We start from the raw sequence: 115,343 nt of genomic DNA, 5'->3' as shown, positions 1-115,343 counted from the left end.
TCGCCGGTGGCCGTGTCGATGACGACGGCGCTGCGCCGGGTGCCGAGCGCGGGGTTCCTGAGGAGCGGGTCCAGGGTGGCGCGCAGCGGGGCGGTGGCGGGGGCGTCGGCCGTGCGCGGGGCGTCGCCGGACGCGGCGCCCAGGGGGGCGAGGACGGCGGGGGCGCTGGGGGCCGGGGCGGGGGCCGCGAGGGTGCCCGGTTCGTGATGTGCGCCACCTGTACGGGTCCGGGCGGCCGCCCAGTCCTGCTCGGCCTTACGCTGACCCGAGTCCCAGGGACCGGCGGCGAGGACGGCGCCGGCGGCGAGCGCCAGGCCCAGGACGGCGGAGACGGCCGTGAACTGCCGGTCGCTCAGTCCGTTGCGCAGAGACGGGTGGTCCGTGAGGATCCTCCCCTTCAGCGCGGAGAGCGGGTTGAACGACGGTCTTTTCACCGGCTCGGCCACCGTTGACCAGCCCCTTTCGCGAGCACACATCTCCGTGGGGGACACTTAACCACCAGTCGTATGTGTTGATCATGGAGGAGCCACCCGTGGAGTTCGACGTCACCATCGAGATTCCGAAGGGTTCGCGGAACAAGTACGAGGTGGACCACGAGACCGGTCGGATCCGCCTGGACCGTCGACTCTTCACCTCGACCAGCTACCCCGCGGACTACGGCTTCGTCGAGAACACCCTCGGCGAGGACGGCGACCCGCTGGACGCGCTGGTCATCCTGGACGAGCCGACCTTCCCCGGCTGCCTCATCAAGTGCCGCGCGATCGGCATGTTCCGGATGACGGACGAGGCCGGCGGCGACGACAAGCTGCTGTGCGTGCCGGCCTCCGACCCCCGGGTGGAGCACCTGCGCGACATCCACCACGTGTCGGAGTTCGACCGTCTGGAGATCCAGCACTTCTTCGAGGTCTACAAGGACCTGGAGCCGGGCAAGTCCGTCGAGGGCGCCGACTGGGTCGGCCGCGCCGAGGCGGAGGCCGAGATCGAGGCCTCGTACAAGCGCCTGGAGGCGCAGGGCGGCGCTCACTGACGCAGGGCCGTTCCCACCGTTCCGCTTGAGGTTCGGTACGGCGTTCCGCGGGCGGTACACCTTCACGGGTGTGCCGCCCGTTCGGCTGTCCGGCCATAGCCGTGGCCATACTGGGCAGGAGCGCGGCCGAGGGCCTGTCCGACCATTCCCGTCGTCCGCCCGGAGGGCGGGCCGGGCGGCGTCAGGTGCGTGCTCTCGGCGTGCCGGCCCCAGTCCCCTGTACTGGATGTACTGGGGTCTGGGGCCGGTGGGGCGAGAGTGCGTGCATGGCGTCGCCCGGCAGACGGGAATGGTCGGACAGGCCCTGTGGACGCGCAGCCGATGAGGAGCGAGGTCGAGTGGTGGCGGAACCGGGCGGTCCCGATGACCAGAAGCCCCAGTCCGACGAGGCGCGCAGCGCCTTCTCCCAGCCTGCCGGGGTGGAGAGGTCCACTCCGGTGGAGGACGACCATCCGACGTCGGAGTTCGCTCTTCCGGACGGGCTGACGTCCGAGCCGCAGGGCTCGGCCCAGGGTTCCGGTTCGGGTTCCGCTTCCGGTTCGGAGACGATCGGCTCGGCCTTCGCCCCGCCCAGCACGTACGACGTCCGCAACTCCCCTCCCGCCTTCACCCCGGCGCACGGGATCCCGATGGTCCGGCTGACCCGGGAGGCGCCCTGGCAGGACCGGATGCGCACGATGCTGCGGATGCCGGTGGCCGAGCGTCCGGCGCCGGACGCCGTGCAGCGGCACGACGACGCGGGGCCCGCCGTGCCCCGGGTGCTCGACCTGACGCTGCGCATCGGCGAGCTGCTGCTGGCCGGGGGCGAGGGGGCCGAGGACGTCGAGGCGGCGATGTTCGCGGTGAGCCGCAGTTACGGGCTGGACCGCTGCGAGCCGACGGTGACGTTCACCCTGCTGTCGATCTCGCACCAGCCCTCGCTGGTCGACGACCCGGTGACGGCGAGCCGCACCGTGCGCCGCCGGGGCACCGACTACACCCGGCTGACCGCGGTCTTCCGGCTGATCGACGACATCACCAGCGAGGAGGCGGAGGTCTCCCTGGAGGAGGCCTACCGGCGGCTGGCGGAGATCCGGCGCAACCGGCATCCGTATCCGGGCTGGGTGCTGACGCTGTCCGCGGGGCTGCTGGCGGGGGCGGCCTCGGTGCTGGTCGGCGGTGGTCCGCTGGTCTTCCTGGTGGCCGCGCTGGGCGCGATGCTCGGGGACCGGCTGGCCTGGCTGTGCGCGGGGCGGGGGCTGCCGGAGTTCTACCAGTTCGCGGTGGCCGCGATGCCGCCGGCCGCGATGGGGGTGGCGCTGACCCTGACGCACTGGTCGGACGTGCGGCCGTCCGCGGTGATCACCGGTGGGCTGTTCGCGCTGCTGCCGGGGAGGGCCCTGGTGGCGGGGGTGCAGGACGGGCTGACCGGCTACTACATCACCGCGGCGGCGCGGCTGCTGGAGGTCATGTACTTCTTCATCGCCATCGTCGCCGGGGTGCTGCTGGCGCTGTACGGGGGGCTCCAGCTGGGGGCCGAGCTGGACCCGGAGGCGCGGTTCATCACCCATGACCGGCCGGTGGTGCAGATCCTGGCCTCGATGATGCTGACGCTGGCGTTCGCGATCCTGCTCCAGCAGGAGCGGGCCACGGTGCTGGTGGTGACGCTGAACGGGGGCGTGGCCTGGGTGATCTACGGGGCGATGGCCCGGACGGGGCATCTGTCGGCGGTGGCGTCCACCGCGGCGGCGGCCGGTCTGGTGGGGCTCTTCGGGCAGCTGTTCTCGCGGTACCGCTCGACGTCGTCGCTGCCGTTCATCACGGCGGCGATCGGTCCGCTGCTGCCCGGTTCCGCGACGTACTTCGGTCTGCTGGGCGTGGCGCAGAACGAGCTGGACCGGGGCCTGGCCTCGCTGTCGACGGCGGTGGCGACGGCGCTGGCCATCGCGATCGGGGTGAATCTCGGGAGCGAGATCTCCCGGATGTTCATGCCCGGGGTGGTCGGCCGGTCGAGCCGCCGCGCGGCCAAGCGGACGCGCGGCTTCTGACTCCGGGCAGGACCCGGGCCCCGGGCGGCGGGCTCAGCGCTTGGCGTGCCGGCCGCCGCGGCGGGCGGCCGGGGCGGTGCCGGGGGCGTGGTCCGGGTCGTCGGCGCCGCCGTCGGCGGCCTCCTTCTTCGACTTGGAGCGGGCGCGCAGGTACTCGATGCCGATCGGGACGACGGAGATCAGCACGATGAGGACGAGCATCGCCTCGATGTTCTCGTGCACGAAGTCGATCTGGCCCAGCCCGGCGCCCAGCAGGGTCACGCCGACGCCCCAGAGGACACCGCCGATGATGTTGAACGTGATGAAGGAGCGGTAGTTCATCCGGCTGACGCCCGCGATGATCGGCGTGAACGTCCGCACGATGGGCACGAAGCGGGCCAGGACCAGCGACTTCGGCCCGTACTTCTCGAAGAACTCGTGGGCCTTCTCGACGTTCTCCTGCTTGAAGAGGCGGGAGTCCGGGCGGTTGAAGAGCGAGGGGCCGACCTTGCGGCCGAAGAGATAGCCCACCTGGTCGCCGATGATCGCGGCGAGCGCGACGAGCACGCAGACCAGCCAGAGCGGGGTGTCCAGCTTGTCCGTCGTGACCAGCAGACCCGTGGTGAACAGCAGCGAGTCGCCGGGCAGGAAGAACCCGATCAGCAGCCCGGATTCGGCGAAGACGATGACCAGCACGCCGATCAGCCCGAACTGACCGATGAGGTGGTCCGGATCCAGCCAGCTGGGTCCGAGCGCAAGCGTATTCAAGGGTCCGGGCTCCAGGATGTGGGTCGATGGCGGCTGCGTGGCCGCCCAAAGCTATCAACGCCGCGGGAGGGCTCCGGGTTCCACCGGCCCCTGTGGAGATGCACAGGGGGTGAAGCGGGGCAAAACTCGTCTCCAGGAGGTGCCACACCATGGGCATTGAGGAGTACGGCGGTGGCCAGACGGCCCAGTCCGATGTGCTGGTCGTCACGACCAATGACGTCCCCGGACACCAGGTGACGCAGGTCATCGGGGAGGTGTTCGGACTGACGGTCCGCTCCCGCCATCTGGGCAGCCAGATCGGCGCCGGTCTGAAGTCCATGATCGGCGGCGAGCTGAAGGGGCTGACCAAGACCCTGGTCGAGACCCGCAACCAGGCCATGGAGCGCCTGGTCGAGCAGGCGCGGGCGCGCGGCGCCAACGCGGTGCTGATGATGCGCTTCGACGTGACGGAGGCGGCCGACGTGGGCACGGAGGTCTGTGCGTACGGGACCGCCGCCGTGATCAGCAAGGCCTGACCGGGGCGCGGGGACGGACACCCGCCCCCGCGCCGCCCGGCCGCCGCGCCACTCAGTCGCGGCGCCGCTCAGTCGCGGCGTCGCGCGTTGGCCTCGATGGCGTCCCTCAGGTGCTCGGCCAGGCCCGGCCGCATCGAGTCGTAGAACGCCTTGAACCGCGGATCGGAGACGTACATCTCCCCGAGCCCCCGGTGCATCTCGGTGGAGCACTCGTAGAACCAGCCCGTGATGTGGAGCCGGTGCTCCTCGGCCATGTCCATGGCCCGCTCCCCGTCGGCGGGCTCGCCGTCCGCCATCAGGGCGTCGTAGCGCTCGCCCCAGGAAGCGACCTCGGCGTGCATGCGCTGCCAGTCCTCCTTGGTGTAGCGGGCGGCCCGGCGCTGCGACTCCGCGTAGGACTCGGTGCCTCCCCAGCGGCGCTCGGCCTCCTCGGCGTACCGCTCCGGGTCCTTGTCCCCGAAGACCTCGAACCGTTCCTCGGGCGTGAGGTCGATACCCATCTTCCGTGCCTCCATGGCTCTCTCCACCGCATCGGCCATCCGTTGCAGTTCGGCGATCCGACGCTCCAGGAGGGCGTGCCGGCGGCGCAGGTGCTCCCGCGCGTCCGCGCCCGGATCGTCGAGCAGTGCCGCGATCTCGTCGAGGGGGAAACCCAGCTCCCGGTAGAACAGGATCTGCTGGAGCCGGTCGAGGTCGGCGTCGTCGTACCGCCGGTGGCCCGCGTGGCTGCGCCCGCCGGGCGAGAGCAGTCCGATGCCGTCGTAGTGGTGCAGCGTGCGCACCGTGACCCCGGCGAATCCGGCGACCTGTCCCACGGAGTACTCCATGGCTCCCCCGCTCCTTCCCTGTGGTCGGTACATGTCCGAGCCTCGGTCCTGACGTGACGTGAGGTGCAAGTCCGAAATCCCGCACCCTCCGCCCGATTTACGGGGTTATCTGCCTTTTGCCTGGCTAGGGTGACCCCATGGCCACCGATTCCGCCGCCCCCGCCGCACCGGCCCCCGCGCGCCGGCTCCTGCTGCTCATCGTGCCCGCCCTGGCGGTCGGCGTGGCGTCGGCCCTGATCCTGCTGGGCGTGAGCCTGCTCGCCGAGGCGTTCCAGGACGTGCTCTGGGAGACGCTGCCGGACGCGCTGTCGATCGGGGGCTACTCCTCGCTCTGGATGATCGTCATGCTCACCGCGATCGGCCTGGTGACCGGACTGGTCGTACGGGCGGTGCCCGGCCGGGCCGGACCCGATCCGGCGACCATGGGCCTGGTCGATCCCCCCCTGCCCCCGCTGGTGGTGCCGGGGCTGCTGGTGGTGACGGTGCTGGCGCTGGCCGGCGGGGTCAGCCTGGGCCCCGAGAACCCGATCACCGCCGCCAACATCGCCCTGGCCTTCTGGGCGGGCCGCCGCCTCGTGCCGGACGCCCCGGCCGAGCTGTGGCTCGGGCTCGCCGCCGCCGGCACCATCGGAGCGCTCTTCGGCACCCCGGTGGCCGCCGCGCTGATCCTCTCCGAGACGCTCGCCTCCACCCCGGGCGCGGGCGCCCTGTGGGACCGGCTCTTCGGGCCGCTCGCGGCCGGTGCGGCGGGCTCGCTCACCATGACGCTGGCGGCCCACCCCAGTTTCGACCTGTCGCTGCCCGACTACCCCGGACCGCACTGGGGCGATCTCCTCTCCGCCGTGGTGATCACCTCGGCCGGCGCGCTGCTGGGGCTCGCGGCGGTGTACGTGTTCCCGCTGGTGCACCGGGGGTTCCGGGCGCTGCGCCACCCGGTCGTGGCGATGACCGCGGGCGGGCTGGTCCTCGGGCTGCTGGGGGCGCTCGGCGGCCACCTCACCCTCTTCAAGGGGCTCGACGAGGTGAAAACCCTCGCCGCCGACCCGGACGGCTGGTCGGCCGGGGAGTTCGCGGGCATGGCCGTGGTGAAGACCGCGGCCCTGGTGATCGCGGCGACCTGCGGCTTCCGGGGCGGCCGGATCTTCCCGGCGGTCTTCTCCGGCGTGGCGCTCGGCCTGTGCGCCCACGCCCTGGTCGACGCGGTGCCGGTCTCGCTGGCGGTGACCTGCGGGGTGCTCGGGATCCTGCTCGCCATCACCCGGCAGGGCTGGCTCAGCCTGTTCACCGCCGCGGTCCTCGCCTCGGACATGGACCTGATCCCCCTGCTCTGCGTCGCCACGCTCCCCGGGTGGCTGCTGGTGACCGGACGGCCGCTGATGCAGCTGCGCGAGGACGGGACACCGATGCGGTAGCCCGACGCGCCGGACGCCCGGAGTGTCCGTATCGTCGGGATCGGTCCGTCACCGGACCCCTCCGTCAGGCCGGCGCCACGCCGGGAAGGGCAGGTCAGCGATGCCGCTCCACAAGGGCTCCGCCGAGAGCGCCGAACCGTCCGACGCACGCCGCAGGCTCGCCCTCAACCCCTTCTTCGGCGAGGCCGACCCGGTCGCCGGAATGGAGTCGGCGCCGCCGCGCCACCGGATGCCCGACGGACCGCTGCCGCCGCACACCGCGTACGGACTGGTCCACGACGAGCTGATGCTCGACGGCAACTCCCGGCTCAACCTGGCCACCTTCGTCACCACCTGGATGGAGCCCCAGGCCGGGGTGCTGATGGCCGAGTGCCGCGACAAGAACATGATCGACAAGGACGAGTACCCGCGCACCGCCGAACTGGAGCGGCGCTGCGTGGCGATGCTCGCCGATCTGTGGAACGCCCCCGACCCGTCGGCGGCCGTGGGCTGCTCGACCACCGGGTCCAGCGAGGCGTGCATGCTGGCCGCGCTGGCGCTCAAGCGCCGCTGGGCCGCGAAGAACGCCGACCGCTATCCGGCGACCGCCCGGCCCAATCTGGTGATGGGCGTCAACGTGCAGGTGTGCTGGGAGAAGTTCTGCACCTTCTGGGAGGTCGAACCGCGCTTCGTCCCCATGGAGGGCGAGCGCTACCACCTCGACCCGCAGGCCGCCGCCGCGCTCTGCGACGAGAACACCATCGGCGTCGTCGGCATCCTCGGCTCCACCTTCGACGGCAGCTACGAGCCCGTCGCCGAACTGTGCGCGGCCCTGGACGCCCTCCAGGAGCGCACCGGCCTGGACATCCCCGTCCATGTGGACGGGGCGTCCGGGGCGATGGTGGCGCCGTTCCTCGACGAGGACCTGGTCTGGGACTTCCGGCTGCCCCGGGTCTCCTCCATCAACACCTCGGGGCACAAGTACGGCCTGGTCTACCCGGGCGTCGGCTGGGCGCTGTGGCGCTCACCCGCCGAACTGCCCGAGGAGCTGGTCTTCCGGGTCAACTACCTGGGCGGCGACATGCCGACCTTCGCGCTCAACTTCTCCCGGCCCGGCGCCCAGGTGGTCGCGCAGTACTACACCTTCCTGCGGCTGGGCCGCGAGGGCTACCGGGCCGTGCAGCAGGCCTCCCGGGACGTGGCGACCGGACTGGCGGAGAAGATCGAGGCGCTGGGCGACTTCCGGCTGCTGACCCGGGGCGACCAGCTGCCCGTCTTCGCGCTCACCACCAGGCCGGAGGTGACCGCGTACGACGTCTTCGACGTCTCCCGCCGGCTGCGCGAACGGGGCTGGCTGGTGCCCGCGTACACCTTCCCCGCCAACCGGGAGGACCTCTCGGTGCTGCGGATCGTCTGCCGCAACGGCTTCTCCTCGGACCTGGCCGCGCTGCTCCTGGAGGACCTGACCCTCCTGCTGCCGGAACTGCGCGCCCAGGACCACCCGTTGAGCCGCGACCGGGCCCCCGCCACCTCCTTCCACCACTGAGGCTCAGCGGCTGAGCCGCGCGAACCTCCGCACGGCCAGCGGGAAGAACACCGCGAGCATCGCCAACGGCCAGAGCACCGCGAGGAGTCCGGCGTGGCCGGCGGCCCAGGAGTCACCGCCGCCGCCGGGGTTCCCGAACAGTCCGCGCACCGCCGTCGCGGTGGCCGACAGCGGGTTCCACTCCACGGCCGCGCCCAGCCGGCCCGGCATCGACTCCGGGACCGCGAACACGTTGGAGAGGAAGCCCACCGGCCAGACCAGGACCTGCACCGTCTGGACCAGCTCCGGCCGCCCGGCCACCAGCGCCAGCAGGATGCCGAGCCACAGCATCGCGAACCGCAGCAGCAGGAGCAGCCCCACCGCGCCCAGCGCCGCGGCCGCCCCGTCGTGCCACCGCCAGCCGACGGCGTACCCCACCGCGCCCATCACCAGGAGCCCGGCCACCGACTGGAGCATGTCCGCGACCGAGCGGCCCACGAGCACGGTGCCGGAGACCATCGGCATCGAGCGGAACCGGTCCACGACCCCCTTGTCGAGGTCCCGGGTGACCGCGAGCATCGTCCCCTCCAGGCCGAAGGCCATGGTCAGCGTCAGCATGCCGGGCACCAGGTACTCGGACGGGTCGCCCTCGACACCGCGGCCACCGCCCACCAGATAGGTGAACATCAGCAGCAGCATCACGGGGAAGACCAGGCCCACCGCGACCTGCACCGGCTGCCGCGCCCAGTGCGCCAGTTCGCGCCGGGTCATCGTCCAGGAGTCCGCCACCACCCAGGTCACCGCGCTCACGCGGACACCTCCACATGCTCGTCACGGCCGGTCAGGGAGAGGAAGACCTCGTCGAGCGTCGGGCGCCGGACGGCGATGTCGTCCACCGCGACGCCCGCCTCCTCCAGCGCCCGTACGGCACCGGCGAGCGCCGCCATGCGGTCGGCGGCGGGGGCCCCGACCGTCCGCCGGTCCGGGTCGGTCACCGCGCCGCCGGGCAGCAGCGCCGCCGCGTGCTCCAGCTGGGCGGCGTCACGCACCACCACCTCGACGCGGTCGCCGCCGACCCGCGCCTTCAGCTCGTCGGCCGTGCCCTCGGCGGCCACCCGGCCGCCGTCCACCAGGGAGATCCGGTCGGCGAGCTGATCGGCCTCCTCCAGGTACTGCGTGGTCAGCAGGACCGTCGTGCCGGCCCCGACCAGGGAGCGCACCGCCGCCCACACCTCGGCCCGGCCGCGCGGGTCGAGCCCGGTGGTCGGCTCGTCCAGGAACAGCACCTCGGGCTCGGTGATCAGGCTCGCGGCCAGATCGAGGCGGCGCCGCATGCCGCCGCTGTAGGCGCGGACCGCCTTGCGGCCGGTGCCGTCGAGGCCGAAGCGGGTCAGCAGTTCGTCCGCCCGCGCCCCGGCCCGGCGCGCGCCCAGGTGGTACAGCCGGCCGAACATCTCCAGGTTCTGCCGGCCGCCCAGCTCCTCGTCGAGCGCCGCGTGCTGCCCGAGGAGCCCGATCCGGCGGCGGACCTCGCCCGGCTCCCTCCGTACGTCGTGGCCCGCCACCTCGGCCCGGCCGGCGTCGTACCGGAGCAGGGTCGACAGGATGCGGACCAGGGTGGTCTTGCCCGCGCCGTTGGGCCCCAGGACCGCGTGCACGGTGGACCGGGGCACGGTCAGGTCCAGCCCGTCCAGGGCGTACCGCGCCCCGTAGCGTTTGCGCACTCCCTCGACGACGATCGCGTCCGTCTCCATCGCCTCACCCCTTTGTAGTCAAACTTGACTAGTACGAGGAAGGAAAGGTAGGCGACCGCGCGTTATTCGTCAAACTTGATTAGTGGGCGTCCCCGGGATCCGGCACCCCGGTCGCGTACGGGTTCTCCTGGCCCTCGGCCAGCACCCCGACGAAGGGCTCGCCCTCGCCCGCGAAGACGTACGCCCCGCCCTCGATCCGGGCGATCAGGCCGCGCGTCCACTCCGCGCCCGCGTCCGCCGAGTGCACCCAGAGGTTCATGACCTCGCCGATGTGGCCGACCGCCTCGGGCCCGTCCTGCGGGATGTAGTGCTCGGTGACCGCGGCCCGCCAGACCGCCAGGTTCTCCAGCCGCTGCCGCAGCAGGGCGACCGCCTCGGAGCGCTCCAGGTCGACGATGAAGCCGATGCCCGCGGAGAGCACGTCCATCTTCTGGTCGTACGAGGTCAGCGCGGCGCGCAGCAGGGAGAGGTACTCCTCGGTGCCGCGCGCGGTGATCTCGTACTCGGTGCGCGGCGGGCCGCCGACCGTGCTCGGCGCCACCTCGTGGGCGAGCAGCATGCCCTGCTTGGCCAGCTGCTTCAGCGCGTGGTAGACGGAGCCCGGCTTGGCGTTGGACCACTCGTGCGCGCCCCAGTACTCCAGGTCGTTGCGCACCTGGTAGCCGTGCGCACGGCCGTGCTGGCGGACGGCGCCGAGGACCAGCAGCCGGATCGCGGACATGCCTCCACCCTCTCTGATCAACTTTGACCAGAGTAGCCGGGCGGGCGGACCGGCCCCCGCGGAGCCGTCCGGGAGTCAGAGCGGGAAGTGGCTCCGGCCGTGCTGGATGGAGATCCACTTCTGCGTGGTGAACGCCTCCACCGTCGCGTCGCCGTTCAGCCGGCCGTTCCCGGAGGCCTTCTCGCCGCCGAAGGCGACCAGCGGGTCGTCCTGGACGGTGGCGTCGTTGACGTGGAACATCCCGCTGTCGATCCGCCGGGCGAACCGCACCCCGCGCTCTGGGTCCGCGGTGTGCACCGCGCCGCTGAGGCCGTAGGGGCTGTCGTCCGCGATCCGCACGGCCTCGTCCTCGCCGTCGAAGGGGATCAGCAGCGCCACCGGGCCGAAGATCTCCTGGGAGAGCAGCGGGGAGTCCGCCGGGAGGCCGGTGAGCACGGTCGGTCCGACCAGCGTGCCCCGGGTGCGGCCCCGCACGAGCGCGGTGGCGCCCTCGGCGAGGGCCTGGTCGACCAGGGCGGTCAGCGCCTCGGCCTGGAAGGTGTTGATGACCGGACCGATCTCGGTCTCCGGATCGCGCGGGTCGCCGGTGCGGAGCGCGGCCACCCGGGCGGTGAACTTCTCGGTGAACTCGGCGGCGATCGACCGGTCCACCAGGATCCGGTTGGCCGCCATGCAGACCTGGCCCTGATAGACGAAGCGGCTGAAGACCGCCGCGTCGACCGCGTAGTCGAGATCCGCGTCGTCGAGCACCACCAGGGCGCTGTTGCCGCTGAGTTCGAGGATGACGCGCTTGAAGCGGGCACCCGCGGTCGCGGCGACATGGCGGCCCGTGCGGTCCGATCCCGCGAAGGAGATCACCTTGGGGACCGGGTGCTCGATGAACGCGTCGCCTATCTCCGCTATGTCGGTGACGACGACGTTGAGCAGCCCGGCCGGCAGCCCGGCCTCCTCGAAGATCCGGGCGACCAGTCCGCCGCCGGTCACCGGGGCGTTCTGGTTGGGCTTGAGGACGACGGCGTTGCCGAGGGCCAGGGCCGGCGCGACGGACTTCATCGTCACCAGGAAGGGGAAGTTGAAGGGGCTGATGACCCCGATGACCCCGACCGGGACGCGGTAGAGGCGGTTCTCCTTGCCGTCGACCGGCGAGGGCAGGATCCGGGCGGCGGGGAGCAGGGCCTGACGGGCGGCCTCGCGCAGGAAGTCCTGGGCGGCGGCCAGTTCGTACCGCGCCTTGGAGCGGGTGCCGCCCAGTTCGTCGACGATCGCCTCGACGATGTCGTCGGCCAGCTCCTCGGTGACGCGCACCGCCCGCTCCAGCACGCCCCGGCGCTCGTGCGCGGTGGCGGCGGCCCAGTCGCGCTGGGCGCGCTCGGCGGCGCGATAGGCCCGGTCGACCTCGTCGGCGGTGGCGACGGTGATGGCGGCGAGCTTTTCCCCGTTGTAGGGATTGAAATCGATGATGTCCCACGAACCCGATCCGGCGCGCCATTCACCGTCGATGTACTGCGCGGCCAGCTCGTGGAAGAAGGACATGCGATCCCTTAACTCAGGTGCAGACTCCTGCGGTCGCGCCATCGTACTGAAATCTCAGGAGAGTTGGAGAAGTCCTCGAAGGAGATCCCGGCTCTCCTCGGGCCCGGGGCTCTCCTCGTGGAGGCGCGTCATCGCCTTTTCGTACTGGGCGACCTCCTCTGCCTTGTCCAGATAGAGCGCACTTGTCAGCTGCTCCAAATAGACAATGTCCGACAGATCGGATTCCGGGAATCGAAGCATCGTGAAAGCGCCGCTCTCGCCCGCGTGCCCGCCGAAACTGAAGGGCATCACCTGGAGCGTGATGTTGGGCCGTTCCGACATATCGATCAGATGCCGCAATTGCGCCCGCATCACCTCCCGCCCGCCGTACGGACGGCGCAGCGCGGCCTCGTCCAGGACGGCGTGGAAGCTCGGGGCGCGTTCGGAGACGAGGGCCTTCTGGCGTTCCAGCCGCAGCGCGACGCGGCGGTCGATCTCGGCCGCGGGGGCGCCCCGCATGCCCCGGGCGACGACGGCGTGCGCATAGTCCTCGGTCTGCAACAGACCGTGCACGAACTGGACTTCGTAGATCCGGATGAGCGAGGCGGCACCCTCCAGACCGATGTACGTCTGGAACCAGCCGGGCAGGACGTCCCCGTAACTGTGCCACCAGCCCGCCACGTTGGCCTCGCGGGCCAGGCCGAGCAGGGATTCGCGCTCCGCCTCGTCCGTGACCCCGTAGAGCGTGAGCAGGTCCTCGACGTCCCTGGCCTTGAAGCTCACCCGTCCCAACTCCATGCGGCTGATCTTCGATTCGGAAGCCCGGATCGAGTAGCCGGCCGCTTCCCGGGTGATGCCGCGGGAGTCCCGCAGCCGCCTGAGCTGCGAGCCCAGCAGGATGCGCCGCACCACGGATCCACTCGACTCGCCTGCCGCCACCGGTCCAACCCTCCCCATCGCTTCCTGGGCATCGGGGCACCCCCGAACCCCAAGAGCCGGATTCTGCCATCAAAACGCTTCAGCCCGTACTCATTCGATTACGGAAATGAGAAGAGATCCGGAACCCCTCGATTCCTCCCCGGGGAAGAAATAGCCAAGAATCGGCACGGGGTCGGACAGGTCCGGCGCGTGCACGTGCATCTGCCCTTGCATCTGCCCTGCGCATTCGGAACCATGGAGCTCGCGCACCTGCGTGCTCGTTCGTGTTGTGCCGCTGTACCCCGCGTACCCGTAGTACCCGATACAGCCGCGATTCCCGGGAGTGCCTCGCATGGGGACGAATGGATCGACGATGCTCGAGCCGTTACGGCAGGGGCTTCCCCCCATCGATCCCTCCGCCGTCTCCGGATCGGCCACCTGCACCCTGCCCGCCCGTTACGAGGCCGTCGGCGGGGCCAGGCAGTTCACCCGGGCGACGCTCAACGGCTGGGGCCTGCACGAGCGTTTCGACGATGTCGCGCTCGTGGTCTCCGAACTCGTCACCAACGCACTGCGGCACGCCCTGCCGGACGACGCCGCGCGCGAGTGCCAGGACCCGCCCGTGCGGCTGCACCTGATGCGCTGGACCTCGCGGCTGGTCTGCGCGGTGCGCGACCCCAGCCGGGAGGGACCCGTGGCGTCCGAGGCCGCGGACTCCGCGGAGTCGGGCCGGGGGCTGTTCCTGGTGGAGTCCTTCAGCGACAGCTGGGGCTGGCACCCGTCACCCGTATTGACTACGGAGAGTGCGACCGCCGGGGGTCCCCCGCGCGGGAAGGTCGTCTGGGCGCTGTTCCGGCTCTCCGACCCCGCGTGACGCGCGGCGGAACGGAACGCTGACCCCCGCGGGGGCCCGGCGCACCCCTCGGGGTGCCGTCAGGCCTCCGCTATGAGGTGGTCGAACTCCCCGTCCTTCACGCCCAGCAGCAGAGCCTCTATCTCCGCGGGCGTATAGACCAGGGCCGGCCCGTCCGGGTGCCGGGAATTGCGCATCGCCACGTCCCCGTCGGGCAGCTTCGCGAACTCCACGCAGGAACCCTGGGAGTTGCTGTGCCTGCTCTTCTGCCAGACGACTCCGCGAAGCTCTGTGGCCGCCATGCCGTTGTACACGTGGTGCACAGGAAGCTCCCCGAGTTGCAAGGTGCAAGTGTCAACTGTCTCGGATCATAGCTGTGTTCAATTTCCCGTGCATGAGCGGATGCATGAGCAGATGCACGTGCACGGGGGGTGTTCCCTCGGTTACTCATTTCCGTCCGGTCATCCCTCAGGACGTGCGGGAGTTCCCCGTGGTTGAGACGCGCGAGCAGCCGGTTCGGCTCCCGATTACGGGAGTTGGTCACAGGGATCGATGGCCGGACCACTGGTAGCTTGGACGGCCATTCGTCATCCAGGGGGAATTCCGCATGTACCGAATCGCACGTTCCGGCGCTCTCCTCGCCACCGGCCTGCTGGCCGCGCTGGCGCTGACCGGGTGCGGCAGCGACGGCCCGGACATCGACGAGGACCGGGGCTCGCCCCATACGGACGTCCCCGCACCGGGCGGCAGCGAGGACTCCGCTTCGGGCGGGTCCTCGGCCGCCGGCGACCTCAAGGCGCTCGAAGGGGCCTGGGCCGGGCAGACCGACGGCAAGGCCGTGGTGCTGTCCGTCGCCGCCGGGAAGGCCGTCGTCGTGGCCGACGCCCATGTCTGCACGGGCAGCGCCAAGGACATGGGCAAGCCGATGCTGGAACTCACCTGCGCCGACGGCGACACCGCGCGGACCATGGGCACGATCGAGTCGAACGACGGGAAGAAGGTCGTCGTCTCCTGGGACGCCGGCACCGAGGACACCCTGGCCAGGACCGACGCCGACGCGTTGAAGGGGCTGCCGGACCTGCCCGGACTGCCGACCCCGTAGGGCCGTGGCGGGCGGGGCTACGACCGGCCGCGCCCACCGCCGTCCAGCCCCCGGGAGAAGTCCTCCAGCGCCCGCAGGAGCAGATCCGCCCCGTTGCGCAGGAAGGGGTCGGGGCCGTCGGGTCCCGGCTCGTCCCAGCGCTCCAGCGCCTCGCGGACCGGCGACCAGTCCGGCACCCGCCGCTCCCGTACGGCCTTGGCGCCCCGCTCGGTGGCCCGGCGCAGCGCCTCGGCCAGCGGGGCCGCGGCCCGCACCGGAGTGGCGCCGCGCTCCGGCAGATGCGCCTCCATCAGCATCGCGACCCGGCCGAACTGGGCCAGGGCGTGCTGGGTCTCGTCGGCCGCCGCGCGGGACATGCCCCGGTGGCGGACCGGTTCGTGCTGGGCGGTGGAGACCGCCTCCTGCCAGGCGACGCGGGCGTCGCGGGTGGCGAGCAGGGCGTGCCGGACGTCGTCGTGGCCCCGGTCGTCCGGATCGGCGTACTGGTCGACGACCGCCGCCGCGTACCGCCCGTCCGCCTTGAGCCAGTCCCCCAGCCGGCCCCGCAGTCTCGGCGTCTCCCAGGCCGGGTAGACGGCGTACGAGACCATCGCGAGGAGCCCGCCGAGCAGGGTGAGCAGAACCCGTTCGAGGACGGTCTGGGAGAGGTCGTCGCCGGCCATGCCCAGCAGGAAGACCACGTACGCGGCGATGCATGCCTGGCCGACGGCGTAACCGGTGCGCATCAGCAGGTACATCAGCAGGGCGCAGGCGACGGCGAGCACGGCGGAGAGGCCGACGCGGGGATGGGCCGCCTCGACGACGACGCTGGCCGCGAAGACCCCGACGACGGTGCCGCCGAAGCGGGCCACGGAGCGTTCGTACGTCTTGGAGAACTCCGGCCGCATCACCATGACGGCCGCCATGGGCACCCAGTAGCCGTGGCCGAACGGGAGGACCCGGCCCAGCAGATAGCCGGCCGCGCCGACCACGGTGATCCGGATCGCGTGCCGGAGGACCGGGGAGCCGTGGTGCAGTTCGCGGCGCATGGACCGCAGTACGACCGGGACGAGCCGCAGCAGTCCGGGCCGCCGCTGGTGCTCGGCCGGGATGCGGCCCTCCCGGCCCGCCTCGATGGCGTCGGCGGCCTCCTCCGCCCGCGCCCGCTCCTCGCGGGTGCCCTCGCCCTCGGCGGCCTCCATGACGTCGGCGAGCAGGGCGGCCAGCCGGTCGGCGGCGCGGAGCGGCGGGCCGGCCAGCAGCGCCCCGGTGTCGGGGGTCCTGAGCGCGGCGACGGCGGGGCCGGGGAGCTGTACGGGGTCGCCGTGGCGGATGGCGCGCGCGGCGGCGTCGAGAATGGAGCCGGCGGCGGCCAGCAGTTCGCGGACCCGGTCGCGTTCGGCGCCCTCGGAGGGGACGCCCATCGCGGGGTCGGCCAGCGAGGCGAGCACCGGGCGGATCCGCTCGGCGAGCCCGCGCGAACCGTGCAGTTCGGCGGGGCGGCGGCGGGCCTGGCGGGCGGTGACGGCGGCGGCCTGCCGGGCCAGCATCAGCGGTTCGGGGTCGAAGTGGGCGACCGGGTCGTGGCGCAGCCGGCGGGCGTAGTCCGCCTCGGCCGCCAGGGCGTCGGCCAGGGCGTCGCGCTGGGCGCCCCACCGGCGCACCGGGAACAGCACGATCAGCGCCGCCTGGACGACCCCGCCGAAGGTGATCATCACGGCGTGCAGGCCCGCCTCGGCGACGGAGGTGGGCAGCGTGATCGTCACGAGCATGATCGCGACGTTGGACGCGGCGATGATGCCGCCGGTCGGCCCGGCCGCCCAGGCCAGCCCGGCCACGAAGGTCCACACCACCAGCAGCGCCAGGAAGAGCGGGAGACGCGGGCCGGTGACATAGCCGAGGAAGGTCGAGACGCCCAGGCTGAAGCCGGAGACCAGGGCGAGCACGGGCCGGGGGCGCCAGCTGCGCTGGAAGGTGGCGATGGCCGCCTGGAACGCGCCGAAGGCGGAGCTGGCGGCGACCACCGGGCCGAACAGGGCCAGGCTCACCCCGATGACCAGGGCGAGCCCGGCCGCGCCGCGCACGGCGATCAGCGGTTCGAGACGTGCCCTCTCGATCGTCAGCCCCGAGCGGGCGGTCTCCCTCAGCGCCCGGAGCCAGCTCATGCCCAGAGCCTAACCGGAATTACCGATATGCCCGAGTTGTCGTGCGCCGGTCGCCCCTACGGCCCCGCCCCGGAGGAGTCCGTCCGCCCGGAGGAGTCGGTCCGCCCGGAGGAGTCGTTCCCGCGGTCAGTCCCGCAGCTCCGGCGCGCTCCCGCCCATCCGGGCACGGTCGGCCGCGGCGGTGCCGTGGGTCCAGCCGTCGAGGTCGGTGGCCCCCCGGACCCGGGTGGACGTCGTCCTCGGGAACATCCGCTCCGCCGCGTCCGTGACCGCCACGTCCCGGGCCGCCAGCACGGGCAGCAGTCCGGATCCGCCGCCGGGGGCGCGACCGTCCCCGGCGGCCCCCGCCGCGTCGGCCTCGGCGGTGGCGCGGGCCGTGCCGTCGGCCAGCCGGCGGCCCAGCCGCTGGGCGTACGCCATCAGGAAGGACTGCCGGAAGGTCTTGGTCCGCTTGCGTCCGCCGGCCCGCTGGCCCGCCTCGGCCCGGGTCATCGCCGCCGTGCCCTGCACCAGCAGGGAGGTGTGGAGCAGCTCCACGGCCTCCAGGTCCGGCTCGAAGCCGACCACGGTCGTGAAGCCGAACGCGTCGTTCCACACGGCCCGGCAGCGGTTCGCCGAGGCGACGGCGTCCAGCAGGATCGCCTTGGCCGTCTCGTACGGCGCGTCCACCCCGATCCGGCGGGCGCCGGGCCCGCCGGAGCCCCGACCGCGCGCCGCGAGCAGCGCCTCGTCGATGCTGTGGCGGGCCATCAGCTCCTGGGCCTTGGCCGTGAGCGCCTCCGCCTCCTCCGGATAGCCGGTCGCCTCGGCCTTGGCCAGCAGCGCCCGGATGCGCGTCAGCATCCGCGGCTCGCCGTGGACGGGCGACGGCGGCGCGGCGGCGGCCCCGGTACCGGGCGGCGGCCCCACCGGCTCGATCGCGGGCAGCCCGAGCAGCAGCCGGTAGAGACCGAGGAGCGCGGAGGCGTACGAGAAGCGGTCCGGCCGCCAGGCCGGCGGCGGGTCGGGCAGCTCGTCCAGTTGCTCCCGCCAGCGCGGCGGAAGCACCGGATAGCGGCGGGTCTCGGCGGCGATCAGCCCGGCGGCCAGACCCGCCGCGTACGCGTCGCGCTCACGGCGGACCAGGCGCACGACGTCGGCGGGCAGCCAGCCCCGGTCCCAGGCGCGCCGGACGAACTCCTCGCCCCGGCGCAGCAGCTCCGCGTCGCTGGAGGGGTCGGCGGCCAGGAGCGAGGCGCCGGTGTCGATCCCGTCGTCGCCGTCCGCGTACAGGGCCGCCGCGCACGCCCGGTCGATCACCGATTCCATGGGGCCAGGGTAGGCGGACGGGCCCGCACACCCTTCGTCCACACCCTGTGGACAACGGACGGGCGCCCGCCCCGGCGCCTCACGGCAGCAGGACGAGCTTCCCCCGGACGTGCCCCCGCTCGCTCAGCTCCTGCGCCCTGGCGGCCTCCTCCAGGGACAGCGCGGCGGCGACGGGCACCCGCAGCTCCCCGGCGGCCGCGCGCCGGGCGTGCTCGGCCAGCTGCTCGCCGGAGCGGGAGCCGCCGCCGGAGAAGGCCACGCCGTACTTCGCCGCGTCCGGGTCGGCGATGGTGACGATCCGGTCCGTGGTGCCGCCGCGCAGCTCGACCGAGTCCGGCAGCGCGCCGCGCCCGGAGGCGTCGAAGACCGCGTCCACCCCCTGCGGGGCCGCCTCGCGCACCCGCTCGACCAGCCCGTCCCCGTACGTCACGGGCGTGGCCCCCAGCACCCGCAGATAGTCGTGGTTGGCCGGCGAGGCGGTGCCGATCACGGTCGCGCCCCGGGCGACGGCGAGCTGCACGGCGGCGGTGCCGACGGCCCCGGCGGCCCCGTGGAGCAGCAGCGTCTCCCCCGAGGCCACGGCCAGTTCGTCCAGGACGCGCTGGGCGGTGCTCGCCGCGATCGTCAGGGCGGCCGCGTCCTGCCAGTCCAGCCCCGGCGGCTTGCGGGCGATCAGGGAGGCGGCGGCCAGCGCGTACTCGGCGTAGGAACCGGTGGCGGTCCAGCCCAGCACCTCGTCCCCGACGGCGAAGCCGGTGACGCCCTCGCCGAGCGCGTCGACCACCCCGGCGCCCTCGACGCCCGGGACCGCCGGGAGCGAGGTGGAGAACACGTCCTCCATCCAGCCGCGCCGGATCTTGTAGTCCATCGGGTTGACCGCCGCGGCCCTGATCCGCAGCCGGACCTGCCCCGGACCGGGGTGGGGGTCCTCGACCCGGGCCGGATGCAGCACCTCGGGTCCGCCGAACTCCTCGAAAACGATCGCTTCCACGGTGTCGTCCGCCTCCTCCTGGCACGGTTGCTGGGACGGGCCGCCGGCCGGCGCGCGGTCCGGAACCGATCCTTCCAGCGACGGCCGCCCCGCGCCTTTCGTCCCGCTGTCAGTGGCGGGTGCCAGACTCGGCCGTATGACCGAACGCTGGGCTCTGGCCGCCACGGAGGGCGGCGGTGCGCTCCTCGCGCCGCTGGACGCCGCCGGCCTGCCCACCGGCCCGGTCCGCGCCGAGCCGGACCTGGCCGAGGCGGTCCGCTCCCGCCCCTCGGTGGCCCGCTGGGTGTGGCGTTCGACGGCGGAGGTCTATCCCCGGCTGCTGGCCGCCGGAGTCCGGGTCGAGCGGTGCTACGACGTCGAGGTCGCCGAATCCCTGCTGCTGGGCCACGAGGGGCGGCACGGCGAGCCCCGCTCCGCCGCGGCGGCCCGTGCCCGGCTGCACGGCGGCCCGGTGCCTCCCGACCCCCCGCCCCGCTCGGCCGAACCGGGCGCGCAGTCCTCCCTGTTCGACCCCCCGTCCGGGACGGAGCTGCCCCTCGACGCCCTGCTCCAGGTCTACGCCGCCCAGCTCGCCCGGCACGACGCGACGGACCGCCCGGACCGGATGCGGCTGTTGACGGCCTCCGAATCGGCCGGGATGCTGGTCGCCGCCGAGATGGACCGCGCGGGCCTGCCCTGGCGGGCCGACGTCCACCGCGAGGTGCTGCACGAGCTGCTGGGCGAGCGGTACGCGGGCGGCGGCGAGCCCCGCAGGCTGGCCGAGCTGGCGGACGAGGTGTCCGCCGCGTTCGGCCGCAGGGTCCGCCCCGATCTGCCCGCCGATGTGGTGAAGGCCTTCGCGCAGGCCGGCATCAAGGTCCGCTCGACCCGCCGCTGGGAGCTGGAGGAGCTGGACCATCCGGCGGTGCGCCCCCTGATCGCGTACAAGAAGCTCTACCGGATCTGGACCGCGCACGGCTGGGGCTGGCTCCAGGACTGGGTGCGCGACGGCCGGTTCCGCCCCGGCTACCAGCCGGGCGGTTCGGTCAGCGGCCGCTGGACGACCAACGGCGGCGGGGCGCTCCAGATCCCCAAGGTGATCCGGCGGGCGGTCGTCGCCGACGACGGCTGGGTGCTGGTGGTGGCCGACGCCGACCAGATGGAGCCCCGGGTGCTGGCCGCGATCTCCCGCGATCCCGGTCTCATGGAGGTGGCCGGCCACGACGGCGATCTGTACACGGCGCTGTCGGACCGCGCCTTCCACGGCGACCGCGACCACGCCAAGCTCGCCCTCCTGGGGGCGGTCTACGGGCAGACCTCGGGGGACGGGCTGAAGAATCTGGCCGCCCTGCGCCGCCGGTTCCCGCGGGCGGTCGCCTATGTGGACGAGGCCGCGAAGGCCGGCGAGGAGGGCCGGCTCGTGCGGACCTGGCTGGGAAGGACCTCCCCGCCGGCCGCGGGCGGGGCGGACGACGGGGAGGCCGGTCTTCCCCAGGAGTCCGGCGGTCCGGACGGCACGGGGGCCTCGGACGGCTGGACTCCGGGCTATGCCTCGTCGGACGCGCGGGCGCGCGGCCGGTTCACCCGCAACTTCGTGGTGCAGGGCAGTGCGGCCGACTGGGCGCTGCTGCTCCTGGCCGCGCTGCGGCGGTCGCTCACCGCGGCCGGTCTCCGCGCCGAGCTGGTCTTCTTCCAGCACGACGAGGTGATCGTGCACTGCCCCCGCGAGGAGGCGGACGCGGTGGTGGAGGCGATCGGGGCCGCCGGTGCGCTGGCCGGGCGCACCACGTTCGGCGCGACCCCGGTGCGCTTCCCGTTCACGACGGCCGTGGTCGAGCGGTACGCGGACGCGAAATGACGTCCCCGTCCGCCCTGTTCGGGGTGGAGGGAAAGACCCCGGCCCGACCGAAACCCCCTCCGGTCCGGGCCGGGGCGCGGCGTGTGCCCCGGGGAGAGAGCCCGGGGCACACGCACGCAGCGGGATTCACCCCGCCGGTCTGCCCGTCTACCCGCGCTCCCACAACGCGGGGACGTTCGGCGGCTCCCAGCCGGTCAGGGCGGTGTGAGCCTGCAGACAGCGGTAGGTGACCCCGCCGTACGTGACGCGGTCGCCCGCGTTGTACAGCGTCCCGGCCTTCCAGGTGCCGCCCGGTTCGGTGGGCGGGTCCGTCGGGTCGGTCGGCGGATCGGTGGGCGTCTGGGCGACGTTGAGGACGAAGTCGAACGTCCCCTGCTGCCCGGAGCCCGCGGACCTGACGTTCATCAGGAGCGCCGGGTCGTAGATCGTGTCGGTGTTGTTGCGCGGTTCGTTCGGGAAGTAGAGCTGGGTGGTGAGGACCGAGGAGCCGGGCGCCTGGACCTTCACGTGGATGTGCCGGGTACGGCCCGGGTACAGCCCCGGGACGATCGTCGTGAGCGAGAACGCCCCCTGCGCGTTGGTGAACTGGTGCCCGCGGAAGGCGTATCCGCTCATGTCGTACGCGCCGTTGGTGTCGGCCTGCCAGAAGTCCAGCAGCGCCCCGGAGATCGGCTGGCAGGCCCGGCCGAAGACGTAGCCGCTGACCGTGAGCGGGACACCGGGGGTTCCCGCCGTCACCAGGCTGGTGCGGAGCGGGGAGTTGGGCTTGAAGTACGGGCCCTCGATCTGGTCGCGCGTGGGGCCGTCGCCGTCGTCGCACTCGGGCGTCGGGGCGAGCGGTGCCCCGGCTGCGGCGTTGTCCCGGGCGAGGGCGACACCGCCGCCGGCGAGCAGCGGGACGGCGGAGGCGACCAGGGCCGCCTTGAGCAGGCTCTTGCGGCTGATCCGCCGGTCGGCCGGGGTGCCGTCGGCCGGGTCCGGAAGCGGTACGGAGGTCGGGTCGGAGCTCATGGCTGATTCCTCGGGGTGGTGGGGGAGGGCACGTGCGGGGGTGGGGGCGGGGCCCGAGGTCGGGGCTCGGACCCGCGCCCCCCGTTCCTCGTTCTCCGGAGGGTGTCGACCGGACTACCGGTCCCTGGGCGCGCCCTACAGGGCCTGCCAGAGCGCGGGTACGTTCGGCGGGGTCCAGCCGGGCTGCGCCAGGTGGGCCTGGAGGCAGCGGTAGCTGGCGGAGCCGTAGGTCACGACATCACCGGCGGAGTAGTTGGTGCCGGCCGCCCAGGTACCGCCCGGGTTGGTCGGCGGGTCGGTCGGGTCCGGCGGGGTGCTGCCGTTGGTGACCAGGGTGACGCCGTAGGCCGCGAGGGCCGGGTTGATCGGCTGGAAGTACGTCGTACCGCCCTGGGAGCAGTTCCCGGTGCCGCCCGAGGTGACGCCCTGGGCCTGGCTGCCGGAGATGAACGAGCCTCCGGAGTCGCCCGGTTCGGCGCACACGTTGGTGCGGGTCACCCCGGAGACGGTGCCCTCCTGGTACGTGACGCTGCTGTTGCGCTGCTGGATGGTCCCGCAGTGCCAGCCGGTCGTCGAACCGGAGCGGCAGACGGACTGGCCCTCGATCGCCTCGGTGGACCCGGTGACCGTGATGTCGGGGTTGCCGTAGCCGTTCACCAGCGGACGAGGGGTCCAGTTGGTGTTGGTGGCGACCCACGAGTAGTCGCGGCCGGGGAAGGTCGAGCCCTGGAACGAGCCCTGGGCCTGCTGGTTGTAGCCGCTGGTGCTGACGCCCGGGGTGCCGCAGTGCCCGGCGCTGACGAAGCCGCTCTGGGTGCCGCGCTTGACCGGGAAGCCGATCGAGCAGCGTCCGGAGCCGTTCATGTAGTACGCGTCGCCGCCGCGCAGGTCCGCGAAGGTCCGGGGGGTGCCCTGGGACGGGGCGACCTTCACGAGTGCGCGGGAGACGCCGGCCGCCGCGAGGAAGGCGTCGGCCGCGGCGCCGCCGTCGGCCTGGACCACGACACGGTTGGCGGCGACGTCGACGTACCAGGCGGGCACGTCGGCCGGGGCCTTGCGCAGCGCCACCCGGTCGAGGGCGGCCTTGGCGGTGTTCAGCTCGGCGAGGCTGTGGTCCACGACGACGGCCTCGGCGCCCGCCTCCGTGATGCGGGCGGTGTCCGAGGCGTCGGTGGTGGCGACCGTCAGACCGGCGTCGCCGCCGCTGATCCGGGCACCGGCGTATCCGGCGCCGAGCGAGCGCATGAGGCCGGAGGCCGCGGCGACCGCGCGGGACTCGTTGCCGAGCCGGCTGCGCGCCTGGTCGGCGGTGAGTCCGAGGTCGCGCTGCATGGCCTTGAGCAGGCCGGGGGACAGCTGGTCCGCACCCGCGGCGGGGACGCGGGAGGTGGGGTCGGCGGACGCGGTGCCGGTGAGCCCGGCCAGCGCGAGCGCACCGACGGCCACGGTGGCGGTACACGCGGCCAGGGCGCGTCTGCGGAGCATGGATCTCTCCACGGAACTCTCCTTGACTTCGGGGGAATTGCCGACAACGTAGCCGCGTACACGTCATCCCAGGAGATCCCGTCCGCCCCATCGCACGGCGTTATGGGGCTGCTCTGACCGGCCGCGATGCACCGGATCTCCGGTCCGCGGGCTCCCCCGCCACGGCCCGCACGAGTAGGTTCCTCTCATGCGAATAGGCCGGTTGCTGGGCAGCGGACGCTCCGCCGATGTGTACGAACTGGACGAGCGGTGGGTCCTGCGGCGCTACCGCGACGGATTGGACGCCTCTCGCGAACTGCCCGTCATGTCCTATCTCTCGGCGTCCGGCTACCCGGTCCCCCGGCTCGGCCCGCAGCCCCCTTCGGCCGGTCCCGGCGATCTGGTCCTCCAGCGGCTGACCGGTCCCACGCTGGCGGAGGCCCTGCTGGGCGGTGCCATGGGCGGCGACGAGGCCGCCGGTCTGCTGGCGGATCTGCTCGCCGAGCTCCACACGGTCCCGGCCCGGCTCTCGCTCGATCCCGAGGACCGGATCCTCCATCTCGACCTGCATCCGGAGAACGTGATGCTGACCGCGGACGGCCCGGTGGTCATCGACTGGAGCAACACCGAGGAGGGGCTGCCCGCCCTGGACCGGGCCATGTCCGCCCTGATCCTGGCGCAGCTGGCCGTCGATCCGGACTTCCCGGCGGCCGACCCGGTCCGGGTGCTGCTCACCGCCCTGGTGCCGCGACTGCTGGCGAACGGCGGCATCCCGGACGGCGCCCTCGCCGCCGCGGCGGGCCGCCGGTCCGCCAACCCGACGCTGTCCCCGGCCGAACTCGCCCTGATCGGGGAGGGGTCGGAGCTGGTGACGGCGCTCGCGACGGCCTGACGGACGCCCGGCGGGGAGGGACGGGGCGGTCTGCGCCCCGCCCCCATGTGGTCTACGCCCCCGCCCCCACATGTTCCGCCGGCCGGACGCGCAGGGCGAGGGCGGCGGGGAGCACCGCGGCGACCACGGCGACCAGCGCGTTCACCGCGACGACGAGACCGAGGGTCCCCCAGGGCACCACGATCCCCGCGTCCGCGCCGAGCCGTCCGAGCGCGGCCCGCACCCCCAGCAGGTTCAGCCCGGCCACCGCCCCGCCGAGCACGGCGCCGACGGCCACCACGGCCAGGGCCTCCGCCGCGACGGCCCGCAGCACCTGGGCCCGGGTCGCCCCGGCCAGCCGCAGCACCGCCAGGTCCCGCACCCGGCCCGCGGTGGCCATCACCTGGACCGCGGCCAGCGCGATCCCCGTGTGGACGAGGGCGATCAGCAGGATCATCAGGAGACCGACGCGGGTGTTCCGTCCGCTGCTCCGCCCTTCGTCGGCGAGGGCCTCGGACCGGGCCGTGACGGTGGTGCCGGTGGCCTCGCCGGCCGCGGCCAGCCGGGCGGCGACGGCCGAACGATCGGCGCCGGCCCGGACCTTGACCTCGACCCGGTCGATCCGGGCGCCTCCGGCGTTGCGCGGGGTCACGTACACCCCGTTGCCGCCGGTGCCGGTCCGCATGACGCCCGCGATCCGCAGGGTGGTGCGGCGCCCGTCGCCCAGCCAGACGGTGACCCGCGCGCCCATCCGGTGCGTCGCCCACTCCTCGTTGACGATCACGGACCCGTCGTCCAGGTCCGCGAGATCCCCTGCCACCAGGGGCAGCGAGGAGACCGCCGCCGCGTCGGCCGGGTCCACGCCCCGCGCCTCCGAGGTGATCAGGGCCGTCCCCTCCTCCAGCACGCTGAGGGAGGTGGACCGCGAGGCGCTGACGACCGCGCCGGGGACCGCCCGCGCCCGGTCGACGAACGCGGCCGGTACGGCGCCCCCGCCCGCCACCGCCACGAAGTCCGCGGCCGACCGCCGGTCCGCCTCGGCCGCGCGGGCCCCGGCGAGGGTCGCCGTGGTGCCCAGCAGGGAGGCGGCCATGGCCGTGGTGACCAGGACGGGTGCGGCGACCGCCGCCGTCCTGCGCAGCGCGGCACAGGCGTTCTCCCTGGTCAGCAGGGGTACGGCGGTGGGCAGCCTGGACGGCAGCCACAGCAGCAGCCGGGTGACGGGCCGGACCAGCACGGGGGCGAACAGCGCGAACCCGGTGATCAGCACCATCGGCTGGGTGACATACGTCTTGCGCGCGAGCAGGTCCGCCGGGTCCCGGACGAGGGCGAGGAGCGGCAGGGCGATCCCGGCGAGCAGCACGGCCGCGCCCAGCACCACCCGGCTCAGCGGCATGGTCCCGCTGTCGACGTCGGACTCGCGCAGCGCCTCGACGGGCGCCACCTTCCCGGCCCGCCGCGCGGCGAGGACCGAACCGAGGAGCGCCACCGCGAGTCCGGTCCAGAAGGCGGTGTGCAGCGGCCAGTTCCGCTCGCCGATCGCGAACCAGCCGGGCGCGATGCCCTCGTCCCTCATCAGGGCGGCCAGCCGGGGCGCACCGGACATCCCGAGCCGGACGCCCGCGGCCGAGGCGAGCACCCCGACGAGCAGCGCCTCCGCGTACACCGTCCGCCGGACCTGCCCCGGCGTCGCGCCCGCCGTGCGCAGCAGTCCGATCTCGCGGCGGCGCTGCGCCACGGCGTACGAGAACGTGGAGGCGACCACGAGGAGCGAGACGAACGCGGTGATCCCGGCGGCCGTGCCGAGCAGGGCGTTCACGGAGACGAGCGCCTCGGCGTCCCGGTCCGGATCGGGATCGGCCCGCCGCCGGTCGTCGCCGGTGAGAACGGCGAGCGGGGCGGTGGTGGCCTCCGGTGCCGTGACGTCGGGGGTGGCCGGCGCCGCCCGGTCCGCCGCGGCCACGGCGGTGCGTACGGCGGCGGCCGGGGCGTGGACGACGACGGCGTCGACGGCCGGGGAGATCCGGGCGGCCTCGGAGGCGGTGAAGAACACGGCGGTCTCGAAGCCCGCCGGGCGGACCGTGCCGACGACGGTCCGGGGGCCGGTGAAGCGCGGGGTCGTGACGGTGATCCGGTCCCCGGGGCGGACACCGGAGCCGGGTCCGGCGGTGACGACGACCTCGCCGGGCGCGGCCGGGGCGCGGCCCGCGGTCAACCGGTAGGGCGTGGCGGCGGCGACCGGCCAGGGGTGGCCGACCGGTCCCGTACCGTCCGCGACCGGCCGCGGATGGTCGACCGGTCCCGTACCGTCCGGAACCGGCCGGGAGTCGTCGAGCCGTCCCGTACCGTCCGGAACCGGCCCGGGACGGCCGACCGGTCCCGTGCCGTCCGCGTCGAGCCGTGCGGCGGCGGTGACCGAGACGGGAAAGGTCCGGTCCTCGACCGTGGGGCCGAGCCGCGCGAGGGCGGTGACGACGGCGGGCGGCACGGGCCGCGGCGAGGTCAGCTTCCGGGTCCGGACGCCGACCGGGGTGGGAACCTCCAGCCGGTCCGCGCCCCGGACCACCACGGGGGCGGCGGCGAACCGTTGCGGCCCGCGGTGGGGGGCGTCGAACGTGGCGGCGAGCGCCAGCCCGGTGGCGGCGACGGTGCCCACGCCCAGCGCCAGCGCGAGGAAGGAACCGGCGAGGGTGACCCAGCGGGCCCGGAGCCCGGAGAACAGCACGCTCAGCACGGGAGCACCGCCGCGTCCTGCCCGGAGGCAGCCGTCACCTGCGACGCGCCCTCGGCGCACCCACCCCGCTTGGGGACGGCCGCCATCCGCGACGCCTCCTCGGCGCCCGCACACACCGCCACGTCCCCCTCACCGCACCCACCCCGCCCGGAGGCAGCCGTCATCCGCGTCATGCGGGTGGCGATCCGCTCGGCGGTCGGGCCGGTCAGGGTGTCCCGGATCCGGCCGTCGGCGAGGAACAGCACCTGGTCCGCGCACGAGGCGGCGACCGGATCGTGGGTCACCATGATCACGGTCTGGCCCTCGTCGGCCATGGCCCGCAGCAGCGTCAGCACCTGCCGGCCGGACGCGGAGTCCAGGGCCCCGGTCGGCTCGTCGCCGAACAGCACCTCGGGGCGGGTGACGAGGGCGCGGGCGAGGGCCACGCGCTGCTGCTGGCCGCCGGACAGTTCGCCCGGCCGGTGACCCGCGCGGTCGCGCAGCCCGACCCGGTCCAGTACGTCCAGGACCTCCGCCCGCCGGGGCCGGCGGCCGGCCAGCCGCAGCGGCAGGGCGACGTTCTGCTCGGCGGTGAGCGCGGGCAGCAGGTTGTACGCCTGGAAGACGAAGCCGATCCGGGTGCGGCGCAGCCGGGACAGCTTCCGTTCGGAGAGCCCGGTCAGTTCGGTGTCCCCGAGCAGGACCCGGCCGGCGGTGGGGCGGTCCAGCCCGGCGGTGCACTGGAGCAGGGTGGACTTGCCGGACCCGGAGGGCCCCATGACGGCGGTGAACGTGCCCCGGGGGATGTCCAGGGTGACGGCGTCGAGCGCGGTGACCGCGCCGGGTCCCGTGCCGTAGGAGCGGGTGACCGAGCGGAGCCGGAGGGCGGGGTGAGTCATGGACACCACCCAACCGCCGCCGCCCGCAGGGCACATCGGAGCGGGAAGGAGTCCTGGGGTGGAGCTGTCTCCACCCCAGGGGCCCCCTCCTGCGGGGTGGTTTCCGCTCCGCCGCCCCGCCTACGGTTTCCCCATGCCGCCCCGAACCGCGCCGCCGTCCCCCGCCCCCGGGCTCCCCGGAGTCCGACGAGGCCCGGAGCACCCCGGCCTGCGGGAGGCGCTGCGGGAGCGTACGTATCTGCGCACCGCCTGGCCGTGGCGCGCGGCGCTCTATCTGCTCACGAGTGTGCCGCTCGGGCCGGCGACGCTGGCCGTCCTGCTGCTGCTCGCGGTCGCCGGCAGTGCGCTCACCGTGCTCCTGATCGGTGTCCCGCTGCTCCTCACCCTGGCGCTCGCGGGCATTCCGCTGGCGGCGCTGGAGCGGCGCAGGCTGCGGCTGGCCGACCCCCGCCCGCTCGCCCCGGCCCATCGCGAGCCGGACGGCACGGGCCTGGCGTCCTGGCTGCGCACCCGGCTCCGGGAGCGTGCCACCTGGCGGGAACTGGGGTACGCGGCGCTGTTCGCGGTGGTGCTGTGGCCGCTGGACGCGCTGGCCGCCGGAACCGCGGTCCTGGTCTGCGCCGGGCTGCTCGCCGCCCCGGTGATGCTGGCCGTGAACGGCGGTGCGGAGACCCGCGTCCTGAAGATCTGGCTCGTCGATTCCTACCCGCCCGCCTTCGCCGCGCTGTTCGCGGGCCTGGTGCTGCTGCCGCTGTGCGCGTACGCGCTGGGGGCGGTGGCGGCGGGCCGGGCCGCGCTGACCCGGTGGCTGCTGGCCGCCCCGGAGAGCGGACCGGACTCCCGGCTGCGGGAGATGGGCCGGTCCCGGATGCGTCTGGTGGACGCCTTCGAGGCGGAGCGGCGCAGGATCGAACGCGATCTGCACGACGGCGCCCAGCAGCGGCTGGTCGCCCTGTCGATGACGCTCGGCCTGGCCCGGCTGGAGAGCCCGGCCGAGCCGCTGGCCGGGCTGCTCACCACAGCGCACGAGGAGGCCCGTGCGGCGCTCGTCGAGATCAGGGAGCTGATCCGGGGCATCCACCCCCAGGTCCTCACCGACCGCGGGCTCCCGGCCGCCGTGGAGGACGCCGCCGACCGCTCACCGGTCCCGGTGGAGGTCGCGCTCGAACTGCCGGACCGGCTCCCCGAGTCCGTGGAGACGGCGGTCTACTTCGCGGTGTGCGAGGGGCTCGCCAATGTGGCCAAGCACAGCCGGGCGGACGCGGCGCGGGTGACCGGCGGGATCACCGGGGGGCGGCTGGTGGTCGAGGTGACGGACGACGGTGTGGGCGGTGCGGACTCGGACAGCGGCACGGGCCTCCAGGGCGTCGCCGACCGCCTCTCGGTGCTGGACGGCCGCCTGCTAGTGTCCAGTCCCCCCGGCGGGCCCACGGTGTTCCGGCTCCAGGTCCCCGTGTCACCCGCGGACACGAGGATCTGAGCGTGCGCATCGTACTGGCCGAGGACAGCGTGCTCCTGCGCGAGGGACTGATCGGCCTGCTCGAACGCTTCGGCCACCAGGTCGTCGCCGGCGTCGGAACGGCCGACGAGCTGATCGACGCCGTCACCGCGCACTCCCCCGACATCGTCGTGACCGACGTCCGCATGCCCCCCGGCTTCTCCGACGAGGGCCTGCGCGCGGCGCTCACCCTGCGCGCCCGCCGGCCGGAGCTGCCGGTCCTCGTCCTCAGCCAGTACGTCCAGCGCGCGTACGCGGAGGAGCTGCTGGACTCCGCCGACGGCACGGGCGTCGGCTATCTGCTCAAGGAACGCGTCGGTGACGTCGAGGAGTTCGTCGACGCCCTGAGGCGCGTCGCGGCCGGCAGCACGGTCGTGGACCCCGAGGTCGTCCGCCGGCTGATCCGCCGCCGTCGCGATCCGCTGGACCGGCTGACCGCCCGTGAGCAGGAGGTCCTGGCCCTGATGGCGGAGGGCCGGTCCAACGCCTCGATCGCCGCGGCGATGACGGTCAGCGAGGGCACGGTCAGCAAGCACTTCGGCAGCATCCTCACCAAGCTCGATCTGTCGCTGGACGACGCCACCAACCGCAGGGTGCTGGCGGTCCTGGCGTATCTGCGCGGCTGACGGGCGCCGTCGGCCGTCTCGGATCACCACTTCGGATCGGATCACCGCTTCAGATCACCGTCTCGGACCACCGCCCCGGACCGCTGTCTCAGACCGCCAGCCCAGACAGCCGCCCCGGACCGCCATCCCGGACCGCCGGCTCAGACCGCCGGCTCAGCCGGGCGGCGGGCCCGCGGCGAGCGCCTGCCGGGCGAAGGCCACGACGTGCGCGCGCAGATCGGGCGCCTCGCCGCCGGGGCCGGTGCCGACGATGAGCCGGGCGAGCTGCGGCACCGCGCTGGGCCAGGCGGCGAGCCCGATCATGCTCATCAGGCAGGCCGCGACCTGCGGGGACGCCTCGCTCCCGAAGGTCTCGGCGAGAGCGGCGATCTTCTCCTCGTAACGGCCGCGCCGCCGGTCCTCGGCGGGGAGCACGCCCTCCCGGTGATGCAGTCCCTCCCAGAGGAAGAGCCGCACGAGGACCGGGTGGGCGCGGTGGAAGTCGTAGACCCGCCCCACGTACTCCGCGGGATCGTCGCCCGGAGCGAGGGGCACGGCCTCGGCCAGTTCGTCGAGCGCGCCGACGACGACGGCGTCGAAGAGCTTCTGCTTGTTGCCGAAGTAGCCGTAGATCCGCTCCTTGTTGACCCCGGCCCGTTCCGCGATGCGGTCGACCCGGGCGCCGGCGATGCCGTGAGCGGCGAATTCCTCCGTGGCGGCGGCGAGCAGCCGGTCCTTGGTGCGGTTCGTGTCCGAGGTCATGGCCCCAGCGTAGAACGAGTCACCCCACCTGCCAACCAACCGGATGGTTGACATCCAACCAGTTGGTTGGAACAGTGGGGCACCGACCGCAGCCACCCAGGAGGGGACCCATGCCGACCACCGCCTCAGCGCCCACCCCCGTCCGCACACCGCAACCGGCCGCCGCACCGCCCTCGTTGCACCTGCGGGCGCTGTTCACCTGGGCGGCGGTCTTCACCGCCCTGTCCGTCGTGCAGCAGACGCTCGGCCCGTACCTCACGGGACTGCCGACGGCGCTGCGCACCCTGGTGATCACCGGGGTGGTCGTCCCGACGGTGGTGTACGGCGCGGTGCCCGCGCTGCTCGGGGCGCGTACCGCGCTTCTGCGCCGGCGGCGGGAAAAGTCCTTGCCGGGGCGGCTGTCCGTGCCGCAGGATCCCGCCCTGTGACCTCACCTGAACAGCACAGCCGCCCGTCCGCGTCCCCGACGGAGACCGAACCGTCCCGCCGCCCCCTCGCGCTGATCACCGGAGTGGGTCGCACCATCGGCATCGGCGCGGGCATCGCCCGTCAACTCGCCGCGTCCGGCTGGGACATCGCCTTCACCTACTGGACCCCCTACGACAAGCGCATGGCCTGGGGCGTCGAACAGGGCGCCACCGAGGCGATCGAGGCCGCGCTCGCCGAGCGGGGCGCCCGCACGGCCGCCATCGAGGCGGACCTGGCCGACCCCGACGCGCCGACCCGCGTCTTCGACGAGGCCGAACGCCGGCTCGGCCCGGTGACCGCGATGATCCTGAGCCATGCGGAATCCGTCGACTCGGGGCTCCTCGACACCTCCGTCGAGAGCTTCGACCGGCACTTCGCGGTCAACACCCGCGCCTCCTGGCTGCTGATCCGGGAGTACGGCCTCCGCTTCCGCGCCACCGCCGGCACGGGCCGCATCATCGCCCTGACCAGCGACCACACCGTCGGCAACCTGCCCTACGGCGCCAGCAAGGGCGCCCTGGACCGCATCACCCTCGCCGCCGCACGCGAGTTCGCCCATCTCGGCGTCACGTCCAACGTCATCAACCCCGGCCCCGTGGACACCGGCTGGATGACCGAGGACCTCGCCGGACTCCTCGCCCGCGAAACGCCGCTGGGCCGCCTGGGCACCCCCCAGGACACCGCGCACCTGGTGGACTTCCTCTGCTCGCCGCAGGGCCAGTGGATCAACGGCCAGCTCCTGAAGAGCAACGGCGGCGCCGCGTAGGACCCCGTCCCCGGGCGGGGGCGGTCCACGCCCGCCTCCGCCCGAGGCCCCTGAACCCCGAGCCCCCGAACTCAGGGATAGGTGCGCTGGCCGTACTCACGCACCGGTTCGTCCGAGCGGCACTCCGCGCCCCACTTGGCCCAGGTGAGCGCCGTCGGCCCGTCGAAGGAGGTCGCCGAACCGGGCATCGCCGAACCGGCGGTCTCGTTCCAGTGCAGACAGCCCGTCACGAGCCGGTACGAACCGTTGGCGTACTTCACGACGCCCTGGTACCGGATGTGGTCCGCGTTGTAGTCCTGCGTCCCGTTGTTGAAGATGGAGCGGACCGTGTACCCCGTCGAACCGAGATTGCCGGCGCTCTTGCGGTACGGGTCCCCGCTCAGCGTGGTGTTGGTGTAGACGCACACGTTGCCGGCCGGACAGTTGTCGACCGTCTTCCCGTACGCCTCCGCGCTCGCGGGCAGCGCGGCGACGGCCGCCCCCGCGGCCAGCGTCGCGACACCGAAGGCGCCGATCCGGCGCAGACTCTTCCTGATCACGTTGTTTCCCCCTGGTAGTACGAGTTGCTCAAGCACCCCGAACACTAGGAGCCGCGCGTCCCGGCCCGTCCCCCTTGCACCAGAACGCAAGGGCCCCGGCCCACGCGTGGAGGAAGGCCGTCGCCCCCGCGCCCGGCCGACTGCCTATGCTCACGCGCATGGCACTCGAATGGGAACAGATCATCGTCGACTCCGCCGACCCCATCGCCCTCGGGCGGTGGTGGACCGAGGCCCTCGGCTGGGTCGTGGTCGACGAGACCGAGGAGGTCATGGAGATCCGGCCCGCGCCGGACCGGCTGCCGGGGCTGCTCTTCGTCCCCGTCCCCGAGGGCAAGACGGCGAAGAACCGCCTCCACCCCGACTTCCGCCCCGACGACCACGAGGCCGAGGTGGCGCGGCTGATCGCCCTCGGCGCCCGCCGCGCCGACCCGGCGGAGGAAGGACAGAGCTGGGTGACCCTCTTCGACCCGGAGGGCAACGAGTTCTGCGTCCTGTCCGAGCCGAAGGGCTGACCGGCACCGCCCGCCCCGCCCCCCTGCCGGCGTGGTTCACTCCCCGGCCGTCAGATCGGGCCCGAGCCAGGTGCCCTCGGCCGGCCCGCCGCCGAGGTACTCGACGCCCTCCGGATAGGTCTTGAAGGCGGGCAGGAAGTACGACGCGTGCCGGCCCTTGTCCGGGTCCGGCAGACGCGGGGGTTCCAGCAGGGCCTCGAAGCGGGGCCGGGCGGCGGCCGGGAGGCCGCCGTGGTCCAGGTGGTGGCGCGCCAGGCGCCGGACGAGCCGGCGGGCCAGGTCCCCGCTGTCGGCCTCCGGGGGCAGGACGAGGGTGAGCCGGTAGAAGTCGACCTCGTCGGGGCCGTTGTCCTGCTGGCACACGACGACCAGCTCGCAGTCGTTGAGGAAGCTCTGCTTCGGGCGGTACGACACGGTGGTGATCCACGGGTACCGGATGTGGCCGGCGAGCGTCCGGCCCCGGGAGTCCGGCTTGTCGACGACGACGATCAGACGGGCGTCGGTGAGGTGGAGGCCGACGCCGTGCACCCGCCATTCGGTCTCGGAGCTCATCCTCAGGGCGTCGAAGTGGAATCGCTCCTTCTTCCACGACGCCACCCGGACCGGGACGGGGGCGGGCGGCTCCCCGTCGTACGCGGTGAGCAGGAGCCGGCGCTCCGGGCCGAAGCGTGGGTGGAGGCGGTCGGAGAGGCCCGCGCCGTCGGCGGTGTGACGGGACATCATCATGAACGGTTCGTACGTGGTCCGGACCGCGGGCCGGGGGCGGACCGGCGGCTCGGCCGCGGGCCGGGGCTCCTGCGGACGGCGGGCCGCGGGGAGAGGGACGTACGCCGGGCGCTCCGGGGCGTGCGGCGGCGCGGCCGGTTCCCGGCCGGGGGCGGCGCCGAGGCCGACGTACGCGTACGCGAGGAAGGCGAGCGGCAACGAGCCGCTGCCGTCGCGCCAGCGCCGCACCTCCGCACGCTGGACGGCGCGCAGGGCCGCGGCCGGTTCCGTGTGACGGCGCAGGGCGTCGACGAGCGCCAGGTCGACGCGGGTCGTGTGCGCGGCGTCGGGCACGGGGAACAGCGTGCAGTAGACGTGCCGGGCGCCGCCGTGGATGACCGCCGCACCCAGGCCGAGCCACTCCGGGGTGTCGAGCGGCGCGGGTCCGTGGCCGTGGTCCGGACGGCCGTAGAGGCCGAGGCTCGCGCAGGCGGCGAGCACGACGCGGTCGGGCAGGGCGTGGAGCGGGGCGCCGGAGTCGTCGGTCCGGTAGAAGTCGTGCAGGGCCAGCGGTCCGTCGGCGAACCTGAAGCCGGTGCCTCCCGGGTCCTCCCGGTCCGGCCGTACGACATGGCCGGCGAGGTGGAGGACGGTGTCGTCGGTGCCGTGGCGTGCCACGAACTCGGCGAATCCCTGCTTGGTGAGGGGGCGGGGGGCCGCTTCGCTGTCCGGGGGCACACCGGCCATCGCGTGCTTCAGGTCGTGCGTCCTCGGGTCGGACGAGGCGTGCGGCGCGAGGACGGAGAGAACGCGCGAGGGCGGCGCCCCGTCGCGCGGGACCGGGTCGCCGCCCTCCCGGACGGTGAGCCGCCGCCGCTGCGAGAGCAGGGCGATCGACGGCAGGTAGGACAGCTGCGCGGCGTCCACGACATCGCGCCCCGGTGTGACGGGCAGCGCGCAGACCGGTACGAGCGCGAGCGCCCCGGTGGGGGCGAGGGCCAGCGGAACCGGGGCGCGGGCCGCGGCGAGGGCGTCCCTGAGCACGGCGGGGATCAACGCCGAGCCCAGTCCGCCGAAGACGCGGTCCCATACCTGCCCTGCGGTCAGGTATCCCCGGACCGGGTCGTCGGAGCCGGGGGCGGCGAGCGCGCTGCCGCGGAGCCTGCGCCCGGCCGGCGGCGCGCCCGGCACGGCGACGGGCAGATGGAGGAGCAGATCCTTGAACGCGCCGGCGAGCTCCTCGTGGGGGCGCCGCTCGGAGTGCCATGCGCCGGAGGGCGCGCGCACCGCGTGGTAGACCCACTCCCCGGCCCGTGCGTAGCTCCAGTACCACCCGCCCGGGACCATCAGGTCGAGTTCGCCGTCGAGGTCGACGGCGTTCGCCTCCGCACCGCCGACCCACGAGGCCCGTTCCACGAGGACGGTGCGGTCGGTCAGCAGCGGGTCGGTGCGGAGGCGGTCGTCGCTCGGCCCGTCCTCCGGCGCCGAACCGGCCCCGGGCGGCAGCCCGGTGCTCGACGCCAGCGCGTCGAGCACGGCGCGCAGCCGGGCGCCGGGTTCGTCCGTCTCCACGGGGACCGACTGGGAGCGCACGGTCTCCAACAGCTCCGCGACGAGGGCCGGATCGTCCGCGGCGAGGTCGAGTGCGAGGGCGTAGACATGGGCGTGGGCGGCGATCCAGTGCGCGCGCCACCGCGTGGTGGGCAGTTGGTAGCGGACGTGCTGGACGGCGTGGAGGCTTTCGAGCGCGTTGCCCAGGGCCTCCTCGCGCATGCCGACGGCGCGCTGGATGTACGCCAGCACCGCGTGGGCCTGGGCCTGGAGGTGGGGGGTCTTGGACCTGCTGAGCTGGCTCAGCACGTTGTCCATCAAGGAGGCGGCGTAGACGTAGCGTTCGTGCTGTCCGTCCTCGTCGACGCGCATGGTGTCCGGGTAGCGGTCGGGGTTCTCGATGACGTCGAGGTACAGGGTCGCCAACAGCAGCAGTTCCGCCGCGTGTTCGGCGACCGACGCCTCGTGGACCGGCTTGCCCTCGGTCCGTTCGTACTGGTCGGCCAACTGCTCGACCACACCGACGGTGTTGCCCGCCTCGTGCATCAGACGCAGCAGATACCGCTCCGTCCTGGAGAGGAGCAGCATGTTGTTCGTGCGGATCGCGGTGTGCCGGGTGCGGCACAGGATGCGCAGGCCCTCGACGCACCGGTCGGGGTCGGCGAGGTCCGCGGTGAGCGCCTCGATCATCCGCAGTTCGGCCTCGGCCGCCCAGTAACGGCACCGCGGCGCCGCCCTCAACAGGTCCAGGGCCTCCCGCCAGCGCACCTCGGCCGCGGCCGGCTGACCCGCCGCGAACAGGACGTCGCCCGCCTGCAGCGCACACCAGCCGCGGATGCCGGGCGCGCCCTCGGCGGCCAGGGCGCGGGCCTCCTCGGACAGCACCATCGCCGTCCGGAACTCCAGGCCGGCCACGGCGGCGAGGGCCCCGCACTGCACGACGACCGGGCGCAGCCGGTCCGGTACGTCACCCGGCGCGCCGTCGGTGAAACAGGCGGTCCGGGCCCGGTCGTCGCCGGTCGCCTTGTCCACGGCCAGGACGACGGAGGCCGCCGCCGGGTCCCAGAGGGCGCGGAGGAGGAACCACCGTCCGAGAAATCCGGCGGGGCTGCCGGAGGACGTCCTCGCCACCAGCCCCACCTCCTGGACGGACAGGATCAGTCGGGCCTGGAAGACGAGGGCGGCGACGCACACCGCGGGCACCAGCAGCACCGGCCGTTGCCAGCCGGCCCAGGCACAGAGCACGACGAACACCGCGGCCGCCATCCCCCTGCGCCACCCCAGCACGCCCCACGCGCCGGCCGCGAACCAGAGAATCGCCCATCCGGGGTCCGCGACCAGCAGGCACGCCCCCACCGCCACCCCCACGACCGCACACCGGACGGCGAGCGCCCGCCACCACAGCACGCGGTCGCGGACCGTGTGGAGGTCGCACGCGTGGAGCCCGATGCGGGACTCCCGCGACCGGCCCCGGCGGATGAACGGCCAGGAGCGCACGCCCCGGCCGAGGAGGCGCAGCCGGGTGCCGATGCCCTGCCCCCGCCGGAACAGGAGGCACAGCGGCAGCGCGTACTCGACGACGTCCTCGTCGTCGCCCCGGTTCCGCCCGGCGAGCCAGCCGCGCAGCTCGTCGACGGCGTCGTCACGGAAGGGGTCGAAGGCCGACAGTCTCATTCGGGCGTCAGCTCCCGTCGGATCTTCAGCAGCCGGTAGTAACCGGCGGAGCGGCGGTCGGCCCTGCGGTCGGCCTGCAGATCGCCCTCCGTCAGGCGCGGATCGCCGACGTCCCCGCGCATCTGCAGGAGCGCCAGACGGCCGTCCGGCAGATCGATGAGGCGGCACACCAGGGCCGCGGCGACCAGCGGCCACGGAATGCCCAGCACCACGGACACCACCACGAGCACGGCGTCGATGCCCAGCCGGAGCGGCGGGACGGCGTGATTGCGGCGCACCGACAAGCTGATCAGCCAGAGCGCCGACCACGGCGTCACCGTCCACGAGGCCCAGACCACCACGGCCAGCGCGGCGAAGATACCGAACTGGTGCCACCACGCCACCACAAGGTGCAGCCGGAGCAGATGGCCCTGCACATGCGAGGACAGGTGCGCCGTACTCGTCATCTGGGAACGCCGGCTGATGTGCCGCCCCTTGCGCGGCCCGATCGCGCGGTGCGGCGCCTGGAACCGGTACGGCTCCGGCCGGCCGCTCCGGCTCGGCGAGAGCACGGGCCCTCGGTGGTTCGACTGGCGGTCGTCGGCCGCGACGTCCCGCCGCACGCCCATGGCCTGCGACACGGCGACCCGTACGCTCAGCCCCATCGAGCGCACCACGGCCCGCGTCTCCTCGTCCCCGCCGCCGGCCTCCAGACACGCCATGAGCAGATGCGCGGTGTCGGCGGTATCGTCACCGGTCCTCCCCGCCCAGTACCCCAGCCGCGCGAACACAGCCTCCGCACCCGGCGCGAACGGCACCTCCCCCGCCCCCGCCCCGGCGGCGGCCTCCCCCACCGCCCGATAGGCCTCGTCCGTGAGGAAGTGGTGCCACGCCGCGGCCCGCATCACCAGCCGGGCCCGGGTGTCGGAGGCGCTGTCGCACACCACCGAGAAGAACAGGTGCCGCACCTCGACCGGCCCCCCGTCGTCCCGGGCCAGCACCCGCGCGGTCTCCACACACCTACGCAACGCGGCCGTGCGCGGCACGCCCTCGGCCTCTTCGCTGGTACGGCTCACGTCTCACCGGCTGTCTCTTCGACGGTACGACTCACGCCTCACCGGCCGTCTCCCCGGCGGCACGGCCCACGGTTCACGGCTGTCTCCTCGCCGATACGGCTCACGTCTCACCCGCGGCCGCTCTCGGGCGGGGGCTCACACGCCCTCGGACGTCCCGGTGCCGTCCTCCCCGAGGTCGGCCCAGGAGACACGGACGAGCTCCGTCTCGTCCGGCTCGTCCCCCTCGCCCCACTCGTCCGCGTCCCAGCCCCCGCCCTCGCCCTCGCTTCCGCCTCCGCCTCCGCCTCCGGCGAGTTCGTCGTCGTCATCGCGGAAGACCAGGTCGTACCCACGCAGCGGCCGCTTGCGCAGCTGCACCGCGTTGAACAGAGGCGTGGCACCGTCGGGGACGAGAACCTCCGCCGCGATCCCCTGCCGGCGGGCGACCGCGTACTTCGCCGTCGCCCTCGCGAACGGCAACGGGCTCGTCAGGGCGGCTGTGCTGACCTGGAGATCCAGCCGCGCACCCTTCCGCTCCGCGACCAGAATCACGGTCGGCCCGGTCCGCACGACCTCGGTCACGACCACGTACTCCAGCCGCCAGTCCCCGCTGCCGTGACGCGCGCGCAGCGCCGACTCCAGCCCCGGAAGGTTCCCCACCGTCTCCTGCACGCACCCCGCCGCCTGGAACAACGTGGCACCGTCCCGGGCGAAGGTGACGGACACATCACAGAGGGCGTCCTCCGCGGACGACCCGAGCCGCGCCCCGGTGTCCACCGCGACACAGTCGGCCGACGCGTAGTTGATGTCGGTGAACGGACTGTCCCCGTTCCTGGTGAACGGAATCCCCAGCTCGGCCAGGGTCGTCAGCTTCCTGAACCGGTGCCCCGAAAGAATCCCCACGTCCCCGACCGCCATCCGCGTCGACGGCAGCCAGCAGGCGAGGTACTCGAAATTCGTGTGCATCTCACGCGTGTACATCTCGGGGATGGACGCCATGACCCACCTCTCACCCAACGATCCCGCCCGGCCCCGGCGCAGCCGCGCAGATGGCCAACAGGCTTGCTCAGAAGAGGTGTTGCCACCCTCCGCCGGACAGGCTACGACCGCGGGACGGGATATGTACCCCGTATGCGAGTGAATCCCCGGTCAGGCGACACCACCCCGCATGACAATGCAAAGGCCACCTATCCCCGACATGCCGGGACATCAAGATCACCCCATACAAAAACCCCAGGTCAGAATCCTGACCTGGGGTTTGATGGAGCCGCCTTCGGCATTCGAACCCGAGACCTACGCATTACGAGACCGAGAAGGCTTGTGCCGACCGCTGCCAAACTGTGCTGCGAAGTAGCGTTTGAGCTGGTCAGAGCATGTGCAGCAGGTTGCCCCGCACCACCTCGTGTTGCGCTGTCCAAAGGCGTCTGTCCACCGGCCGTCCACCAGTAAAGGTGACTCCGGCCACTGGGCGGCCCGCCACAAGCGTCTCGCTTACGAGTGGTGCTACCTTCGCCTGTTCGCCGCACTGGCTGTTGCAAACCTACAAGGCAGCACTGAGGGCGTGGCACCCCTACGCGTCCCGCAGGGAACAGCAACTGCAGTGACAGCAGCAACGTCGGGTTCTTGTTTCATGCCCGCTGGCGGCCTTCCCCCGGTCCGACGGCGGTGCCGCGAGCGCCGGTTCCTGCGGTGTGTCTTCGACCCCCACCAAACGCTGGAGGTCGGCGGTCACTACCCGGTAGGCGTTGCCGAGTTTCAGCACCTTGCACGGATACTCACCCCGCTTCGCCAGGCCGTAGCCGGTAGACCTCCCTATTGAGAGGACTCTGTTCGCTGTCTGTAGATCCACCGTAGGTGGCAAGGCCACCAGGTCCTCACCGGTGAGGGCCGCACCGCCGATCGCCCCGAGTCGCTCTGTCACCGCACCCTCCCCATGACACGGATCGATACCGCAGCCTCTTACGCCCCCTAGCCGATCACCAGCGTCATCCATAGGCACTCGGAAAGAACCTCCCAGAACAAGAGATTCACCCGTACGAGTGGTCGCAACCGATTGTGATCGTCTGCCGCAAAGCAGACCCGGCGACGCCGGGGCCCCAAGGCTCGGAGGTTCCGGCTGGACGCGCAAGCCACCGGGGGTACTTGACCGGAACGCGCAGTTGCATCCGGGGGTCACGTCCCCTGTGGTGGTGTAGCCGTTGGGAGTTCGTCTTGAGTGTCGTGGTCCGTGTAGATCGCGTCCATGCTTCCTTCGGAGAGGTAGCGGCGGGCGAAGGCGATCCATTCGTCGTGCATCTCGCTGAGCGCGGCGGTTGTCAGCCGTAACAGGGCTTCGGGGTTGGGAAAGACCTGCACGACGTCCGTGCGCCGCTTGATCTCCCGGTTGATCCGTTCCAGCGGGTTCGTGGACTGGATCTTCTTCCAGTGCTGGGCGGGGAAGACCGCGAAGGCGGTCAGGTCCTCCTTGGCATCGAGGAGCATCTGGCTGACCTGCGGGAACTGTCGGACGAGCATGTCGGCGACGGTGTCGAGCTGCTGGCGGACCAATTCCGCGGTGGGCTGGGCGAAGATGGTGCGGATCGTCGCGGCGACCATCTCGCCGGATCCTTTCGGGATCACGCCGAAGACGTTGCGCAGGAAGTGCACGCGGCAGCGTTGGTAGGCGGCGCCGAGCATGATCTTGCGGATCGCGGCGACCAGGCCGCTGTGGTGATCGGCGATGACCAGGCGGACCCCGGCCAGGCCGCGTGAGCGCAGGGAGCGCAGGAATGCGGCCCAGAAGACCTCGGTCTCGTTGTCGCCGACCATGACGCCCAGCACCTCGCGGTTGCCGTCCTCGGTGATGCCGGTGGCGATGACCACGGCCTGGGAGACGATCTGGTGGTTGACGCGGACCTTGCAGTAGGTGGCGTCAAGGTAGACGTAAGGGAAGCGGGTGTGGCTGAGCGGCCGGTCGCGGAAGATGGCCAGCTGGGTGTCCAGGTCGCCGCAGATCCGGGAGACCTCGCTCTTGGAGATGCCGCTGTCACCGCCCAGCCTTTGACGAGGTCATCGACCGACCGGGTGGAGACGCCCAGCACGTATGCCTCCATGATCACGGCGTAGAGGGCCTGATCGATCCGGCGCCGTCGCTCGAGCAGGCTGGGGAAGAAGGCCCCGGTGCGGACTTTGGGAATGGTCAGGTCCAGATCGCCGGCCTGCGTGGTCAGCAGCTTGTCCCGGTGCCCGTTGCGCCAGGTGATCCGGGTCTCGGCGTGCTCGCCCGGCTCGGCGCCGATGTGGGCGCTGGCCTCGGCCTCGATGAGTTCCTGCAGGATCCGCTGGGCCAGGACCCTGATCAACTCGATTCCGTCCGCCGTACGCAGTGACTCCATCAGCCGGAGTAGGTCATGCTGGGACAAGGCCATCGTGTCACCTCTCTCAACGAGCTTCGCTACTCGGAGAGTTGCGCGATGGCCGCCTCATGACCAGGGGCTATACCGAGATCACCGCTACACCACACAGCGGGACACGGTCCATCCGGGGGCCCTGATCGCTGTGAGGGATGAAGCACGGGACCCTGCCGCACGCGCGCCCTCCGAGTCCGGGCTCAGAAGGGATTGTCGCCAGACCTCGAACTGCGCGCGGACGCCGTCAACCCGGACCTGATCCACTCCGTATGCCAGGAACAGCTGATGGCTGAATCTACCGACACCGGCCAGCATCTGAGCCAGACCGGCCCTGTCGAAGTCTGTGTCCCGCCGGCGGCAAGTTCGATCAGCCGCTCCCGCGAGCACCCGGCGTTGTCGGGGGCCACTGGGACCAAGAGTTGTACGGGTGGCCCGTCGTTCTCTCGCGGGATGGGCGATCAGCACGACAATGCACCCACAAGTCATCTCCCTGCCCGGGCCCCATAAGGGCCCTCGTGACATGATCTCCGTACGAATCAACGTGGTTGCGAATCTCCCGGGGGATGTCCTTGCAGTTCCCGCCCGGCGACGTAGTCGCCTCATTCGGCATGTACTTGAAGTTCAAGAGCTTGGCCGACCTCCTCAGAATGCGACACCCTGACCTCGCGTCGACGGTCTCGGTCCCGGACATCCCACCTCATTACGTCAAGATCGACCTGGGAGACACTCAAGGCGCTCTCCTCGCCATCACGAAGATCGGGGGGATCCACGTCTGGGCCGTGACAGCCCCGGGCATCAGCAGTCGGCCGATCATCCTGCCCCTCAACGGGATGTCCGACGAGAACCTGGTGGATACCCTGCACGCCGCCGCATCTGCGCACGTCCAGGGACGCTCTGTCGCGTCCCCCTGGAGGTGGGGAGAAGCGGAAGTCACGCCGATCGTCCAGCTGGCCGACCAGTTGACCGCCAACGGCGCGGTGGTGCACAACGTTGTGGGCAAGAACCACTATTTCCTCTACCACCACGCCGATGGATGGTGGGATCCGAGAGTAGGGATCGCCAGGACCGGGACACGGTCCTACCTCGACGCCACCTACGGCGACTTCGCCTACCGCGCCTCCCACCACAAGACCCTCGGCTGGCGGGCTGACATCTACGATCCGCGTGAACGGCAGTGGGCTCGGCTCGCAGACCCTCTGGGCGCCGGCGATCCTCAGGGTATCGGCAAGCTCCCCGATGTCGCCGACCTCGTCGACGTATCCCCTAAGGCGATTGCCTACTTGGCGTGTGAGCTCACCAGGGAGTCGAGCTGGGAGTGCCACGACCCGTGGAGTCCGGTTGACGCTCCTCCGTTCCGCGCTGCTCCTGATGGCGTGCGCACCACTGACCTGCTGGAAGAACTCCTGCCAACCACCCATTCCGCGGGCGAGCGGGCCGCCCCGCAGGAACTTCCCCCAGACCTTCTCGTACGCCGGGTAGAGAGCCAGCTCCGGGCATTCGGCCTCGCTGACGTCGAATGGGGCGATTCCAGTTCTCCGCTTGTCTCACATTCGCGCCACATCGCCTGGCACAACTCCGCCCGAAGCATGTCCACTTCGGAGGTGCAACGGTTGAATGGCGTCGCCGCGGCCGAGGAGAAGCAGCTCCTCGTCCTGACTCGTAGTGGACTGACGCGGCCAGCGTGCCAGTTCGCGGACAAGGCCAAGGCGCTCGCGTTCCAGTGGGATGCGAAGACCGGCTTGTTGTTCAACGGCAACGCGCGTGGCACTGACCTACTCTTCCCACGCCTGGAGGACTTCGAGATGTCGATCGGTCAGCGATCGCGGGACATGGCTCGCGACTGATTGCGATCCGTGCCCATCCGCTCGGCGTCCCTCACACGAGCGGACGCCGGGACCAGAGCCGGACCCGCTTCGGGCGGCGTGGACCGTACGCTTCAGCCCGTGGTTGCGCGGGCCATCCCAGTCTCTGCCGTCCGCGAGATCGAGACGACTTCGAGGCGAGCTCCCATCCCCTCGAGCGCCGTCGCCGTATGCAGGAGGGAGATCTTGGCAAACGCGAACAACGAGTCCGGAGTCAGTTCTGCCCCATTCTTGAGCAGGATCCCGAAGACGAGCGTCGGTGAACTGAACGACCTGTCCAGCGCGTGCCTGGGCGAGAGCTTGTCCACCTTCGAGAGGAAGTCCTTCCGGGCCTGAAGGTCGAAGCGCACCGTCTCGATCCCGGCGCGCCCCTGAGCGAAGAGGTGGTTCAACGGGGCGGTACTGGATGCTGCCTTCTTGACGCAGATGAACTGACCCTGCGGCCCGAGAGCATCAGCGATCTCCAGGCCGCCTCCCCGCAGGCGCTCTGTGTGTACGTTGTTCTTATCGAGCAGTACATACCGATCCTGCGCGGCAACCTCCTTGTTGTACCAATCCTCGTCATGCACGTTGTGCCTCTTGTGCCCCTGGGGAACCCCACACCTTTCGCCCGTCTCGCACATCTCGACGGTCCAGGGCGGCATGGTGACGCTGGCAGGCTGGGCGAGGAGATCGGCGACCCGCTGCTCGACAACGGTGAGGTACTCGGCTCCGATTTCGTACCACTTCCCCTGCCAGTAGAAGTAGTGCGCAACCCCGTCGGGGACTTCTGCAGTGAACCAGTGGTCGACAGGAACCTTGCCGCTGTTCGCTTCGGAGTCGTCGGTGCTGGAGAACATCTGGATACGGCCCTCGCGCAGCGCACGCAGGCGACCTCCCTCCGGACGACGCTGGACAGCGGCAACAAGCTGGTCGACGTCAAGCTCGGCGTGCTGCCCGGCATGACCGGCGAGCGTCACCTTGAAGGACTCGGCGAACTCGAAATGTTCCCTGCACACGCTGGGCACAGCAAGCGCCATGCGGCTCGTCTGCCCCTCGCCAAGCATGGCGTCGAGGCGCACGTCAAGCTTCTGCGCCTGCTCGCTCTTCGGGCTGAGCGGTCGGACCTGGGCGATGAACTCGAACTCGGGCAGCGGGTTGGGCCGCGCGCACACCTCCTCGATCTCCTGGAGGTCACGGAGGAGGGCGGCGGGCGAGTTGCCAAGATGTATCTTGATCGACCTGTCGTTGCCAGTGACGTGGGCCGGCCGCTTACTCCCTGCGGTGAAGGTGAGGGGGACGTTCTCGATCTGTCCGGAGATCTGGCTGACGATCTCGCCGAACTGTTCGATGCCGAAGCCTCGGATGTGCTCACCGCTGGTGGCGGAGTTCTCGTCGGTGCGGCCACGGGCGTCCATGACCTGTCGGCGGACCTTGGTGATGCGGTCCTTCTTCAGGCAGCGGACGGCGAACTCGATGCCGAACCCGGGGTCGATCCGGACCGGGTCGATCATCAGGTGCCCCATGCCGTAGGTGATGCCGTACACCGAGTTCTCGGTCCGGACCAGGAAGAGGGCGAGCGAGGTCCGGTTCTCCTCCGCGACGGGGTGCCCCGTCAGGATGCTGAGCGGGTCGCACCAGTCGGCCCGGCCCGGGGCGATCGTGCCGGTGACGAGCAGGCCGACGAGGCCATCCTTGTTGACCGGACGGCTCGTGAAGCCTTCGCGGTCCAAGTAGCGGGGAAGCACGAAGGCACTGAGGTCCTCGCCTCGATCGGGCCCCTTGGCGCGCAGCCGGTGCAGCGAGCTCTTCCGGGTGGTCGGCGCCTTCTTCGCCGTAGGAGGGCGGGTCACGGTGCGGGAGACTTCAAGGGTCACGGGGGTCCTCGTCTTCGATGGTTGTGGCAGGGAGACGTTCTGGTGCACATACAGCTCGCTTGGCCAGCGAAGCGGTCTGACCACGTGCGGAGGGTGCCGACGGTTCGGTTGTGCCCTTCGAACCATCGGCACCTGGTTCCGGCCGGTTAGTGACGGCGGGTCGTCATCTGGGGCCCGCCGTGTACACGGCGGGCCGGGGCCGAGGTCAGGTGCCAGCCGTGGCACCTCGGGCAGAGGTACGAGCGGATGGGGTCCTTCCCCCTGGCACGGCCGCGGGCGCGGATCCCGGCGAGCGTGAGGTCGGCCGCAATGCGGTCGACAAACCTGGTCTTGCCGCAGGAGGTCTGCCGCTTGGGGCGGCAGGGACGGGGTTCCCGCCTGCTCGTGCGGACCTTGCGCTGATGGTGCACCGGGATTCCTCCGTGTTCAGGGCGGGGGATCTGCTCGATCTGTGGAACGTCGGTTCCGTTAGCGGGCGTGCCGCGTCCGGCGCCAGGAGACCAAGGGACGACTGGGGCGTGCCGGGCTGTGATGGCGTGACGAGTGCAGGCGGCGGACCAAGGGCTCTCACCGGAAGGAACCGTAGCCACACCGGACGACGGAAGGCAAGCATGTTGACGAAGGTCATCGATGTTCACAAACGCTCGTTGACGGAGGGCCTAGGTGTACACAAGGGCTTGCCGGGGGTGAGATCTGCCCGATATGGTCACTGCCATGACCCCAGCCGAGTCCGAGGAGATGACCGCCGCCGCAATCGCCAGGCTGGCGGGTGTCGGCCGTGCCGCCGTGTCCAACTGGCGCCGTCGCTACCCCGCGTTCCCTCAGCCTGTGGGCGGTGACGAGCGCAGGCCGACGTTCTCCCGGACCGAGGTCGAGGCGTGGCTGGAAGCCACCGGCAAGGGCGATCAGCTGTCGACGGCCGGCCGCACTAAAACCGGCACCCACCGCGTGGCCCAAGAGGCGCCGTACCCTGTTCCGCACGGCGACCAGCTGCCGACGGCAGAAGCGGGGCTGGGAATCGCGAACCTGGACTCCGGGCAGTTGCTGGCCAGGGTGATGGCAGCGCTGCTGCCACGCACGACCGCAACGCCACGACCGATCGAGGTCGGTTTCACGGACGAACCTGCGGTACTCGACCCAGCCTGTTCCGACGCCACTTTGCTGCTGGCCGTCGCGGACCGCTTCGGGGATGCCGTCAATCTTGTCGGCCAGGAAATCGAGGAGTCAGCCGCCTCCGCCGCCGCCCGCAATCTGCGCAACAACGCACACGGGGCACCGTACGAGATCCGCACCGGCGACTCCTTTCTGGACAATCAACTCGACGCCTACCTGGGCAAGGCGGCTGCAGTGGTCTGCGAGCCTCCCTTCGACCTCCCCCGGTGGCCGGCCGACGAGCTGGCCGATGATCCGCGCTGGGAATTCGGTGTCGCTGCTCCACGTGACGGCGAACTGGCCTGGGTCCAGCATTGCTACGCCCATCTACGGCCTCGCGGCCTGGCCGTGGTCGCCGTAACGCCCCGTACTAGCCTTCAGCCCTCCGGGGAACACATCCGCGCTGAGCTGACACGTTCCGGGGTCCTGCGCGATGTGATCGCACTGCCGAAGGGAATGGGATCGGCATCCGACACCGGGCTCTGTCTCTGGGTGCTGCAACGCCCTTACGACGCTGTCGCCACGGAGACAGTGCGCATGGTCGATCTCTCGGGACTGGGCGACCCTGCTGATGTACCGCAGGAGTTCGCCGCCTGGCAACGTCTCTTCTCTGATGCCCACCCGACGAGATTCCGCGCCGTTCCACGCCGAGAGATCCTCGACGGCGACGCCAGCCTTCTGCCCTCCCGGTACATCAGTTCTCCTACCGAGGCGAGCCCCGAGGACTTCCGCCGAGTCACCGACCGGCTGCGGATCATGTACACGAGCCTCGGCCAAGGTCTTCCGCGCTTCGCCGCGCCGCCGAAGCCGACGCACCACGTGTACGTGACCTTCGGCGAGCTGGAACGTGCAGGCGCCCTGAGAATCCGTTCCCGCGAGACCACCCCGCACGCAGGCGATCTACTTCTTCGGATGCACGGCCGCCCGCCGGTTGTCGCTACCGGCAGCGCCGAGGACGAAATCGGCATCGCTCAGGTCATCGAGATCGACGACACCCGGCTGGACGCGCACTTCCTCGCCACGTTCCTGCGCATCGACGCCAACGCACTGCCGGTGTCCAACACCCTCGGCGTACTCAGCCGTGAGGACCTGCGCCGCTGCCGCATTCCTCGTATGCCCCTCTTCGATCAACGCCGTTACGGAGACGCGTTCCGCCACCTCCAGCAGCTCGAAGACGTACTCACCACGCTTGCGAAGACGAGCACACACGTCATCGAGCAGACCCTCCTTGGGCTGGCCACCGGTGTTCTGGCACCGGAGTTCACCACCTCGCAGCACACTGATGAAGCCAAGCCGGCTGACGACGAGACGAGAGTTCTGTGACCTCAGCACCCACGCACACCAAGATGGCGAACGACGTCTGGTCGGTCGCCGACTTGCTGCGCGGCGACTACAAGCGCCATGAGTACGGGCAGGTGATCCTGCCCTTCACGTTGCTGCGTCGCCTCGACGCGGTGATGGCGCCAACCCGCGACGCGGTGCGAGCCCGCAACGCGTCGCTGGAGGTTCAGAACAAGGACCGGCTGCTTGAGCTCGCGGCCAAGCTGCCCTTCTACAACACCTCCGATCAAGACTTCGCCTCGATCGCCTCGGACGCCCCGAACGTCGCGAAGAACCTCCGTGACTACATCAACGGCTTCTCCCCGAACGTTCGGAAGATCCTGTCCCGCTTTGACTTGGACAACGAAATCACCAGGCTCGCGGGCGCGAAGATCCTGTACAAGGTCGTCGGCAAGTTCAACACGATGCGCGACCTCGACAAGCTCTCCAACCACGACATGGGCTACGTCTTCGAGCACTTGATCCGCAAGTTCGCCGAAGACTCCAACGAGACTGCCGGTGAGCATTTCACTCCGCGCGAAGTCATCAAGCTGATGGTCAACCTACTCATCGCCCCGGACGCCGAGACCATCGCCGGCGAGGGTCAGGTCATCAACATCCTCGACCCGGCATGCGGCACCGGCGGCATGCTCACCGCGGCCGAGGACCACATCAAGTCGATCAACCCAAAGACCAAGGTCTACCTCTTCGGGCAGGAACTCAACGCGGAGTCCTGGGCCATCTGCCAGGCAGACATGCTCATGCGCAACCAGCCCGGCCGCATCTACTTCGGGAACTCCTTCAGCGACGACGGCTACCCGGACCAGAAGTTTGACTACATGCTGGCCAACCCGCCGTTCGGTGTGGAGTGGAAGAAGGTCAAGGACGAGGTCGAGGCCGAGACCGAGATCGGCCACGCGGGTCGCTTCGGTGCGGGTACACCGCGCATCAACGACGGATCATTCCTCTTCCTCCAACACTTGCTCTCGAAGATGGAACCCGTCGAGGGCAAGGGGACCCGCCTGGGCATTGTCTTCAACGGCTCGCCGCTCTTCACGGGAGCGGCCGAGTCCGGCGAATCGAAGATCCGCCAGTGGATCCTGGAGAACGACTGGTTGGAAGGCGTAGTCGCCCTACCTGACCAGCTCTTCTACAACACTGGCATCTCCACGTATTTCTGGATCCTCTCCAACCGCAAGCCCGAGAAGCTGCGCGGCAAGGTGGCTCTGGTCGATGCCCGTGACCAGTGGGAGAAGATGCGTAAGTCCTTCGGCGAAAAGCGCAAGCAGATCAACGACGAGCAGATCAAGCACATCACCGAGATGTACGTCGACGCACTCAAGGGCGAGGGGGACGAGAACCACCCGGACCATGCCAAGGTCAAGGTCTTCGAGACCCGTGACTTCGGCTACCACCGCATCACCGTCGAACGCCCCCTGAAGCTACGCTTTGAGATCACCGAGGACACCCTGTCGGCACTGGAGAACGCGAAGGCCCTGGCCAAGTGGGAAGGCCGCGAAGCGATGGTAGCGGCGCTGCGCGGACTGGTCGGCTCGGTATGGTGGACTAAGCGGGAAGCGCGGGACGCCCTTCACGCGGCCATGGCAGCAGACGGTGCACAGTGGCCAGGCACGGCGGCGCTACTCAAGGGGCTCTGGGGTGCGGTCTCCGTCTCGGATCCCAAGGGTGAGGTCCAGAAGGTCAAGAAGGCCGGCATCGAAACGGTCCTCCCGGATCCGGACCTGCGCGACTACGAGAACATCCCGCTCGGCGAGGACATCGAGACCTACTTCGCCCGTGAAGTCACTCCGCACGTTCCGGACGCCTGGATCGACCACGACAAAACGAAGGTCGGCTATGAGATCCCCTTCACCCGGCACTTCTACGTGTACACCCCGCCACGGCCGCTGGCCGAGATCGACGCAGAACTGCGCGAACTTGAGGCACAGATCCAGAAGCTGCTGGGTGAGGTGACCGCATGAGTTCAGGCTTCAACATCCCGATCCCGGATTCGTGGTCCTGGTCGCCACTCAAGTACATCTCAACATTCCTCAATCGAGGCACGGCGCCCGACTACGTTGAAAATGGGCCGGTCCGAGTAATCAGCCAAGCAGCAAACCAAGCCACCGGTCTCGACTGGGAGCGCACGCGCTTCCACAACTACAGCGGTGACCCGAGAAGAATCAAAGGCTACTTGCTGCCTCGTGACGTCCTGATCAATTCAACAGGGACCGGAACCCTGGGGCGCGTCGGCTACTTCACCGCCGGACCAGACAACCGCCCCTGCATTGCCGACGGACACGTGACGGTCACTCGCGCGGATCCACAAATCATAGACCCTCGATACATGTACTATTGGTTCATTTCCACGCCGTTCCAGGACTACGTTTACTCAGTTTTGATTTCAGGCGCGACCAATCAGATCGAACTGAACCGAGAGCGTCTCTCCGGATCACCGACCCCTCTCCCTCCTCTAGCGGAGCAGCGTCGCATTGCAGACTTCCTTGACGCCGAGACTGCACGGATCGACTATTTGAAGGCTATTCAAGAAGCCGCAAAGCGGGCACTTCTTGAGCGGCGAGCGGCGGGGCTCTTTAGTGCGGTAACTGGATCGGAAATTAGAGAGCGTATCCCGTCGACCCTGGCTTGGGTCGAGACCCTTCCTTCTACCTGGGAAGCAGTGAAGCTCGGCCACGTGGCTCGCATGGGAAGTGGGCATACGCCGAGCAGAAACAAGCCGGAATGGTGGATGGATTGCACAATTCCATGGGTCACGACGGGCGAAGTAAGTCAGATGCGTTCTGACCGCCTCGAAGTCCTCACGGAGACTCGCGAAAAGATCAGCGAGACGGGACTCTTGAACAGTTCCGCCGAAATTCACCCAAGCGGTACGGTAGTCCTCTGCCGCACAGCGGCGTCAGCTGGATATTCGGCAGTCATGGGGCGAGACATGGCAACGAGTCAGGATCTCGCGACCTGGACATGTGGACCTAAACTCGACCCATTCTTCTTGCTGTGGTGCCTCCGAGCGATGCGCACTGATCTGTTGAATAGGCTCGCAATGGGCTCGACGCACAAAACTATTTACATGCCAGATCTGCAAGGGTTGCGGATCCCGTTGCCGGACATCCGGGAGCAGCGAAACATCGTCGAAGTTATTCGGTCGAGCAATCTGGCAATCGATTCTGCTGCCGATGCTATTGACGGCCAGCTTGCCCTACTCGCGGAACGCCGCCAGACTCTCATCACTTCTGCTGTCACTGGCCAGTTCGACATCACGACCGCAACCCCGTCCGGGGGCATCGCATGAACCACGGAGCCCACTCCGAAAACGCCTTTGAGGTCAACATCGAGGCCGAGCTGCTCACACGCGGATGGTCCCGCGCCCAAGGCACGTTCAACGTCGAGCTCGGTATCGACACCGGAGAGATGTACCGCTTCATCGGCGCGACGCAAACGAAAGCCTGGGAACGGCTCATCGGTTTCTACGGTGGCGACCAGAACACCGCCCAGCGTCAGTTCGCGGAGCGCGTCGCCGCCGAAGTCGACGCGCGGGGCGTATTGGACGTCCTGCGCCAGGGTGTACGCGACCGGGGCGTGCAGATCGACCTAGTGTACTTCCGCCCCGGCCACACCCTGGCCGTGGACGCACTCGCCGAGTACAACGCGAACATGCTGACCGTCGCCCGCCAGCTGCACTACAGCACCCGCCACCCTCGCCGTTCCCTCGACATGGCGCTCTTCGTCAACGGCCTACCGGTGGCCACCGCCGAGTTGAAGAACCCTAGTACGCAGCAGAACGCCGACCACGCAGTCGCGCAGTACCGCCGCGACCGCGACCCGAACGACGTGTTCTTCGCCAAACGCGCCCTGGTCCACTTCGCCGTGGACCCCGACCGAGCCTTCATCACCACGCGGCTGCGCGGTGCGGATACACAGTTCCTGCCGTTCAATCTCGGCTCCAACGGCCCCGGTGTGTCCGGCGGGGCCGGAAACCCGGCCGGCGCCCCCGGCTCGTACAGCGTCGCCTATCTATGGGAGCAGATCTGGCAGCGCGACAACTGGCTGGAGATCTTGCACCGCTTCATCCACGTCCAGGCCCCGGACAAGAAGGGCGCGAAGGTGAACCCGCACACCTCGCCCCGCATCTTCCCGCGCTACCACCAGTGGGACGCCGTACAGAAGATGGTCACCCACGCACGGGAGCACGGGGCCGGGCACAACTACCTGATCCAGCACTCAGCCGGCTCCGGCAAGTCGAACACGATCGCGTGGCTGGCGCACCGCCTTTCCACCCTATTCGACGCCGCTAATCAGCCGGTCTTCAACAAGATCATCGTAATCACCGACCGGGTGGTCCTCGACCGGCAACTCCAGAAGACCATCTTCCAGTTCGACCACACCCCTGGTGTTGTCAAGAAGATCGACGAGGACTCGACTCAACTCGCCAGCTCCCTGGACGACTCCACATCGAAGATTGTCATCAGCACGCTGCAGATGTACCCGTTCGTGCTGAAGAAGATCACCGACATGGGCTTGTCCGGCAAGCGCTACGCGGTCATCATCGACGAGGCTCACTCCTCACAGGGCAGCGAATCGGCGATCAAGATCAAGCAAGCACTCGGTTCGAATGTTCCCCCTCGCGAGGAGAACGAGGACCCCGTGGAGTACATGACACGGGTACGCGGCAAGCAGCCAAACCTGTCCTACTTCGCCTTCACCGCCACCCCGAAGTCGCCCACCCTCAAGCTGTTCGGCACCTTTGACCCAGACCGGGTGAATCAGCGCACCGGCGAGCTGGGCATGTACGTGCCCTTCCACATCTATTCGATGCGGCAGGCGATCGACGAGGGCTACATCCTCGACGTGCTCGCCAACTACATCACGTATGACACCAAGTGGCGCCTGCGTAACGCTGCCGTCGACCAGGCCGAGTCGGCCATCTCGAACCCTGATGTCGATGAGAGGAAGGCCAAGACCAAGCTTGTCCGATACGCCGAGCAGCACCCCAAGTCTTTGGAGCAGAAGGCGCGGCTGATCGTCGACGACTTCCGAGAGAACATCACCGGGCGGCTCGGCGGCCGGGCCAAGGCCATGGTCGTCACCAGCAGTCGTCAGCACGCGCTCGACCTTTACCAAGCGATTCGCGCGTACGTCACTCTGCGCGGGTACAAGGACTGCGGCGCTCTCGTCGCGTTCTCCGGGCAGCTCAAGGACGACGCCGGTCTGGAGTTCACGGAGGCCCAGCTCAACGGTTTCCCCGAGGGGCAGTTGCCGGACAGGTTCGGCTACACCAAGGCCGACGATCCACAGGCAGTCGCGCGTGCCCAGGATGAGTACCGGCTTCTGGTCGTCGCGGAGAAGTACCAGACCGGCTTCGACCAGCCACTGCTGTGCGCGATGTACGTCGACAAGCCGCTGACCGGTGTCGCGGCCGTGCAGACGCTCTCCCGGCTCAACCGCATCCACCCGCTCAAGTCGCAGGATGACGTGCACATTCTCGACTTCGTCAACGAGGCTGCCGATGTCCAGGCCGCCTTCGAAGACTGGTTCGAGACGACCATCACCGAGCCGAGCGACCCGAACCTCCTCTACACCAAGCAGCACGAGGTGATGGGATACGGCCTCCTCGCCGCATCGGAAATGGAAGCCTTCATCCGCGTATTGTCCGCAGCTGGCCCCGGCCGGATGCCGGACGCCGCCGAACGCAAGCTCCATGCCGAACTCCACGAGTATCTCAAGCCCGCTCTCGACCGCTTCAACGCCCTGGAAACAGACGACGAACGCGAAGGCTTCCGGGGCGCGTTGCAGGATTACGTACGCGCCTACAGCCTCATCGCCCAGATCGTCGACTGGGGCGACCGGGACCTGGAGCGCCTCTACCAGTACGGCAGGATCCTGCTGATCCGCCTGCCGGGGCGGCCTTCGGCCTCGGTGGACATTGGGGACGCCGACCTGAGTCATTTCCGGCTCGAGTTCACTGGCCGGCACAACGTCTCGCTCTCCACCGCGGGCGACCGCGACGTCCGGGGGCACGCCGCCGACGGCGGTGGCTACCGCGAGCCAGAGGTGAAACCGCTCTCCGAAATCATCGAGGATCTCAACGAGCGCTTCGGCCTCGACCTGAGCACCTCCGACCAGATCCTGGTCTACCAGCAGGTCGTCGGCCTGGTCGAGGACACCTCGATGCAGCAGATCGCGCTCATGAACGACGAGGCCCGCTTCGGACAGGTCGCCGACGACCGCCTCGACGACATCGTCGCGGAGAACGCCGAACGCAACACCGACTTCATGAAGTTGTACTTCGACAACAACGAGTTCCAGAAGGCGATCAAGGAGGCGGCTCGCAAGCGTGCCTACCGGATCATCACCGAACCAGCGCGCGACGAAGCCCTCGCGAAACTTCGCAGTGAGATGCGTCGTGAAACCGGAGGCCAGGCGATCGAGCAGTAATCGCTGTAACAGACAGGCAGCGGGGCAGGCTGAGCCGTATGCTCCGAGCTCTCTGGCAGGAGTGGGGCATGACGGACGATACAGAACATCCAGCCGAAAGACCTCTGCTCGCAGGACGCTACCGCGTGGACGGTTCGATCGGCCGCGGTGGCATGAGCGAGGTCTTCCACGGCTATGACGAACGGCTGGACCGACGCGTCGCCATCAAGGTGCTTCGCCCGTCGTCGGCGGCTGCGATCCCGGCTTCGCCGGACAGTCCAGAAGCAGCGGAGATCCTTGACGGTCTGGAACGTGACCGTAAGCGGTTCCTACGCGAGATCCGTACCACGGCGCAGCTGGAGCATCCCGGGATTCCTGCGGTCTACGACACGGGAGTTGAAACCGTCCCCGATGGCAGCGTGCAGCTGTGGCTCGTCATGCAGTTGTTGCGCGGCTCGACGCTGGAAGCGGTGCTCGACCGTACGGATTACGACACCGCAGCGCCGAACGTGGCATGGGCAGCGTCGATCGCGGCCCAGATCGCAGCAGTACTAGCGGATGTGCACCGAGTTGACATCGTTCACCGCGACATCAAGCCCTCCAACGTGATCCTCGTCAACGGCGGCTTGGTCAAGATCCTAGACTTCGGCATTGCCATCTTGCGCGGCGCCGGCGCGCTGCCACGTCTGACTCAGATCGACAAGACCGTCGGGACCCCGCCCTATATGTCGCCTGAGCAGTGTCTCGGCAAGGCGGTGACCTTCGCCTCGGACATCTACTCGCTCGGCTGCTTGTTCTACGAGCTGCTCACTGGCGACGTGCCCTTTCACGGGACCGACAGCATGCCGCTGCGGGCCCATCACCTGCAGACACCCGCCCCCTCCGTCCAGAGCCGACGGGCCGACATACCAGGTGCTCTTAGCGCGCTCCTGTCGTCAATGCTCGCGAAGGAACCACGGGAGAGGCCCTCCGCGGAGGCGGTCTACGAGGCTCTGCTGCCCCTGGCATCGACTCCGAGCGTTTCCACTGCAGGCGGCGACGAGAACCGGGACCCGACGCGTCCATTCCGTCGCCCCCTCCTTGCCCCGGCCAGGCAGCGGGAGCAGCCCACGAGCCGAGGAAAGCTCACCGACGCCGAGGCCGAGGAACTGCAGGCGAACGTAAGGGTACTGCTGGAAAACGATCATCCCTCCGAGGCCATCCGGCTGCTCGAGGACGGTGTCGCCCGCGCCGCCCACGATCCGTTCCTGGACCTGCGCCTGCGGCACTTCCTCGCCGCCGCACTTTTCTACGCCAGCGAGTACACCCGTGCCGCCACGCTTTTCGAGGTCGTCGGTCGTGCCTACCGCAAGCATCTGGCCTCGACCGACTCGTACGTCCTTGACTGCGCCTACCACGCAGGCCACGCGTATGCGGAAGTCGACAAACCGGATAAGTCGCTGCCCCAACTCCGCTTCTACGTGCAGAACGCCGACGCCTCAGCGAGCCGCGATACCGCAGACCAAATCCGCGAGTCGCGCTTCGTCATCGCTCAGATGCTCGCCGCCTCGGAACACCTAGACGAAGCTCTTGTGGAACTCGAAGCCGTTCGCCCACTTCTGACCGCCGCCTTCGGTAGCAACTCGACCCAGGCACGTAACCTGGACAAACAAATCCACCGGCTGTCGGAACACATGCGGAGGGAACACTGAACCGCCCCAAACAGTGAGCCGTTTCCAAGCTGGCCTGGCGGGCCGAGAGTTGGACAGTCCTGTATAAGGACGAAACGCCTGGTAGACAGGCTCTCAAGCGAGATCACCCGTGTCCACCAAGAGCGCGACTGAACGTGAGGCTGCAGGAGATCGGGGCGCAGTGGCGACACTGTACCGCCGCACGTCGGACATGGTCGCTCTGGTTCATCTACGGTGCGGTGACACCCACGCCCAGCTCGCCGCCGGGTATCGCAACCGTCTCTCGCTGCATAGCCGCCTCCGAGGCAGGCCAGCTCTTGAGGCTTGTGAGAACTGGCCAGTCTCGACGCCGCCGATTCCCCAGCGAAGGAGGGGCGCACTTCAGCATCATTAGGACGGCAGCGGTAGACCTCTGCGGAGCGCCAAGCGCGCCTGTCCACCGGTTGTCCACCGCGACCCACTGCATAACCTGACCAACTGTCCTAGACAGAGAAACAGCAGGTCAGAGGCACCTCGCCCGCCGGGTCGAGAAAGCGTCACCTGCGACCTACGCATTGAAATGCGTAGGTCGCAGGTGACCGATTAGCCCGGTTTTCAAGACTCACGAATACAAGAAACCCCAGGTCAGAAGCCTGACCTGGGGTTAATTTGAGCCGCCTTCGGGATTCGAACCCGAGACCTACGCATTACGAGTGCGTTGCTCTGGCCAACTGAGCTAAGGCGGCACGCCCTGTCGCACCATGGTGCGATCAGCAGCGTCGCCAAGTCTACACAGTTTCCGGGGGTGCTCCGCACCAGGCCGGTTCGGGGGCGTTCGGGCTGGTCAAGGGTGGGGGTGGGGTGGGGTCAGGTGCACTTTGTGCCGGGCTTGGGCGGGGTGCCGTCGAGGAGGTAGGTGTTGATGGCGGTGTCGATGCAGTCGCTGCCGCGGCCGTAGGCGGTGTGGCCGTCGCCCTCGTAGGTGAGGAGGGTGCCGGAGGAGAGCTGGCCGGCGAGGGACTGGGCCCACTTGTACGGGGTGGCGGGGTCGCGGGTGGTGCCGACGACGACGATGGGGGCGGCGCCCTCGGCCTTGATGCGGTGGGCGGTGCCGGTGGGCGGGACGGGCCAGTGGGCGCAGTTCAGGGCGGCCCAGGCGAAGCCACGGCCGAAGACCGGGGAGGCCTTCTCGAAGGCGGGGAGGGCGCGGGTGACGGCTTCGGGCGAGGTGAAGGCGGGCGGGAGGTCCAGGCAGTTCACGGCGGCGTTGGCGTACATGAGGTTGGTGTACGTGCCGTTGGGCTCGCGCTCGTAGTAGCTGTCGGCCAGGGAGAGCAGGCCGGAGCCGTCGCCCTTCTCGGCGCCGGCGAGCGCGTCGCGGAGCTGGGGCCAGGCCGTCTCGTCGTACATGGCGGCGATGACGCCCGTGGTCGCGAGGGACTCCCCGAGCGGGCGGGAGTCGCCCGTGGGGATCGGCCGGGCGTCCAGGTCGGCGAAGAGCTGCTTCAGCCGGTCCGCCGCGTCGTCGGCCGATCCGGTGCCGAGCGGGCAGTCCTTCTTCTTGACGCAGTCCTCCGCGAAGGAGGTGAACGCGGTCTCGAACCCTGCGGTCTGGTCGCGGTTCATCTCGGCCGACGGGAGCGAGGGGTCCATCGCCCCGTCGAGGACGAGCCGCCCGACGCGGCCGGGGAACAGTTCGGCGTACGTCGCGCCCAGGAACGTCCCGTACGAGGCCCCGACGTAGTGCAGCCGCTCGTCGCCCAGCAGGGCGCGCAGCATGTCCATGTCGCGGGCGGTCTCCACGGTGGAGACGTGCGGCAGGATCTCGCCCGAGCGCTTCTCGCAGCCCGTGGCGAACGTCTCGAAGGCGCCGCTCAGCTTCGCGATCTCCGCCCGGTCGTCCGGCGTCTGGTCGACCTGGGTGTACGCGTCCATCTGCGGGCCCGTGAGGCATTCCACGGGTTCGCTGCGCGCCACGCCGCGCGGGTCGATGGCCACCATGTCGTAGCGGGCGCGGACCGGTGCGGGGTATCCGATCGCCGCGTACCCCTGGAGATAGCCGATCGCGGAGCCGCCGGGGCCGCCCGGGTTCACCAGGAGGGAGCCGATGCGCTTGCCCGGCCCGGTGGCCTTCTTCCGGGAGACCGCGAGCTTGATCGAGTCACCCTCGGGCTTCGCGTAGTCGAGGGGGGCCTTCATCGTCGTGCACTGGAATCCGGGGACACCGCAGTCCCGCCAGCTCAGATGCTGGGCGTAGAACGGTTCGAGCGCCTCCGGTACGGCCGAGGGCGACGCCGAACCCGCCCGCGCCGGGGACGGGGAACCCGTCGTCGAGCTGCCGCCGCTGCAACCGGAGGCGAGGAGGCCGACGGTGCCGAGAACGAGGGCGAGGGTACGGAGCGGGCGCCTGGTGTGCATCTCCGGAGCGTAACCGCCCGGCGACGGCTCGCCCGATTCCCTGCTCTTTCGGGTGATTCAGCGCTGCCCGCCGACGCGTCGGCCGTGGCGCTGTGCTGCGGGAGGGGACGTCAAGCCCGTCCTCAGCCGGCGCGCAGGGCCATCGTCATCGCCTCCACCGCGAGCAGCGGCGCCACGTTCCGGTCGAGGGCCTTGCGGCAGGCGCCCACCGCCTCGATCCGGCGCAGGGTGCGCTCGGGCGTGGACGAACGGACGATCCGGTCCAGGGCGTCCTGCGCGTCGGTGTTGGCGATGGCGATCCCGGAGCCGAGCTGCAGGGCGAGCACATCGCGGTAGAAGCCCGTCAGTTCGGTGAGGGCCAGGTCGAGGCTGTCGCGCTGCGTACGCGTCTTGCGGCGCTTCTGTCGGTCCTCCAGCTCCTTCATCGCACCGGCCGTGCCCCGGGGCATCCGCCCCCCGGCCGCCGCGCCGAGCGCCGCTTTCAGATCCTCGGTCTCCTTGGCGTCGGTCTCCTCGGAGGCCTGCTTCGCCTCCTCGTTGGCGGTGTCGATCAGCTCCTGCGCCGCCTTGAGGCAGCCCCCGATGTCGTCGACGCGCAGCGGCAGCTTCAGGACGGCGGCTCTGCGGGCGCGCGCGCCCTCGTCGGTGGCGAGGCGGCGGGCCCGGCCGATGTGCCCCTGGGTGGCGCGGGCGGCGGCGGCCGCGCGCTCGGGCTCGATGCCGTCGCGCCGGATCAGGACATCGGCCACGGCGTCGACCGACGGGGTACGCAGGCTGAGGTGGCGGCAGCGGGAGCGGATCGTGGGCAGCACGTCCTCCAGCGAGGGCGCGCAGAGCAGCCACACCGTACGCGGAGCGGGCTCCTCCACCGCCTTCAGCAGGACGTTGCCCGCGCCCTCGGTGAGCCGGTCCGCGTCCTCCATGACGATGACCTGCCAGCGGCCCACCGCCGGGGAGAGCTGGGCGCGGCGGACCAGCTCGCGGGTCTCCTTCACACCGATGGAAAGCAGGTCCGTGCGGACCACGTCCACGTCGGCGTGCGTACCGATGAGGCTCGTGTGACAGCCGTCGCAGAAACCGCAGCCCGGCGCACCGCCCAGCGCCCGGTCCGGGCTCGTGCACTGCAGGGCGGCGGCGAAGGCGCGGGCCGCCGTGGATCTGCCGGAGCCCGGCGGGCCGGTGAACAGCCAGGCGTGGGTCATCTTCGAGCCGGGCGGCACCGGCTCGCCCGACGCCTGGGCGCTGACCAGCACATCGGCGTCCCGGGCGGCGGCACCGAGCTGCTCCTGCACGCGGTCCTGGCCGACCAGGTCGTCCCATACGGACATGGGTCACCGCCCTTCCCGTGGTGTGCGGGCCCGCTGCCGCCCGAAACGGCCGCGTGGCCCGCGGTGGCTCGCGCCCCGGCTGCCGCCGTGACGTCGTTCGTCGGTCCGGCTTCCATTGTGGCGGACGGGTCGGACAGTCCGGTCGGACTGCCCCATCGAACAGTCCGGTCCGGCCGGGCCGCCCGCTGGGACAATCCGGTCCGGCCGGTCCGGTCGGGCGACCCGCTCGGACAGTCCAGCCGGGCCGCCCGCCCTCGTCCCACTCCGCCCCTGTCGCCTTCCGCGCCTGTCGTCCTCCGCCCCGGACGCCTTCCCCGTCTTTCGCCCTCCGCCCCGGACGCTTTCCGCGCGCCCGCCGCATGAACGGCGTACGGCCCCCACCCGCCGTAGGGCGGGAGAGGGCCGTCCCGGCCGGGCGCGGGCGGTCACGCGTGCCGCCCTCGTCCGACCGCCGTCAGCGCCTGCGGCGTCCCCGGCCCGTCGGCTCGGGGCCGTCGTCGTCGTGGTCGCCGAGCAGTTCGTCCGCCAGCGAGGGCAGATCGTCCAGCGGGGTCTCCTCCGCCCAGTCGGGGCGAGGGCGACGCGGCCGCCGGGAGGAACCGCGCCGGTCCCGGTCCGTGTCCGGACCGGCCTCCGGGTCGGTGATCTGCGGCAGTTCCCGGGTCCGCTCGTTCTCGCTCTCCGCCGCGGAGGGCGCCGGGTGCTCGTCCCGGAAGATGCCGCGCGGCACCCGGTCGGCGGGGTCGCTGTCCCGGACCGGCCCCCGGCCCGGCTCGCGTACCTGCGGAAGCACCGTCGTCTCGTCCGCCGCACCGGGGTGCGTGGAGGTGTCGGAGATCCGGGGGATCATCGTCGTCTCGTCCTCGTCCGACGACCGGGCGGCGGCCGGCGACGCATCCCGACCCGTCGACGAGGGCGACGAACCGCTCCCCGGCGAGGGCACCGGCTGGGTGACCTCGTTCGGTCCGACGGTGCTCTGCTTCAGGGTGTCCGAGCCGGCCGTACCGTCCCGGTCCTCCGCACCGCCCCTCACGCCTCCGTCCCGACGGACGGCGTCCGGATCGACGATCGGCGTCGGAACCGTCACCTCGTTGTCCGGAACGGACGGGCCGGACGCACCGGACGCGCCGGACGCCCCAGACAATCCAGCTGCCCCTGCTGCCCCAGACGATTCAGCAGCCCCCGCCGCCCCAGACGCCCCAGCCGCCCCGGACGACTCCGACGGCGAAGCAGCCCGCTCCGCAGCACGAGCAGCCGCCTCCTCCGCCGCCCGCTCGGCCTCCGCACGGCGACGAGCGCTCTCGGCCTCCGCACGCTCGGCCTCCGCACGCGCACGGGCGCTCTCGGCCGCGGCCGCGGCCTCCGCCTCGGCCTGGCGGCGGGCGGCCTCGGCCCTCAGCAGGGCCTCCTCCGCCTTGCGCTGCTTCTCCAGCCGCTTGGCCTCGGCCTCCTTGCGGAGCCGGGCCTCCTCCTCGGCCTGGCGACGCAGCCGGGCCTGCTCGGCCTCACGGGCCGCTTCCTCGGCCGCAAGCCTGGCCCGCTCCTCCTCGGCGAGTCGCCGGGCCTCCTCGGCCTGGCGACGGGCCTCCTCCGCCTGGCGTTCGGCCTCGCGCCTGCGGGCCTCTTCCTCCTCGGCGGCCTTGCGGGCCTCCTCCTCGGCGCGGAGCTTGGCGAGCTGTTCCTGGCGCTCGCGCTCCAGCCGCTCCTCCTCCGCCTTGCGCGCGGCCTCCTCCTCGGCCTTGCGCCTGGCCTCTTCCTCGGCGGCCCTGCGGGCCTCCTCGCGGGCCTCGATCTCCGCCTCGGAGAGGGGCAGGACCTGGTCGAGCCGGTGCCGTACGACGGTGGTGATCGCCTCGGGCTCCTGGCCCGCGTCCACCACCAGATAGCGCAGCGGGTCCGCTGCGGCCAGCGTGAGGAAGCCGGAGCGCACGCGGGCGTGGAACTCGGGCGGCTCGGACTCCAGCCGGTCGGGCGCCTCGGTGAACCGTTCCCGCGCGGTCTCCGGGTCGACGTCCAGGAGCACCGTCAGATGCGGGACGAGCCCGCCGGTGGCCCAGCGCGAGATGCGGGCGATCTCGGTCGGCGCCAGATCGCGGCCGGCGCCCTGGTAGGCGACGGAGGAGTCGATGTACCGGTCGGAGATGACGACCGCGCCCCGCTCCAGCGCCGGACGCACCACCGAGTCGACGTGCTCGGCCCGGTCGGCGGCGTACAGCAGCGCCTCGGCGCGGTTGGAGAGCCCGGCCGACGACACGTCGAGCAGGATCGAGCGCAGCCGCTTGCCGACGGGGGTCGCCCCGGGCTCGCGGGTGACGACGACCTCGTGGCCCTTGGCGCGGATCCAGTCGGCGAGCGCCTCGACCTGGGTGGACTTGCCGGCCCCGTCGCCGCCCTCCAGGGCGAGGAAGAAGCCGGTCGCGGCGGGGGCGACCGCCGGGTCGCCGCCGCGCAGCGCCTCACGCAGATCGCGGCGGAGCGGAACACCGGCCCGGTCGTCCGTCCGGGCGAGGACGATCACCGCGACGGGCAGCAGCAGGGCGCCGATCAGCATCAGGGTGAAGGCCGCTCCGCCGTGGGCGAAGACGAAGTCGCCGAGGGTGAGCCGGTGGGTGCCGATGGCGGCGGCCAGCAGCGGGCCGCCGACCGCACCGAGCCCGATCAGGACCCGGACGACGGCCTGGAGGTGTTCGGTGGTCCGGGCCCGCCGGGACTCCTCGGTCTCCTGGTCGATGAGCACATGGCCGGTGTTCGCTGCGACGCCCGCCGCGTATCCGGCGAGTACGGCGATCAGGACGACGGTCGTGGTGTCCGGGACCAGCCCCATCACCAGCAGCGCGACGCCCGTGACGGCGGTGGCCAGCGAGAGCAGACGGCGGCGCGACAGGGTCGGCAGTACCTTCTGGGCGGTGCGGATGCCGACTCCGGTGCCGCCGGTCAGGGCGAGGATCAGCAGCGCGAGGGTGGCGGGGCCGCCGCCCAGGTCGACGGCGTGCAGGACGGCGACGGCGGCCGCGGCCGCGATCGCCCCGGCGACCGCCGCGCAGGTCCCGACGACGAGCGGCACCGCTCCGGTGCGGCCCCGGTCGGGCGTGCCGGACGCGGACGGCCGGCGCAGCCCCTCCAGGGGCGAGCGGGGCCGGGGCGTCGGCGTACCGGGGAATTCCAGGAAGTACACGGTCGACAGCGAGGCCGAGAACAGCCCGGCCGCGACGTAGGACCCCAGCGCCGCCTGGTGGAACGAGAACCAGTCGAGTCCCGATCCGAGCAGATTGCCGACGAAGGTGGCGACCAGCAGCACCGCGGCAGCGGCCGGCACGGCGGCGAAGTCGGTCCGCAGCGACAGCCGTCGCAGCGCGTCGAGGTGGTCGGGCAGCGGGCGCACCGCGGCGCCCTCGATCGGCGGGGCGGGCAGCAGCGCGGGGGCGGCGCTCTCCTTGGCCACCGTCCACAGGCGCTCACCGGTGCCCGTGAGGAAGACGGTGATGAGGATCATCATGAGTGCCTTGTCGGGCATCCAGTCGATCCAGAGGGGGGCGACGACCAGCAGGGCGAGCCTCAGACCGTCGGAGCCGATCATCACCCAGCGCCGGTCGAGAGCCCCGCCGGGTGCGACGAGGGCGGTGAGGGGCCCCAGGAGTACGGCTCCGAAGAGCAGGGTGGAGAGAATCCGGGCACCGAAGACGGCGGCGACGGCGAAGGCCGCCCCGCGGTACCCGGATCCGAAGGAGCCCTCGAGAACCGCTGCCTGGAGCGACAGCAACACCAGCACCAGCAGGGCGAGCGCGTCACCCGTACTGCCGACGAGCTGGGCGCTCCACAACCGCTTCAGCGGGGGAACACGCAACAGGGCACGTACGGCGCGCTCGCGTGAGTCTGCGGCAAGTGTGTCGGAGGTGGGGCTCACGACCGTTGGCTGCTCGGCTCGCGTCATCCGCCCAGCCTATCGGGAGCGGACCGGTGCCCGGGGTCCGCGTCCGAACATACGCCCGCCGCCCCGGCCCGGCGGAACCGCGCCGGGCGGGCCGTACGGGACGGAACCGTCCTGCTCCACAGGGCACGCGGGACCGTGCGGGACGGAACCGTCCCGGCCCGGCCCGCACGCGGAGGCCCGGATTCCGAGCCTCCGGAATCACTCCTCGGTGGACGTGGCCTTCGCCGCGGCCGTCTTCTTCGCGGCCGTGGCCGTCTTCTTGGCCGCCGTCTTCTTGGCGGTCGTCTTCTTCGCGGTCGTCTTCTTCGCGGCGGTCGTCTTCTTGGCCGCGGTCTTCGTCGCCGCCGTCTTCTTCGCGGGGGCCTTCTTCGCCGTCTTCTTCTTGGCGGGCCCCTTGGCGCGCTTCTCGGCGAGCAGCTCGTAGCCGCGCTCCGGGGTGATGTCCTCGACGCTGTCGCCGGTGCGCAGGGTCGCGTTCGTCTCGCCGTCGGTGACGTACGCACCGAAGCGCCCGTCCTTGACGACGACCGGGGCACCGCTCACCGGGTCCGTGCCCAGTTCCTTCAGCGGCGGCTTGGCGGCGGCCCGCCCGCGCTGCTTGGGCTGGGCGTAGATGGCGAGGGCCTCGTCGAGCGTGATGTCGAAGATCTGGTCCTCGGAGGTGAGCGACCGCGAGTCCGTGCCCTTCTTCAGGTACGGGCCGTAGCGGCCGTTCTGCGCGGTGATCTCGACGCCCTCGGCGTCCTCGCCGACGACGCGCGGCAGCGACATGAGCTTCAGCGCGTCGGCCAGCGTCACCGTGTCCAGCGACATCGACTTGAACAGCGAGGCCGTCCGCGGCTTCACCGCGTTCTTGCCGGTCTTCGGCGTGCCCTCGGGCAGCACCTCGGTGACGTACGGGCCGTAGCGGCCGTCCTTGGCGATGATCTGGTTCCCGCTGACCGGGTCCGCGCCGAGTTCGAAGTCGCCGCTGGGCTTGGCCAGCAGCTCCTCCGCGTACTCGACGGACAGCTCGTCGGGCGCCAGGTCCTCGGGGACGTCCGCGCGCTGGTGGCCCTCGGAGTCCTTCTCGCCGCGCTCGATGTACGGGCCGTAGCGGCCGACGCGCAGCTTGATGTCGTTGCCGACAGGGAACGAGGAGATCTCCCGGGCGTCGATCGCTCCGAGGTCCGTGACGAGTTCCTTGAGCCCGCCGAGGTGGTCGCCGTCGCCGTTGCCCGCGTCGGAGGCCGCGCCGGCACCGGAGACGTCGTCGCCGTCCTGCGTACCGAAGTAGAACCGCTTCAGCCACGGCACGGACTGGGCCTCACCGCGGGCGATGCGGTCGAGGTCGTCCTCCATGCGGGCGGTGAAGTCGTAGTCGACGAGCCGGCCGAAGTGCTTCTCCAGCAGGTTGACCACGGCGAACGACAGGAACGACGGCACCAGGGCCGTGCCCTTCTTGAACACGTAGCCGCGGTCGAGGATGGTGCCGATGATCGAGGCGTACGTCGACGGGCGGCCGATCTCGCGCTCTTCCAGCTCCTTGACCAGCGAGGCCTCGGTGTAGCGGGCCGGGGGCTTGGTCGCGTGGCCGTCGACGGTGATCTCGTCGGCGGAGAGCGCGTCGCCCTCGGCCACCTGCGGCAGCCGGCGCTCGCGGTCGTCCAGCTCGGCGTTCGGGTCGTCGGCGCCCTCGACGTACGCCTTCATGAAGCCGTGGAAGGTGATCGTCTTGCCGGACGCGGAGAACTCGGCGTCCCGGCCGTCGCTCGCCCGGCCGCCGATCTTGACGGTGACCGAGTTGCCGGTCGCGTCCTTCATCTGGGAGGCGACGGTCCGCTTCCAGATCAGCTCGTAGAGCCGGAACTGGTCACCGGTGAGGCCGGTCTCGGCAGGGGTGCGGAAGCGGTCGCCGGAGGGGCGGATCGCCTCGTGCGCCTCCTGCGCGTTCTTGACCTTCCCGGCGTACGTGCGCGGCTTGTCCGGCAGGTAGTTCGCGCCGTACAGCTGCGTGACCTGGGCACGGGCCGCGGAGACCGCGGTGTCCGAGAGGGTCGTGGAGTCGGTACGCATATAGGTGATGAAGCCGTTCTCGTACAGCTTCTGCGCGACCTGCATGGTGGCCTTCGCCCCGAAGCCCAGCTTCCGGCTCGCCTCCTGCTGGAGGGTCGTGGTGCGGAAGGGCGCGTACGGGGAGCGGCGGTACGGCTTCGACTCGACGGAGCGGACGGCGAACGAGGAGTCGGCGAGCGCGGCGGCCAGGGCGCGGGCGTTCGTCTCGTCCAGGTGCAGGGTCTGGGCCGAGGACGCCTTGAGCTGCCCGTCCGGACCGAAGTCGCGGCCCTGGGCGATGCGCCGGCCGTCGACCGCGCTGAGGCGCGCGGTGAACATCGAGGGGTCCGAGGCGTCGCCGGAACGGCCGGTGGCGAACTTTCCGGTCAGGTCCCAGTACTCGGCGGAGCGGAAGGCGATGCGCTCGCGCTCCCGCTCGACGACGAGCCGGGTGGCGACGGACTGGACGCGGCCCGCCGAGAGCTTCGGCATGACCTTCTTCCACAGGACCGGCGAGACCTCGTAGCCGTAGAGGCGGTCGAGGATGCGGCGGGTCTCCTGGGCGTCGACCATGCGCTGGTTGAGCTCGCGCGGGTTGGCGACGGCGGCCCTGATGGCGTCCTTGGTGATCTCGTGGAAGACCATCCGGTGGACCGGGACCTTGGGCCGCAGGACTTCCTGGAGGTGCCACGCGATGGCCTCGCCCTCGCGGTCCTCATCGGTGGCGAGGAAGAGTTCGTCGGACTCGGCCAGCAGCTGCTTCAGCTTCCTGACCTGGGCCTTCTTGTCGGCGTTGACGACGTAGATCGGCTGGAAGTCGTGCTCGACGTCCACCCCGAGGCGGCGCACCTCACCGGTGTACTCGTCCGGCACCTCGGCGGCGCCGTTCGGGAGGTCGCGGATGTGCCCGACGCTCGCCTCGACGACGTATCCGGGCCCGAGATAGCCCTTGATCGTCTTCGCCTTGGCAGGCGACTCGACGATGACGAGTCGGCGGCCGCCCTGTGCGGTCTCGCTGGTCGGGGACAACTTCGCTCTTCTCTCCGGTCGACGCTCGGTGGGCCTCAGGGCAGCGTGACGACGCTGCCGACAGTGCTGTCGCTGCGGAGTGTGACGGTACAACCCGCCCCCGTGTCAAACGGCAAAAGCCCGCAACGGCCACTCGAACGGTAACCCGACTTCCGCCATTCCTGCCGCCCGGCCCGCTCGGTCCGCCCGGCGCACGGCGTCTGCCTGCGGGTTTCGCGGGGGCCCGGCCGCCCCGTGGGCGCCGGATGCGATCGGCGGCCGGTCCGGGCGTGTTCCGGAGCGGCGTACGGGGTCCCGGAGGGCTTCCCCGCACGGGACGGCCGGAACGGTGGCGGTTCAGATCCGGGTGAGGCACCACACGCCGAGGACGAGAAAAAGTACGCCGAACACAGTCGCGAGAACGGTGGAGGCGACGGGGCTCACCCCGTGCGCCACCGGCGCGCGGCGTACTGCGCGCGCCCCCGTCCACCACAGCAGTGCGCCGCCGAACAGCGCGAACGCCGTTCCGGCGAAAACGGCAGGTCCGCTCTCCATACGCCCACGCTCCCGGTCCCCCGCGGCCCGGCCGGGTCCGGTCGCCCGCCCGCCGCCGCTCGATGCCCGGGGAGAGTCCCACCGCGGAACGTCGCGGACACGAACAGCGGGTGAACGGGCGATCCGGTGGCGGGGCCGGGGCCGGCGGTACGGGGCGCGACGCGACGTGCGGTGGGGTGGGCCGGGGCCGGTGGACGGGGTCGGACGGACGGCCGGCGGGACCGCGTCTCACATCACGTCGAGCGTGGCCCGGCGGCGGCTGCCGCGTTCGAACACCGCGAGCAGGAGGACGGCGACGACCACGTACCCCGCCCCCGTGGCCAGCTCGGCGGCGAGGTCCCGGCCGTCGAGTCCGGCCCCCGTGGACAACTCGCGTGCGGCGTCGGCCGCGTGCGTCATCGGCAGGACGTCCCCGACGGCCCGCATCCAGCCGGGCAGCTCCCCTCGCGGCACATTGGCTCCGGTCAGGAGCAGCAGTACGGAACTGGCCACGTTCGAGATGAGGAAGACATCACGGAACCGCAGCCCCAGAGCCCCCAGCGCCAGCCCGAAGGCGGAGCATCCGGCAGCCGCCGCGAGCAGCACCGCACCCAGTCCGGGCAGGGCCCCAACCGGAATCCGCAGCCCCAGCAGCAGGCATGCCACGGACAGTGTGAAGACGCTGATGACAAGGCCGTTCAGTACATACGGCAGCGCGCGCCCGAACCAGAGCGGAGCCCTGTTCCGGGGGCTCAGCAGCACCGCTCCGAGCGTGCCGTACCGGCGCTCGTTGGCGATCGCCATCGTGCCGCCGTACACACAGGCGGTCGAGGCCGAGACGACGGCGTTGCCGAGCAGGTAGAAACGGTCGTCGGCCACCTGGAGCTGGCGCCCCAGGAAGACGAAGAACAGCAGTTGCAGCAGCGGGCCGACCAGCAGGGTCCCGATGAACATGGGCGGCGTCGTCCAGTTGAACAGCGCCCGGTACGAGAGCGCGCCCCCGACCACGACGAGCCGCAGCGCGGACACGGTCCTCGCGACGAGCCCCCGCGGGGCGGTCCCCCCGGGCACGGGAGGGAACTCCGGGTCCGCGGCGGCGGCCGGAACCGGTGTGAGGCCAGACATGACGGGTCAACTCCTGGTGTGAACGCGACAGAGAAATGCGGAACGGCGGGACTTGCCGGCGGTCGGGCCGGCGGGCTCCGCCTCAGGCGATGACGGCGGACTGCGGGCCGGCGGGTCGGCGGACCGGCGGGTCGGCGGGTCGGCGGACCGGCGGGCTCCGCCTCAGGCGAGGGCGAGTGTGGCGGCCGCCCGTGCCCGCCGTTCGACGCGCCCGAGAACGAGCACGGCGAGCAGCGCGTACGCCGTACCGAGCCCCACGGCCACGGCCATCGGGACCAGCACCCCGGCGCTCCCGGACCCGCCCGACGTCGCGGCGTGCACCGCCTTCGACCCCCAGGTGGTGGGCAGCGCCCAGGACACCGGACGCGTCCAGTCCGGAAGCACGGTGACGGGCACGAGCATCCCGGAGAGCAGCCACACGGGCGCGTCCAGCGGATTGGCCAGCGCGTTGGCGTTCCGCAGCAGGACGAACGTGGCCGCGAGCAGCAGCCCCATCATCCCGAGCGCCAGCACGCACACGGGCACGGCGGCCAGGAACAACAGCGGATGCGCGAAGTCCAGCGGTACGCCGAAGAGCACCGCGCCCCAGATCACCGTCGCCCCCATGGCGTAGGTGCCGATGACGGCGGTGGCCAGGGTGATCGGCAGCAGCACGAGCCAGAGCGGTGTGGGCGAGGCGACCAGGGTCTCCAGCGTGCCCAGCCAGCGCTGGTTCTGCACGGCGCCGCCGGAGCCGAACAGCACCGACGACCAGATCCCCATCAGCCCCGCCCCGACGGCCGCGGTGAGCAGCCGGTCCGGATCGTCGGCGGCCCGGAAGAGATAGACGGCGAGCGTCGCGTAGACCAGCGGAACGAGGACGGCGAAGGTGATTTCGATCGGTGAACGGCTCATGTACGAGACATGGGTACGTACCCCGACGACGATCAGGCGCAACGCCCGCACCGGCGTCATACGGCGACCCCGTCCCCGGACCGGCCGGACCTCACGGACACCGCCCCGTCACCCCGTTCCGATTCCGCTCCCGTTTCCAGTTCCGTTCCTGGTTCCCTTTCCGGTTCCGTTTCCGGTTCCGTTTCCGGCTCTGCCTCTGATCCCGCCGCGTCCTCCGCCTCGGACTCCTCCACGATCGCTATATAGGCGTCCTCCAACGTGGGTTCACGTGTGACGACGCTTCCGACGCGCACCCCGTCCAGCACGGCCAGCACCTGCGTGTGCAGCTCCGCCCCGCGTTCCGTCTGCACGATGACGGCCTGTCGGCTGCCCCGGTCCTCGGCTGCGACCCCGTGCACACCGGGCAGCTTCCGGATCCGGTCGAGATGTTCCTCCCCCGCCCCGTACGCCTCGATCTCCAGCACGCCCCGTTCCTGGACCCGCGCCTTGAGCCGGTCCGGGGTGCCGAGGGCGCGGATGGTTCCCCCGGCGATGACGGCGATCCGGTCGCACAACTCGTCGGCCTCGGCCATGTAGTGCGTGGTCAGCAGCACGGTGGTACCGGCCGCCCGCAGATCGGCGACGGTACGCCGCAGATCGCGCGCGGCCACCGGGTCGACGCCGATGGACGGTTCGTCGAGGAACAGGACATCCGGCCGGTGCAGCAGCCCGCGAGCGATGTGCAGCCGCTGCCGCATCCCGCGCGAGTACCCCTCGACGCGCTCCTTCTCCCGGCCCGTGAGGCCCACCAGATCGAGGAGTTCGGCGATCCGCCGCTTCTGTTCGCGGGGTTCGACGGCGTACAGCTCGGCGAAGTAGCGCAGATTGTCGAGGGCGGAGAGCCGGTCGTACAGACCTCGGTCCCCGCCGAAGACATAGCCGATCCTGCGGCGCACGGCGACGGGGTCGCCCGCCACGTCGTGCCCCAGCACCCTCGCGGTGCCGGAGGTGGGCAGCAGCAGGGTGTTGAGCATCTTGATGGTGGTGGTCTTGCCGGCACCGTTGGGGCCGAGCAGTCCGAAGAGCTCGCCGCGCGCCACCTCGAAGGTGACCCCGCGCACGGCCTCGGTCTCGGTCCGGCGCGGTCGCAGGAATCCGCTCCGGCTGATGTAGGTGCGGCGCAGGTTCTCCGCCTCGATCGCAAGCATGGCCGCGACGCTAGGACTCCCCGCCGGGCGCCCGCCATCGATTCGGGGGCCACCGAATCCTCGCGGCCCGTCCGGGCCCCGGGACCCGGCCCCGCCTCCGTGTGCCGTTCCGCCCGCGTCCTCCCTCAGGAGACGGCGTGCAGGACGTCCTCCCCCGAAAGCAGCGCCAGCAGGGCCCGGCCGCTGTCCGTGAGCTGGTAGTACACGCTGCGGCCGATCCGGTGCCGGGTGACGACGTCCGCCTCGGCGAGGACGGAGAGATGCTCCGACACCGTGCTGGGTGCCAGCCCCAGCCGGTCGGCTATCCCGGCCGTGGTCAGCGGACCGCCGAGCTGGCGCAGGACCGAGGCCCGGCCGCGACCCAGCAGCAGCCCGAGCCGGTCCCCGCCCTCGGGGCGTCCGGCGGGACGCTCGCGGAGCGCCGCCGCACCCCGGGCCTGGAAGGAGACGGCCAGCACCTCGGGGTCGTCGGTGGAGTAGAGCCGGCAGCCCTCGGCGAAGACGAGCGGCACGAGCAGCAGCCGCCGCTCCCCCGCCCGGTACTCGGCGTCGATGTGCTTGGTCAGTTCCAGCACCGGCGGCGTCCATCGGGCGCGGCTCTCCAGGCCGGTGAAGAGCGCGTCGATCCCCTCCGTCGCGAAGGTCCGGGCCCTGATGAGCACCTCGTCCTCGACCAGCCGGCGCATGGTGGGCCAGTGCGCCGCCATGGCGCCCTCCCAGTACGCCGCGTACGCGTCGGCGAGGGCCGCGCAGGCCTCCTCCGGGTCCGTCAGATACGGGCGGATCAGGGGGTGGTCCTCCAGCCCCGCGTAGTGCTCGGCGACGCCCGCCCGGACGACGGCGGCGGGGGTGGCGCGCACCGCGTCCAGCTCCGTCTCGACCGCGGTGGCCCCGAACGGGCGCGGCAGCAGGAAGTCCGGGAACTGGTCCGGCCCGTCGATCAGCAGTCGGAGCGGCTCCGTCCGGTCGTCCTCGCGCAGCACCGCGCGGGCCTGTGCCGCCCATTCCTCGTAGGGCCAGGAGGGCGTGCGGTGCGGCATGACCAGATGCAGGCTGCAGAAGGCGTCCCACAGCGGGCTGATGGTGATCCGCGTCGCGCCGAGCGCGGCCTCGTCCAGCTCGATACGGATCATCCGGTCGCCCGCCCGCCCGGGGGCAGGGGCTCCAGGAAGCCCTCCTCGACGAGCAGCCGGATGGCCTGCGGGGTGCGGTCGCGCAGCAGTACCGGGTCCTCGTTCATCACCTGGGCGATGGCGTCCAGGATCCGGCCCGCGGGCAGCGAGCCGTCGCACACGCCCGCGAACCCGGCGCCGACGGCGTCCACACGTGTCGCGCGGCGCATGCCCCGGTTCTGACGGAGCACCACATGCTCCGGGTCCTCCGCCCCGGGCATGCCGACCTGCTCCTGCACGACCTCCGCGGCCAGCGTGAAGTGACCGGCCAGGAGCGCCGCGTCGTCCTGCTCGCGCAGATAGTCCTGGCGGGCGAAGTGGGCCTCGACGGCCGGGCCGAGGGGCTGTTCCACCGCGTGCGGCCACTCCTCGATGACGATCGAGGGCGCTCCCGCCCCGGCCGCGGCGGACTTGCGCAGGGTGATCCAGCCGAAGCCGACGGCCTTCGTGCCCGAGGCCTCGAACGCGTCCAGCCAGGCGTCGTACCGTGCGGCGTACTCCGCCGGGTCCGTGCGGTGGTCACCGCCGTCCCGCAGCCACAGCTCCGCGTACTGCGTGATGTCCTGCACCTCGCGCTGGACGATCCAGGCGTCGCAGCCGTCCGGCACCCAGGAACGCACCCGGTCCTGCCACTCCTCGTCCCCGGTGTGCTGCCAGTTGGCCAGGAAGTGCGCGTAGCCGCCGTCGTTGAGCCGGTCGCCCGTCCGCCGCACGAGGGTCCGGCACAGCTCGTCGCCCTCCATGCCGCCGTCCCGGTAGGTGAGGCGGGCGCCGGGCGAGATGACGAAGGGCGGGTTGGAGACGATCAGGTCGAACGTCTCCGAGGCGACCGGGTCGTAGAGCGAACCCTCGCGCAGACCGGCCGGGGCGGCGCCGGACAGGGCGAGGGTGAGCCGGGTGAAGTCCAGGGCGCGGGGGTTGAGATCCGTGGCGGTGACCCTGGTGGCGTGCTGCGAGGCGTGCAGCGCCTGGATGCCGGAGCCCGTGCCGACGTCGAGGGCCGAGGCGACAGGACGGCGGACCGTGATCCCCGCGAGGGTGGTGGAGGCCCCGCCGATGCCGAGGACGACGCCTTCCTCGCGCGAGCCGATGCCTCCCGCCCCTCCGACCGCGCATCCGAGGTCGGAGACGATGAACCAGTCCTGGCCGTCCGGACCGCCGTACGGCCGGACATCGACGGTGGCACGCACCTCTCCCTCGTACGAGGTCAGCCAGCCGTCGGCCAGGCACTCCTCCAGCGGCAGCACGGCGGCCGCCCGCTCGGCCGGCACCGGCCGCTGGAGCAGGAAGAGGCGGACGAGGGTGTCGAGCGGGGAGTCCCCCCGGGTCGCCCGCAGGGCCGGCACGGTCTCGCTGCGGGCGAGCGCGGTGTAGGCGGGGGCGCCGAGCAGGTCGAGCAGGCCGTCGGCGGTGAAGTCGGCGGCGAGCAGGGCTTCGCGGAGTGGGGACGCGTGGGCTGCGGCGGGAAGGCTGGTCTTACTCACATCACCCATTGTGAGGGCTCCCACTGACAACGGCAGCGGCCCGGCAGGACCGGCGGGTCCGGCCGGGCCGTGCGCCCGTGCGCTACGCCTTCTTGCTGGGCGAGGGAGAGGCTTCCTTCGACGCGCCGGCCGACGGCGGAGCCGAGGCGGTGGGCTTCTGGCAGCCCTCCTGCTTGGCCATGGCGGTGCCGACCTCACCGGACTGGAGCTTCTTCAGCGCCTGGTCGCCGTTGGTGCTGATCTTGTTCAGCTCGTCCGCGATGCCCTTGAGACCGTCGGCGAACTTCGCCTGGTCCTTCGTGTCGAGCGCGTCGACCTTCTTCTGCAGGTCGGCGTAGGCCGCGGAGGAGGCGTTGAGCTCCTTCACGGCCTCCTTCTGCGTCGTCTCGCCGTCGTCGACCGGCGGCGGGCCCGCCGAGTCGACCGCGGTGCCGAGCGCCTTGTACGCCTGCGAGATCTGCTGGAAGGCGGCCGAGTCGGTCTGCTGGACGTCGGCGGGCTTGCTGTTGTCGGCGGTCTGCTGCTGGATGGACGCGTTGGCGTTCGCGATCTTCTGCAGCTGGGGCTGGACCTGGTCGCAGACCTTCTTGGCCCAGTCGTTCACCTTGTCGTCGCTGTCGTCGCCGCCGCAGCCCGACAGCATCAGCACGAGTACCGCACCGCCGGACAGCGCGGCCGCACACTTCTTGTTCACCGGATTGGTCCCTTCCAAGGCTCTCGGCCCCGGAACTTACACGGCGAACGGCCTCCATCCGGGTGCCGGGCGTCCGATGGATCGGCTTTTGCAGCCATTTGCACCAAGGAGAACGAGGGAGATACAACTCACCCACACGGCCCCCGGATTCGGGAACACCCGCCCGAATCACCACTCGTACGGGTGGTTCCGATGAGACGCGAACCATGTACCGGGCCCGTGCCCTCCCTTGTGGCCCGGGAAGGAAGGGCCAGGTGGGCGCACCGTCACGCACGTGCGCCCGCCCGGCCCCTGAGGTCCGGTCAGCCGGCGGCCGCCGGATCGGCCGCCCGGCCGGGACCGGCTCCGTCCCCTCCGTCCGCGCCGTCGTCGTCCCCGACCGCGATGCCCCGGCGCTTCGACGCGTAGACCGCGCCCACGATGACCACGAGGGCCACCACCGCCACCAGCGCCCGCACGCCCGCGCTCGCGTCCGCGCCGTAGCTGAACTGCACCACGGCGGGCGCGATGAGCAGCGCCACCAGGTTCATCACCTTGAGCAGCGGGTTGATCGCCGGGCCTGCCGTGTCCTTGAACGGGTCACCGACCGTGTCCCCGATGACGGTCGCCGCATGGGCCTCGCTGCCCTTGCCGCCGTGGTGGCCGTCCTCGACAAGCTTCTTGGCGTTGTCCCAGGCACCGCCCGAGTTGGCGAGGAACACCGCCATCAGCGTGCCGGCGCCGATCGCGCCCGCCAGGTACGAGCCGAGCGCACCGACGCCGAGCGTGAACCCGACCGCGATCGGTGCCATCACCGCGAGCAGTCCGGGCGTGGCCAGTTCCCGGAGCGCGTCCTTGGTGCAGATGTCGACGACCCGCCCGTACTCCGGCTTCTCCGTGCGGTCCATGATCCCGGGATGGTCGCGGAACTGCCGCCGCACCTCGTACACCACGGCCCCCGCGGACCGGGACACCGCGTTGATGGCCAGTCCGGAGAAGAGGAACACGACCGCCGCGCCGAGGATCAGCCCCACCAGGTTGTTGGGCTGCGAGATGTCGAGGCTCAGCCCCATCTCCCCGGCCGAGGCCCCGACGTCGTCGACCGCGGTGGCGATCGCGTCGCGGTAGGAGCCGAAGAGCGCCGCAGCCGCCAGGACCGCGGTGGCGATGGCGATCCCCTTGGTGATGGCCTTGGTGGTGTTGCCCACGGCGTCCAGATCGGTGAGGACCTGCGCCCCGGCACCGGTGACGTCCCCGGACATCTCGGCGATGCCCTGGGCGTTGTCGGAGACCGGACCGAAGGTGTCCATGGCGACGATCACACCGACCGTGGTCAGCAGCCCGGTCCCGGCCAGCGCCACCGCGAACAGCGCCAGCATGATCGACGTGCCCCCGAGCAGGAAGGCCCCGTAGACGCCGAGACCGATGAGGAGCGCGGTGTAGACGGCCGACTCCAGACCGAGGGAGATGCCCGCCAGGACGACGGTGGCCGGCCCGGTCAGCGAGGACTTCCCGATGTCCCTGACGGGGCGCCGGCTCGTCTCGGTGAAGTACCCGGTCAACTGCTGGATCAGCGCCGCCAGCACGATGCCGATCGCGACGGCGACCAGCGCGAAGACCCGCGGATCGCCGCCGTGCGAGGTGATTCCGGCGTCGGAGACCCCGTCCAGTTCCGCGTACGAGGACGGCAGGTACACGAAGACGGCGACGGCCACCAGCACGAGCGAGATGACGGCCGAGACGAAGAATCCGCGGTTGATCGCGGTCATCCCGCTGCGGTCGGAACGCCTCGGTGCGACCGCGAAGATGCCGATCATCGCGGTGATCACCCCGATCGCCGGCACGATCAGGGGGAAGGCGAGCCCGGAGTCCCCGAAGGCCGCCTTGCCGAGGATGAGCGCGGCGACGAGCGTGACGGCGTACGACTCGAAGAGGTCGGCGGCCATGCCCGCGCAGTCCCCCACGTTGTCGCCCACGTTGTCCGCGATCGTGGCGGCGTTGCGCGGATCGTCCTCCGGAATGCCCTGTTCCACCTTGCCGACCAGATCGGCACCGACATCGGCGGCCTTGGTGAAGATCCCGCCCCCGACCCTCATGAACATCGCGATCAGCGCCGCCCCGAGCCCGAAGCCCTCCAGCACCTTGGGCGCGTCGGCCGCGTAGACGAGGACCACGCAGGAGGCACCGAGGAGCCCCAGGCCCACGGTGATCATGCCGACCACCCCGCCCGTGCGGAATGCGATCTTCATGGCTTTGTGCGAAACGACGGTGAGATCCTTTTCCGGTTCGCCTTCCGCCGGAGTCGCCTCACGCGCGGCGGCCGCCACCCGGACATTGCTCCGCACGGCGAGTCGCATCCCGATGTATCCGGTGGCCGCCGAGAAAAGCGCACCCACCAGGAAGAACACCGAACGACCCACGCGCTGGGACCAGTTGTCGGCCGGAAGCAGCAGGAGAAGGAAGAAGACCACGACGGCGAAGACGCCGACGGTGCGCAACTGCCGGGCCAGATAGGCGTTCGCCCCTTCCTGGACGGCGGCCGCGATCTCTTTCATCCGCTCGCTGCCCTCGCCCGCCGCCAGCACCTGCCTCACCAGCAGACGGGCGACGATCAGCGCGGCGACGGCGACGACCGCGACGACGATCACGATGACGCGATTGTCATCGGTGAGTACCGCGGAAGCCAAAGTGTCGGATGGGTCGGAAAGTGCGGAATGCTGCGTCGGTTCTGCCAGTGATGTGGTGCCGGACCCCGCCATACGTCCTCCTTGACGCTCAGCGCTCAAGTCGTGGACGGATTGTAGGGAGAGGAACACGATCAAAACAGTGCGCGGTAAATACCATTGGCCTTCGTCCACCGAACGGCAATTGATCGGGTTCACCCATTGATCCGAATGCAGTAATGGGCCCAACGCATTCATGAATGATCGCTGATCGCGCATTCATGAAAAGAGGCCCTGCTCAGCAGGGCCTCATGGAAAATGGATCAGGGGCGGTCGTCGGCCCCGTCGGGGCGACCGTCGGGTCGCGTCGGCGTCCGATCCCCATCGGCGACGTCATCGGACGGATTCCCCCCGGATCGCGTACCGCGGAGCGCCGCGGACCGGCCCCGGGCCTCTCGGGTCGCCCGGCGGGGCGCTCAGGGCAGGACGGTCGCGGGCGTCTTCGGCCAGCTCATCCGGATGACTCCGCCGTCGGCCCCCGACCTGACCTCCACGTCGTCGACGAGTCCGCTGATGACCGCCAGGCCCATCTCGTCCTCACCGTCGCCGTCGGTGTCCGGCTCCGGCTCGTCGAGCCCGCCGGGGGCCGCGTCACGGCTTCCGGAACCACCGGACACGGATCCGTCGGCACCGGGACCGGGAACCTCGTCGCCGACCTCGATCGAGAAGGACTTCTCCTCCTCGATCAGGACGACCTTCACGGGGGCCGTGATGCCATGGCTTCGGTGCAGCCCCACCGCCCGGCTGCAGGCCTCCCCCACGGCGAGTCTGACCTCGTCGAGCACGGCTTCGTCGACTCCGGCCCGTCGCGCCACGGCGGCCGCCACGAGGCGGGCCGTTCTGACGTGTTCGGGCTGGGCGCTGAAGCGGAGTTCAACGGTGGCCATGCGATCCCCCTCGAACGTTCGAATGTCTGCGTCGGTGGCCCGGGGAGCATCGCCCGGTTCACCGCCCTGCCTGGGAGGCCCTGCCGTCCGGCCCGCGGCCCCTGTCGGCGACTGCCGACGGCCGACACGGGCCAGGCGCACCACACCACCTCCGGACCGACCGCCGCGTCCACGGAGGAATGCGACCGCAATCCGCCGATCGGGTGACGGGCGACCGAGGACGGGCGCTGACGAGCACCTTCAGCGGGCTCGCCGAACCCGCCCGCCGAGTGTCGGCAGCACGGCGGTGCCCACCCGGCGGCCCGGTCCAAACGGCCCACGTGCCGGCCACACCGCCGGACCGGCTCCACAGCCGGTCCGACCGCGAGCGGAGGGTCAGTCGGTCGCCGCCACGGCCTCGTCGACCGTGGTGTGGATCGGGAACACCTTGGTGAGACCGGTGATCCGGAAAATCTTGAGAATGCGCTCCTGGTTGCACACCAGGCGCAGCGAGCCCTCGTGCGCCCGCACGCGCTTCAGGCCGCCCACGAGCACGCCGAGACCGGTGGAGTCGAGGAAATCGACGCCTTCCATGTCGACAACCAGGTGGTAGCTGCCGTCATTCACCAACTCGACCAACTGCTCGCGCAGCTTGGGCGCGGTATACACATCAATCTCGCCACCGACCTCGACGACCGTACGGTCGCCACCAGGGCCGGACACATTGCGAGTCGACAAGGACAGGTCCACGGATCCTCCAGCACCTTGCTATCGAGCGGTCGCCCCTCGGTCTCCCCGACGGAGTCAGGGGACGGATCGCCAGCCGCGATGGCATTCAATCACTTACGGGCAGCCATGCACGACGCCTTGGGACCATTGTCCGTCTCGCCAGTGACACACTCGGTGCCGATGGCCAAGAATCACCGCCCCAGTCGACCGCCCGGGAGCGCGGGCTCCAGCCCCTCTCCCGACACGGTCCTCGACCGGCTCGCCGCAGGGGCGGGCCGGTCCGCGCGCATCACTCATACGGAGCACTTGCCCCCGCGCGCGGGAACCCATGCCGTCTGGCCCGATCGCATCCGTCCGGAAGTGATCGCCGCGATTCAGGCGGCCGGAATCGGCCATCCGTGGGCCCACCAGGCACTCGCCGCCGAGCACGCCCTCGACGGCGAGTCCGTCGTGATCGCCACCGGCACCGCGTCGGGCAAGTCGCTCGCCTATCTGGCCCCGGTCCTGAGCACCCTCCTGGACGGCTCCGAGGCCCCCAACGGCCGGGGGGCGACCGCCCTGTACCTCGCTCCCACCAAAGCCCTGGCGGCCGACCAGCGCCGTTCCGTCCGGGCACTGGCGGCCCCGCTGGGCAACGGCGTCCGGCCCGCCGTCTACGACGGCGACACCCCGGTGGAAGAACGCGAATGGGTGCGTCAGTACGCCAATTACGTCCTGACCAACCCCGACATGCTGCACCGCGGGATACTCCCGTCCCACCCCCGCTGGTCCTCCTTCCTGCGTGCGCTGCGCTACGTCGTCATCGACGAGTGCCACACCTACCGGGGAGTCTTCGGCTCGCACGTCGCCCAGGTCATACGCAGGCTCCGCCGTCTGTGCGCCCGCTACGGCGCCGACCCGGTCTTCCTCCTCGCCTCCGCCACCTCCGCCGACCCCTCGGTCGCCGCGGGCCGCCTCACGGGACTTCCCGTGACCGAGGTCGCCGACGACGCCTCCCCGCGCGGCGAGATGGTATTCGCCCTGTGGGAGCCGCCCCTGACCGAGCTGCACGGCGAGAAGGGCGCACCCGTCCGGCGCACGGCCACGGCCGAGACCGCCGACCTGCTCACCGACCTGACCGTCCAGGGCGTGCGCTCCGTCGCCTTCGTGCGCTCGCGGCGCGGCGCCGAGCTGATCTCCGTCATCGCCAAGGAACGCCTCGCCGAGGTCGACCGCTCTCTCCCGGCCCGTGTCGCCGCGTATCGCGGGGGCTATCTCCCCGAGGAGCGCCGCGCCCTGGAGCGCGCCCTGCACTCCGGTTCCCTCCTCGGCCTTGCCGCCACCACCGCCCTCGAACTCGGCATCGATGTGTCCGGCCTGGACGCCGTCGTCATCGCGGGATATCCCGGCACCAGGGCCTCCCTGTGGCAGCAGGCCGGGCGCGCGGGGCGCTCGGGCCAGGGCGCGCTCGCCATCCTGGTGGCCCGCGACGACCCGCTGGACACCTTCCTGGTCCACCACCCCGAGGCCCTGTTCCGGCAGCCGGTGGAATCCACCGTCCTCGACCCCGACAACCCGTACGTCCTGGCCCCCCACCTGTGCGCCGCCGCCGCCGAGATGCCGCTCACCGAAGCCGATCTGGCGCTCTTCGGTCCCGCGTCGGCCGAGCTGCTGCCGCAGCTGGAAGCCGCGAAGCTGCTCCGCCGACGGCCCGCCGGATGGCACTGGACCCGGCGCGAGCGCGCCTCCGACCTGACGGACATCCGCGGCGGGGGAGGCCGGCCCGTACAGATCGTCGAGGAGGGCACCGGCCGGCTGCTGGGCACCGTCGACGAGTCCGCCGCGCACACCGCCGTCCACGAGGGCGCGGTCCACCTCCACCAGGGCCGCACCTATCTGGTCCGGAAACTGGACCTCGACGACTCGGTCGCCCTGGTGGAGGACGCCCAGCCGCCGTACTCCACGACCGCCCGCGACACCACCGCCATCACCGTTCTGGAGACCGACACCGAGGTCCCCTGGGGGGACGGCCGGCTGTGCTACGGCTCCGTGGAGGTGACCAACCAGGTCGTCTCCTTCCTCCGCCGCAAGCTGATCACCGGCGAGGTGCTCGGCGAGACCAAGCTCGACCTGCCGCCACGCACGCTGCGCACCCGCGCCGTGTGGTGGACGGTCACCGAGGACCAGCTCGACGCGGCGCGGATCAATCCGGAGATCCTCGGCGGCGCGCTGCACGCCGCCGAGCACGCGTCGATCGGCATGCTGCCTCTCTTCGCCACCTGCGACCGCTGGGACATCGGCGGGGTGTCCGTGCCCCTGCACCCCGACACGCTGCTGCCGACCGTGTTCGTCTACGACGGCCACCCCGGAGGCGCGGGCTTCGCCGAACGCGCCTTCCACACCGCCCGCGAGTGGCTCACCGCGACACGTCAGGCCATCGCCTCCTGCGAGTGCGAGGCGGGCTGCCCCTCCTGCATCCAGTCCCCCAAGTGCGGCAACGGCAACGAGCCGCTGCACAAACGCGGCGCCGTCCGCCTCCTCACCGAACTCCTCCGGCACGCGTGACGCCCCGGGCCCCCACCCGGCCGCCCCGGGGGCCGCAGACCCCCGAAGCACCGGCCGCCCGCGGCCCGCGATCCTTCGGGACGCCGCCCCGAACGGTCGGCCGGGACGGGCGCGCCCCACGCTGCCACCGGTTCCCCGGTGATCGGAGGCACGGCCGACGGAGACACGGCGGGCGTCTCCGACGCCGGACCCGCCCGGGACCTGACCTCGGGCGTGTAGGGGCCACGGCGGACCCGGGCCGTCACATCCGCGATCTCCCCCTGGACGGCGCACCGCACCAGCTCGGCCCCCTGCGCCTCGGCGACCTCCCGGGCCGACCGGCAGGCGGGTTCGGGGCCCTCCAGGGCACGGTCGGCCGCCGCCAGCGCGGCCAGATCGGCGGCGCCCCCGGCCCGGTGCCGGGCCGCCACCGCCTCCCCCAGCGCCAGGACCACGGCGAACACCGCGCACAGCGCCACCGCCGTGACCGCGGCCCACAGGGTCGCCACTCCCCGGTCCCGCCGCTCACCGCAGGCCCCCGACCACCGCGCCGCCACGGGGCCGCTCGTCCGCCGCCGCCCGGTCGCGAACTCCCCGAGCCGCGTCATGGCGCCGCCCCGATCGTGTCCTCGGCCGCGGCGACGGCCTCCGCGTCCAGCGTCACGGTGAGTGGACCGGGGCCGGGTGCCGGCGCCGCGACCCTGACCCGCCACAGTCCATCGGCCCGCACCACCTCGACCCGGGCCCGTCCGGGCGCGGCCGACAGGGCGGCCTCACGTACCGCCGCCTCCGGTTCGGAACGGGCGGCCGCCCGCGCACCGGCCCGTGCCGCGTCCACACAGCGGATCTGCGCCGATGCCGCCATGAGTGCCCACAGAAGGGCCAGCGCGAAGAGGACCAGTACGGGAATCGCCATGGCCGCCTCCGCCGTCACCGCACCCCGGTCCCGGCGCCGCGCGTCACCGCCGAAGGGGCCCTCCCGAGCGGACACCGCCGACCGGCATGCCGCGCTCCCCCCGACCGGCTCAGAATTTCGCATCGAGCGCGTCCTTCAGCAGCGCCTGCATCTGCGCCATCACCGGTGCGCTGGTCACCACCTTGTAGAGCACCGCAGCGAACGCGCAGGCCGCGATGGTTCCGACGGCGTATTCCGATGTCGTCATTCCGCTGTCCGTCCGCATACGCCGCGTCGTGGCCCGGACCCAGCACATGATCATCCGCATGATTTCAAACCCCCGTGAAACGTAGTTGTTCGCATGAATTGCTTTTGAATCGGCCTTTCGGGTCACCCCGTCCGGAGCAGCCCACCCGCCAGTCCGACCACCACGGGCGCCACACCGACGGAAAGGAATGCCGGGAGGAAGCAGAGCCCGACCGGGCCGGTGATCAGCACGCCGGCCCGTTGGGCCCGCGCCAGGGCGGCGCTCGCCCGTTCGGCGCGCAGTGCCCCGGCCAGACGGGCGACCGGCTCCGCCGCGGGCGCACCGGTCGTTCCGGCCCGCTCCAGACAGCGCGCCAGTGCCGAGCCACCCGGTATCCCGCCGAACCGCCCCCAGGCGGCGACCGGGTCGCTCCCGAGCCGGATCTCCGCCGCCGTACGGGCCAGCCGCGTCCCCACGGGCCCGCCGAGGGACGTACCGACCGCCTCGGCCGCCTCCCGAGGGCCGGCCCCCGCGGAGATGCAGGCGGCCAGCAGATCCGCCGCCATCGGCATCTGCCGCAGCGACTCGGCCGCTCTCGCCGCCCGCTCGGCCTCCGCCTCGGCCGCTTCCCCGTAATGGGTGCGCTGCCATCGCCGGGCACCCCAGGCGGCCAGCAGCCCAGTCGCCCATCCCGTAAGGCCACCCATCAGGAACCAGCCCGTCAGCACCACGCCCAGCAACGCGGGCCACTGCCCGAGACCCGAGGCCGCTTTCCGCCACCCTGTTCCACGCGGCGCCGGGTTCATCGGCACCGCGCGCCCCGCCTCCGGAGCCTCCGCGACGGCGACGGCGAACAGCGCCGCTCCTCGTCGCCGTACCCTGCGCCCGGTCCGGTACCGGACCAGCACACGGGCCGACGCCGCGCTCATGCCCAGCAGCAGGGCCGCCGTCCCCACCCTGTGGACAACTTCGGCCGAAGCGATACCGCTCATGGCGCCTCCCCCGCACGTACGATCCGTGCGGCCCACGCCAGGCCGAGCGCTTCGAGGGCTCCGCCCGCCACCAGACAGGCCAGTCCGACCGGATGGTGCAGCAACACCCTCAGCGGGTCCGCCCCGAGCGCCGTTCCCAACGCGATGCCCACGACCGGCAGCAGCGCCAGCACCACGACGGTCGACCAGGCCCCGGTCAGCTGGGCCCTCAACTCCTCTCGTCCACGCCGCTCCGCGCGCAACGCGCTCTCCAGCCGGTCCAGTCCGGCCGCGAGACCCGCGCCGCCGTCCGCGGCCACCCGCCAGCAGGCGGCCACGCCCACGAGCCCCTCCCGCCCGGGTTCGCGCGCGGCCTGGCCCAGCGCGCCGGGGATGTCGCCCCCGAACCGCGCCGCGGCGAACACCCCGGACCAGGACGCGTCCCCCGCACCGACCCCGCGCACGGCGGCGAGCAGGGCCCGCCCCGGCTCAGCGCCCGCTCTCAACTCACCCACCACCGCGCCGCACAGGTCGACCACGGCATCCGCCCGGCGTTCCCCGTCCCGGCGCAGCCTCCTTCCGCGCAGCCACCGCCGCACCACCGGAATCGCGACCACCCCCAGCATCACCGGCAACACAGACGCACCGCATACCGCCAGGACCAGACCCATCGGCAGGCACACCCACTCCCGCCTTTCTGCCGACCACTCCAGGAGACGGCCACGCCCGCCCTCCCAGGTCTCCCGCACAGGGCTCCGCGCCCCGTCCGGTCCGAACATCCCCCAGGCCCTGCGGTGTCCGCGGTTCTGCCCCGAGGCCACCACCCATGCCGCCGCACCCGCGAACAGCGCCGCCGCGTACACCGCCTCCGTCGGCGCGCCGCCGTTCATCCCTCACCGCCGATGAGGGATTCCAGCCGCTCCCAGCCGCGCTCCCGCTCGAAGCCGGACGCTCCCCAGCGCAGTGCCGGAACGGTCACCACCAGCCCGGCCATGTCGCGCTCCAGGACCTGGATCGCGGAGATCCTGCGCCGCCCCGCCCGGTCCCGTACAAGATGGACGACGACCGACAACGCCGCCGCCAACTGGCTGTGCAGCGCCGCCCTGTCCAGCCCTGCCGCCGTGCCCAGCGCCTCCAGACGGGCGGGAACGTGCTCGGCGGCATTCGCGTGGACCGTTCCGCAGCCGCCCTCGTGGCCGGTGTTCAGAGCGGCCAGCAGTTCGGTGACCTCGGCTCCTCGCACCTCTCCGACCACAAGCCTGTCGGGGCGCATCCGAAGGGCCTGCCGCACCAGGTCCCGGAGGGACACCCGTCCCGCGCCCTCCTGGTTCGCGGGACGGGATTCGAGCCGCACCACGTGCGGGTGGTCGGGGCGGAGTTCCGCCGAGTCCTCGGCGAGGACGATCCGCTCCCTCTCCCCCACCGCGCCGAGCATGCTGGACAGGAGGGTGGTCTTCCCCGCGCCCGTACCACCGCTGATCAGATAGGAGACGCGGGCTTCCACCAACGCCCTCAGCACACGGTCGCCGCCCGGCGGCACGGTCCCGGCCCCGACCAGCTCGCGGAGCGAGAAGGCCTTGGGACGCACCACCCTGAGGGAGAGGCACGTCGAGCCGACCGACACGGGCGGCAGCACGGCGTGCATACGGGTGCCGTCGGGCAGCCGGGCGTCCACCCAGGGCCGGGCGTCGTCCAGGCGGCGCCCGGCGACGGCCGCGAGCCGTTGTGCGAGCCGGCGGACCGCGGCCGCGTCGGCGAAGGTCACGTCGGTCAGTTCGAGCCCGCGCCCCCGGTCCACCCACACCCGGTCCGGGGCGGACACCAGCACGTCGGACACATCCGGGTCGGCGAGAAGGGGTTCGAGAAGCCCCGTGCCGACCAGCTCGCCGCGCAACTCGTCCGCCGTGCCGAGTACTTCGACGTCGCCGAGCAGCCTTCCCTGCGCACGCAGCGCGGCCGCCACCCCCGCCGGAGTCGGCGCCGCACCGCTCTGCGCCAGGCGCTGTCGCACCGCGTCCAGCAGCGCCTCGGTCATGACGCGCCTCCCACGACGGAACCCCCGGCGCCCTCTCCGGCAAGTGCCCGGTCCCAGAAGGCCGAGCAGAACCGCGCCAACGGGCCGCGGGCACCGGAACCGGGCGGGTCGCCCCTGTCCTGTTCGGCGAGCAGACCCGGCTCGGTGGGAAGCTCTCCGGCGAGTGGAAGCCCCATCGCCCTCGCCACCCATTGCTCGTCGAGCCCGGACGCGTACGGTCCACGCGTGACGACGCGGAGGTCGCCCAGCACCATTCCGGCCATCGACGCGACCCGCTTCGCCGCCGCGACCGCGCGCAGCTCTCCGGGCACGACCACGAGCCCGAGGTCGAGCTGTGCCAGGGCCTCGGCGGCCGACTCGTCGACCCGGCGCGGGAGGTCGACGACCACCACGCCTCCGAGCCTCCGCGCGGCGGCGAGGACCGCCTGCATGGCCTGCGGCGGAATCACCACCCAGTCGTCCCGGCCCCAGCTGAGCACCCGCAGCCCGTGCAGCGCGGGCAGCGCCTCCTCCAGGGCCCCGCCGCCGACCCTCCCCTTGGAGTGCGCGAAGTCGGGCCAGCGCATCCCTTCGGCGCGCTCGCCGCCGAGCAGGACGTCGATGCCGCCGCCCAGCGGATCGCCGTCGATCAGCATCGTGCGGTGCCCGGCCCGCGCCGCGGTCACCGCGAGTGCGCAGGCCAGCGTGGAGGCACCGGCGCCACCGCGTCCGCCGATCACGCCGACGGTCAGCGCCGGGCGGCCCACGCCCTCGGCCGCGTTGGCGATCTGGTCGACCAGCCAGTTCTCCGCGTCCGGCAGGCGCAGCACGTACTCGGCGCCGATCTCGACGGCCCTGCGCCACACGTCCGGGCTGTCCTGGTCCCGCCCGACGAGCATCACGCCCCGTCTGCGGGAGGCACCGCCGCACCGTGCCGCCGCGTCGTCCCCGACGAGCACCAGGGGTGCCTGCTCCCAGCCGCCCCGCCGGTCGGGCAGCGTGTGATGGACCTCGGGCTCGGCCCCGGCCGCCGCACACAACCGCAACAGATCGTCGAGCAGGTCCACGTCCTCGGTCACGATCAGCGGGCCGCCCCTTCGCGGACCGGCAGTCGGCACACGATCCCGTGCACTGGATTCAGCCACGTTCTCCGCCCCCTTCTTCACTCACCTTCACCGCGGTTCACGGCGCTCTCGGAGTGGCCCGAGAACGGTGATTCCGGAACCCGTGGACTTCACGGGTGGAATCACCGTGCAGCGTTACGGAAAATCGTGTGGATCTTGCTCAAGAACTGTGGACAAGACCGCCCTTGTGAATAACTCCGTAACTCGAACCGGCGACTTCCGGAGAGCACCCCTTCCGCTACGCACCGCGACCGCGCATGCTGGTGCGAGCCGGGTGCGGGCATGGCCCGTCACGAGCGAGAAGGAGGAGAGATGCGCGAAACCGAGCGGCAGAACCGCGTCCGGACATGCGACGACCCCCGCCGGGGGGGAGAGCGGGGGTCGTCCCCACGGCCGACTCGGGGGGGGGGAGGAGTCGGACCGGGTTAGCACGGTCGCGAACGATCCGTGACTTCCATGGTGTACCCGAGCCCCTTCTCAGGCAAACCCACGCGCCGGGGTTTACGCCGAATGGCGGGCCCCTATGCTCTGCCTTGTGGAAAACCGCTTCTTGCCGCGCACAGCTGCCTTCTTCGACCTGGACAAGACGGTCATTGCGAAGTCTTCGACACTGACCTTCAGCAAGTCCTTCTACCAAGGCGGGCTGATCAACCGCCGCGCCGTACTGCGCACCGCGTACGCACAGTTCGTGTTCCTCGCCGGGGGTGCGGATCACGACCAGATGGAGCGGATGCGTGAATATCTGTCATCTCTCTGCAAGGGCTGGAACGTGCAGCAGGTGAAAGAAATTGTCGCCGAGACCCTGCACGACCTGATCGACCCGATCATCTACGACGAGGCCGCCACCCTGATCGAGGAGCACCACACCGCGGGTCGCGACGTGGTGATCGTCTCGACCTCCGGTGCCGAGGTGGTCGAGCCGATCGGCGAGCTGCTGGGCGCCGACCGCGTCGTCGCCACCCGCATGGTCGTCGGTGACGACGGATGCTTCACCGGCGAGGTGGAGTACTACGCGTACGGCCCGACGAAGGCCGAGGCCATCCGGGCCCTGGCCGTGTCGGAGGGGTACGACCTCGCCCGCTGTTACGCGTACAGCGACTCGGCCACCGATGTGCCGATGCTGGAGTCCGTGGGCCACCCGCACGCGGTCAACCCCGATCGGGCGCTGCGCCGTGAGGCGACTCTGCGGGAGTGGCCGATCCTCGTCTTCGACCGCCCGGTCCGACTCAAGCAGCGCCTGCCCGCCTTTTCGATGCCGCCCCGCCCCGCCCTCATGGCGGCCGCCGCCGTCGGTGCGGCGGCCCTCACGGCCGGACTCGTCTGGTACACCGCGCGTCGCCGCGCCACCGCGTCCGCGTAATTCGACCCCTTTGAATTGAACCGACTCGTCCGTAATTGAACGCAAAAGTAAAGAAGTGCCGCCAGCACTTCCGATCACCCGGACCCTGGAGTACAAAGGACTCAACGGCCCGCGAGACCAAGGACATCCGCGAGGATGACCTGAGAACGCAGACAGGCCCCACGGACCGCGCATGGAAACCGGGCACCCACGCGACGTCGACCCGTCGATTACGGGCCAGCCGCACCAGGAGCGGGCAAAGACCCCGGCCTGATGGGCATATATCGAGGACGCTTGGTAACTGGGTGGACATGCCAGCGGCGGTACCGATTCCGGTACCGCCGCAACTCTTTTCCGGGCCGTCCGCGCTCTAGGCGGCGCCCCGCTGAAGTGCCTCGCAGACCGCGGTCGACTCCCGGACACCCAGTTCCACCGACCGTCCGCAGTGCGCGATCCAGGCGGCCATCCCTTCCGGGGTCCCGGACAGATAGCCGTCGAAGGCCTTCACATAGGCGGCCTTGCCCTGCTCGGCATGGCCGACCTCGGCGGGGCAGATCGACTTGGGGTCGAGCCCGCTCCCGATCAGCACGATCCGCTCGGCGGTCCGGGCCACCAGCCCGTTGAAGGAACCGAAGGGGCGCAACGCCAGCAGTTCCCCGTGGACCACGGCGGCCGTCACCAGGGCAGGTGCCGCGCTCCCCGAAAGGATGAGCCCGCTGAGCCCCTCCAGTCGGCCGGCGACCTCCTCGGCGTCCGGCAGCGGGGCCTCGACGAGCGGTTCGTCGACCGGCTCGCCGGCCAGCCGGGGCCGACCGACCGAGTCGTCCGGCGCGGCGCCCCCGGCGGCGACGAGGTGCAGTCGCGCGAGAACGCGCAGCGGGGACTGACGCCAGACGGAAAGCAGCTGGCCCGCCTCGGCGGTCAGCCGCAGAGCGGCCCCGACCACCTGCGCACCGTCGTCGCCACGGAAGTCCGTACGTCGGCGCACCTCCTCCAGGTTCCAGTCGGCACCGGAGAGCGCGGCCGACCCGCGGGCGCCCCGCAGGGCCGCCTCGGCCGTCACTTCGTTGCTGCGACGCCGCATGACGCGGTGGCCGTAGACCCGGTCGACGGCCTTGCGCACGGAGTCCACCGCATCGCTCACGCCCGGCAGGGCGCCCAGGGTGGCAAGCGGGTCCGAGGAAGTCGTACTCATAGGTAGCGAGGCTACGCGCCCCTTGCAGACCCGCCGCCCCGGAGTGGCCTTCTTCACGAACTTCGACAGCACACCGCAGTCATGCGGCTACCCTAGGTGAACATGAAGATCGCTTTCGTAGGGAAGGGCGGCAGCGGGAAGACCACGCTGTCCTCGCTCTTCATCCGCCACCTTGCCGCCAATGAAGCCCATGTCGTCGCCGTGGACGCCGACATCAACCAGCATCTGGGGGCCGCACTCGGCCTCGACGAGGAGGAGTCGGCGGCGCTGCCCGCCATGGGGGCACAGCTGCCTCTGATCAAGGACTATCTCCGCGGCAGCAACCCGCGGATCGCCTCGGCCGAGACGATGATCAAGACGACCCCGCCCGGTGAGGGCTCCCGGCTGCTGCGCGTGGACGAGGACAACCCGATCTACGACGCCTGCGCCCGGACGGTGCGGCTCGACGACGGCGACATCCGGCTGATGGCCACGGGGCCCTTCACGGAGTCGGACCTGGGGGTGGCCTGCTACCACTCCAAGGTCGGCGCGGTGGAGCTCTGCCTGAACCACCTCGTGGACGGTCCGGAGGAGTACGTGGTGGTCGACATGACCGCCGGGTCGGACTCGTTCGCCTCCGGGATGTTCACCCGGTTCGACATGACGTTCCTCGTCGCCGAGCCGACCCGGAAGGGCGTGTCGGTCTACCGGCAGTACAAGGAGTACGCGCGGGACTACGGCGTGGCGCTGAAGGTCGTCGGGAACAAGGTCCAGGGCCCGGACGACCTGGAGTTCCTGCGCGACGAGGTCGGCGACGACCTGCTCGTGACCGTCGGCCACTCCGACTGGGTCCGGGCCATGGAGAAGGGCCGCCCCTCCCGCTTCGAGCTGCTGGAGGCGGACAACCGGATGGCCCTGCAGACCCTGCAGAACGCCGCGGAGGACTCGTACGAGCAGCGGGACTGGGAGCGCTACACGCGCCAGATGGTGCACTTCCATCTGAAGAACGCGGAGAGCTGGGGCAACGAGAAGACGGGCGCCGACCTCGCCGCACAGGTCGACCCGGCCTTCGTGCTCGACGAGAGGTCGGCACGGGCCGGGGCCGCGCTGCCCGCCTGAGCCGGTCGGGTGCCGGGCCTGTCCGAGCGCTCGCGGACGGGCCCGGCACCCACGCGGGACCCGGAGGCCCGCCGTACGCGTCCTAGCGGGCAGCTCGCTTACCGGGGGCGCCCGCGAGGAAGGTCGACCAGCCGGCCGTCGGCGCCTGGCCGACCTTCAGCGTGCCGAGCTTCGCGAGGGTCGCGGGGTCCTGCGCGTCCAGCCAGTCCGCCAGTTGCCTGAAGGACACGCAGCGCACGCCTTCCTTGGTGCAGACGGTCCGGATCGTCTCCTCGACGGCCCGCATATAGGTGCCGCCGTTCCAGGACTCGAAGTGATTGCCGATGATCAGGGGTGCCCGGTTGCCGCCGTACGAACGGTCGAAGGCCTGGATCAGGCCGTCTCGCATCTGATTGCCCCAGTACTCGTGCTGGTCCGGGTCGCCCTGGGTCGTACCGGACTGGTTGAACATGAAGTTGTAGTCCATCGAGAGCGTCTCGAACGCGCGCCCCGGCACCGGCACGAGCTGCATCGAGAGGTCCCAGATTCCTCCCTTCTTCTTGGGCCAGACCTGGTCGTTGACGCCGCTGGAGTCGTAGCGGAAGCCCATGTCGCGCGCGGCGGCGACCATGTTCTTCTGCCCTTCCAGGCAGGGGGTCCGGCCGCCGACGAGTTCCTTGTCGTAGTCGAAGGGCAGCGCCTTCTCGTTCTTGAGCGACGGGTCGTTCGTCCTCCAGCTCTTCACGAAGGACTTGGCCTGGCTGATCTCGCTCTTCCACTCCTCGACGGACCAGGTGCCGACGCCTCCGTCGTTGCCGCAGAAGTGACCGTTGAAGTGGGTGCCGATCTCGTTGCCGTCCAGCCAGGCGCCCCGGACCTGGGCGAGGGTGTCGCGGATGCCCTTGGTGTCGTTGAACCCGATGTCGGAACTGCCTGCGTTGTGCTTGGGCGGGTCGTAGAGCGCGCGCTTGGCCTCCGGCAGCAGGTACACCCCGCTGAGGAAGTACGTCATGGTCGCGTCGTACTTCTTCCCCACCTCGCGAAAGTGCGAGAAGAGCCGCTGGCTGTCCTCACCGGCGCCGTCCCAGGAGAACACCACGAACTGCGGGGGCTTCTGACCGGGCATCAGGCGCTTGACGGCCGGCTGCTTCGGCTGGATGCCGGTGAAGGCGGTGGAACCGTCGCCGATGGCACGGAACACGCTCTTGGGCGCGGCCCCCTCGGCCTTCTCCTTCACACCGGCGGCCCCCTTGGCCACGCCGGAGGAAGCGTCCCGGTCGGCCCCCGCCCCGGAGCATCCGGCGGCGCCCGCGACCAGCGCGACGGTCATGACACCCAAGGCGATCCTCTTCGCGGCGGCCATCATCCGCCCACCCTCTTCCTCGCAGTAATCGTGTGCGCGAACGCGCCGACATGGCGCGGTCAAAGTCGCACGCACTGCACAGAAATTCGGGCGACAGGCCGTATGAAAAGATACTTATTCACTTGAATGGGTGCTTAGATAGCCTGTTTGACCGTAATCCTGGACACGCATCTTTACTCTCCATTACGATCTGTTTACTGAGAGTTGAGATATCCCGCCGCTGCACGCCGTGACCCACGGCCGCGTCCCCACGTTCCGCGACCGCGCTGCCCCGGAGGAGACGGGAAACATGTCTGCCTGCGTCCCCACTCGTCATGACCACTCATCCCGAAGTTCACGACCACCCCGGTCGTCGGGAGTGAAGCGACCACACAGCCCTCCGCCGCACCGCGGCGGACGATTCCGCGTCACGGGCTCCGACCTGTCCGCATCGATCACCGTCTTCCTGCTCGCCATCCCCATGTCATTGGGCCTGGCCGTCGCCATGGACGCGCCTTTGGAAGCAGGCCTCATCTCCGCCGCCGTCGGCGGCATCGTCGCCGGACTGCTCGGCGGCACCCCTCTCCAGGTGTCCGGCCCCTCGGCCGGACTCACCGTGGTGACCGCCGAGTTCATCCAGCTCTACGGCTGGCGCACCACCTGCGCCATCACCATCGGCGCCGGTCTGCTGCAGATCCTGCTCGGCTCACTGCGCACCGCACGTAACGCGCTCGCCGTCAGCCCGGCCATCGTCCACGGCACGCTCGCCGGTATCGGCGTGGCGATCGCACTCGCTCAGCTGCACATCGTGCTCGGCGGCTCACCGCACAGCTCGGCGGTCTCCAACGCCCTTCATCTGCCCGAGCAGTTGGCCCGCACCGGCCTCGCGGCCCCCTTGATCGGCGCACTCACCGTCGCCGTCCTGGTGCTGTGGCCCCGGATCCCCGGCTGGCCCGGACGGATCGTGCGGCGCCTCCCGGCCGCCCTGGCCGCAGTGGCCCTCGCCACTGCCGTGGCCGCGGTCGCCGCGCCCTCGATCGCCCGGGTGGACCTGCCGTCCTGGCGCTCGCACGCGCTTCCCGAGATCCCGCAGGGGCCCGTGCTCGGCCTGGCCACCGCCGTCTTCACGATGATGCTGGTGGCCAGTCTGGAGTCCCTGCTGGCAGCCGTCGCGGTGGACAAACTCTCCGCCGAACGGAACCGGGACCACACCGGCCCCGCGACGGCCGGCACAACCGACACAGCCGGGACGGCTGACACGACCGACACCCCCAGCACGGCCGCCGAGGCCGACCCCGCACCCCTTGCCGGGCCATCGATCATGCCCCCCATCAGACGCTCCGACCTCGACCGGGAGCTCCGTGCGCAGGGCGTCGCCAACATCGTGTCGGGCGGACTGGGCGGACTGGCGGTCTCCGGTGGTGCGGTGCGCAGTTCGGCGAACGTACGGGCCGGGGCGACCGGCCGGGCGTCCACCGTGCTGCACGGCGTCTGGGTGCTGGTCGCGACGGGTCTGCTGGTCACGGCGCTGGAGTGGATCCCGCTGGCCGCGCTCGGCGCACTCGTGATGGTGGTCGGCGTGCAGATGGTGAACCTCGCGCATATCCGCAAGGTGCACAGGCACCGGGAGTTCCTGGTGTACGGCGCGACGATCAGCGGTGTCCTGCTCTTCGGCGTCCTCAAGGGGGTGGCCATCGGAGGAGCCGTGGCGGTCGCGATGGCGTTGCACCGGCTGGGCCGGACCCGGCTCAGCGTCTCCGAGCGGGACGGCCGGTATCTGGTGGTCATCAGTGGGCAGTTGACCTTCCTGGCGGTGCCCCGGCTGAGCCGGGCCCTCGGCCAGGTGCCCCAGGACGCCTCGGTGACCGTCGAGTTGGACGGGTTCTTCATGGACCACGCGGCGTACGAGATGATCCAGGACTGGAGCAACGCCCATACGGCTCATGGCGGCCGAGTCACGTTCGGCGGCAGGTCCGGGGGAAGAATGGCGGAGCCGGCCGCCGCGGCCCACTCCTGTTGCCGTCCCTGGACTCCCTGGCGCAACCACCACTGCCACGACCGGCCCGAGCACGTCCCGATCACCGGTGCCGCCGCCTCGCTCCAGGACGCCGGGGCGCCTCTCCCCGCACACCTGGGTGCTGCGTCGGAGCCGCCCCCGGCCCACGCCGCGGCCACGGCGTCGGATCCGGCCCGGGGCACCGCCCCGAGTCCGGCACCCGGTCCGGTCCCGAATCCGGATTCCGGGCCGGCCTCCACGGCGGATGCCACTGTGCCACCCGCGACGGGCTTCGTTCCGGACCACGCGGCACCCTCCGCACACCCTCACGGAGGCCATCGGCTGGCGAGCGGGCTCAGTTCCTTCCAGCGCAACACGGCTCCGCTGGTCCGTGAGGAGTTGGCACGGCTCGCCCGGGAGGGGCAGCGACCGTCGCAGCTCTTCATCACGTGTGCGGACTCCCGGCTCGTGACGAGCATGATCACGGCGAGCGGGCCCGGTGACCTGTTCACCGTGCGCAATATCGGCAACCTCGTGCCGACGCCGGGGTCGGAGGAGGGCGACCACTCGGTCGGTGCGGCCATCGAATACGCCGTGGATGTGCTGGGGGTCGAGTCGATCACCATCTGCGGACATTCGGGCTGCGGGGCGATGAACGCGCTGCTCGACAGCAGAGCGCCCTCGGCCGACGCCCCGGAGACCCCGGGCTCCCCGGCCCTCGCCGAGACCTCGCTCCGGCGCTGGCTCCGGCACGGGTTCCCGAGCCTGGAGCGGGTGGTGTCGGAGGACGGGAACCGGGCACGGATCTCGTCGCGGACGTCGGCCGACGAGCTGGAGCAGCTCTGCCTCACCAATGTGGTCCAGCAGCTCGACCATCTGCGGGCCCATCCGTCGGTGGCGCGGCGCCTGGCCGCCGGTGCCCTGCAGCTCCACGGTATGTACTTCCACGTGGCCGAGGCGCAGTCGTATCTGCTGGCCGAGTACGACGGTGGGGGCACGGGCGGCACAGGAGCCGGAAGCGGGGACGGCCGCGACGGCGTGAGGCGGATTCCGGTGTTCGCACCGATCGCCCCGGCCGATCCGGACGGCTCTCCCGCCGGTTCCGGTCTCCTGTCCACACCGACCCGTCCCGCCGACTCCAGCCATCCCGCCGACCCCGGACGTCCCGACGACCCCGATCACCCCGACGACCCCGGCCGTCCGTCCGGCGCCGTCGCTCCAGGAGATCCCGCCCGTCCGGCCGGATGGGCCGATCCGGCTGGTCCGGCAGAGTTGGCCCACAGCGGCGCCTGAACCGGATGCGCACCGGGTCCGTGAGACCTTGTGGTCCCGTTTCCGCGACATCCCGTCACCGCACGTCACGTTCCCGCCACCACCGGGACGTCGTGCGGGGCGGCAGCACCCCCGGCGTCACCCCACCCCGGTGACGCCGCACCGCCTCGTCGCGGAAGCGGGGCCCGTGCCTCCATACACGAGAACACAGGTCTAAACCAATTCCCGGCAGACACTTGTCACCCGGCTCTTGGACTGATGAGCTATGCCCGGGACACAACGGACACCCTGGGAATGGGAGATGTCGTGAGCAACGAAAGCCTGGCCAATCTGCTCAAAGAGGAGCGGCGGTTCGCACCGCCTGCCGATCTGGCCGCGAACGCCAACGTCACCGCGGAGGCGTACGAGCAGGCCGAGGCGGACCGGCTGGGCTTCTGGGCCGAGCAGGCCCGCCGCCTGACCTGGGCCACCGAGCCGACCGAGACGCTCGACTGGAGCAACCCCCCGTTCGCGAAGTGGTTCGCGGACGGCGAGCTGAACGTCGCGTACAACTGCGTGGACCGCCACGTCGAGGCCGGCAACGGCGACCGGGTCGCCATCCACTTCGAGGGCGAGCCCGGCGACAGCCGTGCCATCACCTACGCGGAGCTGAAGGACGAGGTCTCCCGCGCCGCCAACGCCCTCACCGAGCTGGGTGTCGGCAAGGGCGACCGGGTCGCCGTCTACCTGCCGATGATCCCCGAGGCCGCCGTGGCCATGCTGGCCTGTGCCCGCATCGGCGCCGCGCACTCGGTCGTCTTCGGCGGCTTCTCCGCCGACGCCATCGCGGCCCGTATCCAGGACGCGGACGCCAAGGTCGTCATCACGGCCGACGGCGGTTACCGCCGTGGCAAGCCGTCCGCGCTCAAGCCGGCGGTCGACGACGCCGTCTCCCGCATCGAGGGCGTCGAGCACGTTCTCGTGGTGCGGCGCACGGGCCAGGACACGGCGTGGACCGAGGGCCGCGACATCTGGTGGCACGAGATCACCGCCCGCCAGTCCGCCGAGCACACCCCCGAGGCGTTCGAGGCCGAGCAGCCGCTCTTCATCCTGTACACCTCGGGCACCACCGGGAAGCCGAAGGGCATCCTGCACACCTCCGGCGGCTACCTCACGCAGGCGGCGTACACGCACCACGCGGTCTTCGACCTGAAGCCCGAGACCGACGTCTACTGGTGCACCGCGGACATCGGCTGGGTGACCGGCCACTCGTACATCGTCTACGGCCCGCTGGCCAACGGCGCGACCCAGGTCATGTACGAGGGCACGCCCGACTCCCCGCACCAGGGGCGTTTCTGGGAGATCGTCCAGAAGTACGGGGTCACGATCCTGTACACGGCGCCGACGGCGATCCGTACGTTCATGAAGTGGGGCGACGACATCCCCGCCAAGTTCGACCTGTCGTCGCTGCGCGTGCTCGGGTCGGTCGGCGAGCCGATCAACCCCGAGGCCTGGATGTGGTACCGGAAGCACATCGGTGCCGACAAGTGCCCGATCGTGGACACCTGGTGGCAGACCGAGACGGGCGCGATGATGATCTCGCCGCTGCCCGGCGTCACGGAGACCAAGCCGGGGAGCGCTCAGCGCGCCCTGCCGGGCATCTCCGCCACGGTCGTCGACGACGAGGCCAACGAGGTTCCGAACGGCGGGGGCGGCTACCTCGTCCTCACCGAGCCGTGGCCGTCCATGCTGCGCACCATCTGGCGCGACGACCAGCGCTTCCTCGACACGTACTGGTCGCGCTTCGAGGGCAAGTACTTCGCGGGCGACGGTGCGAAGAAGGACGAGGACGGCGACGTCTGGCTGCTCGGCCGGGTCGACGACGTCATGCTCGTCTCCGGTCACAACATCTCGACGACCGAGGTCGAGTCGGCGCTCGTCTCGCACCCGTCGGTCGCCGAGGCCGCCGTGGTCGGCGCCGCCGACGAGACGACCGGTCAGGCCATCGTCGCGTTCGTGATCCTGCGGGGTTCCGCGACCGCCTCCGACGAGCTGATCGCGGAGCTGCGCAACCACGTGGGCGCGACGCTCGGCCCGATCGCCAAGCCGAAGCGCATCATGCCGGTGGCGGAGCTGCCGAAGACCCGCTCCGGCAAGATCATGCGCCGCCTGCTCCGCGATGTCGCGGAGAACCGGGCCCTGGGTGATGTCACCACCCTGACGGACTCCTCCGTCATGGACCTGATCCAGAGCCAGCTGCCCTCGGCCCCCTCGGAGGACTGAGACCGCGCACGGCCTGCGGAAGGGCATCCGGCGACGCGCCGGATGCCCTTCCGGCGTCTAGGGTGAAACGCACCGGTCACAGCCCCGCGCACCCCGGGTAGAGTGGCAGCTGATCAATAAAACGATAAGAAATCTCCACAGGGTGTGCCGGGAAGTCTGGTCGGCGAGTGCATCAGCCGTGCCGTCGCTGCCGTCCCGACCCGGAGGTTCCACCCCGTGGCCACGCCCACCCCCGCTCCCACACCCCCCTCCCCCCGTCGCACCGTTCTCGGTCTCCTTCCGCTTCCCGAGCGGAACTATCTCGCCGAGGCCCTGCGCACGGAGACGGTCGGCGGAGTGATTCTGCTGGTCGCCGCCGTGGCCGCCGTGATCTGGGCGAACACCTTCGGATCGAGCTACTCGTCCGTCAGCCACTTCCACTTCGGCCCCGGGTCGCTCGGCCTCAACCTCTCCGTGTCGCACTGGGCGGCCGACGGGCTGCTCTCGGTCTTCTTCTTCGTCGCGGGCGTCGAGCTCAAGCGCGAACTGGTCGCGGGTGAACTGCGCGATCCCCGTGCCGCAGCACTCCCGGTCGTGGCCGCTCTCTGCGGCATGGCCATGCCCGCCCTCGTCTACGCGCTGGTGAACCTCGTGGGCGGCGGTTCACTGGACGGCTGGGCCGTCCCCACCGCCACCGACATCGCCTTCGCGCTGGCCGTGCTCGCCGTCATCGGCACCTCGCTGCCGTCCGCGCTGCGCGCCTTCCTGCTGACGCTCGCCGTGGTGGACGACCTCTTCGCCATCCTGATCATCGCCATGTTCTTCACGGAGGACATCAACTTCCTGGCCCTGATCGGGGCCTTCGCCGGCCTGGCGGTCTTCTGGCTCCTGCTGCGGCTGGGCGTGCGCGGCTGGTACGTGTACGTGCCGCTCGCCCTGGTGATCTGGGGGCTGATGTACAACAGCGGCGTCCACGCCACGATCGCGGGCGTCGCCATGGGGCTGATGCTGCGCTGCACCCGCCGCGAGGGCGAGCAGGAGTCGCCCGGCGAGCGCATCGAGCACCTGGTCCGCCCGCTCTCGGCGGGGCTCGCCGTGCCGCTGTTCGCCCTGTTCTCGGCCGGGGTCTCCCTCTCCGGCGGCGCGCTGGGCGGGGTGTTCCACCGGCCGGAGACGCTCGGTGTGGTGCTGGGGCTGGTCGTCGGCAAGGCGGTGGGCATCTTCGGCGGTACGTGGCTGACCACCCGGTTCACCAGGGCGGAGCTGAACAAGGAGCTGGCCTGGGCGGACGTCTTCGCGGTCTCCGCACTCGCCGGTATCGGCTTCACCGTCTCCCTGCTGATCGGCGAACTGGCCTTCGCCGGCGCCGACGACATGATCAACGAGATCAAGGCCTCGGTACTGATCGGCTCGCTCATCGCCGCCGTGGTCTCCGGTGTACTGCTCAAATTGCGGGTACGCAGATACCGGGCGCTGTACGACGCCGAGGAGCTCGACGAGGACGCGTCCGGGGTACCCGACGTCTACGAGCAGGACGATCCGGAGTACCACCTGCGGATGGCCGCGCTCCACGAGAAGAAGGCGGCGGAGCACCGCCGCCTTGCCGAACTGGCGGGGGCAGCGAGCAACAAGCCGGACAGTCCGGCATGATCTGACATCGGATGTGTTGAACAGGAGAGGGAGTCAGGGATGAGCGACCCCGGCAATTTCGCGGGCGGCACCGATCGCAGTCTCGGTCAGCTGGTCGCCTCGGCGACGGCCGAGCTGTCGGCACTGGTGCACGACGAGATCGCCCTGGCCAAGGCCGAGGTGCGGCAGGACGTCAAGCGCGGCGTCATGGGCAGCGTGGCGTTCATCGTCACCGGCGTCCTGCTCCTCTTCTCCATCCCGGTGCTGAGCTTCGCGGCCGCGTACGGGATCCACAATCTCGGGCTGGGCCTCGCCTGGTCGTTCCTGATCGTGGGCGGCGCGTTCATCCTGCTGGGGATCCTGCTGGCGCTCTTCGGCTACGCCAAGTTCCGCAAGGTCAAGCCGCCGGAGAAGTCCATCGCCTCGGCCAAGCAGACCGCGGCCGTGCTCCAGGGCGTCAAGCCGCATCCCCGTCCGGGCGTGGGCGCCGACGCGATCCTTCCGGCGGCCGGCAGCACACGGTCGGACAAGGCCATCGAGAACCACCCGGTCCAGGACAAGGCGTCGGTTGTGGCACGCTCGACCACATGACGGTCCCCCATTCCAGCGCGTCCGGCCCCGCGGATCCGGACGGCCGGGCAGGTCACGGGAAGCCCGCCGCACCGGCGGCCCCCGCCCCCGTACCGGCTCCCGCCCCCGCCCCCGGCGGCTCTCCCGCGCCCGCGGGCGCGGCCGGCGGCCCCGTCCGCATCGACGGTCCCTGGATGCACCGGGACGTCGCGGCCAACGGCGCGCGCTTCCACATCGCCGAAATGGGTGAAGGGCCGCTGGTTCTTCTGCTGCACGGATTCCCGCAGTTCTGGTGGACCTGGCGCCATCAGCTTCCCGCCCTCGCGGACGCGGGGTTCCGGGCCGTGGCGATGGACCTGCGCGGAGTGGGCGGCAGCGACCGCACGCCGCGCGGTTACGACCCCGCCAATCTGGCCCTCGACATCACCGGCGTCGTCCGTTCCCTCGGCGAACCGGACGCGGCGCTCGTCGGCCACGACATGGGCGGCTATCTGGCCTGGACGGCCGCCGTCATGCGGCCCAAGCTGGTGCGGCGGCTGGTGGTCTCCTCGATGCCCCATCCCCGGCGCTGGCGCTCCTCGATGCTCTCGGACGTCGCCCAGACCCGGGCCGGCTCGTACATCTGGGGCTTCCAGCGCCCCTGGGTTCCGGAGCGTCAGCTCGTGGCGGACGACGCCGCGCTGGTCGCCCGGCTGATCCGCGACTGGGCGGGGCCGGGCACGGCGCACTTCCCCGACGACGCGGCCCTCGACGTCTACCGGCGTGCGATGGCCATTCCGTCGACGGCGCACTGTTCCATCGAGCCGTACCGCTGGATGGTGCGGTCGCTGGCCCGTCCGGACGGCTTCCAGTTCAACCGCCGGATGAAGCGGCCGGTGCGGGTGCCGACCCTGCATCTGCACGGTTCGCTGGATCCGGCGGTCCGCACCCGCAGTTCGGCCGGATCCGGCGAGTACGTCGAGGCACCGTACCGATGGCGACTTTTCGACGGTCTGGGGCACTTCCCCCACGAGGAGGACCCGGCCGGGTTCTCGGCCGAACTCATCAACTGGCTCAAGGATTCCGAGCCCGACCGCTGACCGAAGGGCACACACGTCCTACGAACAGCCACTTGCCCGCCGCATAGGCCAATTGGCTGGCGGATGGGGGGTTACCGACCATGACCCACGGGCAGACGTCCGGGTATGGGCTGGACGCACGACTTCGGTGACGCAGCACGCAATCGTCGCTCGACCGCCACGGCGGTTACGGGCACTCATGAGGGGGACGGCCCGCAGGGCCGGGTGCGCACTATGCATGTTCTGCATGATCCCCGGCTCGGCATTCCGCGCATTCTCCGCCGCCGGGCCCGCTGGGTCTCCGCACGGCTCCGCCACCCACGGGGCTGACCCGACGGACACCCACCCTGCCGCCGCGTGAACGACGCCGCATGAACAACACCGCGGGTCACTGCGCTTAGAGCGCGCAGCTCTCGCTGTCGACCTGCTGGTTGGCGGTGCGGCCCCGCGCGATGTCCTCGCGGATCTCGTCGGCGGTGAGGGCGTAGCCGGTGTCGGGATCGTCGAGCGACTTGGCGAAGACGACGCCGTACACCTTGCCGTCCGGCGTCAGCAGGGGGCCGCCGGAGTTGCCCTGACGGACCGTCGTGTACAGCGAGTACACATCGCGGCGGACTGTGCCCCGGTGGTAGATGTCGGGTCCCGAGGCGTCGATGCGGGCCCGGACTCGGGCGGAGCGCACGTCGTACGAGCCGTTCTCCGGGAAGCCCGCGACGATCGCGCTGTTGCCGGTGGTGGCGTCGTGGTCGGTGTCGGTGAACCGGAGCGGCGTGGCGTCGAGGTCCGGTACGTCGAGTACGGCGATGTCGCGCCGCCAGTCGTAGAGGACGACCTTCGCGTCGTACAGCCGTCCCTGGCCGCCGATCTGCACGGTCGGTTCGTCGACGCCGCCGACGACATGGGCGTTGGTCATGACGCGGCGGTCGGCGAAGACGAATCCGGTTCCTTCGAGGACCTTGCCGCAGCCCGGGGCCGTGCCGACGACCTTGACGATGGAGCGTTTGGCGCGGGCCGCGACGGGGCTGTTGGCCAGCGCCGGGTCGGGGGCACGGACCTCGGTGATCGGCTCGTTGGCGAAGGGGCTGAAGACCTGCGGGAATCCGTTCTGCGCGAGGACCGAGGAGAAGTCCGTGAACCAGGTGGAGGCCTGGGGCGGCATCACCCGGGAGACTCCGAGCAGGACGGAGGAGTTGCGGACCTCCTTGCCGAGCGTCGGCAGTGAGGTTCCGGCCAGCGCGGACCCGATCAGCCAGGCCACCAACAGCATCGCGACGACGTTGACCAGGGCGCCGCCCGTCGCGTCGAGGGCGCGCGCGGGCGACCAGGTGATGTAGCGGCGGAGCTTGTTGCCGAGGTGGGTGGTGAAGGCCTGGCCCACCGAGGCGCAGACGATCACGATGACGACGGCGGCGATCGCGGCGCTCGACGAGACCTCCGAGCCGTCCGTGAGCTGGTCCCACAGGACCGGCAGCAGATAGACGGCGACGAGACCGCCGCCCAGGAACCCGATCACCGACAGAATGCCGACGACGAACCCCTGGCGGTAACCGATGACCGCGAACCACACGGCTCCGGCCAGCAGCAGGATGTCCAGCACGTTCACCGTCTATTGCCTCGCAGATTCGTCACCGGGCGCATACGTGTCCCCGCGTCCGGGACGGGCCCGGAGCGGCGGGGCACGGACTCAGCCTGTCATGCGCGCCAGTCGAGCGGCACCTGCTTGGCCCTGTCCCAGGGGCGCTCCCAGCCCGCGAAGTGCAGAATCCGGTCGATCACCCCGGCCGTGAACCCCCATACGAGTGCGGATTCGACCAGAAATGCCGGTCCCCGGTGACCGCTGGGGTGAAGTGTCGTCACCCGATTGGCCGGATCCGTGAGATCCGCCACGGGCACGGTGAACACCCGGGCGGTCTCGCCGGGGTCGACGACCCCGACCGGGCTGGGCGTGCGCCACCAGCCGAGGACGGGCGTCACCACGAAGCCGCTCACGGGGATGTAGAGCCGGGGCAGCACACCGAAGAGCTGGACCCCGCGCGGATCGAGCCCCGTCTCCTCCTCGGCCTCGCGCAGCGCGGCACGCAGCGGCCCGGTCGTCGTCGGGTCGCCGTCGCCGGGGTCCAGGGAACCGCCGGGGAAGGAGGGCTGCCCGGGATGCGAGCGCAGGCTGCCGGCGCGCTCCATGAGCAGCAGCTCCGGCCCGCTCGCGCCCTCGCCGAACAGGACCAGCACAGCGGACTGCCGGCCCGCGCCGCTCTCGGGCGGCAGGAAACGGCTGAGCTGCTGGGGGCGGACGGTCCGCGACGCCTGCTCGACGGGGGCCAGCCAGCTGGGGAGACCGTCGGTGGTGAGGTCGACGGCGGCTTCCATGGCGGCGGCGGTCTCCATGGCCGCCGCGGTTTCGGGCGCGGGAGACGAACCGGGGGCGGAACCGCCGGTGGCGCTCCGCCCCGCCGTGGTCTCCGCGTCCGCGTCCGTGCGGTGTTCATGCGTCTTCATAGGCACCCCTCGTCTCACAACGCCTGTCGTCACGCATTTCGTTCCTGGGCGTGCGCCGTCTCAGTCGCCGTCCGGGGCGGCCGCGGCCGCGCCCGGATAGTGCGCCGGAGGCTTCAGCCGCTGGCCCGGCCGGCCGCCCATCTCGTACTTCAGGAGCTTCCTGGCCTTCTCGGGATCCGTCTCGCCCTCGCCGTACGCCGGGCAGAGCGGGGCGACCGGGCAGGCGCCGCAGGCGGGCCTGCGGGCGTGGCAGACGCGGCGGCCGTGGAAGATGATGCGGTGCGAGAGCATCGTCCACTCGCTCTTCGGGAAGATCGCCGCGATGTCCGCCTCGACCTTCTCCGGGTCCTCCTGGTCGGTCCACTTCCAGCGCCGTACGAGCCGCCCGAAGTGCGTGTCCACAGTCAGCCCCGGGACGTCGAACGCGTTGCCGAGAACGACGTTGGCCGTCTTGCGGCCCACCCCGGGCAGGGTCACGAGATCGCCCAGCCGGCCCGGCACCTCGCCGTCGAAACGGTCCCGGAGCGCCGTGGCGAGCCCTATCAGCGACTTCGTCTTGGCCCGGAAGAACCCGGTCGGCCGAATGATCTCTTCCATTTCCTCCGGCACGGCCATGGCCATGTCCTCCGGAGTGGGGTACTTCGCGAAGAGCGCCGGGGTCGTCTGGTTCACCCGCAGGTCGGTCGTCTGCGCCGACAGCACGGTGGCCACCAGCAGTTCGAAGGGGTTCTCGAAGTCCAGCTCGGGGTGCGCGTAGGGATACGTCTCCGCCAGGACGCGGTTGATCTTCCGCGCCCGGCGCACCATCGCCAGGCGCGTCTCCGGCTTCCAGGGCTTGACGCCCGCCGCCCCGGCGGCGGTCTTCCCCGCGGCCGCCGTCTTCCGGACCGCCGCCTTCTTGGCCGTCGTCTTCGCGGCCGTCGTCTTCTTCGCCGTCGTCTTCTTCGCCGTCGTCTTCTTGGCCGTCGTCTTCTTGGCCGTCGTCTTCTTCGCCGCCGGTTCGCCCGTGCCCGTGGCCTTGCGGACCTTGCTCTCTGCCATGACCGAAGGCTACGCCGGACGGGCGAGCCGACGGGGACGGTACGCGTACGAACAGGGCGCCCGACTCCGGGACATGCCGGGAGCGCCGGCCCGTTGGCGTACGGGCCGGCGCTCTCCGGTCGGCGGGGTCACCCGGAGGTGCGGGATCACCCGAGAGGGGCGGGTTCACCGGCGGGCCGGGCGTCGGCGGCCGGGGCCGGGGTCCGCAGGGTGAGGAGGGAGGCGAGGGCCCCCGCCAGGGCGAGGAGGGCCGCCCCCAGGAAGGCGGCGGAGAATCCGTCCGTGAGCGCCTGCGGGTCGTCGAGCCGGCCGGCGCCGTTGGCGGCGGCGACCGCGGTCATCGCGGCCAGGCCGAGCGCCGAGCCGACCTGGTAGCTGGTGTTGACGATGCCGGAGGCGAGGCCGCCCTCCGTGGGGTCGGGGATGGCGAGCGCGGTGCCCAGGGAGGGGATGAAGGCGAGCGACATGCCGACCGCGGCGAGCAGCGAGGCGGGCAGGACGTCCACGGCGAAGCTGCCGTCGGGCCGGACGAACGAGAGCCAGACCATTCCGGCCGCCAGGGCGAGCAGACCGGTCACGATGAGCGGCTTGGGGCCGAAGCGGGCGATCAGCCGGGGTGCGAGCACGATCATCATCAGCATGATGGCCGCGGTCATCGGCAGCAGCGCGGCGCCCGAGGCGAAGGCTTCGAGGCCCAGCACCTGCTGGAGGTAGAGGTTCAGGAAGAACCACATCGGGATCCACGCGGCGGCCATCAGCAGCTGGGCGAGGTTGGCGCCGGCCAGGTTCGGGCTGCGCCAGATGCCGAGCCGCATCAGCGGTGCGCGGCGGCGGGCCTGGAGCCCGACGAACGCGGCGATCAGCAGCAGGCCCGCGCCCAGCACCAGCCAGGTGCGGGCCGCGTCCCAGCCGGTCTCCGGGGCCCGGACGACCGCGTAGACGGAGACGGCCAGACCGAGGGTGACGGTGACCGCGCCGAGCCAGTCCACCGAGCCGCGGCGGGCGGCGCCGTCCGGCATGACGCCCGGGGTGGCGAGCAGGACGGCGAGCGCGACCGGGATGTTGATCCAGAAGACCCACTCCCAGCTGGCGTACTGCGTGATCAGGCCGCCGAGGAAGACACCCGCGGTGCCGCCGGCCGGTGCGGCGGCACCGTACAGGGCGAACGCCTTGGTGAGTTCCTGCGGACGCCCGCCGAACAGGGTCATCAGCAGAGTGAGCGCCGCGGGGGCGATCAGCGCGGAGCCGGCGCCCTGGACGGCCCGGCCGGTGAGTTCGACCCAGGCCTCGCCGGCCAGCCCCGCGACCGCCGAACCGGCGGCGAGGACCGCCCAGCCGGTGACGAACAGCCGCTTGGCGCCGAACACGTCGGAGAGCTTGCCGCCGAGCAGCAGCAGCCCGCCGAAGGCCACGACGTAGGCGTTGAAGACCCAGGACAGGTCCTCCTGGGAGAAGCCGAGCGCCGACTGCATCTCGGGGAGGGCGACCCCGATGATCGAGGTGTCCATGATGACCATGAACTGGGCGAGGGCGATGAGCGCGAGCGCCGTCCAGCGTCTCGGGGACGCGGGCGCGGGTGCGGAAAGATCGGACATGACCGTGAACTCCTGCGACTGGAGGGGTGAAAGAGGTCAGTGCTTGTGTGCGCCGCCGTGCTCCGGGGACGGAGCGGCGGAGGACGGGGTGGACGGTCCGGCGGCCGGTGCGGTGCCGGTGGCGGAGAGCGTGAACGCGGCGGTGCGGACCGTGCCGCCGTGCCGGAAGTCCAGGAAGAGGCGGTACGTGCCCCGGCTCGGCGCGGTGGTGGTGAAGGCGATGTCCGGACCGGACGGCGTACGGCCGTCGCCCGGCTCGCCGTCCGGGTGGACGTGGAGGTAGGCGAGGTCGCCCGCCCGCAGGGCCACCAGATGGCCGTAGGAGCCGAGGTAGGGCTGGAGGTCGGTGACCGGCTTGCCGTTCTTCGTCACCGCGAGGGTGAGCCGGGTGGCCCGGCCGGGCGTCAGATCGCCGGTCAGGGTGACGCGGTAGCCGTCGGCCGTGACCGTGCGGCCCGTCACGGCCGGAGGGGACGGACGCAGCGCACCCGCCGCGTGCAGATCGGCGCCGAGGGTGAGGTTCTGCGAGGCGCCGGCCGGGGTGAAGTCCGCGAAGACGCGGTACTCACCGGCGGCGGGCAGCGCGGCCGAGGCGCTCCAGGTGCCGTCGGCGGCCCGGGTGGGGTGCAGGTGCTGGAACGTGGAGAGGTCGCGCGGGGCGACGATCAGGTGCAGTTCCTTGCCGTGCTCGGTCCGGTAGGAGGTGACGGGCTCGCCGTCCGCTCCGAGGATCCGGAACCGCAGATCGGTGCGGGCGCCGGCGGTCTCGTACGGGTCGTCGAGGCTCAGCGTGTAGCCGCGGTCGGAGATCTGCAGTCCGCCGGGCAGCGGCTCCGCCTTGCCCCGCGCGGCGGGGGACGAAGGCGAGGGAGAGCCGGACTCGTGCCCGGCGTGGGCGGCGGACGGCCTGGCCGCGTCGTCCGACGAACCGCCGGTGGCGTGGCCGATGCCGTACGAGGCACCGAAGACCGTCGCGAGCCCGGCGGTGAAGGCGGTGATCTTGAGTGCGGTGTTCATGACGGACTCCTCGGGCTCCTCGACCGGTGGGGCGACACACGCAGTAGATACCCCCCTGGGGTATCGAGTCAAGAGAGAAAGCCATACGGGTGGGGGGTATTTACGAATAGGCTCGCGCCGCGCATGCCGAAGGTGCGATTCCGCTTCCGGCCCGACGCCGCGTCACCGCATCGGCCCATTCGTCGCACTTTTCCGCTCATCCGGGGCACGTTCGCCCACAGCGGAATCACGACGCCACGGCGCCCCGGCAGCCCCTTCGGCACGTCCTCCGACCGGCGATCCGATCACCCGGACGGACCCGCACCGGCCCCGGGCATCCGGCCCGGTCAACCGGCGGACGGCGGCCGATCGGCCCCCTGCCGCACACACCGGCACGCGCGTGCGTCAAACTGGTTTGTGATTGATCGCACTGTTTTACCGTCCGGCATGATGGGGACCACGGTTCCCTGAACAGGCCGACAAGGAGAGAACTCGTGGACGACGTTCTGCGGCGCGCCCCGCTTTTCGCGGCGCTCGATGACGAGCAGGCCGCGGAGCTCCGCGCCTCGATGAGTGAGGTGACCCTCGCGCGCGGTGACGCGCTGTTCCACGAGGGCGACCCGGGCGACCGCCTCTATGTGGTCACCGAGGGCAAGGTGAAGCTCCACCGCACCTCCCCCGACGGCCGCGAGAACATGCTGGCGGTCCTCGGCCCCGGCGAGCTGATCGGTGAGCTGTCGCTCTTCGACCCGGGCCCGCGCACCGCCACCGCGACCGCGCTGACCGAGGTCAAGCTCCTCGGCCTCGGCCACGGCGACCTCCAGCCCTGGCTGAACGCCCGCCCCGAGGTGGCCACCGCCCTGCTGCGCGCGGTGGCCCGACGTCTGCGCAAGACCAACGACCAGATGTCCGACCTGGTCTTCTCCGATGTGCCCGGCCGGGTCGCCCGCGCCCTCCTCGATCTGTCGCGCCGCTTCGGCGTGCAGTCCGAGGAAGGCATCCACGTGGTGCACGACCTGACGCAGGAGGAGCTGGCCCAGCTCGTCGGCGCCTCCCGCGAGACGGTCAACAAGGCCCTCGCCGACTTCGCCGGCCGCGGCTGGCTCCGGCTGGAGGCGCGCGCGGTGATCCTGCTCGACGTGGAGCGGCTGGCCAAGCGGTCCCGCTGACCGCCGCCCCGTCCTCGTACGCGTGACGGAGAGGGCCCCGCCGACACCGGTGGGGCCCTCTCCCGTACGTCGTCGCCGAACGCGCGGGCGACCGGTCAGATCAGCCCGTGCTCGCGCAGATAGTCCAGCTGCGCCCGTACCGACAGCTCAGCCGCCGGCCACAGGGACCGGTCCACGTCCGCGTACACGTGCGCCACCACGTCCGAGGACGTCACGTGCCCGTCCTCCACCGCCGTCTCCACCTGGGCCAGCCGGTGCGCGCGGTGGGCCAGATAGAACTCGACGGCACCCTGCGCGTCCTCCAGCACCGGCCCGTGACCCGGCAGCACGGTGTGCACCCCGTCGTCGACCGTCAGCGAGCGCAGCCGCCGCAGCGAGTCGAGGTAGTCGCCGAGCCGCCCGTCCGGATGGGCCACCAGCGTCGTGCCGCGCCCCAGGATCGTGTCGCCCGTCAGGACCGCGCGGTCGGCGGGCAGATGGAAGGAGAGCGAATCCGCGGTGTGGCCGGGGGTCGGCACCACGCGCAGCTCCAGCCCTCCCGTCGTGACGACGTCGCCCTCGCCCAGGCCCTCGTCGCCCAGCCGCAGCCCCGGGTCGAGCGCCCGGACCTTCGTCCGCGTCAGCTCCGCGAACCGGGCCGCCCCCTCGGCGTGGTCGGGGTGCCCGTGCGTGAGCAGGGTCAGCGCGATCCGCTTCCCCGCCCGTTCGGCCGTGTCGACCACGGTCCGCAGATGGGTGTCGTCCAGCGGTCCGGGGTCGATGACGACCGCGAGGTCCGAGTCCGGTTCGGCGACGATCCAGGTGTTGGTGCCGTCCAGCGTCATCGCCGAGGGGTTGGGCGCCAGGACGTTGACCGCGCGGGTCGTGGCGGGGCCGGAGAGCACCCCGCCGCGCGGCTGTCCGGGCAGCGCCGCCGCGTCGCTCATGCCGCCCCGCCTCCCGCCCCGGCCGGGAGGTGCTTGGTGAACTCGTCGTGCCCCGGCCAGCTCAGGACCAGTTCGCCGTCCTCGAAGCGCGCCCGCGCGAGCACGGGGGTGAGGTCCTGCTCCGGTGCCGCCGCCAGCGCCGTCGCCGCGGTGGCGTACGGCCGCAGCGCCCTCAGCGTGGCCACCGTCGGAGGCATCATCAGCAGTTCGCCCCGGTCGTAGCCGTCGGCGGCCTCGCCCGGCGCGATCCAGACCGTGCGGTCGGCCTCGGTCGAGGCGTTGCGGGTGCGCTGACCGGCCGGCAGGGCGGCGACGAAGAACCAGGTGTCGTAGCGGCGCGGTTCGAACTCCGGGGTGATCCAGCGCGCCCACGCGCCGAGCAGGTCCGAGCGCAGCACCAGCCCGCGCCGTTCCAGGAAGTCCGCGAACGACAGCTCCCGGGCCACCAGCGCCCCGCGGTCGTCCTCCCAGTCCTCGCCCGTGGTGTCCCTGACGACCGAGTCCGCGGTCGGCCCGGCCAGCAGGACACCGGCCTCCTCGTACGTCTCGCGTACGGCGGCGCACACGATCGCCTGCGCCTCGGCGGGCGTGGCGACCCCGAGCCGCTCCGCCCAGACCTCCAGCGCGGGCCCGGCCCAGCCGACCAGCCGGTCGTCGTCGCGGGGGTCGACCCCGCCGCCCGGGTAGGCGTACGCCCCGCCGGCGAAGGCCATCGAGGCGCGCCTGCGGAGCATGTGCACGGCGGGCCCGGCGCCGGCCGTCCCGGTGTCGTCCCGGAGCAGCATCACGGTGGCGGCCCGGCGCGGGACCGCGGGCGTCAGCTCGCCGGTGGCGAGGGCCCGGATCCGGTCGGGCCATTCCGGTGGGTACCACTGACCTTGGGACATGGCCGGAGGCTATCCGGAACCGCGACGATGTTCGAGAGGTGCGGTGATCCGTACATGCCCCGTACACGGACGACGGTCCGTACATGTCCGTGCGCGGCGACGGCCCGTACGTCCCCGTACACGGACGATCCCGTCCGGTCGTCACGACCGGACGGGATCGGGCCGGCCGGCGTCACCGCGCCGGCCGGGAGGCGGCTCAGGCCTCGGTCAGCTCGACCTGGACCTCGACCTCGACGGGTGCGTCCAGCGGCAGCACGGCGACGCCGACGGCGCTGCGGGCGTGCACGCCCTTGTCGCCCAGCACCGCCCCGAGCAGCTCGCTCGCCCCGTTGATCACACCGGGCTGGCCGGTGAAGTCGGTGGCGGAGGCGACGAAGCCGACGACCTTCACGACGCGCGCGATCCGGTCCAGGTCGCCCGCGACGGACTTCACGGCGGCCAGCGCGTTGAGCGCGCAGGTCTTCGCCAGCTCCTTGGCCTCGTCGGGGGTGACCTCCGCGCCGACCTTGCCGGTGACGGCGAGCTTGCCGTCCACCATCGGCAGCTGGCCCGAGGTGTAGACGTACACCCCGGTCCGCACGGCCGGCTGGTACGAGGCCAGCGGCGGGACGACGTCGGGCAGGGTGAGCCCCAGTTCGGCGAGCTTCGCCTCGACGGCGCCCGCCACTACGGCTTCTCCCGCTTCAGGTACGCCACGAGCTGCTCGGGGTTGTTCGGGCCGGGAACGACCTGGACCAGCTCCCAGCCGTCCTCGCCCCAGGTGTCCAGAATCTGCTTGGTCGCGTGCACGAGAAGGGGCACGGTCGCGTATTCCCACTTGGTCATGGCCCGACTGTAATGCCTGCGCGTTCCCCGGCACGCGCAGCCTCGTGCGTAGCCCGCGGCAGGACTGGTTAGGCTCGAATACGTGAGCAGGTTCCAGGTCGTCAGCGGCAAGGGCGGTACCGGTAAGACCACGGTCGCCGCCGCCCTCGCGCTCGCCCTCGCGACCGAGGGAAGGCGCACCCTCCTCGTCGAGGTCGAGGGCAGACAGGGCATCGCCCAGCTCTTCGAGACGGAGTCCCTCCCCTACGAGGAGCGCAGGATCGCCGTCACCCCGGACGGCGGCGAGGTCCACGCCCTCGCCATCGATGCGGAGCGCGCGCTCCTCGACTACCTCCAGATGTTCTACAAGCTCGGCAGCGCCGGACGGGCGCTCAAGAAGCTCGGCGCGATCGACTTCGCCACCACCATCGCGCCCGGCGTCCGGGACGTCCTGCTGACCGGCAAGGCCTGCGAGGCGGTCCGCCGCAAGGACAAGCGGAACCGGTTCGTCTACGACTACGTGATCATGGACGCCCCGCCGACCGGCCGCATCACGCGCTTCCTCAACGTCAACGACGAGGTGGCCGGGCTGGCGAGGATCGGCCCCATACACAATCAGGCGCAGGCCGTGATGCGGGTGCTCAAGTCCCCCGAGACCGCGGTGCACCTGGTGACGCTGCTGGAGGAGATGCCCGTCCAGGAGACCGCCGACGGCATCGCGGAACTGCGCGCCGCCGAGCTGCCGGTGGGGCACGTCGTCGTCAACATGGTCCGTCCGCACCTGCTCGACGAGGACGCGCTGCGCACCGCCGCGGGCGGTCGGCGCAAGGAGATCGCCAAGACACTGACCCGGGCCGGGGTGACCGGTTCGGCCGCGCTCGTGCGCCCCCTGGTCGAACAGGCCGCCGAGCACGCCCAGCGCGTGGAGCTGGAACGCGAGCAGCGCGCCGTCCTGGCGGGCCTCGGGCTGCCGGGGTACGAACTCCCGCTGATCGGTGAGGGCGTGGACCCCGCCGCCCTGTACGAACTGGCGGAGGAACTGCGCAAGCAGGGCGTGGGGGAAGCGGCGGGGCCGGAAGCGGAAGCGGAACGAGGGGTGGGCTCATGACGGCGGACGCGGACGGCGGTGCGTCGGAGGCCCCGGTCCTGGACACGGACGCGCTGCTCGACGACCCCGGCATCCGGATCGTGGTGTGCTGCGGTTCGGGCGGCGTCGGGAAGACGACCACCGCGGCGGCGCTCGGGGTGCGTGCGGCGGAACGCGGCCGGAAGGTCGTCGTCCTCACCATCGACCCGGCCCGCAGGCTCGCGCAGTCCATGGGCATCGACTCCCTGGACAACGTGCCCCGCCGGGTGAAGGGCATCGAGGCCACGGGCTCCGGCGAACTGCACGCCATGATGCTCGACATGAAGCGGACCTTCGACGAGATCGTCGAGGCGCACGCGGACGGCGATCGGGCCCGCGCGATCCTGGAGAACCCCTTCTACCAGTCCCTGTCGGCCGGCTTCGCGGGCACGCAGGAGTACATGGCGATGGAGAAGCTGGGGCAGCTGCGGGCGCGCGACGAGTGGGACCTGATCATCGTCGACACTCCGCCGTCCCGCTCCGCGCTGGACTTCCTGGACGCCCCGAAGCGGCTGGGCTCGTTCCTGGACGGGAAGTTCATCAAACTGCTGATGGCCCCGGCGAAGATGGGCGGCCGGGCCGGAATGAAGTTCCTCAACGTGGGCATGTCGATGATGACCGGGACGCTGGGCAAGCTGCTGGGCGGCCAGTTCCTGCGCGATGTGCAGACCTTCGTCGCCGCGATGGACACGATGTTCGGCGGGTTCCGCACCCGCGCCGACGCGACGTACCGGCTGCTCCAGGCGCCGGGCACCGCGTTTCTCGTCGTCGCGACGCCGGAGCGGGACGCGCTCCGCGAAGCGGCGTACTTCGTGGAGCGGCTGGCGGCCGAGGACATGCCGCTCGCGGGCCTGGTGCTCAACCGGGTGCACGGCAGTGACGCCGCCCGGCTCTCCGCCGAGTCCGCGCTCGCCGCCGCCGACCGTCTCGACGGCGCAGAAAATCTTGAGACCGACGGCATTGTGGATCAGGGGGCCGGGAAGGCTGGACTTCGTGAGCCCGCCGAATCCCCCGCGGCCGGTTCCGCCCCGACCGAGCACCCCACCGGAGCCGCCTCTCCCGAACCGTCCGAGCACGCCTCGGAGCACGACCCCGATGACGCCGTGGATCCCGGTGAGGGCACCCCGGCAACAGCCTCCGCCGATCCGACCGTCGAGCAGCTGACCGCCGGCCTGTTGCGTCTGCATGCCGAGCGGATGCAGGTGGTCGCGCGCGAACTGCGCACACGCGACCGTTTCACCGCACTGCATCCCGAGGTGGCCGTGACCGCTGTGGCCGCGCTGCCCGGAGATGTTCACGACCTCGCGGGGCTGCGGGCCATCGGTGACCGGCTCGCGACCGGTTCCGCCCCGGCCGGAGCTGCGTAGCCACTCCGTCCCGTCCGCTCCACCGCACGTCTCACCACGCGGGTCCGCCCATCCGGAACAACCCGGTCCGGACCACCCGGCGGGGCTATCCGACGGCGGCGAACGTCTCGTGAAGTTCGTCGTCCTCCAGCCCGATCGCCACGGGCAGCATGCCCGTGGACCGCTCGTACTCGCTGCGCGCGGTCTCCAGCAGCCGGCGCCAGGACGTGACGGTCGGCCGCCTGCGCAGCAGTGCGCGGCGCTCCCGCTCCGTCATTCCGCCCCACACGCCGAATTCGACGCGGTTGTCGAGCGCGTCCGCCAGGCACTCCGTCCGCACCGGACATCCGGTGCACACCGCCTTGGCTCTGTTCTGCGCTGCCCCTTGTACGAACAGTTCATCCGGATCCGTAGTGCGGCAGGCTGCCTGCGCACTCCAGTCGGTTACCCAGCCCATCCCGGCGCCGTCCTCTCCCGAATCGAGGCTCCCCCACGGCGGCAGCGGCATATTCACCGCTGCCAGTTGAGGACGTTACGGAAGGTGGCGACAGCACAACACCCCCTTCGGGCCCAATCTTGAATGGCCCGAACGGACTATGCGTATGCGGCAGATCACCCAGGGGAGTGAGGGGAAGACATCCATGACTATCCCGGCGGAATCGGGACAGTTCTCCTGAGTCACAACGGACGTTCGATGACACTCCAGGCGAATTCGGGAGCGCCTGGAGCCGTGCCGGGCCGTGCAGGGGGGTTGATACGTGACCGGACTGCTGTGACAGTTGAGAGCAGCTTAGGCCAAGGCATCCGCGCGTGTCCGGCGAATGCGAACCTAGGCGCCGCGCGTTGTCGTGCCGCCCCGCTCGCGGCCGGGTCCACGCCGCGCCGGCCACGGTGACGGCCCCCGTGGGCGCGCACGGGGCACCCCTTCCCGCACGTATGAACGCAGGGGCAGAAGCGGAAGCAGTCCGTCCGAGAGCATCCGGCGCACGGCATCCGGTGCGTGGCATCCCGTACCGGTGAGGGCTCCGCCACTCCGGGCAACGATCGCACACCCGATCGTGTCACGGTCCGGTGCTCGAACGCTCCGACAGGCACCCGTTCCTACGGAATGCTCATCATGACGGTTTAGGCTGCCCCTTATGCCAAAGAAGCGCTCGGGCGGGGGTCTCACCGCAACCCAGCAGGCCGCCAAGTTCCTCGGTGTCGCAGCACTGTCCGGAGTGGTCCTGGCGGGCATCGCCCTGCCGGCCGCCGGAGCACTGGGTCTCGCGGCCAAGGGCACGGTGGACGGATTCGACGAGATCCCGGCGAATCTGAAGACCCCACCGCTCAGCCAGCGCACGACCATCCTGGACAACCAGGGCGGTCAGATCGCCACGGTCTACTCCCGTGACCGCACGGTGGTGCCGCTGACGAAGATCTCCCCGTACATGCAGAAGGCGATCATCGCGATCGAGGACGCCCGCTTCTACGAGCACGGCGCGGTCGACCTCAAGGGCATCCTGCGCGCGATGAACCGCAACGTGCAGGCGGGCGGGACCGCCGAGGGAGCGTCGACCCTCACCCAGCAGTACGTGAAGAACGTCTTCGTCGAGGAGGCGGGCGACGACCCGGCCAAGGTCGCCGAGGCCACCCAGCAGACGATGGGCCGCAAGGTCCAGGAGCTGAAGTACGCGATCCAGGTCGAGGAAGAACTCGGCAAGAAGAAGATCCTGGAGAACTACCTCAACATCACCTTCTTCGGGCAGCAGGCCTACGGCGTCGAGGCGGCCTCCCAGCGCTACTTCTCCAAGTCGGCTAAGGACCTGAAGCTGGAGGAGGCCGCGCTGCTGGCGGGCATCGTGCAGTCGCCCAGCCGCTACGACCCCGTCAACGACACGGAGGAGGCGACCAAGCGTCGCAACACCGTGCTCCAGCGGATGGCCGACGTCGGCGACATCTCGCGGCAGCAGGCCGAGAAGGCCAAGGCGACCCCGATCAAGCTGAAGGTGAAGCGGCCGAAGAACGGCTGCATCACCGCCGTCAGCGGCTCCGGCTTCTTCTGCGACTACGTCCGCCAGATCGTCACGGGCGACCCGGCCTTCGGGAAGACCGCCAAGGACCGGGCCAAGCTCTGGGCCACCGGCGGCCTCACCATCAAGACGACGCTGAACCCGCGCTCCCAGGCCGCCTCGAACGAGGCCGCCACCTCCCGGGTCAACGAGACCGACAAGGTCGCGGCCTCGGTGGTCCAGGTCCAGCCCGGCACCGGCCAGATCCTGGCGATGGCCCAGTCCCGCCCGTACGGCCTGGACCAGTCCAAGCACCAGACCGTGCTGAACCTCTCCGTCGACCACAAGATGGGCGGCAGCTACGCCGGCTTCCAGGTGGGTTCGACGTTCAAGCCGATCACCGCGGCGGCCGCGCTGGAGAAGGGCATCAGCCCGGCGCAGAGCTACGACACGCCGTCGAAGATCAGCCTGCCCGCCGACGCCTTCCTCACCTGTGAGGGCCGCCCCACGGACGACAAGCCGTGGAGCGTGGAGAACGAGACGGAGGAGGAGAAGGGGATGTTCGACATGACCAGCGCGCTGGGCAAGTCGATCAACACCTACTTCGCGAAGCTGGAACAGCAGACCACCCTCTGCGACACCCTCACCATGGCCAAGAAGGTCGGCTACAACCGCGGTGACAACAAGCCGCTGTGGCAGGTCGCCAACACCACGCTCGGCGGTCAGGAGTCCACGCCGCTGGCGATGGCCGCCGTCTACGCGACCTTCGCCAACCGGGGCACCTACTGCTCGCCGATCGCGATCCTCTCGGTGACCAAGCCGGACGGCAAGAAGATCGACGTGCCGAAGACGCAGTGCGACCGCGCCATGAGCGAGCACACGGCCGACACCATCAACCAGATGCTGAAGGGCGTCGTCGAGGACGGCACCGGTAAGTCGGCCGGTCTCAGCGACCGCGACAACGCGGGCAAGACCGGTACGACCGATGAGCGCAAGAACGCCTGGTTCGTCGGCTACACCCCGAACCTCTCCACCGCCGTCTGGGTCGGCAGCGACGGTTCGCGCCAGATCCCGATGAGCGACATCGTCATCGGCGGTCAGTACTACGAGGACGTCTGCGGTGGCTGTCTGCCCGGCCCGATCTGGCGGACCGCGATGACCGGTTCCCTGGACGCCTCGCAGACCCCCGGCTTCAACCCGGTCGACGTACCGCGGGCGAAGCCGAAGGAGGACAAGGGCAAGAAGGACAAGAAGAAGCCGGGCGAGGGCGACGACCGCCCCGGCGACGACAGCCCGTTCCCCGGCATCAGCATCCCGCCGGACGTGATCGGCGGCGGACACGGCCGCGGGCAGAACGGTCCCTGACCGGGCCCCGCGCGTACGCGTACGACGAAGGGGGCGTCCCACCGGCCGGTGGGACGCCCCCTTCGTCGTAC

General features: G+C 71.2%; 87 protein-coding genes, 1 tRNA gene and 2 pseudogenes (1 of these 90 running past the window's edge). 33 read left to right on the top strand and 57 right to left on the bottom strand.

The features are described from left to right. A protein-coding gene (gene dacB, locus ACFVDM_RS32155; protein ID WP_383648659.1) for a D-alanyl-D-alanine carboxypeptidase/D-alanyl-D-alanine-endopeptidase crosses the window boundary here: on the bottom strand, positions 1 to 446 show its start. 1,051 nt of this gene lie to the left of the window's left edge; 446 of the gene's 1,497 nt are visible here — the first part of the coding sequence; its start codon is at positions 444 to 446; its stop codon lies beyond the left edge, outside the window. Positions 447 to 532: 86 nt separating this feature from the next. On the opposite strand from dacB, the gene ACFVDM_RS32150 reads away from it, so the two are divergent. After that, entirely contained in the window at positions 533 to 1,027 is a 495-nt protein-coding gene (locus ACFVDM_RS32150; protein WP_003968257.1) for an inorganic diphosphatase, read from the top strand. A gap of 338 nt (positions 1,028 to 1,365) precedes the next feature. After that, positions 1,366 to 3,054: a threonine/serine exporter ThrE family protein gene (locus ACFVDM_RS32145; protein ID WP_383648656.1), complete on the top strand. Its 1,689-nt coding sequence runs from the start codon at positions 1,366 to 1,368 to the stop codon at positions 3,052 to 3,054. 33 nt (positions 3,055 to 3,087) lie between these two features. On the opposite strand, the gene ACFVDM_RS32140 is transcribed toward ACFVDM_RS32145, so the two are convergent. Then, positions 3,088 to 3,801, bottom strand: coding sequence for a DedA family protein (locus ACFVDM_RS32140; protein WP_383648653.1), 714 nt, complete (start codon positions 3,799 to 3,801; stop codon positions 3,088 to 3,090). 149 nt (positions 3,802 to 3,950) lie between these two features. On the opposite strand from ACFVDM_RS32140, the gene ACFVDM_RS32135 reads away from it, so the two are divergent. Continuing rightward, the gene (locus ACFVDM_RS32135) at positions 3,951 to 4,316 is read left to right on the top strand and encodes a YbjQ family protein (RefSeq protein ID WP_383648650.1); all 366 of its coding nucleotides are present in this window, start codon (positions 3,951 to 3,953) and stop codon (positions 4,314 to 4,316) included. 68 nt (positions 4,317 to 4,384) lie between these two features. On the opposite strand, the gene ACFVDM_RS32130 is transcribed toward ACFVDM_RS32135, so the two are convergent. Next, positions 4,385 to 5,143, bottom strand: coding sequence for a MerR family transcriptional regulator (locus ACFVDM_RS32130; protein WP_383648648.1), 759 nt, complete (start codon positions 5,141 to 5,143; stop codon positions 4,385 to 4,387). Positions 5,144 to 5,280: 137 nt separating this feature from the next. On the opposite strand from ACFVDM_RS32130, the gene ACFVDM_RS32125 reads away from it, so the two are divergent. Together ACFVDM_RS32125 and ACFVDM_RS32120 are read left to right on the top strand one after the other, a co-directional pair. Beyond that, positions 5,281 to 6,555, top strand: coding sequence for an ion channel protein (locus tag ACFVDM_RS32125; RefSeq protein WP_383648646.1), 1,275 nt, complete (start codon positions 5,281 to 5,283; stop codon positions 6,553 to 6,555). A gap of 100 nt (positions 6,556 to 6,655) precedes the next feature. Then, complete coding sequence (locus ACFVDM_RS32120) at positions 6,656 to 8,080, top strand: glutamate decarboxylase (RefSeq protein WP_383648643.1); 1,425 nt, start codon at positions 6,656 to 6,658, stop codon at positions 8,078 to 8,080. A gap of 3 nt (positions 8,081 to 8,083) precedes the next feature. Here ACFVDM_RS32120 and ACFVDM_RS32115 read toward each other — a convergent pair whose 3' ends face one another. The 5 genes from ACFVDM_RS32115 to ACFVDM_RS32095 all read right to left on the bottom strand — a co-directional run bounded on the left by ACFVDM_RS32115 (position 8,084) and on the right by ACFVDM_RS32095 (position 13,003). Continuing rightward, complete coding sequence (locus ACFVDM_RS32115) at positions 8,084 to 8,830, bottom strand: ABC transporter permease (protein ID WP_383648822.1); 747 nt, start codon at positions 8,828 to 8,830, stop codon at positions 8,084 to 8,086. 35 nt (positions 8,831 to 8,865) lie between these two features. Further along, entirely contained in the window at positions 8,866 to 9,813 is a 948-nt protein-coding gene (locus ACFVDM_RS32110; RefSeq protein WP_383648641.1) for an ATP-binding cassette domain-containing protein, read from the bottom strand. A gap of 79 nt (positions 9,814 to 9,892) precedes the next feature. After that, positions 9,893 to 10,534 carry a PadR family transcriptional regulator gene (locus ACFVDM_RS32105; RefSeq protein ID WP_383648638.1) on the bottom strand — a complete coding sequence of 214 codons (642 nt, stop codon included), beginning with the start codon at positions 10,532 to 10,534 and terminating at the stop codon, positions 9,893 to 9,895. A gap of 75 nt (positions 10,535 to 10,609) precedes the next feature. Beyond that, on the bottom strand, positions 10,610 to 12,067 hold the full coding sequence (locus ACFVDM_RS32100; protein ID WP_383648636.1) for an aldehyde dehydrogenase family protein: 1,458 nt from the start codon (positions 12,065 to 12,067) through the stop codon (positions 10,610 to 10,612). Between the two features lie 54 nt (positions 12,068 to 12,121). Further along, entirely contained in the window at positions 12,122 to 13,003 is an 882-nt protein-coding gene (locus tag ACFVDM_RS32095; RefSeq protein ID WP_383648633.1) for a helix-turn-helix domain-containing protein, read from the bottom strand. Between the two features lie 334 nt (positions 13,004 to 13,337). On the opposite strand from ACFVDM_RS32095, the gene ACFVDM_RS32090 reads away from it, so the two are divergent. Then, positions 13,338 to 13,838, top strand: a complete 501-nt coding sequence (locus ACFVDM_RS32090; protein ID WP_383648631.1) for an ATP-binding protein — start codon at positions 13,338 to 13,340, stop codon at positions 13,836 to 13,838. A 59-nt stretch (positions 13,839 to 13,897) separates the two neighbouring features. Here the strand turns inward: ACFVDM_RS32090 and ACFVDM_RS32085 are convergent, their stop codons facing one another. Further along, a complete protein-coding gene (locus ACFVDM_RS32085; protein ID WP_250969074.1) occupies positions 13,898 to 14,140 on the bottom strand; it encodes a DUF397 domain-containing protein in 243 nt (80 codons plus the stop codon). 284 nt (positions 14,141 to 14,424) lie between these two features. Here ACFVDM_RS32085 and ACFVDM_RS32080 point away from each other — a divergent pair, with 284 nt between their 5' ends. Next, positions 14,425 to 14,919 carry a hypothetical protein gene (locus tag ACFVDM_RS32080; protein ID WP_383648626.1) on the top strand — a complete coding sequence of 165 codons (495 nt, stop codon included), beginning with the start codon at positions 14,425 to 14,427 and terminating at the stop codon, positions 14,917 to 14,919. 17 nt (positions 14,920 to 14,936) lie between these two features. Here the strand turns inward: ACFVDM_RS32080 and ACFVDM_RS32075 are convergent, their stop codons facing one another. From ACFVDM_RS32075 to ACFVDM_RS32065, 3 genes are all read right to left on the bottom strand, one after another. Beyond that, positions 14,937 to 17,063, bottom strand: a complete 2,127-nt coding sequence (locus tag ACFVDM_RS32075; protein ID WP_383648624.1) for an FUSC family protein — start codon at positions 17,061 to 17,063, stop codon at positions 14,937 to 14,939. 126 nt (positions 17,064 to 17,189) lie between these two features. Continuing rightward, positions 17,190 to 18,371: a DUF2786 domain-containing protein gene (locus ACFVDM_RS32070; RefSeq protein WP_383648622.1), complete on the bottom strand. Its 1,182-nt coding sequence runs from the start codon at positions 18,369 to 18,371 to the stop codon at positions 17,190 to 17,192. Positions 18,372 to 18,450: 79 nt separating this feature from the next. Continuing rightward, positions 18,451 to 19,362, bottom strand: coding sequence for an NADP-dependent oxidoreductase (locus ACFVDM_RS32065; protein ID WP_383648620.1), 912 nt, complete (start codon positions 19,360 to 19,362; stop codon positions 18,451 to 18,453). 136 nt (positions 19,363 to 19,498) lie between these two features. On the opposite strand from ACFVDM_RS32065, the gene ACFVDM_RS32060 reads away from it, so the two are divergent. Further along, positions 19,499 to 21,199 carry a bifunctional 3'-5' exonuclease/DNA polymerase gene (locus ACFVDM_RS32060; protein ID WP_383648618.1) on the top strand — a complete coding sequence of 567 codons (1,701 nt, stop codon included), beginning with the start codon at positions 19,499 to 19,501 and terminating at the stop codon, positions 21,197 to 21,199. A 147-nt stretch (positions 21,200 to 21,346) separates the two neighbouring features. Here the strand turns inward: ACFVDM_RS32060 and ACFVDM_RS32055 are convergent, their stop codons facing one another. Both ACFVDM_RS32055 and ACFVDM_RS32050 read right to left on the bottom strand, forming a co-directional pair. Further along, on the bottom strand, positions 21,347 to 22,210 hold the full coding sequence (locus tag ACFVDM_RS32055; protein WP_383648616.1) for a carbohydrate-binding protein: 864 nt from the start codon (positions 22,208 to 22,210) through the stop codon (positions 21,347 to 21,349). A 135-nt stretch (positions 22,211 to 22,345) separates the two neighbouring features. After that, the gene (locus ACFVDM_RS32050) at positions 22,346 to 23,707 is read right to left on the bottom strand and encodes an alpha-lytic protease prodomain-containing protein (protein ID WP_383648614.1); all 1,362 of its coding nucleotides are present in this window, start codon (positions 23,705 to 23,707) and stop codon (positions 22,346 to 22,348) included. A 175-nt stretch (positions 23,708 to 23,882) separates the two neighbouring features. Here ACFVDM_RS32050 and ACFVDM_RS32045 point away from each other — a divergent pair, with 175 nt between their 5' ends. Further along, on the top strand, positions 23,883 to 24,566 hold the full coding sequence (locus tag ACFVDM_RS32045) for a phosphotransferase (protein WP_383648612.1): 684 nt from the start codon (positions 23,883 to 23,885) through the stop codon (positions 24,564 to 24,566). 52 nt (positions 24,567 to 24,618) lie between these two features. Here the strand turns inward: ACFVDM_RS32045 and ACFVDM_RS32040 are convergent, their stop codons facing one another. After that, positions 24,619 to 27,279 (bottom strand): FtsX-like permease family protein, encoded by a 2,661-nt coding sequence (locus ACFVDM_RS32040; protein WP_383648610.1) that lies wholly within the window; start codon positions 27,277 to 27,279, stop codon positions 24,619 to 24,621. Further along, on the bottom strand, positions 27,273 to 28,157 hold the full coding sequence (locus ACFVDM_RS32035) for an ABC transporter ATP-binding protein (RefSeq protein WP_383648608.1): 885 nt from the start codon (positions 28,155 to 28,157) through the stop codon (positions 27,273 to 27,275). The genes ACFVDM_RS32040 and ACFVDM_RS32035 overlap by 7 nt, the downstream gene beginning before the upstream one ends. Before the next feature lie 133 nt (positions 28,158 to 28,290). Between ACFVDM_RS32035 and ACFVDM_RS32030 the strand changes: the two genes are divergently transcribed. Next, positions 28,291 to 29,637, top strand: a complete 1,347-nt coding sequence (locus tag ACFVDM_RS32030) for a sensor histidine kinase (RefSeq protein ID WP_383648605.1) — start codon at positions 28,291 to 28,293, stop codon at positions 29,635 to 29,637. A gap of 2 nt (positions 29,638 to 29,639) precedes the next feature. Further along, complete coding sequence (locus ACFVDM_RS32025; protein WP_383648603.1) at positions 29,640 to 30,281, top strand: response regulator; 642 nt, start codon at positions 29,640 to 29,642, stop codon at positions 30,279 to 30,281. Between the two features lie 153 nt (positions 30,282 to 30,434). Here ACFVDM_RS32025 and ACFVDM_RS32020 read toward each other — a convergent pair whose 3' ends face one another. Further along, positions 30,435 to 31,022 (bottom strand): TetR family transcriptional regulator, encoded by a 588-nt coding sequence (locus tag ACFVDM_RS32020; protein WP_383648602.1) that lies wholly within the window; start codon positions 31,020 to 31,022, stop codon positions 30,435 to 30,437. 110 nt (positions 31,023 to 31,132) lie between these two features. Here ACFVDM_RS32020 and ACFVDM_RS32015 point away from each other — a divergent pair, with 110 nt between their 5' ends. Together ACFVDM_RS32015 and ACFVDM_RS32010 are read left to right on the top strand one after the other, a co-directional pair. Beyond that, positions 31,133 to 31,450 (top strand): hypothetical protein, encoded by a 318-nt coding sequence (locus ACFVDM_RS32015; protein WP_383648600.1) that lies wholly within the window; start codon positions 31,133 to 31,135, stop codon positions 31,448 to 31,450. Next, entirely contained in the window at positions 31,447 to 32,256 is an 810-nt protein-coding gene (locus tag ACFVDM_RS32010; protein WP_383648598.1) for an SDR family oxidoreductase, read from the top strand. Before ACFVDM_RS32015 ends, ACFVDM_RS32010 begins: the two co-directional genes overlap by 4 nt. Positions 32,257 to 32,327: 71 nt before the next feature. Here the strand turns inward: ACFVDM_RS32010 and ACFVDM_RS32005 are convergent, their stop codons facing one another. Then, positions 32,328 to 32,795 carry a peptidase inhibitor family I36 protein gene (locus ACFVDM_RS32005; RefSeq protein ID WP_383648596.1) on the bottom strand — a complete coding sequence of 156 codons (468 nt, stop codon included), beginning with the start codon at positions 32,793 to 32,795 and terminating at the stop codon, positions 32,328 to 32,330. 158 nt (positions 32,796 to 32,953) lie between these two features. Between ACFVDM_RS32005 and ACFVDM_RS32000 the strand changes: the two genes are divergently transcribed. Beyond that, a complete protein-coding gene (locus ACFVDM_RS32000) occupies positions 32,954 to 33,307 on the top strand; it encodes a VOC family protein (protein WP_383648594.1) in 354 nt (117 codons plus the stop codon). A 36-nt stretch (positions 33,308 to 33,343) separates the two neighbouring features. Here ACFVDM_RS32000 and ACFVDM_RS31995 read toward each other — a convergent pair whose 3' ends face one another. The 4 genes and pseudogenes from ACFVDM_RS31995 to ACFVDM_RS31980 all read right to left on the bottom strand — a co-directional run bounded on the left by ACFVDM_RS31995 (position 33,344) and on the right by ACFVDM_RS31980 (position 41,678). Then, entirely contained in the window at positions 33,344 to 37,237 is a 3,894-nt protein-coding gene (locus tag ACFVDM_RS31995; RefSeq protein ID WP_383648592.1) for a CHAT domain-containing protein, read from the bottom strand. Then, the gene (locus ACFVDM_RS31990; RefSeq protein WP_383648590.1) at positions 37,234 to 38,292 is read right to left on the bottom strand and encodes a hypothetical protein; all 1,059 of its coding nucleotides are present in this window, start codon (positions 38,290 to 38,292) and stop codon (positions 37,234 to 37,236) included. Before ACFVDM_RS31990 ends, ACFVDM_RS31995 begins: the two co-directional genes overlap by 4 nt. Positions 38,293 to 38,427: 135 nt before the next feature. Continuing rightward, on the bottom strand, positions 38,428 to 39,270 hold the full coding sequence (locus ACFVDM_RS31985; protein ID WP_383648588.1) for a hypothetical protein: 843 nt from the start codon (positions 39,268 to 39,270) through the stop codon (positions 38,428 to 38,430). 1,173 nt (positions 39,271 to 40,443) lie between these two features. Then, positions 40,444 to 41,678: pseudogene (locus tag ACFVDM_RS31980) on the bottom strand (IS256 family transposase). A 545-nt stretch (positions 41,679 to 42,223) separates the two neighbouring features. Between ACFVDM_RS31980 and ACFVDM_RS31975 the strand changes: the two are divergent. Then, on the top strand, positions 42,224 to 43,504 hold the full coding sequence (locus tag ACFVDM_RS31975; protein WP_383648586.1) for a hypothetical protein: 1,281 nt from the start codon (positions 42,224 to 42,226) through the stop codon (positions 43,502 to 43,504). Between the two features lie 92 nt (positions 43,505 to 43,596). Here the strand turns inward: ACFVDM_RS31975 and ACFVDM_RS31970 are convergent, their stop codons facing one another. After that, positions 43,597 to 45,378 carry a DUF6119 family protein gene (locus tag ACFVDM_RS31970; protein ID WP_383648583.1) on the bottom strand — a complete coding sequence of 594 codons (1,782 nt, stop codon included), beginning with the start codon at positions 45,376 to 45,378 and terminating at the stop codon, positions 43,597 to 43,599. 714 nt (positions 45,379 to 46,092) lie between these two features. Between ACFVDM_RS31970 and ACFVDM_RS31965 the strand changes: the two genes are divergently transcribed. From ACFVDM_RS31965 to ACFVDM_RS31945, 5 genes are all read left to right on the top strand, one after another. Further along, positions 46,093 to 47,853 (top strand): N-6 DNA methylase, encoded by a 1,761-nt coding sequence (locus tag ACFVDM_RS31965; RefSeq protein WP_383648579.1) that lies wholly within the window; start codon positions 46,093 to 46,095, stop codon positions 47,851 to 47,853. 23 nt (positions 47,854 to 47,876) lie between these two features. After that, entirely contained in the window at positions 47,877 to 49,832 is a 1,956-nt protein-coding gene (locus tag ACFVDM_RS31960) for an N-6 DNA methylase (protein ID WP_383648577.1), read from the top strand. Further along, on the top strand, positions 49,829 to 51,160 hold the full coding sequence (locus tag ACFVDM_RS31955) for a restriction endonuclease subunit S (RefSeq protein WP_383648573.1): 1,332 nt from the start codon (positions 49,829 to 49,831) through the stop codon (positions 51,158 to 51,160). Before ACFVDM_RS31960 ends, ACFVDM_RS31955 begins: the two co-directional genes overlap by 4 nt. Next, complete coding sequence (locus tag ACFVDM_RS31950; RefSeq protein WP_383648571.1) at positions 51,157 to 54,303, top strand: type I restriction endonuclease subunit R; 3,147 nt, start codon at positions 51,157 to 51,159, stop codon at positions 54,301 to 54,303. The genes ACFVDM_RS31955 and ACFVDM_RS31950 overlap by 4 nt, the downstream gene beginning before the upstream one ends. 68 nt (positions 54,304 to 54,371) lie before the next feature. Beyond that, entirely contained in the window at positions 54,372 to 55,973 is a 1,602-nt protein-coding gene (locus ACFVDM_RS31945) for a serine/threonine-protein kinase (protein ID WP_383648569.1), read from the top strand. A 630-nt stretch (positions 55,974 to 56,603) separates the two neighbouring features. Here the strand turns inward: ACFVDM_RS31945 and ACFVDM_RS31940 are convergent. The 15 genes from ACFVDM_RS31940 to ACFVDM_RS31870 all read right to left on the bottom strand — a co-directional run bounded on the left by ACFVDM_RS31940 (position 56,604) and on the right by ACFVDM_RS31870 (position 78,058). Then, positions 56,604 to 56,677: transfer RNA gene (locus ACFVDM_RS31940), tRNA-Thr, on the bottom strand. 121 nt (positions 56,678 to 56,798) lie between these two features. After that, positions 56,799 to 58,349: an alpha/beta hydrolase gene (locus ACFVDM_RS31935; protein WP_383648566.1), complete on the bottom strand. Its 1,551-nt coding sequence runs from the start codon at positions 58,347 to 58,349 to the stop codon at positions 56,799 to 56,801. A 122-nt stretch (positions 58,350 to 58,471) separates the two neighbouring features. Beyond that, positions 58,472 to 59,677: a DNA polymerase III subunit delta' gene (locus ACFVDM_RS31930; RefSeq protein WP_383648564.1), complete on the bottom strand. Its 1,206-nt coding sequence runs from the start codon at positions 59,675 to 59,677 to the stop codon at positions 58,472 to 58,474. A 454-nt stretch (positions 59,678 to 60,131) separates the two neighbouring features. Next, on the bottom strand, positions 60,132 to 63,608 hold the full coding sequence (tmk, locus tag ACFVDM_RS31925) for a dTMP kinase (RefSeq protein WP_383648562.1): 3,477 nt from the start codon (positions 63,606 to 63,608) through the stop codon (positions 60,132 to 60,134). Positions 63,609 to 63,806: 198 nt separating this feature from the next. Next, a complete protein-coding gene (gene topA, locus ACFVDM_RS31920) occupies positions 63,807 to 66,671 on the bottom strand; it encodes a type I DNA topoisomerase (RefSeq protein ID WP_383648560.1) in 2,865 nt (954 codons plus the stop codon). Between the two features lie 336 nt (positions 66,672 to 67,007). After that, the gene (locus tag ACFVDM_RS31915) at positions 67,008 to 67,205 is read right to left on the bottom strand and encodes a hypothetical protein (protein WP_383648558.1); all 198 of its coding nucleotides are present in this window, start codon (positions 67,203 to 67,205) and stop codon (positions 67,008 to 67,010) included. A gap of 228 nt (positions 67,206 to 67,433) precedes the next feature. After that, positions 67,434 to 68,309: an ABC transporter permease gene (locus tag ACFVDM_RS31910; protein ID WP_383648556.1), complete on the bottom strand. Its 876-nt coding sequence runs from the start codon at positions 68,307 to 68,309 to the stop codon at positions 67,434 to 67,436. Positions 68,310 to 68,471: 162 nt separating this feature from the next. Then, positions 68,472 to 69,263: an ABC transporter permease gene (locus ACFVDM_RS31905; RefSeq protein WP_383648554.1), complete on the bottom strand. Its 792-nt coding sequence runs from the start codon at positions 69,261 to 69,263 to the stop codon at positions 68,472 to 68,474. Next, the gene (locus ACFVDM_RS31900; RefSeq protein WP_383648552.1) at positions 69,260 to 70,390 is read right to left on the bottom strand and encodes an ATP-binding cassette domain-containing protein; all 1,131 of its coding nucleotides are present in this window, start codon (positions 70,388 to 70,390) and stop codon (positions 69,260 to 69,262) included. The genes ACFVDM_RS31905 and ACFVDM_RS31900 overlap by 4 nt, the downstream gene beginning before the upstream one ends. Before the next feature lie 125 nt (positions 70,391 to 70,515). Next, positions 70,516 to 71,523, bottom strand: coding sequence for a winged helix-turn-helix domain-containing protein (locus tag ACFVDM_RS31895; protein ID WP_383648550.1), 1,008 nt, complete (start codon positions 71,521 to 71,523; stop codon positions 70,516 to 70,518). Next, the gene (locus ACFVDM_RS31890; RefSeq protein ID WP_383648548.1) at positions 71,520 to 73,055 is read right to left on the bottom strand and encodes a methyltransferase; all 1,536 of its coding nucleotides are present in this window, start codon (positions 73,053 to 73,055) and stop codon (positions 71,520 to 71,522) included. The genes ACFVDM_RS31895 and ACFVDM_RS31890 overlap by 4 nt, the downstream gene beginning before the upstream one ends. Positions 73,056 to 73,128: 73 nt before the next feature. Further along, the gene (locus ACFVDM_RS31885; protein ID WP_383648546.1) at positions 73,129 to 73,740 is read right to left on the bottom strand and encodes a small secreted protein; all 612 of its coding nucleotides are present in this window, start codon (positions 73,738 to 73,740) and stop codon (positions 73,129 to 73,131) included. Positions 73,741 to 74,042: 302 nt separating this feature from the next. Beyond that, positions 74,043 to 76,478, bottom strand: a complete 2,436-nt coding sequence (locus ACFVDM_RS31880; RefSeq protein WP_383648544.1) for a sodium-translocating pyrophosphatase — start codon at positions 76,476 to 76,478, stop codon at positions 74,043 to 74,045. 380 nt (positions 76,479 to 76,858) lie between these two features. Beyond that, a complete protein-coding gene (locus ACFVDM_RS31875) occupies positions 76,859 to 77,329 on the bottom strand; it encodes an ATP-binding protein (RefSeq protein WP_383648541.1) in 471 nt (156 codons plus the stop codon). Between the two features lie 375 nt (positions 77,330 to 77,704). Then, positions 77,705 to 78,058: an STAS domain-containing protein gene (locus tag ACFVDM_RS31870; RefSeq protein ID WP_003967428.1), complete on the bottom strand. Its 354-nt coding sequence runs from the start codon at positions 78,056 to 78,058 to the stop codon at positions 77,705 to 77,707. 78 nt (positions 78,059 to 78,136) lie between these two features. Here ACFVDM_RS31870 and ACFVDM_RS31865 point away from each other — a divergent pair, with 78 nt between their 5' ends. Then, on the top strand, positions 78,137 to 80,581 hold the full coding sequence (locus ACFVDM_RS31865) for a DEAD/DEAH box helicase (RefSeq protein WP_383648538.1): 2,445 nt from the start codon (positions 78,137 to 78,139) through the stop codon (positions 80,579 to 80,581). A gap of 245 nt (positions 80,582 to 80,826) precedes the next feature. Here ACFVDM_RS31865 and ACFVDM_RS31860 read toward each other — a convergent pair. From ACFVDM_RS31860 to ssd, 7 genes and pseudogenes are all read right to left on the bottom strand, one after another. Continuing rightward, positions 80,827 to 81,168, bottom strand: a pseudogene (locus ACFVDM_RS31860) (Rv3654c family TadE-like protein); the annotation flags it as partial. Beyond that, a complete protein-coding gene (locus ACFVDM_RS31855; protein WP_383648535.1) occupies positions 81,165 to 81,599 on the bottom strand; it encodes a TadE family type IV pilus minor pilin in 435 nt (144 codons plus the stop codon). The pseudogene ACFVDM_RS31860 and the gene ACFVDM_RS31855, both read right to left, overlap by 4 nt. Continuing rightward, on the bottom strand, positions 81,586 to 81,783 hold the full coding sequence (locus ACFVDM_RS31850; protein WP_383648532.1) for a DUF4244 domain-containing protein: 198 nt from the start codon (positions 81,781 to 81,783) through the stop codon (positions 81,586 to 81,588). The genes ACFVDM_RS31855 and ACFVDM_RS31850 overlap by 14 nt, the downstream gene beginning before the upstream one ends. A gap of 62 nt (positions 81,784 to 81,845) precedes the next feature. Next, positions 81,846 to 82,694, bottom strand: a complete 849-nt coding sequence (locus tag ACFVDM_RS31845) for a type II secretion system F family protein (RefSeq protein ID WP_383648528.1) — start codon at positions 82,692 to 82,694, stop codon at positions 81,846 to 81,848. Continuing rightward, positions 82,691 to 83,563 carry a type II secretion system F family protein gene (locus tag ACFVDM_RS31840; RefSeq protein ID WP_383648525.1) on the bottom strand — a complete coding sequence of 291 codons (873 nt, stop codon included), beginning with the start codon at positions 83,561 to 83,563 and terminating at the stop codon, positions 82,691 to 82,693. The genes ACFVDM_RS31845 and ACFVDM_RS31840 overlap by 4 nt, the downstream gene beginning before the upstream one ends. Then, positions 83,560 to 84,708 carry a TadA family conjugal transfer-associated ATPase gene (locus ACFVDM_RS31835; protein WP_383648522.1) on the bottom strand — a complete coding sequence of 383 codons (1,149 nt, stop codon included), beginning with the start codon at positions 84,706 to 84,708 and terminating at the stop codon, positions 83,560 to 83,562. The genes ACFVDM_RS31840 and ACFVDM_RS31835 overlap by 4 nt, the downstream gene beginning before the upstream one ends. Further along, the gene (ssd, locus tag ACFVDM_RS31830; protein WP_383648519.1) at positions 84,705 to 85,766 is read right to left on the bottom strand and encodes a septum site-determining protein Ssd; all 1,062 of its coding nucleotides are present in this window, start codon (positions 85,764 to 85,766) and stop codon (positions 84,705 to 84,707) included. Before ssd ends, ACFVDM_RS31835 begins: the two co-directional genes overlap by 4 nt. A 568-nt stretch (positions 85,767 to 86,334) precedes the next feature. On the opposite strand from ssd, the gene ACFVDM_RS31825 reads away from it, so the two are divergent. Then, positions 86,335 to 87,171, top strand: a complete 837-nt coding sequence (locus ACFVDM_RS31825; protein ID WP_383648517.1) for an HAD family hydrolase — start codon at positions 86,335 to 86,337, stop codon at positions 87,169 to 87,171. A gap of 349 nt (positions 87,172 to 87,520) precedes the next feature. On the opposite strand, the gene ACFVDM_RS31820 is transcribed toward ACFVDM_RS31825, so the two are convergent. Continuing rightward, a complete protein-coding gene (locus ACFVDM_RS31820) occupies positions 87,521 to 88,345 on the bottom strand; it encodes an oxidoreductase (RefSeq protein WP_383648514.1) in 825 nt (274 codons plus the stop codon). A gap of 102 nt (positions 88,346 to 88,447) precedes the next feature. Here ACFVDM_RS31820 and ACFVDM_RS31815 point away from each other — a divergent pair, with 102 nt between their 5' ends. Next, on the top strand, positions 88,448 to 89,443 hold the full coding sequence (locus tag ACFVDM_RS31815) for an ATP-binding protein (protein ID WP_383648512.1): 996 nt from the start codon (positions 88,448 to 88,450) through the stop codon (positions 89,441 to 89,443). A gap of 82 nt (positions 89,444 to 89,525) precedes the next feature. On the opposite strand, the gene ACFVDM_RS31810 is transcribed toward ACFVDM_RS31815, so the two are convergent. Beyond that, entirely contained in the window at positions 89,526 to 90,788 is a 1,263-nt protein-coding gene (locus ACFVDM_RS31810; protein ID WP_383648510.1) for a hypothetical protein, read from the bottom strand. A gap of 286 nt (positions 90,789 to 91,074) precedes the next feature. Here ACFVDM_RS31810 and ACFVDM_RS31805 point away from each other — a divergent pair, with 286 nt between their 5' ends. The 6 genes from ACFVDM_RS31805 (at position 91,075) to ACFVDM_RS31780 (ending at position 99,860) form a co-directional block, all read left to right on the top strand. Further along, entirely contained in the window at positions 91,075 to 94,053 is a 2,979-nt protein-coding gene (locus tag ACFVDM_RS31805; RefSeq protein WP_383648508.1) for a SulP family inorganic anion transporter, read from the top strand. A gap of 273 nt (positions 94,054 to 94,326) precedes the next feature. Then, entirely contained in the window at positions 94,327 to 96,294 is a 1,968-nt protein-coding gene (gene acs / locus ACFVDM_RS31800; RefSeq protein ID WP_383648506.1) for an acetate--CoA ligase, read from the top strand. A gap of 216 nt (positions 96,295 to 96,510) precedes the next feature. Continuing rightward, entirely contained in the window at positions 96,511 to 97,923 is a 1,413-nt protein-coding gene (gene nhaA, locus ACFVDM_RS31795) for a Na+/H+ antiporter NhaA (RefSeq protein WP_383648504.1), read from the top strand. A 39-nt stretch (positions 97,924 to 97,962) separates the two neighbouring features. Next, positions 97,963 to 98,493 carry a phage holin family protein gene (locus ACFVDM_RS31790; RefSeq protein WP_383648502.1) on the top strand — a complete coding sequence of 177 codons (531 nt, stop codon included), beginning with the start codon at positions 97,963 to 97,965 and terminating at the stop codon, positions 98,491 to 98,493. Then, positions 98,490 to 99,551, top strand: a complete 1,062-nt coding sequence (locus tag ACFVDM_RS31785) for an alpha/beta fold hydrolase (RefSeq protein WP_383648500.1) — start codon at positions 98,490 to 98,492, stop codon at positions 99,549 to 99,551. Before ACFVDM_RS31790 ends, ACFVDM_RS31785 begins: the two co-directional genes overlap by 4 nt. 105 nt (positions 99,552 to 99,656) lie before the next feature. Then, positions 99,657 to 99,860, top strand: a complete 204-nt coding sequence (locus tag ACFVDM_RS31780) for a hypothetical protein (RefSeq protein ID WP_383648498.1) — start codon at positions 99,657 to 99,659, stop codon at positions 99,858 to 99,860. A gap of 67 nt (positions 99,861 to 99,927) precedes the next feature. On the opposite strand, the gene ACFVDM_RS31775 is transcribed toward ACFVDM_RS31780, so the two are convergent. From ACFVDM_RS31775 to ACFVDM_RS31755, 5 genes are all read right to left on the bottom strand, one after another. Next, positions 99,928 to 101,133, bottom strand: a complete 1,206-nt coding sequence (locus ACFVDM_RS31775; RefSeq protein WP_383648496.1) for a MarP family serine protease — start codon at positions 101,131 to 101,133, stop codon at positions 99,928 to 99,930. Between the two features lie 89 nt (positions 101,134 to 101,222). Beyond that, the gene (locus ACFVDM_RS31770) at positions 101,223 to 101,915 is read right to left on the bottom strand and encodes an NUDIX hydrolase (RefSeq protein WP_383648818.1); all 693 of its coding nucleotides are present in this window, start codon (positions 101,913 to 101,915) and stop codon (positions 101,223 to 101,225) included. Between the two features lie 171 nt (positions 101,916 to 102,086). Beyond that, positions 102,087 to 103,067, bottom strand: a complete 981-nt coding sequence (gene nth, locus ACFVDM_RS31765; protein ID WP_383648494.1) for an endonuclease III — start codon at positions 103,065 to 103,067, stop codon at positions 102,087 to 102,089. A 146-nt stretch (positions 103,068 to 103,213) separates the two neighbouring features. After that, complete coding sequence (locus ACFVDM_RS31760) at positions 103,214 to 104,662, bottom strand: MFS transporter (protein WP_383648492.1); 1,449 nt, start codon at positions 104,660 to 104,662, stop codon at positions 103,214 to 103,216. A 36-nt stretch (positions 104,663 to 104,698) separates the two neighbouring features. Continuing rightward, positions 104,699 to 105,679, bottom strand: a complete 981-nt coding sequence (locus ACFVDM_RS31755; protein ID WP_383648490.1) for a hypothetical protein — start codon at positions 105,677 to 105,679, stop codon at positions 104,699 to 104,701. Positions 105,680 to 106,152: 473 nt separating this feature from the next. Between ACFVDM_RS31755 and ACFVDM_RS31750 the strand changes: the two genes are divergently transcribed. Next, positions 106,153 to 106,827 carry a Crp/Fnr family transcriptional regulator gene (locus ACFVDM_RS31750; protein WP_014046869.1) on the top strand — a complete coding sequence of 225 codons (675 nt, stop codon included), beginning with the start codon at positions 106,153 to 106,155 and terminating at the stop codon, positions 106,825 to 106,827. A gap of 95 nt (positions 106,828 to 106,922) precedes the next feature. On the opposite strand, the gene ACFVDM_RS31745 is transcribed toward ACFVDM_RS31750, so the two are convergent. The 4 genes from ACFVDM_RS31745 to ACFVDM_RS31730 all read right to left on the bottom strand — a co-directional run bounded on the left by ACFVDM_RS31745 (position 106,923) and on the right by ACFVDM_RS31730 (position 109,465). Next, positions 106,923 to 107,753, bottom strand: coding sequence for an MBL fold metallo-hydrolase (locus ACFVDM_RS31745; RefSeq protein WP_383648488.1), 831 nt, complete (start codon positions 107,751 to 107,753; stop codon positions 106,923 to 106,925). Further along, positions 107,750 to 108,640, bottom strand: coding sequence for an NUDIX hydrolase (locus ACFVDM_RS31740; protein ID WP_383648486.1), 891 nt, complete (start codon positions 108,638 to 108,640; stop codon positions 107,750 to 107,752). The genes ACFVDM_RS31745 and ACFVDM_RS31740 overlap by 4 nt, the downstream gene beginning before the upstream one ends. A 196-nt stretch (positions 108,641 to 108,836) precedes the next feature. Further along, on the bottom strand, positions 108,837 to 109,307 hold the full coding sequence (locus ACFVDM_RS31735) for a RidA family protein (protein ID WP_383648484.1): 471 nt from the start codon (positions 109,305 to 109,307) through the stop codon (positions 108,837 to 108,839). Continuing rightward, positions 109,307 to 109,465 carry a DUF4177 domain-containing protein gene (locus ACFVDM_RS31730; RefSeq protein WP_019992579.1) on the bottom strand — a complete coding sequence of 53 codons (159 nt, stop codon included), beginning with the start codon at positions 109,463 to 109,465 and terminating at the stop codon, positions 109,307 to 109,309. Before ACFVDM_RS31730 ends, ACFVDM_RS31735 begins: the two co-directional genes overlap by 1 nt. An 82-nt stretch (positions 109,466 to 109,547) precedes the next feature. Between ACFVDM_RS31730 and ACFVDM_RS31725 the strand changes: the two genes are divergently transcribed. Together ACFVDM_RS31725 and ACFVDM_RS31720 are read left to right on the top strand one after the other, a co-directional pair. Next, positions 109,548 to 110,552 carry an ArsA family ATPase gene (locus ACFVDM_RS31725; protein ID WP_383648482.1) on the top strand — a complete coding sequence of 335 codons (1,005 nt, stop codon included), beginning with the start codon at positions 109,548 to 109,550 and terminating at the stop codon, positions 110,550 to 110,552. Continuing rightward, positions 110,549 to 111,937 (top strand): ArsA-related P-loop ATPase, encoded by a 1,389-nt coding sequence (locus ACFVDM_RS31720; RefSeq protein ID WP_383648480.1) that lies wholly within the window; start codon positions 110,549 to 110,551, stop codon positions 111,935 to 111,937. The genes ACFVDM_RS31725 and ACFVDM_RS31720 overlap by 4 nt, the downstream gene beginning before the upstream one ends. 85 nt (positions 111,938 to 112,022) lie before the next feature. On the opposite strand, the gene ACFVDM_RS31715 is transcribed toward ACFVDM_RS31720, so the two are convergent. Beyond that, positions 112,023 to 112,373, bottom strand: coding sequence for a WhiB family transcriptional regulator (locus ACFVDM_RS31715; RefSeq protein ID WP_383648815.1), 351 nt, complete (start codon positions 112,371 to 112,373; stop codon positions 112,023 to 112,025). A 682-nt stretch (positions 112,374 to 113,055) separates the two neighbouring features. On the opposite strand from ACFVDM_RS31715, the gene ACFVDM_RS31710 reads away from it, so the two are divergent. Beyond that, positions 113,056 to 115,272: a transglycosylase domain-containing protein gene (locus tag ACFVDM_RS31710; protein ID WP_383648478.1), complete on the top strand. Its 2,217-nt coding sequence runs from the start codon at positions 113,056 to 113,058 to the stop codon at positions 115,270 to 115,272. The last annotated feature ends 71 nt before the right edge of the window (positions 115,273 to 115,343 follow it).

This window comes from Streptomyces sp. NPDC057682, from assembly GCF_042799575.1.
Taxonomy (GTDB): domain Bacteria; phylum Actinomycetota; class Actinomycetes; order Streptomycetales; family Streptomycetaceae; genus Streptomyces.
This window is presented reverse-complemented; position numbering and strand designations above follow the sequence as displayed.

What these genes read in the sequence shown, in the direction of transcription:
- ACFVDM_RS32105 (WP_383648638.1), bottom strand. Translation starts at nt 10,534, where the DNA reads ATGTCCGCGATCCGGCTGCTGGTCCTCGGCGCCGTCCGCCAGCACGGC.
- ACFVDM_RS31855 (WP_383648535.1), bottom strand. Translation starts at nt 81,599, where the DNA reads ATGCGAAATTCTGAGCCGGTCGGGGGGAGCGCGGCATGCCGGTCGGCG.
- ACFVDM_RS32045 (WP_383648612.1), top strand. Translation starts at nt 23,883, where the DNA reads ATGCGAATAGGCCGGTTGCTGGGCAGCGGACGCTCCGCCGATGTGTAC.
- ACFVDM_RS31835 (WP_383648522.1), bottom strand. Translation starts at nt 84,708, where the DNA reads ATGACCGAGGCGCTGCTGGACGCGGTGCGACAGCGCCTGGCGCAGAGC.
- ACFVDM_RS31810 (WP_383648510.1), bottom strand. Translation starts at nt 90,788, where the DNA reads ATGATGGCCGCCGCGAAGAGGATCGCCTTGGGTGTCATGACCGTCGCG.
- ACFVDM_RS31945 (WP_383648569.1), top strand. Translation starts at nt 54,372, where the DNA reads ATGACGGACGATACAGAACATCCAGCCGAAAGACCTCTGCTCGCAGGA.
- ACFVDM_RS31785 (WP_383648500.1), top strand. Translation starts at nt 98,490, where the DNA reads ATGACGGTCCCCCATTCCAGCGCGTCCGGCCCCGCGGATCCGGACGGC.
- ACFVDM_RS31760 (WP_383648492.1), bottom strand. Translation starts at nt 104,662, where the DNA reads ATGTCCGATCTTTCCGCACCCGCGCCCGCGTCCCCGAGACGCTGGACG.
- tmk (WP_383648562.1), bottom strand. Translation starts at nt 63,608, where the DNA reads ATGACGCGAGCCGAGCAGCCAACGGTCGTGAGCCCCACCTCCGACACA.
- ACFVDM_RS31730 (WP_019992579.1), bottom strand. Translation starts at nt 109,465, where the DNA reads ATGACCAAGTGGGAATACGCGACCGTGCCCCTTCTCGTGCACGCGACC.
- ACFVDM_RS32135 (WP_383648650.1), top strand. Translation starts at nt 3,951, where the DNA reads ATGGGCATTGAGGAGTACGGCGGTGGCCAGACGGCCCAGTCCGATGTG.
- ACFVDM_RS31850 (WP_383648532.1), bottom strand. Translation starts at nt 81,783, where the DNA reads ATGCGGATGATCATGTGCTGGGTCCGGGCCACGACGCGGCGTATGCGG.
- ACFVDM_RS31975 (WP_383648586.1), top strand. Translation starts at nt 42,224, where the DNA reads ATGTCCTTGCAGTTCCCGCCCGGCGACGTAGTCGCCTCATTCGGCATG.
- ACFVDM_RS31770 (WP_383648818.1), bottom strand. Translation starts at nt 101,915, where the DNA reads ATGGAGACCGCCGCCGCCATGGAAGCCGCCGTCGACCTCACCACCGAC.
- ACFVDM_RS32035 (WP_383648608.1), bottom strand. Translation starts at nt 28,157, where the DNA reads ATGACTCACCCCGCCCTCCGGCTCCGCTCGGTCACCCGCTCCTACGGC.
- ACFVDM_RS32030 (WP_383648605.1), top strand. Translation starts at nt 28,291, where the DNA reads ATGCCGCCCCGAACCGCGCCGCCGTCCCCCGCCCCCGGGCTCCCCGGA.
- ACFVDM_RS31865 (WP_383648538.1), top strand. Translation starts at nt 78,137, where the DNA reads ATGGCATTCAATCACTTACGGGCAGCCATGCACGACGCCTTGGGACCA.
- ACFVDM_RS31965 (WP_383648579.1), top strand. Translation starts at nt 46,093, where the DNA reads ATGACCCCAGCCGAGTCCGAGGAGATGACCGCCGCCGCAATCGCCAGG.
- ACFVDM_RS32100 (WP_383648636.1), bottom strand. Translation starts at nt 12,067, where the DNA reads ATGTCCTTCTTCCACGAGCTGGCCGCGCAGTACATCGACGGTGAATGG.
- ACFVDM_RS32060 (WP_383648618.1), top strand. Translation starts at nt 19,499, where the DNA reads ATGACCGAACGCTGGGCTCTGGCCGCCACGGAGGGCGGCGGTGCGCTC.
- ACFVDM_RS32080 (WP_383648626.1), top strand. Translation starts at nt 14,425, where the DNA reads ATGTACCGAATCGCACGTTCCGGCGCTCTCCTCGCCACCGGCCTGCTG.
- ACFVDM_RS31720 (WP_383648480.1), top strand. Translation starts at nt 110,549, where the DNA reads ATGACGGCGGACGCGGACGGCGGTGCGTCGGAGGCCCCGGTCCTGGAC.
- ACFVDM_RS32055 (WP_383648616.1), bottom strand. Translation starts at nt 22,210, where the DNA reads ATGAGCTCCGACCCGACCTCCGTACCGCTTCCGGACCCGGCCGACGGC.
- ACFVDM_RS32020 (WP_383648602.1), bottom strand. Translation starts at nt 31,022, where the DNA reads ATGACCTCGGACACGAACCGCACCAAGGACCGGCTGCTCGCCGCCGCC.
- ACFVDM_RS32015 (WP_383648600.1), top strand. Translation starts at nt 31,133, where the DNA reads ATGCCGACCACCGCCTCAGCGCCCACCCCCGTCCGCACACCGCAACCG.
- ACFVDM_RS31950 (WP_383648571.1), top strand. Translation starts at nt 51,157, where the DNA reads ATGAACCACGGAGCCCACTCCGAAAACGCCTTTGAGGTCAACATCGAG.
- ACFVDM_RS31755 (WP_383648490.1), bottom strand. Translation starts at nt 105,679, where the DNA reads ATGAACACCGCACTCAAGATCACCGCCTTCACCGCCGGGCTCGCGACG.
- ACFVDM_RS31780 (WP_383648498.1), top strand. Translation starts at nt 99,657, where the DNA reads ATGGGCTGGACGCACGACTTCGGTGACGCAGCACGCAATCGTCGCTCG.
- ACFVDM_RS32090 (WP_383648631.1), top strand. Translation starts at nt 13,338, where the DNA reads ATGCTCGAGCCGTTACGGCAGGGGCTTCCCCCCATCGATCCCTCCGCC.
- ACFVDM_RS32000 (WP_383648594.1), top strand. Translation starts at nt 32,954, where the DNA reads ATGGCACTCGAATGGGAACAGATCATCGTCGACTCCGCCGACCCCATC.
- ACFVDM_RS32115 (WP_383648822.1), bottom strand. Translation starts at nt 8,830, where the DNA reads ATGACCCGGCGCGAACTGGCGCACTGGGCGCGGCAGCCGGTGCAGGTC.
- ACFVDM_RS31890 (WP_383648548.1), bottom strand. Translation starts at nt 73,055, where the DNA reads ATGGGTGATGTGAGTAAGACCAGCCTTCCCGCCGCAGCCCACGCGTCC.
- ACFVDM_RS31900 (WP_383648552.1), bottom strand. Translation starts at nt 70,390, where the DNA reads ATGCTTGCGATCGAGGCGGAGAACCTGCGCCGCACCTACATCAGCCGG.
- ACFVDM_RS31740 (WP_383648486.1), bottom strand. Translation starts at nt 108,640, where the DNA reads ATGTCCCAAGGTCAGTGGTACCCACCGGAATGGCCCGACCGGATCCGG.
- ACFVDM_RS31955 (WP_383648573.1), top strand. Translation starts at nt 49,829, where the DNA reads ATGAGTTCAGGCTTCAACATCCCGATCCCGGATTCGTGGTCCTGGTCG.
- ACFVDM_RS32125 (WP_383648646.1), top strand. Translation starts at nt 5,281, where the DNA reads ATGGCCACCGATTCCGCCGCCCCCGCCGCACCGGCCCCCGCGCGCCGG.
- acs (WP_383648506.1), top strand. Translation starts at nt 94,327, where the DNA reads ATGGGAGATGTCGTGAGCAACGAAAGCCTGGCCAATCTGCTCAAAGAG.
- ACFVDM_RS31910 (WP_383648556.1), bottom strand. Translation starts at nt 68,309, where the DNA reads ATGTCTGGCCTCACACCGGTTCCGGCCGCCGCCGCGGACCCGGAGTTC.
- ACFVDM_RS32110 (WP_383648641.1), bottom strand. Translation starts at nt 9,813, where the DNA reads ATGGAGACGGACGCGATCGTCGTCGAGGGAGTGCGCAAACGCTACGGG.
- ACFVDM_RS31995 (WP_383648592.1), bottom strand. Translation starts at nt 37,237, where the DNA reads ATGAGACTGTCGGCCTTCGACCCCTTCCGTGACGACGCCGTCGACGAG.
- ACFVDM_RS31840 (WP_383648525.1), bottom strand. Translation starts at nt 83,563, where the DNA reads ATGAACGGCGGCGCGCCGACGGAGGCGGTGTACGCGGCGGCGCTGTTC.
- ACFVDM_RS31880 (WP_383648544.1), bottom strand. Translation starts at nt 76,478, where the DNA reads ATGGCGGGGTCCGGCACCACATCACTGGCAGAACCGACGCAGCATTCC.
- ACFVDM_RS31805 (WP_383648508.1), top strand. Translation starts at nt 91,075, where the DNA reads ATGTCTGCCTGCGTCCCCACTCGTCATGACCACTCATCCCGAAGTTCA.
- ACFVDM_RS32075 (WP_383648624.1), bottom strand. Translation starts at nt 17,063, where the DNA reads ATGAGCTGGCTCCGGGCGCTGAGGGAGACCGCCCGCTCGGGGCTGACG.
- nth (WP_383648494.1), bottom strand. Translation starts at nt 103,067, where the DNA reads ATGGCAGAGAGCAAGGTCCGCAAGGCCACGGGCACGGGCGAACCGGCG.
- ACFVDM_RS32120 (WP_383648643.1), top strand. Translation starts at nt 6,656, where the DNA reads ATGCCGCTCCACAAGGGCTCCGCCGAGAGCGCCGAACCGTCCGACGCA.
- ACFVDM_RS31935 (WP_383648566.1), bottom strand. Translation starts at nt 58,349, where the DNA reads ATGCACACCAGGCGCCCGCTCCGTACCCTCGCCCTCGTTCTCGGCACC.
- ACFVDM_RS31985 (WP_383648588.1), bottom strand. Translation starts at nt 39,270, where the DNA reads ATGGCGTCCATCCCCGAGATGTACACGCGTGAGATGCACACGAATTTC.
- ACFVDM_RS31825 (WP_383648517.1), top strand. Translation starts at nt 86,335, where the DNA reads ATGCTCTGCCTTGTGGAAAACCGCTTCTTGCCGCGCACAGCTGCCTTC.
- ACFVDM_RS31930 (WP_383648564.1), bottom strand. Translation starts at nt 59,677, where the DNA reads ATGTCCGTATGGGACGACCTGGTCGGCCAGGACCGCGTGCAGGAGCAG.
- ACFVDM_RS32070 (WP_383648622.1), bottom strand. Translation starts at nt 18,371, where the DNA reads ATGGAATCGGTGATCGACCGGGCGTGCGCGGCGGCCCTGTACGCGGAC.
- ACFVDM_RS31845 (WP_383648528.1), bottom strand. Translation starts at nt 82,694, where the DNA reads ATGAGCGGTATCGCTTCGGCCGAAGTTGTCCACAGGGTGGGGACGGCG.
- ACFVDM_RS32095 (WP_383648633.1), bottom strand. Translation starts at nt 13,003, where the DNA reads ATGGGGAGGGTTGGACCGGTGGCGGCAGGCGAGTCGAGTGGATCCGTG.
- ACFVDM_RS32130 (WP_383648648.1), bottom strand. Translation starts at nt 5,143, where the DNA reads ATGGAGTACTCCGTGGGACAGGTCGCCGGATTCGCCGGGGTCACGGTG.
- ACFVDM_RS31745 (WP_383648488.1), bottom strand. Translation starts at nt 107,753, where the DNA reads ATGAGCGACGCGGCGGCGCTGCCCGGACAGCCGCGCGGCGGGGTGCTC.
- ACFVDM_RS31960 (WP_383648577.1), top strand. Translation starts at nt 47,877, where the DNA reads ATGGCGAACGACGTCTGGTCGGTCGCCGACTTGCTGCGCGGCGACTAC.
- ACFVDM_RS31895 (WP_383648550.1), bottom strand. Translation starts at nt 71,523, where the DNA reads ATGATCCGTATCGAGCTGGACGAGGCCGCGCTCGGCGCGACGCGGATC.
- ACFVDM_RS31875 (WP_383648541.1), bottom strand. Translation starts at nt 77,329, where the DNA reads ATGGCCACCGTTGAACTCCGCTTCAGCGCCCAGCCCGAACACGTCAGA.
- ACFVDM_RS31915 (WP_383648558.1), bottom strand. Translation starts at nt 67,205, where the DNA reads ATGGAGAGCGGACCTGCCGTTTTCGCCGGAACGGCGTTCGCGCTGTTC.
- ACFVDM_RS31815 (WP_383648512.1), top strand. Translation starts at nt 88,448, where the DNA reads ATGAAGATCGCTTTCGTAGGGAAGGGCGGCAGCGGGAAGACCACGCTG.
- ACFVDM_RS31715 (WP_383648815.1), bottom strand. Translation starts at nt 112,373, where the DNA reads ATGGGCTGGGTAACCGACTGGAGTGCGCAGGCAGCCTGCCGCACTACG.
- ACFVDM_RS31790 (WP_383648502.1), top strand. Translation starts at nt 97,963, where the DNA reads ATGAGCGACCCCGGCAATTTCGCGGGCGGCACCGATCGCAGTCTCGGT.
- ACFVDM_RS31710 (WP_383648478.1), top strand. Translation starts at nt 113,056, where the DNA reads ATGCCAAAGAAGCGCTCGGGCGGGGGTCTCACCGCAACCCAGCAGGCC.
- ACFVDM_RS31820 (WP_383648514.1), bottom strand. Translation starts at nt 88,345, where the DNA reads ATGAGTACGACTTCCTCGGACCCGCTTGCCACCCTGGGCGCCCTGCCG.
- ACFVDM_RS31905 (WP_383648554.1), bottom strand. Translation starts at nt 69,263, where the DNA reads ATGACGCCGGTGCGGGCGTTGCGCCTGATCGTCGTCGGGGTACGTACC.